Annotated in this window: 83 protein-coding genes (1 of these 83 running past the window's edge); 38 read left to right on the top strand and 45 right to left on the bottom strand. The window is 36.2% G+C overall.

The features are described from left to right. Positions 1-30: 30 nt before the first annotated feature. The 4 genes from AVL50_RS16050 to AVL50_RS16065 form a co-directional block, all read right to left on the bottom strand. Positions 31-6,966: a beta-ketoacyl synthase N-terminal-like domain-containing protein gene (locus tag AVL50_RS16050; RefSeq protein WP_062617522.1), complete on the bottom strand. Its 6,936-nt coding sequence runs from the start codon at positions 6,964-6,966 to the stop codon at positions 31-33. Positions 6,967-7,238: 272 nt separating this feature from the next. Then, entirely contained in the window at positions 7,239-14,294 is a 7,056-nt protein-coding gene (locus AVL50_RS32600) for a type I polyketide synthase (protein ID WP_063850746.1), read from the bottom strand. Positions 14,295-15,036: 742 nt separating this feature from the next. Then, complete coding sequence (locus AVL50_RS16060; RefSeq protein ID WP_062617523.1) at positions 15,037-15,600, bottom strand: TerD family protein; 564 nt, start codon at positions 15,598-15,600, stop codon at positions 15,037-15,039. Positions 15,601-15,612: 12 nt separating this feature from the next. Next, positions 15,613-16,236, bottom strand: a complete 624-nt coding sequence (locus AVL50_RS16065; protein ID WP_062617524.1) for a TerD family protein — start codon at positions 16,234-16,236, stop codon at positions 15,613-15,615. Between the two features lie 239 nt (positions 16,237-16,475). Here AVL50_RS16065 and AVL50_RS16070 point away from each other — a divergent pair, with 239 nt between their 5' ends. The 4 genes from AVL50_RS16070 (at position 16,476) to AVL50_RS16080 (ending at position 18,817) form a co-directional block, all read left to right on the top strand. Then, positions 16,476-17,591 carry an FAD-binding domain-containing protein gene (locus tag AVL50_RS16070; RefSeq protein ID WP_062617525.1) on the top strand — a complete coding sequence of 372 codons (1,116 nt, stop codon included), beginning with the start codon at positions 16,476-16,478 and terminating at the stop codon, positions 17,589-17,591. Beyond that, on the top strand, positions 17,581-18,219 hold the full coding sequence (locus AVL50_RS16075) for a flavin reductase family protein (RefSeq protein ID WP_062617526.1): 639 nt from the start codon (positions 17,581-17,583) through the stop codon (positions 18,217-18,219). Before AVL50_RS16070 ends, AVL50_RS16075 begins: the two co-directional genes overlap by 11 nt. Beyond that, complete coding sequence (locus AVL50_RS32750; RefSeq protein ID WP_082795860.1) at positions 18,219-18,362, top strand: DUF2256 domain-containing protein; 144 nt, start codon at positions 18,219-18,221, stop codon at positions 18,360-18,362. The genes AVL50_RS16075 and AVL50_RS32750 overlap by 1 nt, the downstream gene beginning before the upstream one ends. Positions 18,363-18,499: 137 nt before the next feature. Continuing rightward, positions 18,500-18,817 (top strand): hypothetical protein, encoded by a 318-nt coding sequence (locus AVL50_RS16080; RefSeq protein ID WP_062617527.1) that lies wholly within the window; start codon positions 18,500-18,502, stop codon positions 18,815-18,817. A gap of 297 nt (positions 18,818-19,114) precedes the next feature. Here the strand turns inward: AVL50_RS16080 and AVL50_RS33655 are convergent, their stop codons facing one another. Continuing rightward, the gene (locus AVL50_RS33655) at positions 19,115-19,231 is read right to left on the bottom strand and encodes an Lrp/AsnC ligand binding domain-containing protein (RefSeq protein WP_253764294.1); all 117 of its coding nucleotides are present in this window, start codon (positions 19,229-19,231) and stop codon (positions 19,115-19,117) included. A 30-nt stretch (positions 19,232-19,261) separates the two neighbouring features. On the opposite strand from AVL50_RS33655, the gene AVL50_RS16085 reads away from it, so the two are divergent. The 4 genes from AVL50_RS16085 to eno all read left to right on the top strand — a co-directional run bounded on the left by AVL50_RS16085 (position 19,262) and on the right by eno (position 23,589). Continuing rightward, a complete protein-coding gene (locus AVL50_RS16085; RefSeq protein WP_062617528.1) occupies positions 19,262-19,573 on the top strand; it encodes a hypothetical protein in 312 nt (103 codons plus the stop codon). 253 nt (positions 19,574-19,826) lie between these two features. Next, entirely contained in the window at positions 19,827-21,299 is a 1,473-nt protein-coding gene (locus AVL50_RS16090; RefSeq protein ID WP_062617529.1) for an aldehyde dehydrogenase, read from the top strand. Between the two features lie 3 nt (positions 21,300-21,302). Beyond that, positions 21,303-22,304, top strand: a complete 1,002-nt coding sequence (locus AVL50_RS16095; RefSeq protein ID WP_062617530.1) for an aminoglycoside phosphotransferase family protein — start codon at positions 21,303-21,305, stop codon at positions 22,302-22,304. Continuing rightward, positions 22,294-23,589, top strand: a complete 1,296-nt coding sequence (gene eno / locus AVL50_RS16100) for a phosphopyruvate hydratase (protein ID WP_062617531.1) — start codon at positions 22,294-22,296, stop codon at positions 23,587-23,589. The genes AVL50_RS16095 and eno overlap by 11 nt, the downstream gene beginning before the upstream one ends. Positions 23,590-23,724: 135 nt before the next feature. Here eno and AVL50_RS16105 read toward each other — a convergent pair whose 3' ends face one another. From AVL50_RS16105 to AVL50_RS16120, 4 genes are all read right to left on the bottom strand, one after another. After that, the gene (locus tag AVL50_RS16105; protein ID WP_062617532.1) at positions 23,725-24,300 is read right to left on the bottom strand and encodes a hypothetical protein; all 576 of its coding nucleotides are present in this window, start codon (positions 24,298-24,300) and stop codon (positions 23,725-23,727) included. 100 nt (positions 24,301-24,400) lie between these two features. Then, positions 24,401-25,012, bottom strand: a complete 612-nt coding sequence (locus AVL50_RS16110) for a GDSL-type esterase/lipase family protein (RefSeq protein ID WP_063850753.1) — start codon at positions 25,010-25,012, stop codon at positions 24,401-24,403. A gap of 7 nt (positions 25,013-25,019) precedes the next feature. Beyond that, complete coding sequence (locus AVL50_RS16115; protein ID WP_062617534.1) at positions 25,020-26,987, bottom strand: 1-acyl-sn-glycerol-3-phosphate acyltransferase; 1,968 nt, start codon at positions 26,985-26,987, stop codon at positions 25,020-25,022. Positions 26,988-27,084: 97 nt separating this feature from the next. After that, positions 27,085-30,639, bottom strand: coding sequence for a caspase family protein (locus AVL50_RS16120; protein ID WP_062617535.1), 3,555 nt, complete (start codon positions 30,637-30,639; stop codon positions 27,085-27,087). Between the two features lie 170 nt (positions 30,640-30,809). Here AVL50_RS16120 and AVL50_RS16125 point away from each other — a divergent pair, with 170 nt between their 5' ends. The 9 genes from AVL50_RS16125 (at position 30,810) to AVL50_RS16165 (ending at position 38,348) form a co-directional block, all read left to right on the top strand. Continuing rightward, positions 30,810-31,283 carry a hypothetical protein gene (locus tag AVL50_RS16125; protein ID WP_062617536.1) on the top strand — a complete coding sequence of 158 codons (474 nt, stop codon included), beginning with the start codon at positions 30,810-30,812 and terminating at the stop codon, positions 31,281-31,283. Positions 31,284-31,385: 102 nt separating this feature from the next. Next, positions 31,386-31,796 carry a phage holin family protein gene (locus tag AVL50_RS16130; protein WP_062617537.1) on the top strand — a complete coding sequence of 137 codons (411 nt, stop codon included), beginning with the start codon at positions 31,386-31,388 and terminating at the stop codon, positions 31,794-31,796. An 11-nt stretch (positions 31,797-31,807) separates the two neighbouring features. Further along, on the top strand, positions 31,808-32,233 hold the full coding sequence (locus tag AVL50_RS16135; protein ID WP_062617538.1) for a hypothetical protein: 426 nt from the start codon (positions 31,808-31,810) through the stop codon (positions 32,231-32,233). Positions 32,234-32,372: 139 nt separating this feature from the next. Beyond that, positions 32,373-32,609: an acyl carrier protein gene (locus AVL50_RS16140; RefSeq protein ID WP_044209543.1), complete on the top strand. Its 237-nt coding sequence runs from the start codon at positions 32,373-32,375 to the stop codon at positions 32,607-32,609. Positions 32,610-32,734: 125 nt separating this feature from the next. Continuing rightward, a complete protein-coding gene (fabF, locus tag AVL50_RS16145; RefSeq protein WP_062617539.1) occupies positions 32,735-33,988 on the top strand; it encodes a beta-ketoacyl-ACP synthase II in 1,254 nt (417 codons plus the stop codon). 200 nt (positions 33,989-34,188) lie between these two features. Beyond that, positions 34,189-34,932, top strand: coding sequence for a ribonuclease III (gene rnc / locus AVL50_RS16150; protein WP_062617540.1), 744 nt, complete (start codon positions 34,189-34,191; stop codon positions 34,930-34,932). 171 nt (positions 34,933-35,103) lie between these two features. Next, positions 35,104-35,724 (top strand): C40 family peptidase, encoded by a 621-nt coding sequence (locus tag AVL50_RS16155; RefSeq protein ID WP_082795873.1) that lies wholly within the window; start codon positions 35,104-35,106, stop codon positions 35,722-35,724. A 90-nt stretch (positions 35,725-35,814) separates the two neighbouring features. Then, the gene (locus tag AVL50_RS16160) at positions 35,815-36,321 is read left to right on the top strand and encodes a C40 family peptidase (RefSeq protein WP_062617541.1); all 507 of its coding nucleotides are present in this window, start codon (positions 35,815-35,817) and stop codon (positions 36,319-36,321) included. Between the two features lie 161 nt (positions 36,322-36,482). Further along, complete coding sequence (locus AVL50_RS16165) at positions 36,483-38,348, top strand: DNA topoisomerase IV subunit B (RefSeq protein WP_062617542.1); 1,866 nt, start codon at positions 36,483-36,485, stop codon at positions 38,346-38,348. 355 nt (positions 38,349-38,703) lie between these two features. Here the strand turns inward: AVL50_RS16165 and AVL50_RS16170 are convergent, their stop codons facing one another. After that, positions 38,704-39,456, bottom strand: a complete 753-nt coding sequence (locus tag AVL50_RS16170; RefSeq protein WP_062617543.1) for a CPBP family intramembrane glutamic endopeptidase — start codon at positions 39,454-39,456, stop codon at positions 38,704-38,706. A gap of 209 nt (positions 39,457-39,665) precedes the next feature. Here AVL50_RS16170 and AVL50_RS16175 point away from each other — a divergent pair, with 209 nt between their 5' ends. Continuing rightward, positions 39,666-41,327: a hypothetical protein gene (locus AVL50_RS16175; RefSeq protein ID WP_062617544.1), complete on the top strand. Its 1,662-nt coding sequence runs from the start codon at positions 39,666-39,668 to the stop codon at positions 41,325-41,327. 50 nt (positions 41,328-41,377) lie between these two features. On the opposite strand, the gene AVL50_RS16180 is transcribed toward AVL50_RS16175, so the two are convergent. The 7 genes from AVL50_RS16180 to AVL50_RS16210 all read right to left on the bottom strand — a co-directional run bounded on the left by AVL50_RS16180 (position 41,378) and on the right by AVL50_RS16210 (position 47,052). Continuing rightward, entirely contained in the window at positions 41,378-42,022 is a 645-nt protein-coding gene (locus AVL50_RS16180; protein ID WP_216639054.1) for a hypothetical protein, read from the bottom strand. Positions 42,023-42,318: 296 nt separating this feature from the next. Next, a complete protein-coding gene (locus AVL50_RS16185) occupies positions 42,319-42,792 on the bottom strand; it encodes a hypothetical protein (RefSeq protein ID WP_062617545.1) in 474 nt (157 codons plus the stop codon). After that, positions 42,776-43,726, bottom strand: a complete 951-nt coding sequence (locus AVL50_RS16190) for a hypothetical protein (RefSeq protein ID WP_062617546.1) — start codon at positions 43,724-43,726, stop codon at positions 42,776-42,778. Before AVL50_RS16190 ends, AVL50_RS16185 begins: the two co-directional genes overlap by 17 nt. Positions 43,727-44,142: 416 nt before the next feature. Continuing rightward, a complete protein-coding gene (locus AVL50_RS16195; RefSeq protein ID WP_062617547.1) occupies positions 44,143-44,607 on the bottom strand; it encodes an RDD family protein in 465 nt (154 codons plus the stop codon). Positions 44,608-44,701: 94 nt separating this feature from the next. After that, the gene (locus tag AVL50_RS16200; protein ID WP_062617548.1) at positions 44,702-45,100 is read right to left on the bottom strand and encodes a hypothetical protein; all 399 of its coding nucleotides are present in this window, start codon (positions 45,098-45,100) and stop codon (positions 44,702-44,704) included. Positions 45,101-45,336: 236 nt separating this feature from the next. Beyond that, positions 45,337-46,254 (bottom strand): AraC family transcriptional regulator, encoded by a 918-nt coding sequence (locus AVL50_RS16205; RefSeq protein WP_062617549.1) that lies wholly within the window; start codon positions 46,252-46,254, stop codon positions 45,337-45,339. Between the two features lie 318 nt (positions 46,255-46,572). After that, the gene (locus AVL50_RS16210) at positions 46,573-47,052 is read right to left on the bottom strand and encodes an SDR family NAD(P)-dependent oxidoreductase (RefSeq protein WP_062617550.1); all 480 of its coding nucleotides are present in this window, start codon (positions 47,050-47,052) and stop codon (positions 46,573-46,575) included. Positions 47,053-47,368: 316 nt separating this feature from the next. On the opposite strand from AVL50_RS16210, the gene AVL50_RS16215 reads away from it, so the two are divergent. The 4 genes from AVL50_RS16215 to AVL50_RS16230 are packed head-to-tail and all read left to right on the top strand — an operon-like array spanning position 47,369 to position 50,422. After that, the gene (locus AVL50_RS16215) at positions 47,369-48,205 is read left to right on the top strand and encodes a S9 family peptidase (protein ID WP_062617551.1); all 837 of its coding nucleotides are present in this window, start codon (positions 47,369-47,371) and stop codon (positions 48,203-48,205) included. Further along, entirely contained in the window at positions 48,206-48,805 is a 600-nt protein-coding gene (locus tag AVL50_RS16220) for a YigZ family protein (RefSeq protein WP_062617552.1), read from the top strand. It begins immediately after the preceding gene. Between the two features lie 2 nt (positions 48,806-48,807). Continuing rightward, positions 48,808-49,608 carry an EI24 domain-containing protein gene (locus AVL50_RS16225; protein WP_062617553.1) on the top strand — a complete coding sequence of 267 codons (801 nt, stop codon included), beginning with the start codon at positions 48,808-48,810 and terminating at the stop codon, positions 49,606-49,608. Further along, positions 49,586-50,422, top strand: coding sequence for a hypothetical protein (locus AVL50_RS16230; RefSeq protein ID WP_062617554.1), 837 nt, complete (start codon positions 49,586-49,588; stop codon positions 50,420-50,422). Before AVL50_RS16225 ends, AVL50_RS16230 begins: the two co-directional genes overlap by 23 nt. 345 nt (positions 50,423-50,767) lie before the next feature. Here AVL50_RS16230 and AVL50_RS16235 read toward each other — a convergent pair whose 3' ends face one another. Together AVL50_RS16235 and AVL50_RS16240 are read right to left on the bottom strand one after the other, a co-directional pair. Continuing rightward, entirely contained in the window at positions 50,768-51,364 is a 597-nt protein-coding gene (locus tag AVL50_RS16235) for a phosphatase PAP2 family protein (protein ID WP_062617555.1), read from the bottom strand. A 1-nt stretch (position 51,365) separates the two neighbouring features. Beyond that, a complete protein-coding gene (locus AVL50_RS16240; protein WP_172826854.1) occupies positions 51,366-52,979 on the bottom strand; it encodes a glycosyltransferase family 39 protein in 1,614 nt (537 codons plus the stop codon). A 236-nt stretch (positions 52,980-53,215) separates the two neighbouring features. Here AVL50_RS16240 and AVL50_RS16245 point away from each other — a divergent pair, with 236 nt between their 5' ends. Both AVL50_RS16245 and AVL50_RS16250 read left to right on the top strand, forming a co-directional pair. Next, the gene (locus AVL50_RS16245) at positions 53,216-53,575 is read left to right on the top strand and encodes a hypothetical protein (RefSeq protein ID WP_157491365.1); all 360 of its coding nucleotides are present in this window, start codon (positions 53,216-53,218) and stop codon (positions 53,573-53,575) included. A 166-nt stretch (positions 53,576-53,741) separates the two neighbouring features. Then, positions 53,742-54,047, top strand: a complete 306-nt coding sequence (locus tag AVL50_RS16250) for a hypothetical protein (protein ID WP_062617558.1) — start codon at positions 53,742-53,744, stop codon at positions 54,045-54,047. Positions 54,048-54,189: 142 nt separating this feature from the next. On the opposite strand, the gene lepA is transcribed toward AVL50_RS16250, so the two are convergent. Both lepA and AVL50_RS16260 read right to left on the bottom strand, forming a co-directional pair. After that, the gene (lepA, locus tag AVL50_RS16255) at positions 54,190-55,983 is read right to left on the bottom strand and encodes a translation elongation factor 4 (protein ID WP_062617662.1); all 1,794 of its coding nucleotides are present in this window, start codon (positions 55,981-55,983) and stop codon (positions 54,190-54,192) included. A 1,498-nt stretch (positions 55,984-57,481) separates the two neighbouring features. After that, complete coding sequence (locus AVL50_RS16260; protein WP_062617559.1) at positions 57,482-58,525, bottom strand: dimethylarginine dimethylaminohydrolase family protein; 1,044 nt, start codon at positions 58,523-58,525, stop codon at positions 57,482-57,484. Between the two features lie 259 nt (positions 58,526-58,784). On the opposite strand from AVL50_RS16260, the gene AVL50_RS16265 reads away from it, so the two are divergent. Then, positions 58,785-59,426 carry a peroxiredoxin gene (locus tag AVL50_RS16265; RefSeq protein WP_062617560.1) on the top strand — a complete coding sequence of 214 codons (642 nt, stop codon included), beginning with the start codon at positions 58,785-58,787 and terminating at the stop codon, positions 59,424-59,426. 263 nt (positions 59,427-59,689) lie between these two features. Here AVL50_RS16265 and AVL50_RS16270 read toward each other — a convergent pair whose 3' ends face one another. The 3 genes from AVL50_RS16270 to AVL50_RS16280 form a co-directional block, all read right to left on the bottom strand. Further along, entirely contained in the window at positions 59,690-60,604 is a 915-nt protein-coding gene (locus AVL50_RS16270; RefSeq protein ID WP_062617561.1) for an oxidoreductase, read from the bottom strand. Positions 60,605-60,724: 120 nt separating this feature from the next. Beyond that, positions 60,725-62,893 carry a 7TM diverse intracellular signaling domain-containing protein gene (locus AVL50_RS16275; protein ID WP_082795861.1) on the bottom strand — a complete coding sequence of 723 codons (2,169 nt, stop codon included), beginning with the start codon at positions 62,891-62,893 and terminating at the stop codon, positions 60,725-60,727. Between the two features lie 242 nt (positions 62,894-63,135). Beyond that, on the bottom strand, positions 63,136-63,489 hold the full coding sequence (locus AVL50_RS16280) for a hypothetical protein (protein ID WP_157491366.1): 354 nt from the start codon (positions 63,487-63,489) through the stop codon (positions 63,136-63,138). Between the two features lie 159 nt (positions 63,490-63,648). Between AVL50_RS16280 and AVL50_RS16285 the strand changes: the two genes are divergently transcribed. Continuing rightward, the gene (locus AVL50_RS16285; protein ID WP_157491367.1) at positions 63,649-64,437 is read left to right on the top strand and encodes a hypothetical protein; all 789 of its coding nucleotides are present in this window, start codon (positions 63,649-63,651) and stop codon (positions 64,435-64,437) included. Here the strand turns inward: AVL50_RS16285 and AVL50_RS16290 are convergent. Beyond that, positions 64,434-64,892: a MarR family winged helix-turn-helix transcriptional regulator gene (locus AVL50_RS16290; RefSeq protein ID WP_062617565.1), complete on the bottom strand. Its 459-nt coding sequence runs from the start codon at positions 64,890-64,892 to the stop codon at positions 64,434-64,436. The two genes, AVL50_RS16285 and AVL50_RS16290, sit on opposite strands and share 4 nt — an antisense overlap. 148 nt (positions 64,893-65,040) lie before the next feature. Here AVL50_RS16290 and AVL50_RS16295 point away from each other — a divergent pair, with 148 nt between their 5' ends. Next, positions 65,041-65,433: a DoxX family protein gene (locus tag AVL50_RS16295; RefSeq protein ID WP_062617566.1), complete on the top strand. Its 393-nt coding sequence runs from the start codon at positions 65,041-65,043 to the stop codon at positions 65,431-65,433. Between the two features lie 256 nt (positions 65,434-65,689). Here the strand turns inward: AVL50_RS16295 and AVL50_RS16300 are convergent, their stop codons facing one another. Together AVL50_RS16300 and AVL50_RS16305 are read right to left on the bottom strand one after the other, a co-directional pair. Then, positions 65,690-69,877: a tail fiber domain-containing protein gene (locus AVL50_RS16300; protein WP_082795862.1), complete on the bottom strand. Its 4,188-nt coding sequence runs from the start codon at positions 69,875-69,877 to the stop codon at positions 65,690-65,692. 45 nt (positions 69,878-69,922) lie between these two features. Further along, on the bottom strand, positions 69,923-70,408 hold the full coding sequence (locus tag AVL50_RS16305; RefSeq protein WP_062617568.1) for a T9SS type A sorting domain-containing protein: 486 nt from the start codon (positions 70,406-70,408) through the stop codon (positions 69,923-69,925). Positions 70,409-70,772: 364 nt separating this feature from the next. Here AVL50_RS16305 and AVL50_RS16310 point away from each other — a divergent pair, with 364 nt between their 5' ends. Beyond that, positions 70,773-72,293, top strand: coding sequence for a hypothetical protein (locus AVL50_RS16310; protein WP_062617569.1), 1,521 nt, complete (start codon positions 70,773-70,775; stop codon positions 72,291-72,293). A 31-nt stretch (positions 72,294-72,324) separates the two neighbouring features. Here the strand turns inward: AVL50_RS16310 and AVL50_RS16315 are convergent, their stop codons facing one another. Then, entirely contained in the window at positions 72,325-73,836 is a 1,512-nt protein-coding gene (locus tag AVL50_RS16315; protein ID WP_062617570.1) for an MFS transporter, read from the bottom strand. 205 nt (positions 73,837-74,041) lie between these two features. Here AVL50_RS16315 and AVL50_RS16320 point away from each other — a divergent pair, with 205 nt between their 5' ends. The 4 genes from AVL50_RS16320 to AVL50_RS16335 are packed head-to-tail and all read left to right on the top strand — an operon-like array spanning position 74,042 to position 78,218. Then, positions 74,042-75,046 carry an XdhC family protein gene (locus AVL50_RS16320; RefSeq protein WP_062617571.1) on the top strand — a complete coding sequence of 335 codons (1,005 nt, stop codon included), beginning with the start codon at positions 74,042-74,044 and terminating at the stop codon, positions 75,044-75,046. Continuing rightward, the gene (locus tag AVL50_RS16325) at positions 75,039-75,617 is read left to right on the top strand and encodes an NTP transferase domain-containing protein (RefSeq protein ID WP_062617572.1); all 579 of its coding nucleotides are present in this window, start codon (positions 75,039-75,041) and stop codon (positions 75,615-75,617) included. Before AVL50_RS16320 ends, AVL50_RS16325 begins: the two co-directional genes overlap by 8 nt. A 49-nt stretch (positions 75,618-75,666) precedes the next feature. Continuing rightward, positions 75,667-76,125 (top strand): (2Fe-2S)-binding protein, encoded by a 459-nt coding sequence (locus tag AVL50_RS16330; RefSeq protein WP_062617573.1) that lies wholly within the window; start codon positions 75,667-75,669, stop codon positions 76,123-76,125. Between the two features lie 2 nt (positions 76,126-76,127). After that, positions 76,128-78,218 carry a molybdopterin cofactor-binding domain-containing protein gene (locus tag AVL50_RS16335; RefSeq protein WP_172826855.1) on the top strand — a complete coding sequence of 697 codons (2,091 nt, stop codon included), beginning with the start codon at positions 76,128-76,130 and terminating at the stop codon, positions 78,216-78,218. A gap of 70 nt (positions 78,219-78,288) precedes the next feature. Here the strand turns inward: AVL50_RS16335 and pepT are convergent, their stop codons facing one another. Next, positions 78,289-79,515, bottom strand: a complete 1,227-nt coding sequence (pepT, locus tag AVL50_RS16340; protein ID WP_062617575.1) for a peptidase T — start codon at positions 79,513-79,515, stop codon at positions 78,289-78,291. A gap of 205 nt (positions 79,516-79,720) precedes the next feature. Between pepT and fabG the strand changes: the two genes are divergently transcribed. Next, a complete protein-coding gene (gene fabG, locus AVL50_RS16345) occupies positions 79,721-80,467 on the top strand; it encodes a 3-oxoacyl-[acyl-carrier-protein] reductase (protein ID WP_062617576.1) in 747 nt (248 codons plus the stop codon). Between the two features lie 44 nt (positions 80,468-80,511). Here fabG and AVL50_RS16350 read toward each other — a convergent pair whose 3' ends face one another. The 3 genes from AVL50_RS16350 to AVL50_RS16360 all read right to left on the bottom strand — a co-directional run bounded on the left by AVL50_RS16350 (position 80,512) and on the right by AVL50_RS16360 (position 85,359). Then, positions 80,512-81,108 carry a hypothetical protein gene (locus AVL50_RS16350; protein WP_062617577.1) on the bottom strand — a complete coding sequence of 199 codons (597 nt, stop codon included), beginning with the start codon at positions 81,106-81,108 and terminating at the stop codon, positions 80,512-80,514. A gap of 220 nt (positions 81,109-81,328) precedes the next feature. Further along, positions 81,329-82,501, bottom strand: coding sequence for a hypothetical protein (locus AVL50_RS16355; RefSeq protein ID WP_062617578.1), 1,173 nt, complete (start codon positions 82,499-82,501; stop codon positions 81,329-81,331). A gap of 86 nt (positions 82,502-82,587) precedes the next feature. Further along, a complete protein-coding gene (locus tag AVL50_RS16360; RefSeq protein WP_062617579.1) occupies positions 82,588-85,359 on the bottom strand; it encodes a TonB-dependent receptor in 2,772 nt (923 codons plus the stop codon). A 241-nt stretch (positions 85,360-85,600) separates the two neighbouring features. On the opposite strand from AVL50_RS16360, the gene AVL50_RS16365 reads away from it, so the two are divergent. The 5 genes from AVL50_RS16365 (at position 85,601) to priA (ending at position 90,621) form a co-directional block, all read left to right on the top strand. Further along, positions 85,601-86,371: a peptidylprolyl isomerase gene (locus AVL50_RS16365; RefSeq protein WP_062617580.1), complete on the top strand. Its 771-nt coding sequence runs from the start codon at positions 85,601-85,603 to the stop codon at positions 86,369-86,371. A gap of 153 nt (positions 86,372-86,524) precedes the next feature. Then, the gene (locus AVL50_RS16370) at positions 86,525-86,776 is read left to right on the top strand and encodes a hypothetical protein (protein ID WP_062617581.1); all 252 of its coding nucleotides are present in this window, start codon (positions 86,525-86,527) and stop codon (positions 86,774-86,776) included. Continuing rightward, positions 86,769-87,059: a transposase gene (locus AVL50_RS16375; RefSeq protein ID WP_062617582.1), complete on the top strand. Its 291-nt coding sequence runs from the start codon at positions 86,769-86,771 to the stop codon at positions 87,057-87,059. Before AVL50_RS16370 ends, AVL50_RS16375 begins: the two co-directional genes overlap by 8 nt. Positions 87,060-87,414: 355 nt before the next feature. Beyond that, positions 87,415-88,089, top strand: coding sequence for a tRNA (adenosine(37)-N6)-threonylcarbamoyltransferase complex dimerization subunit type 1 TsaB (gene tsaB / locus AVL50_RS16380; RefSeq protein ID WP_371259041.1), 675 nt, complete (start codon positions 87,415-87,417; stop codon positions 88,087-88,089). A gap of 27 nt (positions 88,090-88,116) precedes the next feature. Next, a complete protein-coding gene (gene priA / locus AVL50_RS16385; protein ID WP_062617584.1) occupies positions 88,117-90,621 on the top strand; it encodes a primosomal protein N' in 2,505 nt (834 codons plus the stop codon). Here the strand turns inward: priA and AVL50_RS16390 are convergent. From AVL50_RS16390 to AVL50_RS16450, 13 genes are all read right to left on the bottom strand, one after another. Then, positions 90,618-93,293: a hypothetical protein gene (locus AVL50_RS16390; RefSeq protein WP_062617585.1), complete on the bottom strand. Its 2,676-nt coding sequence runs from the start codon at positions 93,291-93,293 to the stop codon at positions 90,618-90,620. The genes priA and AVL50_RS16390 overlap by 4 nt on opposite strands. A gap of 238 nt (positions 93,294-93,531) precedes the next feature. Then, positions 93,532-95,895 carry a glycoside hydrolase family 3 N-terminal domain-containing protein gene (locus tag AVL50_RS16395; RefSeq protein ID WP_253764295.1) on the bottom strand — a complete coding sequence of 788 codons (2,364 nt, stop codon included), beginning with the start codon at positions 95,893-95,895 and terminating at the stop codon, positions 93,532-93,534. A gap of 81 nt (positions 95,896-95,976) precedes the next feature. Next, positions 95,977-97,623 carry a RagB/SusD family nutrient uptake outer membrane protein gene (locus AVL50_RS16400; RefSeq protein ID WP_062617586.1) on the bottom strand — a complete coding sequence of 549 codons (1,647 nt, stop codon included), beginning with the start codon at positions 97,621-97,623 and terminating at the stop codon, positions 95,977-95,979. A gap of 11 nt (positions 97,624-97,634) precedes the next feature. Then, positions 97,635-100,736 carry a TonB-dependent receptor gene (locus AVL50_RS16405; RefSeq protein ID WP_063850754.1) on the bottom strand — a complete coding sequence of 1,034 codons (3,102 nt, stop codon included), beginning with the start codon at positions 100,734-100,736 and terminating at the stop codon, positions 97,635-97,637. Between the two features lie 103 nt (positions 100,737-100,839). Further along, positions 100,840-102,063, bottom strand: coding sequence for a hypothetical protein (locus tag AVL50_RS16410; protein ID WP_157491368.1), 1,224 nt, complete (start codon positions 102,061-102,063; stop codon positions 100,840-100,842). Positions 102,064-102,239: 176 nt separating this feature from the next. Further along, a complete protein-coding gene (locus tag AVL50_RS16415) occupies positions 102,240-106,475 on the bottom strand; it encodes a discoidin domain-containing protein (protein ID WP_082795864.1) in 4,236 nt (1,411 codons plus the stop codon). Positions 106,476-106,759: 284 nt separating this feature from the next. Further along, positions 106,760-108,055, bottom strand: a complete 1,296-nt coding sequence (locus AVL50_RS16420; protein WP_172826856.1) for a glycosyl hydrolase — start codon at positions 108,053-108,055, stop codon at positions 106,760-106,762. A gap of 1 nt (position 108,056) precedes the next feature. Then, positions 108,057-109,118, bottom strand: coding sequence for a family 16 glycosylhydrolase (locus tag AVL50_RS16425; RefSeq protein WP_062617591.1), 1,062 nt, complete (start codon positions 109,116-109,118; stop codon positions 108,057-108,059). 109 nt (positions 109,119-109,227) lie between these two features. Beyond that, positions 109,228-110,211 (bottom strand): Ig-like domain-containing protein, encoded by a 984-nt coding sequence (locus tag AVL50_RS16430; protein WP_062617592.1) that lies wholly within the window; start codon positions 110,209-110,211, stop codon positions 109,228-109,230. Between the two features lie 569 nt (positions 110,212-110,780). After that, positions 110,781-113,927 carry a M4 family metallopeptidase gene (locus AVL50_RS16435; RefSeq protein WP_062617593.1) on the bottom strand — a complete coding sequence of 1,049 codons (3,147 nt, stop codon included), beginning with the start codon at positions 113,925-113,927 and terminating at the stop codon, positions 110,781-110,783. A 474-nt stretch (positions 113,928-114,401) separates the two neighbouring features. After that, positions 114,402-114,635: a cysteine-rich CWC family protein gene (locus AVL50_RS16440; protein WP_253764296.1), complete on the bottom strand. Its 234-nt coding sequence runs from the start codon at positions 114,633-114,635 to the stop codon at positions 114,402-114,404. After that, positions 114,626-115,336, bottom strand: coding sequence for a sulfite exporter TauE/SafE family protein (locus AVL50_RS16445; RefSeq protein WP_062617594.1), 711 nt, complete (start codon positions 115,334-115,336; stop codon positions 114,626-114,628). Before AVL50_RS16445 ends, AVL50_RS16440 begins: the two co-directional genes overlap by 10 nt. A gap of 2 nt (positions 115,337-115,338) precedes the next feature. Further along, positions 115,339-115,343 carry the end of a FixH family protein gene (locus tag AVL50_RS16450; RefSeq protein ID WP_082795865.1) on the bottom strand. The gene runs 436 nt beyond the window's last position, so only the last 5 of its 441 coding nucleotides appear in the window; its start codon lies off the right edge, out of view; it ends in the stop codon at positions 115,339-115,341.

Raw genomic sequence — 115,343 nt, forward strand, 5'->3', positions numbered from 1 at the left:
ATGATTTAAAGGTTGATGATGTGGATTGAATTAACCAATTACTAAAGAAAGGTCCGTTAATTCATAGATTCTCAAATCGCCTTTCCAAAGGTTCGCATCTACAAGGATTACGACTTTACCGTTTTCCTTCGTTACTTCTTTGATATGGCAATCCAAGTTCATTGTTGGGTCACCTTGAAGGATTTGACCTCTGTATTTCCAAACGGTTTTGTTTGGAGCGTGGTGGTTGAAACCAACGTTCGCTAAACCGTCACCTAAACCTTGTTGTAAAGCCCAAACTTGTACTGCTTGGTGGATCGCTTCTACACCTAATGAACCTGGCATTACAGGATCTTGGTAGAAGTGGCAAGTGAAGAACCAATCATAGTTATGGATGGCACGAGTGGCGTGGATATAACCTTTACCATACTTACCACCTTCTTTGATGATTGTTGCGCTGTCTAACAAGTTCAGTTGGTCTTCTGCCAAGTGTAATCTTGGTGAAGCTGGGTTGGTAGACTTGTACAACTTCATTTTACCGAATAATGAATCCAAGTTGAAAGTGATTGCTTTCGACTTGTCGTAGTCTGTTACGTCTTTCCATGCTGGTACTTTCTCACCTGAGTCTAAACCTGCTTGGCTAGAAAGATCGGCTACTGTAAAGAATCCGAATGAAGATGAACCTACATAGAATACTGTACCGTCTACTGAAAGTTCGAATGTATAACGTTGTAATACTGTACCTGCAAGGTTGGTATGCGACGTCATCACTACTTTGTTCGTGATTGTCTTTCCTTGAAGGTCAACGTCTACTAACATCTCACCGTCACCGTCAAGGTTACGGAAGAATAAGTCTTTGTCTGGCACTGATAAAGTAGATCCCAAGTAAGCACCTAAGAAACCACATGGCTGTAAGGCTACTTCCATCAATACTGAGTAAGGCATTACTGGAGAAGCATTTTGCTTGAAGTACCATGCATCTACAGGAACATCGTATTCAGAGATGATTGTAGGGTTGTTGCTGAAGTCGTGTCTTTCATTGCTGATTGACAATACTCTTGAGATCACTTGAAGATCCGTGTTTGGCTGACGTGATAACGAACGTCCTTCGAATACTTTGTACTCATCACCGAAACACTTGTATACTGGACCTAATGCGAATTGAGTGATGTCACCTTCGTCTAATAACACTGGCTTGTTCACTGGCTTCACATATACACCGTAGTTAGTGTTGGCCAAGTCCTTTTTATATTGAGGGTTGTCTTTTTCTTGTAAACGAAGACCTAAGTTTTCGAAGTACACTGATGACAATCCATCATAAACAATTTCTAAGTCGGCTACTACGTATGGCTCAGGAACTAAACCTACCTCTTTCACGTCCATACGGTAGATCAATTTACCGTCTTTTGCATTTACCTCTTTACGGCATCTTACCTTCTGAGGAATATCTAATACCGGTTGGAAACGAGCGTCTTTTGTCAAACGTTGCATACCCATGTACAACATTAAGAAACGCAATAACTGTCCACCACCTTCTGCTTGTAATGAACCGGCTAATACTTCGTCATCTCTAAAGTGACAAGGGAAGTACCAATCGTCCGCTTTCAAGTCTTTCTCAGCTTCAATCCATCCTAGACCAGCGTGACCACCTTTGATGTCCAACTTCGTGATACGGTCTAACATTAAAATGTCTTTTGGAGGAAGACGTAATGATTTGTTTCTACCTAAAGTATTGTAATCAGAACCAAATACACCTGCCAAATCACCTTGAGTCAATGCTAAAAGCTCCTCTTGGTTGAATGTAGTTTTCTCACAGTGTAAAAGTGGCTCGAAGAATTGCTTCTTACGGTTGTTTCTTTCCTCTAATTCCTCTGGCTTGTATACTACACCTTGACCTTCAGCCAAGTCTGCTTCGTTGAAGAAACCAGCACAACCGCCACGCATCTTCAATACCATTCTGTCCTCTACGTAGCAATCGTAACGGAAGAAGAATAAAAGGTTGTTACCATTACGTACATAGCTATCGATGCTGATATCATAACGTAACGTTTGTCCTTCGAAAGGAAGATCATCCAAGAAAGTCAACGTACAGTCTAATAGACGGTATTTGTACTCTCCTTTGTTTTGGAAGTCAATCCCCAAATATGAAATCAATAATAAGTCACACTGACCTGATTCTACGGCTACAGCCCAAGGAATTTGTCCGTCAGTAGCGAACCATGAGTTGTAAGGAATGTCGTACTCAGTCGTCAAGCTCGATGGCTTGTACTCATTCGTTTTCGCATTCAATTTTGTTACACGGCTCACCAATAAGTAGGGAGGCATTGGCAACATTACACGACAAGGGTAAGTGTCGATAATTGAGTACTCAGGTCCGAATACGTCAGCAATTTTACCTGTAGCGAAAGTCAATAGATCTTGTTCATTCCAGATCGCATCTTTCTTGCTCGCTTTGTAATCAGGTGCGTCGAAATCATAAAGCGCCAAGCCATTCTCAGCAATCTTTTGTTTCACCTTATTTTCAATCACATCTAAGGTTGAATTCTTATCCATATCTTTGGTGGTTGTTTGTTCTTCTTTTTCTTCTGATAAAGCAAACATGTCAAATTCCTCTCCTGCTAGCACAGGCTCCGCTGTATTGACTCTGTTTGTTGAATTGATGAAGGCTGCTTTGTTTTCCGCAGTTAATGCGAACTCTTCAAAACGGTTGCCTCCTGTATGTAAAGTCTTATAGATTTTCTTTCTTTGAATGCCCTTCGCTGAAGTCTTCGCAATGATGGCTTGAAGATCAAGTTCTACGCCCTGACCTAGCAATTGTGCTACCATTCCCATAAAGCTCTTCAATGAATCCGAACCCTTACGGTCCGTTGCAATCGTAGCATGTTCTTTGTCTTTCAAGATCTCACCGATCCATCTCGAAAGTGTAGCATTTGCTCCCACTTCAATAAACAATTCATGTCCATCTGCATGCATGCTTCTGATCAACTTCGGAAGGTTCACTTCTTGACAGCAAACTTCTTTGGCATTGTTCGCAATCACCTCTTCACTGATTGCTAATGGCTGATGTGTGACACCCGAATACACTGTTTGCGTTACTTCCTTCTGTAATGGAAGATTGTGCATTGCAATGAATTCTTCCGTTACTCTACGGATAAATGGATGATGTACACAGTTGTTGATGGTCAATGTCACCGATGAAAGAGCATGCTTCTTCATGATCTCCTCTAAGATTTCATTGTCACCCGAAAGGATGATTTCAGAGTCAGTATTGATGAAGGTCAAGTACACTCTTTCGTACTTTCCTTCCACTTCACCTCTGAACCAATCTTCCAAAGTAGTATACCCTAACGTTTTTGCATTTAAGGTGATCAAACGGCTTCTCCATTTTTCTTTCGCTGTTGCTGCATCCATGCCCCATTCTTCACCAAGAATAGTCATTGCACCGCCAACAATTTCAGAGAATACGTTTGTTTCCAAGAATTTCTCATCCACTTGATGACCATCCCAAAGCCCTTGACCGTACCATAAGCTTGAAGTTTCCCCCATGCTGTAGCCTGCCAACGAATCCGATTTTACTTTTAAAATATCTTGTAAGAGCACTGTATACGCTGTCGCAAAGGCAACACCAATCGCCATTACAGGAAGAGCATTTGTACCCAAACTTTCCTCTTGCAATTTGATTTCCTCTGCTGTTGGCTTTTTCAGTGTTCTAGGATATAAATATTCTGTAAAGAACGCTCTGTTCGGGTAGTTCACAGAATCTTTAATATGATCATACAAGCTTGGGAACATCTGTAATAATGAAGCTCCAAAACCTTGGTAAGCCGCACCAGAACCAGGGTAAACCATTGCTACTTTTGCATCCTTACTGATAGGGTTAGGATTGTAGTAGCTACCCGTTGGCATTTGCAATGCTTTCTTTCCTTTGTAAGCATCCTTCATGTGGGCTTGGAAAAACGCCACATCACGCATTAATTCTTTCTCGCTTTTTGCAACGAAAATAGGCTTAATAGGTGCATTAGGATTAAATGCTTCGCAAAGTTTGTCTGATGTTTCATTGAAACCTAACGTTTCTACATCTGTTAGAATACCCAACAATTGCTCGTTAATTCCCGCCGGTCTTTCAATGGATAGAGGGAATAGACGTTCTCCTCCTTTGGCTAAATAAGGACTGCGTTCGTCTAACTGCGGATGCGTACCTTCAGACATTAAAACATGTGCTGAAGAACCATCAGTGGCTAAACCTGAAATCGCCGCTCTTAATGTATCTTTTCCTTCTTCCACAACCCAAGGTGATGAAACCTGAGGAACGTAGAAAGGTGTGTTTTTAAATTTCTCTTCGAATTTAGGACCTGACCACTGAGGGGATGCAGGAATAAATCGATGGTATAAAGCTAATGCTGAACGGATGATAGAAGCGATACCCGAAGCTGAGAACGTATGACCTACGGTTGCTTTTGCCGAACCTAAGGCACATGTAAGTTTCTCCTCTTTTGATTGGTAAACTGAAGTCAAACCTTCAATTTCCGCTTTATCTTCTGAAGCAATACCTGATGCTGAAACTTCTAATAATCCGATATCAGAAGCATCCAAACCATTACTTTGTAATAATTCTTCCGCACCTTTAGCTACGGCTTGAGCGTTGATTTCTCCATTCAATGAAGACAGATCTGACTGCACAATTGCCACATCATCAATCTGAGCATACACACGATCATTTTTCGCATCTTCCGCTCTCTTGATTACAATAGCACCTGCACCTTCACCGATATTCCATCCGTTCGTTTCTGTATTCCAACCAAATGAAATATCACCTGTATTGACTGGGTTCAAGACATGACGGCTTAATACCCCTTCCATACTTCCAGATAAATCAATCGCACCAACTACAACTGCATCCACTTCACCTAAAGCCAACATATTTCTCGCTACGTCCAATGCTTTATATACTGCATTTTCGTTCGATGAAATCGTGAATGAAGGTCCCGTGAAATCCCAAAGAGCTGAAACTCTACTGGAGATGATGTTACCGATAAAACCAGTGTGTTCTGATGGAGAGTGGTCTTCAAACGCTTGGAATACTGAGTTTTTCAAGACATCAGAAAGAGAATCCTTTTTCTTCACGTCCATATCCAAACCAGCCATTTCCAAGGCTTTTTCTACCTGCCAAATCAGATCCCAACGTCCCATACGATGATGGATCTCCAATTCAGATTCCATTGCTGTCAATACCGCAATGTTCGCTCCTTTGCCTTCCAGTTCTTTTAAACCTGCATCATGCAATGCACGGTCTGCCACTGTCAGCATTAAAGTCTGCTGTAACGTTAAACGTTCCGCTTCTTTCGGTTGGATTTTGAAACGAAGAATATCCAAATCAAATTCTTCCAACCACGCTCCTTTCAAGCGTTTAATATCTTCAAGCCCAAGACCTTTTTTCAATGTCTCCAACTCTTCCATTCCTTTCCAACGGTTAGCAGGAAGGTCTTTGAAGAATTGCTGTCCTTGATAAAGGGATAAGTAAAAGTCTTCCAAGCTGGCACATCCACCGAAGTGAAGATCCATACCCACAATTGAAAGCGGTTGCTTAGGCGATGTAATTTGTTCTTTTTCTACCTCCACTTTCTCATCGTAAGCCGATAAGATCATGTGGGCGTTGGTACCACCAAAACCGAAAGCGTTGATACCTGCATGAGGTTGCTCTCCTTTTAATGGCCACTCTTTATTTTCCAACATCATTTGGTCTCTGCCGACTTTCTGATCGTTGGAATGTACAGCACCGTCAATTTTGATCGTTGCTGGGATAAATTTCTTTTGCATCGCAAGGATCACTTTCAGCATACCCGTCATACCGGCCGCTGTAAGCAAGTGTCCCATATTCGATTTTACAGACCCCAAGAATGGAGGTCTTACTTCTCCTTGTGCAAAGAAATCGCTGATTGAATTAATCTCAGTGGTATCACCTAGAGGCGTACCCGTAGCGTGACATTCCAAGTAATCAATTTCAGCAGGTGTCAAGTTTGTTCCTTTATAGGCTCTCTCGAAAGAAAGCTTTTGTCCTTTAGGGTTTGGACTTAAAAGGAATTTACCTTTTCCATCATTCGATAAACCAACACCATCAATAACGGCTAAGATCTTGTCACCATCTTTCTGCGCATCGCTTAATCGTTTTAAAACGACCATACCGGCACCTTCTGATGAAGTCAATCCACCTGAAGTATTATCCAAAGGTGCTGACTTTTCATTCATACGTGCATACGCATGGAAGTAAGAGAAGCCCATGTGAATAAACAATGGATCGGCACCGCTTACGGCACCTGCCAACATCATGTCAGCTTTACCCAATTGTAATTCATCAATGGCTAATTTGATGGCATATAAACTAGAGGCACAAGCAGCGTCTAATGAATAGTTGGTCGAAGTCAAACCTACGGCTTGAGCGATCAAGGCAGAAGGTGAATTCGTCAATAATGTTTCGTGAATGTTTGCGTCGTAGTTTGTATTCGCGAAAGGAACTTTTACTTCCTCTCCTGTTAACTCAGTGAATACTTTCCCTGCCATATCTGCATAGATAGGTGAGAATATTTGACGTGATCGACGGGTTGGGAAAGACAAGTTACCCACAATAACACCGCAGTTTTTGTCCTGCGTGTTTTGCCAGTAACCACTATCTTTTAAGGCTTGTTGAGCTACATATAACGACCACTTGAACTGATCGTCTTGTTTTGCTAGTAAGTTTTTCTGGATTTTATAGTCCGATGGATCAAAGTCGAAGTCACGAACATAACCACCACGAATCGCATAACATTTATCCAGTTTTCCTTTTTCTGTATGATAAAGTCGTAAGGGATCTTGTCCAAACGTCTTTTCATCAGATAAAGTCACGAGGTCTTTGTTTTCTAGAAGGTTGTTCCAGAATGTATCGAGAGTGGCTGACCCTGGAAAGAGTCCTCCCATACCAATGACCGCAATTTTGTCTTTTTTACTCATTCTATATCTTATTTTATCTCCTTTTTATCAGAGATGTAAAATTGAAATGTCTACTTCTTTTCGGGCAAACACCTAGGTCTGCTTTATATCGGGTAGACACGTAGGTCTACCCCTACATTCAATTTTGGCGTCTAAGATTTTCACCTAGACAAATGATTCAGCTTTTCAACTTTATCACTTAGATGACTCAGGTCTAACGAAAGACCTGAATCATTATAATTACTGGCCCAAGCGTCGAAACTTGAACCAGATTTTGATTGTGTGTGTGGGCCTTACGACCAAGTTAATTCACGGCTGATAGTCATTGCCGCTCCGTAACTTTTCATATAAACTTTTCCAGTTTCAGCATCGTATGCTGTAATGTCTGAAACCATTGAGAAGTCATCTGCTTTTTTCACCTCGATCTTCACATAGAATGGCTTACCGAATGGCAAGGCATCGAAGATCTCAACGTAATCAGTACTTAATGGTAAACTTGCTGCTCCGTGGAAGCGACGTACCCAAACGACTGCTCCTTGGTACATGATATCCATTAGGTAAGGATTCACTTTTTTCACTGGCACTTGACCTTGACGTTCTTCGGTCACACCTTCGTGCTCACATAAGAAAATCATGTTTTTCTCGTCCATTTCAAGGATCGTTTTGATTCCGTTGAAATCAGCACCATGAAAAAGCGTTCCGTCTGTATATACTGAAGAAGCATCGGCAACCGCTGGTGTATTTGCACTGTTTGGCAATGCTAATACGGGTGCTTCAACTGGTTCAGAAGTTAAAGTGATTTGCGTTTGGTAATGGTTCAGCGGAAGTTTACCTCCATTATCGCTAGAAACGTTTACTGTCAACGTTACAGTCTTTTCTGATTTTGACGTTTCTGTAACCTTAATTGTGTAGTCTTCCGCCTGAGTACCATCAAATACGATTCCTTTGAAAAGCTTTGCGTTGTCTACTCTTTGGATGTTGAAGCCAGGATATAAATCCGTCGCTGTTTGAACCATCCAAGTAGAAGCGTTTACGATTGGCAATACTGCATTACCTTGGATCATATGATGTTGAAGGAAAGGATTTTTCTCTTCCGTCATATTTCTCTTGATCGTATAGCTTTTCAAATCACCTGTAATATCTGCTTTCGCAAGTGGTAAAGTACCACCTAAAATCACTTGAGGTTGTGCTTTAAAAGCGTCACTTAATTGATCCACCATTGCTACAGGACCTTCATCAGAAGGTACTAGAGAAACACCGTGCGCTTCGAATAATTTCTTTAATTCTCCGCTTACCATACCTGCATCCCATGCACCCCAGTTGATGGAAGCAACATGTACGTCTGGATGGTTTTTCTTGAATAAGTGTGCTACTCTGTTCAATACCTCGTTAGCAATTGCATAGTCTGTTTGACCAACGTTACCGTAGAATCCGGCTACAGAAGAGAACAATACAACGTGTTGGATATCGTGGATACTACCAGCGGCTACGGCTGCTAATAAACCAGAGATCTTCACATCATAAACGTTATCGAAGTCTGTTGCTGTTTTGTTTTCTATCAGTTTGTCTGCTAAACGACCTGCACCGTGGATGATTCCTGTAATTGCTCCTGTTTTCGCAACGATTGGCGCTACAGCTGCTTTTAATTTTTCAGCATCTGTAACATCTGCCGCAGTGTAATGTGCTTCTGCTCCAACACTTTGAATGTACGCTAAGTTCTCTTGGATTTCTCTTTGAGAAAGTACCGCACCTACCATTCTATTCACTGTCTTAGGAAGTGGTTTCTCACCGCTTTCCTTCAAGAACATCATGGCATTTCTTTTCAAGATTGGCTCTTCTGCTACACCTTGTGCCCATGTTGGCTCTTCTGTTGTCAATGCCGAACGACCTACTAAGATAAACTTAGACTTGTACGTTTTCGCCATTGCTCTAACACAATCTGCCGTTACACCTTTGGCACCACCTGTTACTAAGAATACGTTTTGAGAAGTGATACCTGAAGTACGCATTGTACCTGCTGTATGTGCTTGCTCAACTGCTGCTAGAGTGAAACGTTTTCCTTCATCGTTGTAAGAAGTTTCAGTTGTAGAAACGTCAGCGTCATTTAATTCCGCTACGATTTTCTTCGCTGCTACTTCCGCCTTCAATTGAGAAGAAAGGTCTACACCTCTACAGAATACGTTTGTCCATTCTAAGTTTAATGATTTCGTTAATCCGAAGTATCCACCTCCGATTACTGAAACATTACCAGGGTTCTTCGTTCCGAAAGCACCTTCTAAACGTGTTACCGTCATGAATGAAGCTCTAGTTGACTTAGAAGCATATTCATTTAAAGTAGGTTTTAAGTGCTTCGCCAATAAGTAAGCTGCTTTCAACAATTCTTTTTCTTTGTCGAAGTGCATACCCCATTGACCTAACGGGAATCTAAAGTGAGGATGTACATTAATAAATTGATCAACTCCACCGATTTGCGCTAATGCTGCTTTGATCGCATCATCAGAAATTTCAGCTAGAGCAATCTCCTTTACCTCGTTTGGTAAAGTCACTGCCGATTGACGAACCAATGAAGCTGGCATTGTCAATACAGCTACTTTTCTTCCCTCAGCCAATAATTCTTGTGCTAAAGAAACTGTTAATCCCGAGCCATCATTTGTAATGACTGTCCATGCGTCTGCATTTTTCTCGATCACCAATTGATCTGGCTCGGGAATATATTTCAACTGTACATCGTAGCGTGCTACGCGATCATAGTTTCCTGAAAGGAATGAAGTATGATCTTCTGCAACTGTTGTTTCTTCTACTTCGTTAGTAGACTTTTTTTTTTCCGCGATTGACGAATTAGTATTCGCCTCTACACTGGGGGTGGACGCTCCTGCCTTTGATGAGATGTACTCAGCAATCTGAGCTAACGTTCTCAATTCGGCTAATTCTTGTGGATCTACTCCTTGAACTGATGGATTCGCTTCTGTCATCGCACCGAAGATCTCTACACGTTTGATAGAGTCGATACCTAAGTCAGCTTCCATGTCCATTCCCATTTCTAACATCTCTGCTGGGTAACCTGTTTTCTCAGCGATTACTTCTAAAAGTGATGTTTCGATTTCTGCGTTGGTTACGCCACCTTGTGCTGGTGCTGCTGCAACTGGGGCCGCTGCTGGTGCAGGAGCTGTCGCTGGAGCTGAAGTTGCACCTGCTTTTCCTGAAATGTATTCAGCGATTTGAGCTAATGTTCTTAACTCCGCTAATTCTTGTGGATCTACTCCTTGAACTGATGGATTCGCTTCTGTCATCGCACCGAAGATTTCAACACGCTTGATAGAGTCAATTCCTAAATCAGCTTCCATGTCCATACCCATTTCTAACATCTCTGCTGGGTAACCTGTCTTCTCAGCGATTACTTCTAAAAGTGATGCTTCGATTTCTGCATTAGTTACGCCACCTTGTGCTGCTGGAACTGGTGTTTCTACTACTGGCGCTGCTGCTACTGGAGCCGCCGCTGGTGCAGGAGCTGCTGCCGGTGCTGATGTTGCACCTGCTTTTCCTGAAATGTATTCAGCGATTTGAGCTAATGTTCTTAACTCTGCTAATTCTTGTGGATCTACTCCTTGAACTGATGGATTAGCCTCTGTCATCGCACCGAAGATCTCAACACGCTTGATAGAGTCAATTCCTAAGTCAGCTTCCATATCCATACCCATTTCTAACATCTCTGCTGGGTAACCTGTTTTCTCTGCAATTACTTCTAAAAGTGATGCCTCGATTTCTGCGTTGGTTACGCCACCTTGTGCTGCTGGAGCTGCTGCTACTGGAGCTGCCGCTGGTGCAGGAGCTGCTGCCGGTGCTGAAGTGGCACCTGCTTTTCCTGAAATGTATTCAGCAATTTGAGCTAATGTTCTTAACTCTGCTAATTCTTGTGGATCTACTCCTTGAACTGATGGATTAGCCTCTGTCATCGCACCGAAGATCTCAACACGCTTGATAGAGTCAATTCCTAAATCAGCTTCCATATCCATACCCATTTCTAACATCTCAGAAGGGTAACCAGTTTTCTCAGCGATTACTGCTAATAAAGATGCTTCGATTTCTGCATTTGATACACCTCCTTGAGCAGACGTTGCAGGCAACGTATCTACTGCAGGTGCAGGAGTTTCAGCAACTGGGGCTGGAGTTGGCACTTCAGCTGGAGCTTGTAACTGCTGAGGAGCAGGAGCTGCATTTGAAGCTAATTGGTTATTTGTTTGCATATTGAACAACGACGACAACATTTGTTCGATGCGTGTTTGTTGCTCAGTTAGACGCTGGATATCTGCTTGGATTTGATCCAATACTGCCTTCTCTGCCATGGAAGCTGAATTTTGTTTCTGACGAATTTTTTCTTCAATAATTTGAGACATGTCTGTTGTCTCAGCAATCACCGTTTCGATTTCTTCTACTAACGGTGCTTTTTGCGAAAGCACTTTTCCTCCCTTCGCTAATGTGTCTTGGTATCTCTTCTTGAAACCGTCTGTCAAATAGTTTGTACCAGAAATCTGTACATTCATTTTCGACTTCGCACCACCTGCTTGAACTGGTCTTGCGTACGGATCAAAGTTTTGGATTTGGATACCCATTACAGCTAATTGGATAGCTGCTTCTCTCAACTGAACGTCTGAGTTTTTCTTAGGATTAGGGTTCAATGCAATCACTTGGTGATCTTGACCTGCTAAGATTTCAGAAGTTAAGTTGGATAGAATATTTTTCGGTCCAAATTCAACGAACACTCTTGCACCTTCTTGGTACATTTTCTCGATTTGCTCTTTGAATTTAACTGGACTTAAAATGTGTCTCTTTAAAGTTTCTTTGATGAACTGAGGTTGTGCCGGGTAAGCAGTACCTAATGTGTTCGAATACAATTTACCTTGAGGGGCAGCAATGTTTGTATTGTCTAATACTGCTGCGAAAGGTTTAGAAGCATGACCAACATAAGGTGTATGGAATGCGGCAGAAACTGGTAGGATAGTCGCTAATAAGCCTCCTGCTTTTAATTCCGTTTTAAGCGCCTCCAATTCATTCTTCGCACCACCTAAGATCGTTTGCGTACCTGAGTTGATGTTGGCTACCTGTACATTTTGGTATTTACCGATGTAAGGTTGAACCGCTACAACATCTGCCTTAACAGCCATCATAGTACCTGCATCTACACCTGCTTGTGCTGACATTGCTTGTCCTCTTTCTTTCGAAAGTTTGATGAACGTTGCTAAGTCAATTGCACCTGAAGCATATAAAGCTGAAAGCTCACCATAAGAGTGACCTGCAAAGTAACTTGCTTTGAAGCCTGCGTTTTGTAAAATGTGATACATACTTACCGATAATGCACCAATTGCTGGCTGAGCATTTTCAGTTTGCGTAAGTACCGCTTGTTGTTGTTTACGCTCCTCATCACTGAATACAGGAATCGGATATACAGTCTCAGTTAAAGGTTTTTTGTTGCTTGCTTCAAATTCACCGTTCACTTTCGCGAATACTTCACGAACTTGAGGGAATGACCAAGCGATTTCGTTACCCATGTTTGTGTATTGAGAACCTTGTCCTGCGAATAAAGCAGCAACATTGTCCTTACCGTTATAAGCGGCACTTCTATACCAAACATTTAAGATTGGGTTTTTCCACTCTGTTGCGTTTGCATCTTTCGATAATGCGGCAACAAAAGCTTGAAGTTTTTTCGTAGCCTCCTCGATTGATGAAGCAACGAAACCAACTCTTGGTTGATTTACAGGAACGTTTTCTGCGAATGCTGTAGCGGATACTTCTTTGTAGTATGCTTTTGCATCTGCACCTGATAAACCGTCAATATGTTTTTGAGCCAACGCCACTAGCGCAGATGATGATACTTCAGAAAGCAACCATTGTCTGTGGATATTGTGAACTCTATTTTTCTCGATTGATTGTCCTTTGTACTCCTCCATAGAGAAGTGAAGGTTGACACCACCAAAACCGAAAGCTGATACACCTGCTCTCAATGGAGTTTGAGCATCCTTTTGGAACCAAGGTCTAGTCTCAGAGTTGATATAGAATGCCTTCTTCTCAATCTCTAATTTCGGGTTCGGCTTTGTGATATTGATTGTACCTGGAAGGATTTTGTGATGCAAGGCTAAAGCTGCTTTAATCATACCCGCCGCACCTGCTGCTGCTTTTGTATGACCAATTTGAGACTTTACAGAACCTAATGCAATGTGATTTGTTTTCACACCATCGTCACCGAATACCATACCCATTGATACACCTTCTGATGCATCACCTGCGTTAGTACCTGTACCGTGTGCTTCAATCAAACCAACTGTTGATGGATCATAACCTGCTTCCTCGTATGCTCTTCTCATCGCTAAAGCTTGACCTGAAGGACGAGGTGCATAAACTGATTTATAACGACCATCTGAAGAACCACCAATACCGTTTACTACAGCATAGATTTTATCTCCATCACGCTCAGCATCTTCTAAACGCTTCATGACCATCATACCAACACCTTCACCGATCAACATACCGTCACCATCTTGGTCAAATGGACGGATGCTACCGTTACGAGAGAATGCAGGAGTTTTTGAGAATGACATGTACATGAATGGTGAGTTGTCTGTATCTACACCACCTGTAATCATCATATCTGCTCTTTTTTCTACCAATTCAGCAACAGCCATTTTGATAGCTGACAATGAAGCCGCACAAGCTGCATCCACTACTGAGTTGATACCACCAAAGTCAAAACGGTTAGCGATACGACCAGAAATTACGTTACCCAATAAACCTGGGAATGAGTTTTCTGTCCAAGGCACAAACGCTGCTTTCATCTTCTCGATTGCCACTGCGATTTGCTCTTCCGGCATTCCCATTGACTCTAATGCTCTTCTCCAAACTGGATACTGTAAACGAGCTGTCAAAGGAATGATTAGCTTTTGACCGCCGCCAACGCCAAGAATAACACCTGTTCTTTCTCTTAATTCTGCTTTTAACGCATCTGAACCTGGAGCATATCCTGAATCGATCAATGCATCTTTTGCTACTGCAAGACCCAATAGCTGTGAAGCATCAGTTACTTCTAAGATATTTGGTGGTAAACCAAACTCCATTGGGTTGAAATCGATTTTTGGAACGAAGCCACCTACTTTACAGTAAGTCTTGTCTTCTGCTAATGGATTAGGGTCATAGTAATCATCAATTTTCCAGCGGTCGTCAGGAACTTCCTTGATACAATCCACACCTTGGATGATATTTTCCCAGTACTTCTCTAGGTTCTCAGAGTCTGCGAATACAGAGGCCATACCAACAATGGCAATCGGCGTCTCTTTAAGCAGTTGGTTTGTGTCTGTCATATCTTTTATTCTTGAAATAGTACAATTACCACACAGTACTATCTTAGTTTAATTCTTTGTTCACCTAAAAAATGAATCTGTTACTTGAATGATGAAAGTTTGTCCAAGCTCGCTTTTGCTCATTTTTCAGCCCGTATAACAATTCAGATCCCGAAATTGTGACAACTTTTCTAAAAAAAATAAACATTTGATTTTATTAAATAATGACTACCTATTCATTCATCTATCAAAAAAGTACAAAACAACAAACTCAAACACAGCATTACAGAAGTGACTATTCATTCATAGCAAAAATTTAGTTTATTTATATAAGTCTAAAAAAATGTTATTTTTTATTACACCTTTATTTTTGAGTGTTTTTAGAGGGATAAACAGATAATTATACAAGGGTATAAAGTCATTTCCAATACCAATTTTATCAAAAATGCCACACACATAATCTGCTTTAAAATAATTCTTATAACATTACTCAAACTTCATTTCTTTATTTATTTCTATCTCAAAAAGAAGCAAAAAAAAGAGGCTTATTTTAAACAGCCTCTATTCAATTAATTTCTTACAAAAAAATAATTCACTAATCATCATTATAGCTGAATTAGCACTCTAAATTTGACAAATCAGCATATTATTTCTCCCTTTTTACACTCCTTTATAAGATCTTTTGGAGAGATTTCTATTCCATTTTAAACAAAAAAAAGAGACCCACATCTGTAAGTCTCTTCCTAAAAAATGATATTATTTTTTATACATATTGATCTACATAACCTTGTAAACCAATTCTAGTTCCGTCGCCAGTTGCTTTAAAAGTCCAGTCTCTACCTGACTTAATCAACCTTCCAAACTCCATATCTGTAGAGTTACCAAACGTTGATCTATTAAGGTTAAACCTTAGGATCTCTTTTTTCTTGTCGACATCCACAATCCTAATATAAGCATTGTCCAACATTCCAAAATGATGATTCAACACTTCTGCATTGTGAATAGATGCAATAAAAATTAGTTCCTTAATTGAGGGATTGATTTGTGATAAATAAGCTAAGATCATTTCGTCGTCACCATCTCCTTCTCCATCTCTATTATCACCAGTATGCTCAACACTGTTGTCAGGTGACCTTAAGTTATTGTAAAAAATGAAGTATTCATCTGCAGGTAATTTTCCATTTTCACCAACCATGAAAACAGAAATATCAAGATCAAGTGAGTTTCCAGGAATGATGTCCCATCCAATTCCCAACATTACTTTGTCCAACCTAACGTTGTCCTTCATCAGGTTGACTTTGCTTCCTTTTTTTAAGTCTATACCCATAACATTTCTACTCTAGTAATTTTCTTTTATATATGAAATTGTTTCCGAAATATCCTTTGCAGCAATCGGCGTTCCAATTACTTCAAACTCCCAACAGCCATTTTTCAGTACCAGACGCCCCATAAGCATAGATACATAATCAGCGTATTCTTCAGAAGCGGATAAATTAAAATTGGCAAGGCATTCATTCTGAGAATAAATATTGACCTCTGAAAAAGGAATTTGTGAGAAATTCTGTTGAGAATAGGAATTGAGATACAAGTAAATTTGTTTTACTTTTTTGTCGATATTTTTGAGATCAACCCAAATAATTTCATTGTCCAGACCGTCATTTCCATTAAGGTCTCCCTCCAGATCATCACCATAATGTTTGATGGCACTATCAGGAGAAGTTAGCTTATTGTAAAAAACAGTGTATACATGTTCCATATTATTATCAAAGGCAGAAAGACTTGCATCTAAATCAACATTTGATGTTACAGGAATCATATTAAAAAAAACTTTCTTTTGGATGGCGCCCCAATTGACACCTACACGTACAAAATCCAGGGAATTACCATTATCCTTGGTTAAAGAGATAGTACTGCCTTTTGTAAGAGTGATTTTTGATTTTTTTTGGAGTTCGATATTACTCATATTTATTAATAGTCGTTGTAAAGTATACTATGATGTTGTCGTTTATTTAAAAAGTAGTTATAAATATTGTTTAACGAATATACTTATCATAGGTTGTCTAAATCGCCTCGCTAATTATCTTTTTTCAAACAATTTCGATGCTCATCTATTTACTATAAACATTAGAATTAGATCAAAAATGTCACAATTTATCTTCTCTTCTGATGTTTGAAGTCACCTTAACCGATTTTAAATAGAATATGTTAACCACTTTTGAATTCCCAACCACTTACCAAGAAATCAAAGAAATTGTAAGGCAGTACTCACCGGAAAACTATGCTCGATCGAGAAATTACATTGATGGTGAAGTTTCTTACTTGTCTCCTTATATTTCTAGAGGCGTCATTTCTACAAAATATGTTGTTTCACAACTTGTCAAAAATGGTCATAGTTTAAGGAAAAATGAGAAGTTCATTCAAGAGTTAGCTTGGAGGGATTATTGGCAGCAAATATGGATTGAAAAAGATATTGATCAAGATTTAAAGCATGAACAGCCAAAAGTTGAACATCGTGGTATCCCTTCCTCAATTTATAATGAAAACACTGGAATTAACATTCTCAATGATCATCTTATTGAACTAAGAAAGCAAGGTTACCTCCATAATCATATGAGAATGTACATTGCCATGCTAACTTGTAATGTCGGTAAATCACATTGGAAACTCCCTGCCCAATGGATGTATTACCACTTACTTGACCATGACTGGGCTAGTAACGCATTAAGCTGGCAGTGGGTGGCAGGTGCAAACAGTAATAAAAAGTATTTTGCGAATCAAACCAATATCAATAAATACACCCACACTTTTCAGAAAGGTACTTATTTAGATAAGTCGTATGAAGAATTGGAACAAATGGAAAGACCCACAGTTCTGCAAGATGTCATTGAACCAGACTTCAAAACGAATCTTCCTGAAAGTTCAACAGTTGCTATTGATCCAAGCCTTCCGACATTCATTTATAATTCTTATAACCTTGACCCTCTTTGGAACAAGGAAATAGAAGGCAATAGAATACTACTACTAGAACCTTCACATTTTGATCAATACCCCATCAGTGACCCCGTTCTTGAATTTATCATAGAGTTATCAAAAAATATAGATGGAATTCAGATTTTTTCAGGCGAGTTTCATGAATTAAAAAAACAATTAAACGGTTCAAGTACTTATTATAAGGAACACCCCACAGTTAGACATTATAAGGGAATTGAAGAGGAAAGGGATTGGATCTCTAATGTGAAAGGGTATTACCCTTCTTTCTTTAAATTCTGGAAATATGTGAAAAAGGAAATTTTTAATAACCCTAACGATGAAGCTTAATAAAAAAGAAATTGACACACTCGAATTTAAATTCAAGATCAATCTTATCAACTCCATTACCGGCATCAAACCTGCCAACTTAATTGGTTCTGTTGATACAAATGGTCATGAAAACTTAGCTATTTTCAGTTCTGTATTCCACCTTGGCAGCAATCCTCCATTGGTTGCATTTGTGACAAGGCCATCGCAAGATGTGCCCCGACATACGTTGCAGAATATTCTGGAAACAGGTTCCTACACCATCAATCATGTGGTTAGTGATAAAATAGTAAATGCTCATCTCACCTCTGCAAAATTCGATAAAGAAGTTTCTGAATTTGAAACCTGCAACCTTACACCAGAATATCATACTGACATAATAGTTCCTTTTGTAAAAGAAAGTAAGATTCAGTTTGGAATGACTTTAGAAGATATTATGGATGTGAAGGCGAATAAAACTAAGATTGTCATAGGAAGGGTAAATTTCATTAATATTAAAGATGACAGTATTTTTGATGAGCAAGGAAATATTAACCTCGCACAAGCACAAAGTGCAGGTATTTCGGGGCTTCACTCTTACTATGCTTTCCAGAATCTGGCCACTCTGCCTATTGCACAAGCGGATAACATTGTAATACATCAAAAATAATGAGAAAGAAAAGCGATTTGCCCACTAAAGTTTGTGTGGTATGTGAAAGGCCTTTTACTTGGAGAAAGAAATGGGAAAAAGTTTGGGAGGAAGTAAAATACTGCAGTGAGAAATGTAGGAAAAATAAACAATCTAAAAAATAAGATATTGATAATAAAAGATTCATTTGCGTAATAATTATCAATTTCTTGAATGTTTCTAAAAACTCAATTTTCAACGAACCAATTCGAATATTTTTACATTATATTTGCAGACACTCATTTAATCATAATTATTATATATGGCCTCAACAAGAACTTGTCCAAGATGTAAAGCTAGAATTCCTGATGCAGAATTTGCTAGTCACTTAGTTAGATGTAAAGGTAGAACTGTTAGTGGTAGTGGATCTGTTGTTACGAACGAAGTGGTAGAGTCAGTAGCTAGGGAGAAGAAAAATAAAGAGATCAAGAAGAAAGCGACAGCAGCTAGAAAAAAAGCGGCTCCTAAGAAGGTAATTGGACCAGAATTACAGATGCTAATGAATAAGTTCAAGATGACTGCTGAAGATGCAGAGCTTTTCTTACAACAAAACCCGAATTACTTTAATAAGGGAGAATAAGTAACCAAACATAAATAATTTGAGTAGTATTATTACAGTCTGATTACTAAGAGAAGATCTTAACAACATCTTTTGAAAAGAAATTCAAAAAAGAGGTTTCAAACAACCGCTACGAAGTTGACCCGATAGATTTTATATTTGTCGGGTTATTTTTTTCCCAGACCTTTCAAAGGAACATTCATAGACTCTTTGATTTTTCCCATTACAAATGTGCTGTGTGCACTGCCTATGTTGGCTATTTCACCTAGTTTATTCAAAAAAAATCCTGATACGCTTTCATGTCCTTGACCATTACTTTTAAAAAAGAAAGTCATAATCACCTGAAATATTGTAACACTCCGTGATCTCATCTAATGCCAAGATATCATGCACAAACTGATGACCAATTACTTTAGAATGTTCTTTTAATGTCACATTAATGACATCATCAAAAACATTGCAGCTATGGATGCAGATGTCATCACTATTGAATGTTCAAGTTCTCAGATGAAACTGCTTGATGCCTTTTCTACTTTCAAATATCCCAATGAGATTGGGCCAAGCGTTTATGATATCCATTCACCCAATGTCCCTACAAAATACGAAATCATTGATTTCATCAATAAAGCAAAATTGCAAATTCCTGTTGAACAACTCTGGATCAATCCGGATTGTGGCCTAAAAACCAGAAACGGAAAAGAAGTTAAACCTTCACTTTCAAACATGGTCTTAGCCACTAAAAAAGCAAGAGAATTGTTTGGAGAAGCAGTCGTATAACTTTACAATAGCACAAGTCTTTTTTGAGAGGTTTGTGCTTTTTTATTTCCTCCTTTCTACAATTATTCCTGCTCAAAACTGACCTTTATGTATCAAATGTCTTATTAATTCAAAAAATAGCTCCCAAAAGGAAATATAGTACACAAATCTGATAATAAAGCATTTATTCTTCCCTACCCGCTCTCCCTAAATTTGTAAAAAGATCGATATGCAATCTTTTAGTAAATGAATTATTACATTAACCACATAACCTATGAACCAATTAACAGATAAAGTAAAAGCTTTCTTAGCTCAAGATCCAATACCTGCTTTTGTTAACGGGACTTGGAAAAAAGGAGAATTTGAAGATTGTTCTGAAATAGAAAACCCTGCCAACAAAGAAGTATTGACCAAAGTGAGTCAATCTTCAAAAAATGATGTGGAAGATGCCATTGAAGCGGCAGATAAAGCATTTCCTCAATGGAAATCAATCTCACCACAACAAAGAGCAGAGGTATTGAAACGCTTTGCTGATCTATGTGAGAGAGACAGTGAAGAATTAGCTCAACTTGAAGCACTAGACGTAGGGAAAGCCATCAACAACGCAAGAGGTTTTGATGTTCCTTTTGGCATTGAATGTATACGCTATTTCAGTGATCTTATTCTTGAAAAAGATTTTGAGCAGAAACTTGAACTAGAGGGCATCAACGGAAAACAAGTTAGAATACCTTTTGGTGTAGTCGGATTTATTTTCCCTTGGAATTTCCCTCTAACACTTTGTATGTGGGGAATTGGCCCTGCACTTGCCGCCGGAAATACAGTTGTGATCAAACCGGCTGAAATTACACCTTTAAGTACACTTTACTTAGGAAAACTCGCACAAGAAGCAGGCATTCCTGAGGGAGTTATCAATATAGTTCCAGGAAAAGGGTCGGTGGCTGGAGAAGTCATTACCACCCATCCTAAAGTTAAATGTGTTTCCTTCACAGGATCTTCTGCTGTAGGGAAACTTATTGGTCAAAACTGCGGCATACACCTTAAACCTGCTAAACTCGAACTTGGCGGGAAAGGTGGAGCTGTAGTTTTTGAAGATGCAGACATTGATCATGCGGCGGAAGGTCTTGCGGGTGCTATTACACTCAACACCGGACAAGTTTGCTGTACTGCCACACGATGGATCATTCAAGAGGATGTAGTAGATGAATTTGTAGAAAAAGTAAAAGCCAACCTTCAAAAAACAGTCATTCAGCCTGGTATGATGGAAGAATGTGAAATGGGACCTGTGGTAAGTAAAAAGCAACAGGATAGTATTATTGACTATATCCAGAAAGGAATTAAAGAAGGTGCTCAACTTATTTTAGGAGCTGATGTCGCACCTGAAAAAGAAGGGTATTACATTCCTCCTACGTTATTGATGGGCGATCAGAATAACATCTGTTTTAAAGAAGAAATCTTTGGACCAGTAGCCTACATTACCACATTTAAAACAGAAGAAGAAGCCATCCAACAGGTCAACTGTCTAGACTATGGTTTAGCCAATAGTGTGTGGACTACTTCTGCAGAAAAAGCACAGAGAGTAGCACTCGAAATGGTATCGGGCAACAGCTGGGTCAACGCACACAATGTCTTCGCTTATGGACTGCCATATGGAGGTGTAAATGGAAGTGGAAACGGCGGTGGTGTCAATAGTATTGAAACACTATTTGACTATACAAGAGGATTGACAATTGCAGAACCAATTGCATAGATTATGAATCAAAAAGAATTAATTGAGTACCTGCAGACTCAAGGAATTATCAGTAGTAAAAACATTGAGATTACCCCGCTGAATGGTGGGGTATCTTGTGAAATTCTTCTTTTGGATAATGGAGAGAAAAGGATTGTAGTAAAACGAGCCTTGAAAAAACTGAAAGTAAAAGAAGATTGGTTTGCTGATATTGGTAGAAACCACACGGAACAGAAGTACTTAAAATATGTAGGCAACTTATTGCCTGAGGCTGTTCCAAAAATTCTTTACCAAGACGAAGAACATCATTTTTTCTGTATGGAAATGATTGAAGGTGATTTTTCGAATTGGAAAAAAGAATTAATGGAAGGGAAGATCAACGCGGAATATGCTCGTGAGGCAGGGCGTATTCTTGGTCTTATACACAACACTTCTTTTGATAAAGTTGAGGTAGCTTCTCAATTTGATACCCTTCAGAATTTTCATGAGCTGAGAATTGATCCCTACTTGCTAAGTACAGCCAAAAAACATCCACAGCTTTTATCTTATTTCAGTGAGGAGGCGTTACGGTTGAGTAATACCAAAAAGTGCTTGGTACACGGCGACTTCAGTCCCAAAAATATCATGGTATCACCTCACCGTATTGTTGTACTTGACTGTGAGGTAGCTTGGTATGGAGATCCCGTTTTTGATCTTGCTTTCTTGATCAACCACTTTATATTGAAAGCACTATTAATGCCTGAGCAATCACAACAGCTGATACACCTTGCAGAGGAATTCTTCCAAACTTATCAGTCAAATATCTCTTTTTCATCAAAAGAAACGCTAGAGGAACAGACAATCCACCTGCTTTTATTATTAATGCTGGCAAGGGTAGATGGAAAATCTCCTGTGGAGTATCTACAAGAAGAACAACAGGATGTAGTACGAAATTTTGTTTACAAAACATTACCCAAAAAGGTCAAAACACTAGATGCATTTTCAGATCTCTGGGTAAATTCAATACAATTAGAAAATGAATATTAAAAATATAGATGCCTATCAAATCTATGATTCGAGAGGGTATCCTACTTTGGAAGTAGAAGTAGAATTAGAAGATGGTACAACGGGACGTGGTCTTGTTCCTTCAGGTGCTTCTACGGGACAGTTTGAGGCGTGGGAACTAAGAGATGGTGATAAAACAAAGTTTAGAGGAAAATCTGTTTTCAACGCCATTGCTAATGTGAAAGGAGAAATTGCAGAGGCTTTAAAAGGTGATAGTGTTTTTGATCAGAAAAGCATTGATCAAAAAATGATTGCTCTAGATGGTACACCTAATAAATCCAGATTAGGTGCAAATGCTATTTTGGGCACTTCAATGGCTGTAGCCTATGCAGCGGCCAATGCTAAAAACCAAAAGTTATATGAATACCTCGGCAACGGCAATGGACACCTTATTCCACTGAATGAAATCCAGATTCTAGGCGGTGGAGCACATGCTGACTGGGCTACGGATATTCAAGATTTCCTAGTGATAGCTATTGGTGCTAAAACGTATGAAGAGACGTTGGAAATGACCCACAATATCTACCATGAAGCGGGGAAAGTCATGAAGGAAAAAGGAAAGTGTGTGGGAATTGCCGACGAAGGTGGCTGGTGGCCTGATTATGTCAATAATGAAGAGCCGTTTGAAGTGTTTATGGAAGCTATCCAAAGGGCAGGTTATGAAGCAGGGAAAGATGTGGCAATATCTCTAGACATTGCAGCAAGTGACTTGTTTGATGGTGAAAACTATCACTTGAGACTGGAAAATAAAAAACTCACCCCAGATGAATTCTATGCTATGATGAAAGACTGGTGTGAGAAGTATCCTATTGTTTCTATTGAAGATCCTTTTGCGGACACTGAATTTGACTATTGGAAAAAATTCACTCAAGAATTTGGTCATTGTGTACAAATCATTGGAGATGATTTATTCACCACAAATATTAAAAGAATTGAGGAGGGAATTGCACAGCAGTTGGCTAATTCTGTTTTGATAAAATTGAATCAGATTGGTTCTGTTTCGGAAACTTTAGAGGCGATTGCCCTGACTCAAAAAGCAGGATGGCTTCCGGTTGTTTCGGCTAGATCTGGAGAGACAGAGGATGCCTTTATTTCCCACTTGGCAATTGCCACTAACGCTGGTCAATTGAAAGTAGGTTCATTTGCGAGAAGTGAACGTATGGTAAAATGGAATGAAAACCTTAGAATACAGCGTCACCTTGGGGATAAGGCAACATTTATAGGAGGAAAAATTTATGATCAAATATTCTCAACAACTTCAGTATAAATTCCAAATTAAGCTACTTTTTGTGACGGTTCAAAGGTTATAACAATGGTTCGAGTGCTATTTTTACCACTCGAACCTCTATATTTTATTGAAAATTTGATACCTTTTTTAAATCACAGTGCTTTTATAAAAATATTATTTCTGTGATCCACTCGGCTTTATGCCTTTAACTCTTTTAGTATTTGCAACGGACTTCGTGATTTCTTTGTACTTCCAAAGCACATTTGCTCCTTTGCCCCAGTTCAAATACCATTCATAAGGGCCGTACTCTACTTCCCTGTCATTCGAAACTTTCAGATAATAAGCGGCTGTATTATCAGTTCCTCTTTTATCTTTTATGAAGGTGAATTCATACCCTTCTTTATTCTCGAATTTCACTTTTAGAGAATCAGAAGAAGATTGAGTAATTATTCCTGTAGCTCCTTTTACTATTTTAATTTTCTCAATTTTCTTTCCATTATCATAGACAATGTTTCCTTCAGTACTGCTGATCACTTCTGCATCTTTAGGAATATTCCTTTGAATATGAATTTCTTCAGAGATATATACCACTAATTGTGATAAATCAACCTTATTCTCCTCTAAGTTTGCTAGACCTTCAGCTGTTACAGGTGTTTTAGAAATAAAAGCTCCTTTGACTTTATCCACTACCTGAGCATTTGAAAAGTGAGTAATACATAAAAGTACTACAATCAATGGCCAATTTTTCATGTTGAATTAAGTTGTTTTTTAGTTGTAATTCATCCGATTGAACTGATACTAAGGTACGAAACAACCTGCAAAAAAGTTTACAGGTTATTTTTTATTTCGTTTATATTAAGACTTTTTTCAAAACCTCTGTCCAGATAGCATATCCCTCCGGCAACATGTGAAGCATATCATCTTCAAATAAATCCGGCCTGCTTTTCCCGTTTTCATCCAACATTGGAGTGAAGATATCTACATAAGTAATGTTAGTCAGTACATGCATTGCTTCTTTGACCAGGAAATTAGATTTTTCAATCTCATGCATGATATTATCCTTGCTTGGACTTGGCTTGATAGACATATAAAAGATTGGAAGATCCTCTCCATATTTAAAACGAAGCTGTCTGTAAATACTTTCAAAAGAGAAAAGAATATCCTCTGCTTTCTGTCCTCCTCCAAGATCATTGTCGCCCGCATAAATAAACACACTTTGTGGCGATTCGACATCTTTAAAAAGCTGATCAAAATACAAAGCACAAGCCTCTAGAGTAGAACCTCCAAAACCCATGTTTAAAATAGCAGCATTGCCTAAATCTTCTCTTACTGTTTTCCATAATCTGAAAGAAGAACTTCCATAAAAGACGATAGGTTGATTAATTGAAGGTTGTGCTTTTAAATTTTCGGCTAACTGTGGCAGCCCTTCATGTTTATAAAACTGAATCTCTTCTGTTGTCATTGTTAATTTAATTTTCAACCAACTGAATGGCCTCCTCTACATAGGAACGATATTTTTTAGAATAACTCTTTAAAAACCCTCTTAGTTCCTCTTTAAAGGGTTTTGTTGTATCTATAACTTCTGATAGTCTGAAAGCAGGTTTGATTACTACGCCTAACTTTGCTTTACTCATTCGTTTGTCAAAGAACGACAAAGCAATTGGAACAATCAAAGGATCAATGCCTGAATGATTGGCAATCATAAAAGCGCCCGGCTTGAAATCGACTGGAGATTGATGTGTTTCTCTACTTGTTCCTTCAGGGCTCAAAATCAAATTGATACCTTCTTTTAACTTTGAGCTGGCTTCATCGAAAAACAGGTTTCTATTTTTCCTTTTTTCTTCATCCGATAACTTCGAAGGATCCGAGTCTGCAGTTCTCACTCCAATATGCCCCAATTTATTGTAATAATCTTGATGTCCATATTCTGGCCCTTTTCCAATTCTTACCACTCTCAATCCTGAATCTTTGTAAAACTTAAACAGCAACATTGATATAAAATGAGAGTCTAAAGTGATCTGAAAATTATTGGGCAAGGTATAATAAGGGTGATTGAGCAGATGATTGTAAATAAAAATATTCCCTGACTCTTTCGGTATATTTTCTAATCCTTCTATTCTGATATCCAAATAAGCAATGGCCTTCTCAAAGAGTTCCGAACACTCGTTTCGTAGTCGACTTGCTGGAATGGTTTTCGGAGCTTTGATAACATGATTTGTCATTTTTTTCAAGCCTTCCAAAAACAAATATTCTTTACGAAGTGGTCCCGTCACTTTCACAAAAAGGTTTGCCAAACTTTTTTCTTGCCCCACACCCGATTTGCTTAATCCATCTAACAAATCAAAAGCAATTCCCTGCGTCAACTTCTCTGCTAAAAGTGAAGGAATTTTATGAATATCAGAAGTGACACTCAACTGTGCCCCAGCCTGATCAATCATGGTCTGAATGGTCAATAACTCACGGTCATAAGTTTGAGTAATCACCTGAGCTCGAACGGCCTTCAATGCACTCCCCAACAACCATAATAATCTATACATAAAGACCATTCCAAGATTTGGAAATTCGCCATACAATACCAAAAGGTCTATTCTTTGAATCTCTAAAACTTCAATAGGCTCCAATACCACCAATTCCATAAAATTGGGAATTGCATCAAAACTTGCCGCACTCCAGAGAATAACTTGTCCCCTTTCTTGCAAAATATCAGAAGTATAGATTTCACCACCTTCTTTCACATAATTCAAAGCGACTTTACCGCTCTTCAGCACCATAAATTTATTAGAGGCTTCTCCTTTAGAAAGCAGTTTTTCGCCTTGCTTATAATATTTTGTATCACTGATATTGGCCAATTTCATCAAATGCCAGTCAGAGAATGGATTAAAAAAATTGCTTTGCCTGAAAAATTCCAAATTGGATTCTACAGGACCTTTGTCTTGAAAAGAAGTATAAGTAGTATTGCCCTCAAAAGTTTCCACCGTCATTGGGATAGACCCTTGAATCCAGACGTTTCGCGCATCCCTCAGCAAGTGGGTGCTGTATAATAACGTAGAGGAAAGAAAATGCATCCCTATCTGCGGATTGCTATCAAAAAGAGCTCTCAATAGTTTATTATCCCATGCAATTACCTGCGTTTTTCCTTGAGCAATCGCCGTTGTTGCAAAGCGGTAAGGTTCTCTAAAACCGGACCACCCAATAGGCGTTCCTTTTTCGTTGTTTTCCCCAACTGTCAAGCCACCACGCTGATCACCCACGTTCAAATGATATTCCACTTTTCCTGAATAAAGGACATAGAACTGCTCAGCAGAAGCAAATTGTAATGTGATAATTTCTTCGTCTTCAAAAGTAACTAACTCTGCATTCTCAGAAAGAATCTCTAGCTCAGATTCATTAAGCCTGTCTGCAAATGGTAGTTCAAGTAGTGTTGTAGTTAGTGGCATAGATAGTACTAGTTTGGACAGTTTTTATAAAAATTTCACGTAAAATAATCCATTCTTAACAACTAAACAAAAGGATAAAATACACTTAAACTATGTATTATTCCTCTAATGAATTAAAGTAACCTTCAATTTCCCCAAATAGCTGTTCCTGACAATCCTTAATGTCTTTGGCTTTGATGTTCCATTTATCCACGACCTTATTTTCTGAAATGAGATGTAATTTTAAAAGAATATTGTTTTTATGAACCTCATATTTACCTCTTATAATATAGGTATTGGGGCCTTTTGCATTTTTCTGATAGCGAACTGTCAACTCTTCTTCTTCTGCTTTTAATATAAAATAAGTCTTCACCTGTTCACTCAACCGAAGATGATCTGCCCATGTATCTGCATCTTCTAAGTAAATTGCCGAAATCAAGTTTTTCTGAACAGAGAGGGTAATGCTGTCTCTTACAGATTGGGGTAATTCAGCAATATAAAAACTGCCTGCTCCAACAGGAACCCTATACTCCGGTTGTTGTTCTCCACTCATTGAAGAGGCCAACTGAGGCACAGACTCTACTGCATGAGCAAATAAGTCTTGCACATCTACAAACCTCCCCTCGTCCAGTTCCCCTCTTTTTAAATAGTCTAATAAGGAATACGTCAATAAACCATGTTCCAAATAAGAGGATTCATAACTGACTTTATCAGATGACGCCCCAGAAAGCATAAACATACCCGTCTTGGCCCTCATTCTCTCCAGAGCTCTCTTCTTCATCCCTTCCTCATTATAATCTCTAGAGGTGATCAACTCAGTAGAAAAAGATCCCGCATGACAAGCATCGACAACAAAAACCTGTTTTGAAATTGGAATTTCCTTGATCCAATCTAGAAGTTCAGTACCATTGATGGTATAATTATTTTTGATATCAGGGTCTGACAAATCACTGTTGCTCATATCTTTGGTTAAAAAATGAAAATCATTGTCACCCTCGCTGTTTTCTGCAACAGCTCCATGACCGGCAAGAAACACAAATAGTATATCCGAGGCACTTGCACGCTGGCTTATACTTTCAAAAGCTCTTTTTATATTTTCTTTATTGGGTTGAAGGTGCTCTTCTTCTGCATCAGTAGTCAGCAATTGGACCACAGAGTTTTTCACGCCAAATAATTTTTCACTGCCCAATTCAATTGTGGAGTACATGGCTTGAGCATCTTCTGCGGCGTATTTCAAATCCAATAACCTCCCTCTGTAATCCGAAACCCCCACAATAACCCCATACAATATTGGAGGAGCCTGCAGTTCTATTTCCTTTCCCTTATACTTTAGTTTAATTCCTCTTCCATTCAATGTGCCTGCTTTATTGGAAGTCAGCACAGCAATGTCGTTTTCCTGATCGGGAATAAGGTGGATTTTTACTTTTTCAAGATGGATTGTATAGTACTCTTTACCTTCGTAATTTTCTTTCTGTCCTTCTGTAAGTACATCAGAAATCACTTCTTTATTATTGATGTAAAGACTCACTCCACCAATTCCTCCCCCTCTGTCTATCACTTCTATATAAAGCTTCCCATCCTTTTCAAAGGTATTGGTTTTAGGAAATAATGAGAGTTCACTTAATGGAGGCACTTTACGGAGAGGATTGCCTTGCAATATTTCGTAAGAAAGTCCCGGTTCCCAATATTTATCTTTTAACTGATCAAAATCGATAGTCTCTGTACCATACACATAATAAAGCTCACTCATGTTAAGGTTTCCTGCATCAAACAAACCTGAATAATGTTCAATCACCCAATGCCCCTCATTGGAGGAAACAATTTTCCCTAACCGCTTTTCTTTTTTAATACTCCAAATTTCAAACGTTGTATTGATTCTCACCGCAAAGAAAATACCCTTGTCGATATAAGGAATCACATCTACCACAGGAATGCTTGATTCATCAAAAGATGCTACTTTTTGAGACAGTGACTTATCCCATACTTCCACTCTCCCAGATCGCATTCCAAGTATCCATTCTCCTCTCTTTGCTACAAAATCCAACTTCACAATATCGTTTTTGGGAACATCATGATCTACTGTCTCCCAATCATTCGTATTCCATGCAAAAATTCCATTATTGCCACTCACCACAATTTTGTCTCCTTCTTCAGAAAAAGCCAAATCATTCAATCGTAAAGCAGGTACTACAGTATCTAATTCAATTTGATTTTTCTTTAGATGATACACAATTAATCTTCTGTCTCTCCCTATTGAAGCTATTCGGTCACCGTCATCATCACTTACCAAACGAACCACTTCACCATTATGCTGATAAATATTTCTTCTGGTTTTCTCTTCTCTATTCCACAGAATAACATCTCCACCGTTTGTCCCAATCCCTAGCTCATCCATAACAGGAATATTTACAATGGTCTTTCCCTTGTGCAATAATTGCAACGTATCTATTAATTCTCCATGATCAGACCATACTTTCACTAAGCTATCTTCACCAGTAGTTGCCCAACGATTACCTTTTAGTAAATACTCCAAAGCGGTGGCTTTACCTGTATGAGCGTTCCAGTTTTTGGTGATAACATGTCGGTTGGGCTCCCAGGAGTGAAACTTCCCTGTGGTGGTTACAAAAGCAATTGCACCGGTAGACAAATTAATTTCTCCTTCTACCAGATTTCCATTGATTGGCTTCCATTCCACACTCGCTTTTGATCTCCCCACTTCCAAATACCAGACACTAATAGAACCATCACTTTTAGAAAAAGCCACATGACGAGTATCTTCTGTGAAAATCATTTTGTCAAAATCATCTCTTATCAACCTTGGCTCATCGGCTATTTTGCCGTCTTTGACATCATAGAAATAGATTTTCTGATCTTGTGTGGCAAATACCAAAACCTCAAAAAAGGAAGAGTATTTCAAGTCAATAATAGGCGTATGATCAGGCGAGGCCATTTGATCTACCAAAGTATCTGCATTAATATCCCATATCTTAATGGTCTTATCCCAAGACCCTGTCACTATTAAAGAATCAGAAGGCACATAATCCACTGCCGAGATCCAATCCGCATGCAGTCCCTTTTTGGTCACAGTGGGTCTATTGTAACCTCTCCAAACCACAATATCACCTTCCATTTTCCCCACAGTCAACCATTTCATTTTAAAAGAATAGTTTAGAGAAGAGAAGTTGCCCAAATCAGACTTTGTTTCCAACCCATCAGGAGCAAGCCGTTTATTTTCCCAATCGAGCCTGTAAATCATTCCTCCTTTGGTAATAAAAAGTAGAAAGCCTCCCACAAACTTTATCTTGAAAACCTCTCCTTCTACATCTTCAAACTCATACACCACTTCTTGAGATTTAAGATGAAGCACTTTCACTTTACCATCCATTCCAGCTGTGGCCAGGTATTGATTGTCTTGAGAAAAGCATAAAGCTGTAATTCCTACTTCATGAGGATACACAGAGTAAAGCAGACGCTTATCATCAATATTCCACACTTTTACAGCGGCATCTTCTCCAGCAGTAGCCAACAGTTTTGCATCATTTGTAATAGCCAAACCTTTTACTTTTCCAAGATGACCAGTGGATAATGTAAGCTGAAGCTCTTGTGCATTAGAATAAAAGCTTTTAAAAAATAGAAGAGAAAGAAACAGGAATACTTTAAGGGATGGTTTCAAGAGAAGATATATTATAAAGTAAGATTGAATGAATACTTATTAAAGATCTAAAAAAGAAAGCATTTTTCTATGGATATAAATTGAATTAATAGTCCTCTTCTTAGATTGCCAACCTTTTTGTAAAACTTAAATGTTAATATTGTGGATGCTAATACTATTCTCAATTTAAAATGAAGTTTATATTCTATATATCGATTCTACAGTTACTACTTTCTGCCTCTTCCTGTCAAATCATAGACAAACCCTATGCACCTCATCATGATTTCAACATTCTGTTAGAATACCAAACAACTGAGGGTACAAATGTAATAGACCATTTAAACGAACAAGAAAAAGGTACAATTGAAGTCTATACCTTAATAGGAAATCAAAAAACGCACTTACACCACAAAGTCAAAATTGGACATCAGTTTGATGACGGGCAAATTTTCTCAGGTATTTACACCAATCAGCTGAATGCTGAAAATATCGATTATTTTGTTTCAATCAATGGACAAACCGACACACTTTCCATTATTGTACATCAAAATGAAGATCAATTGAGGTGGATTGAAGCTATTTACTTTAATCACAAAAAATTACACCGGTCTAAAAAGCATAAGGACAGATCACTATTTATACTTGTAAGGGATGAAATAAACTAACCGCACTTATCATGAAATTTGCCGTATTCTTCTATATTTGTCTATCATTAAATTTTTAAGATTACTTTTTATCCTATTATCAATTAGGATTAATCTTTTTATATGTCTAGAAGGAATTCATTACGCAATAAAATATTTACCGAAGAAGAGCAGGCTCGTCAGAAAGAGCGGTTTGATCAGATTCTCAGCGCCATTGTAAAACTGATAGAAACCTATGCTAAACTATTCAGCATTCAAATCAAGACTGGATTAGCAGGTGCACTATCCGTTATTGCAATATTTGTGATAATGCTGACATTTTTAACGCTTGCTTTCTCATTTTTTGCACTTGGGTTTGCTTTATTTGTCAACTATATTTTCTCGTGGCCCTCATTTGCTGGTTTTTCAATAGTAGGTATTTTTTGTGTTGGACTCTTCGGGCTGGCACTTTATTATACTACCCACTTAAGAAATCAGTTTTTAATCTGGATTGATGAAGCCATTGACAGATTACAGGAAGAAAATGATGATTAAACCTATTTCTTATGAGTGAACAAAGAACAAACGCAGTTAGAGAAAAATTAAAAGCAGAAAAAGCCCAACTCAAAGAGCAAACACAATCGGCTAAGAAAGAATTAGTGGACTTAGCTCAGGGAACTGTTTCTGAAACACAACAAGATATAAAGAAGATTTTTACGTATGGAGCCGCTCTTGTAGTCACTTACAGTCTGTCGCAGTGGGCATTAAGAATCCATAAGAGTAGAAGTCAGAAGAAATACCTAAAAAAACTTTCGAAACTCGAAGGTCCTGCCAAAAAAGGTAAGAAAATTGTAAGTACAGATTCGCACGAAAGCAGGGTTCCATCTTTTGGAAAAATGCTCCGTGATGAGGCCACTGTCTTCCTCATGGGAGTGGCCAAAGAAGAAATTTTGAATTATTTAGAAAGTCGCAAAGAAAAAAAGAAGAAATAAAGTAACTCACTTTCAAACACTTAACGATGTATACGTATGCTTGCATAACTTATACGATCTGTTAATGATGAAGATACTTGCAGTTATAAATTCTAATTCATTTCTTTGCAGTTAAATTGGTCAACTAAAAGTTATTAAGATGTCCGAAATTGCAGAAAAAGTAAAACAAATTATCGTTGATAAGCTTGGTGTAGAAGAATCAGATGTAACACCAGAGGCTTCATTCACAAACGATTTAGGTGCAGACTCACTTGACACTGTTGAGTTAATCATGGAATTTGAAAAAGAATTCAACACTTCTATTCCTGATGATCAAGCAGAAAGCATCACAACTGTAGGTAACGCAATCGAATACCTTGAAGAGAACGTAAAGTAATTTACACTCCCTTTAAAATAAGCGAATCAGACGCTAGCGAACCTGATAGTGCAAGTACCTCAGTTTTTTCTAGGTGCTAAATCTGTCAGGTTTGTTTTTTTGGGATCTTCCAAAATCAAAATCTTATGAACGCTAGAAGAGTTGTAATAACTGGAATTGGTGCATTAACACCACTAGGCAACACTGTCGAAGAGTATTGGTCAAATTTAGAAAAAGGTGTTAGCGGTGCTGCCCCTATCACTAAGTTTGATGCCTCTAAATTTAAAACTCAATTTGCTTGCGAAGTAAAAGACTTCGTAGCAACTGATTATATTGACCGCAAAAAGGTTCGTACAATGGACCTCGTAAGCCAATACGGTGTTGCGGTAGCTAAACAAGCCATTGAAGATTCTGAAATGGACTTAGACGCTGTTAACAAAGAGCGTTTTGGTGTCATTTGGGGTTCAGGAATCGGTGGTCTAAAATCCTTCCAAGACGAGGTTTCTGGCTTCGCTTTGGGTGACGGTACACCACGTTTTAATCCATTCTTCATCCCGAAGATGATTCCTGACTTAATACCTGGTCATATTTCTATGACTTGGGGACTAAAAGGACCTAACTTCACGACTGTATCAGCATGTGCTTCTGCAACAAACGCAATGGTAGATGCTTTCAATTATATTCGTTTTGGAATGGCTGACCTTTTCGTAACTGGTGGCTCTGAAGCTGCAGTTTGCGAAGCGGGTATCGGTGGTTTCAATGCTTTGCGTGCATTGTCAACACGTAATGATGATGCAGCAACTGCCTCAAGACCTTTTGATGCTAACAGAGATGGTTTTGTACTTGGTGAAGGTGCCGGTGCATTTATCTTTGAAGAATTAGAGCATGCAAAAGCGAGAGGTGCTAAAATCTATGGTGAAGTAATTGGTGGTGGTATGACTGCTGATGCTTATCATATGACTGCTCCTCACCCAGAGGGAGAAGGTTCAAGCAGAGTAATGGCGGAAGCGATGAAAGATGCTGGAATCGAGCCGAAAGATGTTGATTATATCAACGTTCACGGTACTTCTACTCCACTTGGTGATATCGGAGAAGTAAACGCGATCAAAAAAGTATTTGGAGAAGATGCTTATGACTTAAACATCTCTTCTACTAAATCTATGACAGGTCACCTTCTTGGTGCTGCAGGTGCAGTAGAAGCTTTAGCATGTTTATTGGCATTGAACAAAGGTGTTATTCCTCCAACAATCAATAATACTACACCGGACGAGAAATTAGATCCGAAATTAAACTGTACTTTCAATGAAGCACAAACACGTGACGTGAACATTGCTTTATCGAATACATTTGGATTTGGTGGTCACAACTTCTCAATGGTATTCAAAAAGTACGCTGAGTAATTTGTACTTTTCTTAGCAGAAACCCGTTAGCAAGCTCAATTTCTAACGGGTTTTTTGTTTTCCTTAAAAAAAACTCTGTTATCTTTAGTATTCCCTACAAAAAAAAGAATTGAAATAAAACACCTTTGTTTTAGATATTTTTTACATTTTTGGGGAATGTTTTTTACTCCTCGAATTTATCGAGACTATAATACTGATCAATGATTTTAGGAAAGTTCTTAAAACGATGGGTCACGCCTTATAATGAGCAGGAGAAAAAATTAGCCAAGGTTGTAACAAGAATTATCGGAAGAAGACCTTTTAATATTAAACTTTATCACCTCGCAATGCAGCATACTTCTGTTGCTTTTGAAAGTGGTGCTATGAAAGGTTTTAAAGAATCAAACGAACGTCTTGAATACTTGGGAGATGCCGTTTTAGGTTCTGTGGTAGCTGAATATCTTTTCAAACGCTATCCTTACAAAGACGAGGGTTTCCTAACCGAGATCCGTTCTAGAATTGTAAACCGTGAATCTCTTAACCGTTTGGCTGTAAAGATTGGTTTGAGTCAAATGGTCGCCTTTGAAGGTCGAAAAAACTCTGCACTGAGCCATAAATCTATTTATGGTGATGCTATGGAAGCTTTCATTGGAGCCGTTTATTTAGACAGAGGATTTCACTTTACACGCAGATTCATCATTCATAAGCTATTAATGATGCATTATGACATAGAGGAAATCATCACGACGACAACCAATTTTAAAAGTCTCATTATTGAGTGGGCTCAAAAAAATAGTAAAACAGTTGACTTTACTATTTCAAAACAAGGAGGAAAAGACGGAAAACAATTCAAAGTCAATTTAATCATTGATGGAGAAGTGCAAGCAGTAGGTTCTGGTTACAGTAAGAAAAAAGCCGAACAAGACGCTGCCCGTAAAACTTGTGAAGCGCTGACACTCGCTTAAAAGTTGTCAACCACATTAAAAAAGGCCCTTTTAGAACTAAAATTCTAAGAGGGCTTTTATCTTTTTCGTATCTTTAATTAAATTTCTAATCCTTTACGGACGAATTACTGTTTGATCTCATGGTTTATGGAGATCAAAACGCCTAATTTTAAAAAGATTACTCTTGAAGAAATGAAACATACTCAATATACATTACTGACCTTGTTACTTTTTTCTTTCGCCTTTCAATCCTGCGAATTTGGAAAGCAATATACTTACGCCACTAGGCAAGACCGCTTGGACACAGTAAAACAAAAGCAGTTGAGTGAGTTGGGGGTTTCTCAAAGTAATAATAATACAGCTCAAAGTACTTCAGCGGCAACGGCTACTGCTGTGGCGACCGAAATAGCCACTAAAACTGTGAAAGCCGAAGGCAAAGCAAAAGTTGCCATCAAAACAGCATGGTCTTTTGAAGGTGTAAAATACGCTGCTGGCGGTACGACAAAAAAAGGAATGGACTGTTCTGGATTAATGCTCGTTTCATGGCAAGCAGCGAATGTGCAACTGCCTAGAGTTTCGTCTGAGCAAGCGAAAAGAGGAAAGGCTGTTTCCTTTAACAACTTACAGCCGGGTGATTTAGTTTTCTTCCATCCGCATGGCGGAACAAGAATCAATCACGTAGGGATGGTGACTGAAGTGGAAGATGGCAAAATGTATTTTATACATGCATCAACTTCCCGTGGAGTAATGGAAAGTGAACTGACTAGTGCCTATTGGAAAGGCATTTTCAGTAAGGCTAGAAGATTACATTAAATCAATCTCCTTTCCATAAAAAAGTGTGTTTTCTAAGACGCATTACAGTTTTTAAAGCAAATATTTTTTTAATATAACAACAATCGAAAAATGAATCAACGCATTAAAATTATCATTTCCATCTGCTTATCCTTATTTATTATTTCTTGTGGTACTTCATCACAGCAGAATGAAGAAGGTAGTGTTTCTACAGAGAGCGGTAAATCGCAAACTGAAAAAGCTGAACTTGCCGTTGTCACTGCTAGAGATTTTATTGGAACACCTTACAAATCTGGTGGTAACTCTAAAGAAGGAATTGATGCAAGTGGTTTAACAATGGTATCATGGAAAGCTTCTGGGGTAAAACTAGCAAGAATCAGTACTGAACAAGCAAGACAAGGAGCTAAAGTGACGGCTGATAAAACACAAGCAGGTGATCTTGTATTCTTTAGCCAACGTAAAGGAAGCCATCAGGTTTCTAATTGTGGTATTATCTCTAAAGTCACAAAACAAGGATTCAATTTCATCTACACTTCATCAAAAGATGGTGTAAAAGAAGTTGCCTATTCTCCGTACTGGAAAGACAGATTGGTTGATATCAGACGTTTGGGAGAGTAAAAGCTTTTTTTTAAATTCAGCTTAAATTTTTAGTTTTAATACTTTTTGATCAAATTTTGATGATTCTTTATCATAAATGATTAAAAATAAGACAAATTAACCATCTACTGTTCATTTTGTTTAATTTTAGAACTATAATTGTGGAGAAAGCATAACGAGATATGGCAGATACTACACATAATTATGACGAGAGCAGTATTAAATCACTGGATCCTCGTGATCATATACGCTTAAGACCGGGTATGTATATCGGTAAATTGGGTGACGGTTCGGCACCTGATGATGGTATATACGTCCTTGTTAAAGAAGTGGTGGACAACAGTATTGACGAACACATGATGGGATTCGGTAAGCAAATTGATGTTACCGTTGACGAAGGTGCCGTTTTGGTAAAAGATTACGGTAGAGGTATTCCATTGGGTAAAGTGATCGACTGTGTGTCCAAAATCAATACAGGTGCGAAATACGATTCCAATGCCTTCCAGAAATCTGTAGGTTTGAATGGTGTGGGTACAAAAGCGGTGAACGCTCTTTCTAATTTCTTCAGAGTACAATCGGTAAGAAATGGAGAGAAAAAAGTCGCTGAATTTGAAGCAGGTAAATTAACAACTGACTTTCCAATTGAGAAATCAAAAGAGAAAAACGGTACTACGGTTTATTTTAAGCCAGACCCTACCATCTTCAAAAACTACCGTTTCCTACCGGATTATTTGGATGATTTGTTCTGGAATTACGCTTACCTCAATTCAGGGTTGTCGTTAAAACTGAACGATAAAACATATCTTTCCAAAAATGGTCTTCGTGATCTTTTAGAAAGAAAAACAAATGCGGACCAAATTCGCTATCCAATTATTCATTTCAAAGGAGAGGACATAGAGTTTGCTTTCACCCACTCTAACCAATATGGTGAAAACTACCACTCTTTTGTCAACGGTCAGAATACAACACAGGGCGGTACGCACTTATCAGCATTCCGTGAGGCGATTGTAAAGACTGTCCGTGATTTCTTCGGAAAGAATTTTGATGCGGCGGACATCAGAGCATCCATTGTAGGAGCTGTTTCTGTAAGAGTGCAAGAGCCTGTTTTCGAATCTCAGACGAAAACAAAATTAGGTTCTACACACATTGCTCCTGACGGCCCTACGCTGAGAACATTTGTCAATGAATACGTGCATAAAGTATTGGACAACTTCTTACATAAAAATGCTGAAGTTGCACAAGCTTTATTAAAGCGTATCCAACAATCGGAACGTGAGCGTAAGGAAATTGCAGGTGTTAAGAAAATTGCCAACGAAAGAGCGAAAAAGGCCAATCTTCACAATAAAAAATTAAGAGATTGCCGTAAGCACTTCAACGATAAAAAAGGAGAGGAAGAAGATAAAAGAAATACAACACTGTTTATCACCGAAGGTGACTCAGCAAGTGGTAGTATTACAAAGTCTCGTGACGTACAATCTCAAGCGGTATTCAGTTTGAGAGGTAAGCCATTGAACTCTTTTGGTTTGACCAAAAAAGTGGTATACGAAAACGAAGAATTCAACCTCCTGCAACACGCCTTGAATATTGAGGACGGAATTGATGGATTAAGATACAACAGAGTAGTAATTGCTACCGATGCCGATGTGGATGGTATGCACATCCGTTTATTGATCTTGACTTTCTTCTTACAGTTCTTTCCTGATTTGGTAGAAAAAGGACACGTTTATATCCTTGAGACACCACTTTTCAGAGTTAGAAACAAGAAGAAAACCATTTACTGTTATTCTGATGAAGAACGTGTCAATGCCATCAAAGAACTTGGAAACAAGCCTGAGATTACTCGTTTTAAGGGTCTGGGTGAGATTTCTCCTGATGAGTTCAGTGGTTTTATTGGTGAAGACATCCGTTTGGAGCCTGTAATTATGAGTGAGGACAGCAATACAAAACAATTGCTTCAATACTATATGGGTAAAAATACAATGGACCGTCAACGTTTTATTATTGATAACTTGCGTGTGGAAAGAGACGAAGTAGAGGAAGCAAGCTAATTGCCCTTCTGCTCAAAATGAAAAAGAGGTAGGTATCTTTAAAGATATCTACCTCTTTTTTTAGGACTAATAGGAAAGTCTGGTGATGCACTCATTCCTTCTCTAATAACGTGTAACTATTTAAACTTTAATTTTACATTAAAAACGTAATGTTCTTTAATGCTAAACTACTAATACTATATTATTTGACACTATGCCATTAATTATTCAAAAACAGACCTAAAATACATAAATAACTCACTAATAGACATTTACAAATTTAAATGATTTTAAAAGTCATTTTATTCTGTATCAATTTCAATCACTTTGTTCGATTATGGACGTTTTCTTTACTCATAACATTGTAAGTCTATTATTACAACAAATAGAAAATACAGTATATCATCCCTAGGTTAAATCCAGAATGACAAAGCACTGCTCCCCATATCGATTGGGTTTTCTTTTTCATTTGAAAAAATAAGAGGCTCACCAAAAACATGCTGATCACCCACAAAAGAGTAGGAAACGGTAAGAATATCCATTCTGAATTATAATAGATGTATCCAAAGTGTGAAATATGGGTCAAAGCAAACGCTGAACTATCAATATATGAGGCTCTTTTATCATCTAATGATTGAGCAAAGGCATAATGTACTATTCCTCTAAAGAAAAACTCTTCTCCAATCGGGCTAAAAATCATTCCTGTTATCGCCATTATAGTAAACAAAATCAGCTTATCGTCACCCGAAATTCCCACTGGAATATTGTAAGACTTTCCTATGTACACATACCAATTTTCGATACTTTCTCCATACAACATTACCCCTAAACCATACAGTATTAAACTTGCTCCTATTCCTAAAATCAAAGCCAGAAACAGCACCCCAAACTTATTGGTCTTTACGATACCTATCGCTTTTAAGCCTTGCTTGGTTAGGATCATAAAAGGAAGAATGGCGGAGAAAAACATAATTCCTCCAATGGCACTGTAGTTGGCAGTTTCATTGGCATTGAGCACCAAAATAAAGCGAGGGATACAGATAAATACCACTAAAGTCAATCCCGTTGCCCAGTTTAATTTGACATTGGGGTTTCTTGTTAGTTTAAGTGTTGAGTTTATAGTTGTCATTTATTGTTGCATATGAAGTTGTAAGAACAATTTAGGTATTTTCTATCAAAAGTATAATGATGAAATAGAAGAACTAATGTAATCATTGTTTTATGTGAATAAATATCAAATCCACTTTCAACTCTGATAAACTACGCTGAATGAACTGCTTTTTCTATAATTTTATATTCTAAATTAAAACCTATTTTTTTAACTGAAAAACTAAAACCATGAAACTCAATTATAGAACTTCCTCTATTTTTTTGTTGCCATTAATTTGCCTTTTTTTTAGCTGTGATAATACTCCTCCTGAGAATAAAACTCAGGCTGAAATGATTGAAGAAGTCATCGAGGAAGATGTTGTTACAGAAGAAGAAATTAAAGAAGAAGTAACACCTCGAGCACCAAAAATTGAACCTATCAAAGAGAAGAAAAGAGAAACCATTTATCTTAATGTATACGATGATGACACTAAGCTTTACGACTCTTTAATCTACCGCAATGAAGGTTTTGAGTTAGAACAATATCCTATTGACACGGTACTATTAACGTCAAATACTTCTAAGATCACCTATCTGATGGATAGTGCTATTTTCGAGGACTCAGAGCAAAGTATTGTATTAAAACTTAAAGACGGTTCTTCTCATACTATTCGAAAGGAGTACAAAGAAGAAAAAATATACTTGGGAATACATCCAAATTTAAATTGTCATGTTGTAAAAGATGCGGATGATTGGTATTTCCTTATCAACAGAGAAACTGCATCTGAGCTGATTATCGAAGATATAAATGACAACCTATTTTTAAATCCTGATAGTTCTACAGCCCTAACAATCCTTCATAACAACGGCCTCACCGAAAATGGAGATTATTACCGTATTTATGATGTAGATTCCTCTTTTAATTTTGAGCCTCTATTACAGGTGAACTTTGATACGTTCAAAGGACCTTCCAACGCTGTTTGGACCAACGATTCAACTTTTCAAATTGTATATAATAAAGATTCAAAAACTGGCTTTGCACTAACTCGATATGAATATGATAACGATTTTGATGAAGTTGTTCTGAAAGGTTTATCAGATTTAAAAAAAGGACTTGATCCTAAAAAAGAATCTATTTATTGCTCTCCAAAGCCAACTTACGGGGAAGATCATGAGCCAAAAATCCATGATGACCTTCTTTCCGGTTTTACCCAAGAATTTGATAAATGGGAAAGATGGAATTTGACTGAAAAAGGAAATATTCTCAGTTTTCGATCTAATGAAAATGGATTGATCATGGCTGTTCAAAGAAAAGTGGAAGAGGAGAATTCTTATATGCTTGATTTTATAAATTATGAGGGTGAAGTGTTATTTCAATACCCTAATGAATTTAGCTGGACTGAGGTTTTTCATGACGCCGACAACTTTTATATCAAAGAGGCAAAAGATCAGTTTGTAAAGATTGATCAAAACTTTGAGAAAGAAATCATACAAGGACTCCCTTATGATTCTCAAAAAACAATCATCTCCATTGAAGTTGTTTATGATCAAATACATCTTTATTCACCTGATGGTGCTTTAAAGGTTGAATATCCATCTCTAAACGGTCAAGAATTAATTGTTGAAGACATTCATAATGAATCCACTTACAAAATCTTGAGCAATGAGAAGGCACGTATCTGGAATTTAGGTTACTTATGTTGGGATGATAAAGGTGAAAAACTATATGTAGATAACACTGGAGAAAGTGCTATGGCGTGTATTTGGGAAATTGATTTGAAGGCGAAAACTATCGCTAAAATAATCCCAGAACATGAAGCTGAACATCCGACCTTTTTCAGGTACAAAGGTGTTCCCCACTTAATCTATTTTGAGGAAGATAATATCAAATTAGCTACTCCGAAATTGTAATAGCATTTTACATTGAGCTTTAGAGGTCTTATACTTCTAAAGCTCTTTTGCTATAATTGTATATGAATATGATCATCATGCCTTACTGCTTTACAACCTTGAAAGCGTACTTTGGGATGATTCAACTTTAAACGCTGTTTCAAATGAGGCTCTGTAAACAGTTTACCTAAATTAGGCTGAGCTAGTAGAATATTGATTAGCTTTTTATTCCCACTATTCGAAAATTCTAGCTCTTTATTGATTCTTCCAAAGGTGAGGTATTTTGGAAAGTCATATTGAAAATTGCCTGCTTCTAAACATTTTTTTGGCTGGTCCCACTCCCCTTTTTTAACCTCTTCATACACACCATAACCACTGATTGATTTTTGTAAGTCAGTAATCTCTTTTTCTTGGTTTTCATAAACTAAAGAAAGATCAATCTTCTTCCCATCATTATGACTTAAATGGGGGAATAATGGAAACCCCTTGACAAAAGGAAAACAAGCATCCAGGTACTTTATTTTGATGTTTGTTCCTTTTAATTGTTTACCCGCCTTTAGTAAAAGGTTATTCATTTCGGGCACTACATAATTTCTATTCAAGAGCACCGTCATATAGTTTGTCGGAGAAATATTTTCAGTAGTAACCACCGGTTCTCTGCCCTGCCATCTTGCTATTGGCGGTATGATCACATAAATAAAAAATAAATATATCATACTGAATACAACTACCTTCAAAAGTATATTTTTCGTTTTCAAAAAATAGAGCACTACTAAAAAGAGCAGATAAACGATTCCTCCTATTTGTGTAATAGCTGTAAGAAAAATAATGAGGAAAAGATGAAGGAATATTTTAAGAGTTTGTTTCATTGTTTGTTGTCTTGTAGAAGCGTAGTCTACTACGCTAAAATGTATTACATTAAATATATAAATCATCTCATTTTCATACAAAGCGTAGCAGGCTACGCTACTACATGAAGTTTCAAAGCTATTGACTTACTGGAAGGGATACATCATATTTTGTTATTAATAAATAGTTGAAATGCTTGTTCTACTTCTCTCTGTTTTTGTATTAAATACTTTCTATCAGTCTTGTTTAAAAAAAGACGTAACGAACTCCAAGATTTATCATATATGAAAAGTATTTGATTTTGACTTAAAAATAGATACGATAAATCATCTAATTCATCAGATTGCTTTTTGTATATTTCAATAGAATGCTTTGATGAAATAGTATCTATGAAAGAATACATTTCTATGAGATGTTCCTTTTCATCAACTGATAAAGCCCAATGTATCTCTAAAAAATTTCTTCCTCTCTTAATATGGTATTTTTCTGCACTCTCATGATGGGGTTTAGAAAACTTTGCTGTTCTGAAATATGAATAATGAATTACTTTACTTTGAATAAAATCTTGACTACTACAAAAAAACATAAACACTAAAATGATAAAAAAGTAACGTGTGTTCTTATTTAGCCAATACATATTCCTCAATAGTTTTATATAAATAAGAAGAAATCAGATCTTTCTTACAAATTTTCAATACTTCGTTTAACTCTTTGATTGATTTCACTTTATCAGTCTCATCTGAATAATAAATATGCAAATTATCCCAAAGGTCCTGTTTTTCACCTAAAAGAGAGAAATCCTCTTTTACATCACTTATTTTCTGAATCGGGTCAATAAAATGCTTTTTCAAGTATGCTTTAGAATACACTTCTTTTAGTGTTTCACCAGCTATAATATTAGTAGTATCGGCTTCCTCAAACATTAGTTCAAAATATTTGTATTGTAATAATTCATCTACTTTTTCATAGTCTTTCAAACCATAATAAATTTCAATTTTATCCTCTCTAAAAGAAACTTCATCACCGAGACAATCTAGAGTTAAAGATGGATATAAATCAGCTGAATCTAACCAGTTTAAAGCTTCTTCAAACTGCATATTTTCAATACATATCCTACTCAAAGTATAATAGGATTGATGTTTGACTTTCGGTAAATTATACTCAAGAGAATAACGAAGTGAGCTATTCTGCCAATACACTAGAGTAGGATAAGTGTCAATTACTTTATAGGTAAAATCTGTAGTTCTAGTGATTGCCTTATTTAGGTATTTTACTGCTTTTTCAGGTTCTTGATTCCATTTGTAATAGACACCTAATTCATGTAATACATAAGGTGTATAACATGAACCTTTATTGTTTTCTAAAAATGCTTGATAGGCCTTAATTTTTCTATTGATGAAAACTTTATTCTGCTGATCTAAAATGGGTATGCTATAGTAATCATAAAACAATTCATCAATCAACCTTATTTTTTTAAGGTCCAATGAGTCTGATTTTATAATTTGAGAATACACCGAATTACTTATCAGTAAGAAGATTATGATTGAAGTCTGAAAGAATAGTTTTCTCATTGTTTGCTACATAAAAATTAGGTCATGCCATGAAATGCATGTAGTATTACCTTCTTACTAAAGAACTCGATAAGTACCCCCTTACAAGTATAGTATAGAAAACCATGGTAAAATTAATTGCGAAAAAAACACTTTCTTCCTGAAACAGACTTAAACATCCATAGTTCAGGTAGGCGTTGAGATACAATTGAATACTGACAATAGTAATTGATAAAAAAGTACTCCACAGAAAAATTGTTCTTCGTTTATGGTGTTTGTCTTTTACAAATAAAATGAGATTATAAAAAATAGGGACAAACCATAATAACTCAAGTGCTACTTGACTTAAGCATAAACTTATCACAAAAAATAATACACCTAAATATTAATTGGCTGACTACACTCTTAATTATCATGTTATGGTTCAGCATCACTTTTTATCTCAATGTTACTACAGTACCTGCTAGCAAATCATGTAATGCTTGTTTTTTCTTTGTCAGATCAATGATTATAACTCCAACTAAAGAAATGATGGAAAATGGCTTAATACTGTTTCTTAATAATGCTCTCCATAAAGAGATTTTACCGTCATGAGTACCATTTACACTCAACTTAAAAAATCTTTTCCCCAAGGTTCCTCTTAAATTTGATGCTTCAAAAATACTACAATATAAAATATAAAAAACGTACTCCATTAATGTGATTTTGGATGAAGCTATTACCAAATCTTCAGCTGAAAATGTTTCTACGAATACATATTCTTCAAAGACTAAATAAAAGATTAAGCCAAGGATAAATTTGAATACATAGAAGTCTAATAAAAAGGCAGATGTTCTGAAAAAAAGTTGAGATCTCAGGTCTTTCTTCTTCTGTATATACTTAAAATTGATGCTTTGGTTCATATCTTTTCTATTGTTTACTTTATTCTATTAAGGTAAAGAAATCAGAGCTTTATTACAAAAATTAGATTGAAGAATAGTTTTGCAAAACAGGTTATTACCCTAACTTTATTTTAATTGGCAAAACCATCTTCACATACACTTTTTTACCTTTCATAACTCCCGGTTTCCATTTCTCTAAATATTCTAAAGGGAGCGTTGTTCCATCAATAGAGCATTGATAAACTATTTCACCATTTGGATCAATGATAAATAGGATATAATCTTTTAGGTAGCCCATTTTTTTATTTTTATCACTAATTTTTATGTGCTTACCTATTATCTTATAAAAGGCTCCCGTCCCTCCTGGGTATTCTGGTGGCTCATCTACTATTTCATATACTTCTTCTCCATTGATGGAATCAATCGAACAAGAATCAAAAAATGATGTATGTGATTGAGCATAATTGCTGTAAGAAGTGAATAGGAAGATCGATACAAAAATAAATCTTATCATAATTTTAGTTTGCTATTAAGTTTGAATTTAGAGCATAAAATAAATTTATCAAAAAAAACCTAGCACACTTTCACATGTACTAGGCCGAATGTATAATCACACACTCATATCCATCTAAATTTAATCGTTGTGTTAATTGTTCTTTCTTATTACAAAATAGTTTGTATTAAAAGGCCACTATGGCTATTGATTGATTAAAGGGTACACCTTATTTAATTTAATCAGGTGTCAATATTTTAATTTTTTGCTCGATATTCGTTGGGACTGTATCCGGTCTTCTTTTTAAACATACGGGTGAAACTTTGAGGATACTCAAACCCTAAACTAAAGGCTATTTCACCAACAGATTGATTAGAGCTTAAAAGAATATTTTTTGCTTTACTTACCACATAGGCATCAATATGTTCTTTGATTCCTTTTCCTGTTTCTTTCTTCAACAAGTCACTTAAATAATTGGGTGACATATTCAGTTCTTTCCCGAAATAATTAGACGTAGGCAACCCACTTTTCACAATCTGTTCAGACTTGAAGTAAGACTTTAATTTAGATTCAAAATCAGTTATTAAATCACTATTCAAATTCGTTCTGGTATAAAATTGTCGGTCATAAAACCGCATACAATAATTGAGGAACAGTTCTAAATTAGAGAGAATCAAATTTTGACTGTGCTTGTCAATATTCTGAGAATATTCAGTTTTGATTTGATCAGCGATATGTTGTATAAACTCTTCTTCTTTTTTTGATAAATGCAAAGCTTCAGTTACTTCATAATCAAAAAAAGTATAGGAGTCCATTTGATTGAATAAATTAGATTTAATGATAAGATCAGGGTGAAATAGTAAAGTCCACCCATCTTTTTTTCTTAACTCTTCTTTTGTGGGAACCGTGAAAACCTGGTGGGGATGTGCAAAAATCATTGTCCCTTCTTCATAATCATATGAATTTCTTCCGTACCCCAATGACCCGCTAATCTTATCTTTGTACATAATGGTGTACATTGAAGATGAAAATCGTATACCATACATACTTTCATCCAGCCAGTCTTTGACCAGATCTTCATCATATATAAATGTGATTAGCGGATGATCAGGAGCTGGTAATTTTAATAATTTGTGAAACTGAGAAATACTATCAACTTTTAGAATATCAGACATAAGTATTGGGTATTATTTAATTTAGACCTACTAATTTTCAAGTGATGTCCATAATTGTTTTTCACTTTTCAGATCATGAACATTGGGTTTGGTGATGACATTGACCATCCTCCTTTTCTATACTCACCACTATCCATAGTACACTATGTTATGAAAAGTATTCACTTGAGTATTTAGATGCATATTCAGATAATAAACAATGTAAGGAGGTTTGAGCTGATTACCAACTGCTACCACTCATGTTCATCATTGTAATAAATGGTTTTGTCAATACCATCTATTCCAAATCCTCAAAATGAATTTGATGCCTTTTCTCTTTTAATTCCTGTATGCACTACGGAAAACAGCATCAAGATTCTTGAGTTGAGGGTATTTTTCTAATAAAAGTTCGGTTAACAGGAAATGTCCATAAAAACTTGCCTCTACCGTGATTTCAAAACCGTCTTTATTATATTCTGGTGTATTTTCCATATTCATCATTCCAGCGTGGCAAGCTAGTCCGTCTAATTTTTGATATTTTGAAAGAAAAGCATCCACAAAATCTCGTACGGATTGAAGATCTGCTAAATCACATTTCATCACATCATAACTTCCCTTTAATGTTGAAAAGCTTTGTGCTACTTTATTACCATCTTCCACCCTTCTGCATGCCATTACTACATGTGCTCCTTGTTTTACTAATTGCTGTGTTGTCTCAAACCCTACACCCGAATGAGCTCCGGTTACTATATATGTTGTTCCATTTAAATCCTCTTCTAAATGTTTTGGGTCACAAAATGTAACTTCCTTATTCGCCATGTCTATTTCTAATTAGGTTTGTAACAAATTTCCTATTTTATAAAGTTTTTTATTTAACACAATTACAGATTCTTGTAACAATTTCACAGAACAACAAAACCAAAACAACTAACTACCAAACAATTACAATCATATTCTGACTTTTAACCCATAAAAGATTGTAATTCATTTATAGTGTTATAGGAATACGTTTATTATTTAATCATAAAAACCGACCTGTTATTATATATTTTTGTATGTCGAAATATTTTTCAATACACACCAATAGAAAAGATCTCATTCTTTTATCCCCATTAAGATTTTCCTATTTTTGAATATGAAAAAGATAGAATTTGTACTCACCTCTAAGCATAACAACAAACGTTTTGTGGCGGACGCAAGATGGATTGCTAATCATACGAAAAAGCCAACTGTAATTTTGGTTCATGGTTTCAAAGGATTTAAAGATTGGGGCGCTTTTAATGTTATCGCTGATCAATTTGCGAATAAAGGCTATTGCTGTGTCAAATTGAACTTCAGTTCTGATGGCACTACAGTTGATTATCCTTTTGAAGTAACGGATCATGAAGCTTTTGGTAATAATAACTTTAGCAAAGAGTTGGATGATTTAGGAGTGTTGATTGATTGGTTGCATAGTGATGAATGCCCTATTGGAACTATTGATTTATCAAAACTTTATCTTTTGGGACATAGTCGTGGCGGTGGTGTGGTACTGCTAAAAACTGCTGAAGATGAGCGTATCAAAAAAGTGGCGACTCTAGCTTCTATTCCTCAGGTCAATACTTTCTCTGAAGAGACAGTAGAGCACTGGAAAAAGGAAGGAGTGATTCATGTAGTCAATGGTAGAACAAATGAAGAACTGCCATTATACTTCCAAGCCGTGGAGGATTATTATGCTCATGAAGACCGCTTGTCGATGATGAAAGTGTTACCGACAGTCACACAACCTATTCTTCATATTCATGGTGATGCGGATGAAACGGTACCTATCAAAGCTATGGACTTTTTACATCAATTAAACCCTGCATCTACTTGTAAAACAATTGAAGGGGCATCGCATACTTTTAATACAAAACATCCTTGGACAGAGGAGACTTTATCAGAAAATATGCAAACCGCAATTGATTACGTGTTAGATCATTTTTCAGAATAAATGGAAGACGCCTATTTAACCCTAAAAGGTACCAGCGAAGGTATCTACAAAGAGAAAGGAAGTAAGTTTATTGCCTTGGCCCATCATGTTACTACAGAAGAAGAAGCGAAGGCAATTGTGAAAGGATACAGAAAGGAATATTATGATGCTAGACACTGGTGCTATGCTTATATTATTGGTGCGGATAAAAGTAAAACGAGAGCCAATGATGATGGTGAGCCAAGTGGATCAGCAGGTCTTCCTATTTTAGGACAACTAAGATCTTTCAACGTTACGGACACACTAATTGTAGTGATTCGTTATTTTGGAGGCACAAAACTTGGAGTTCCGGGCCTTATTCATGCCTACAAAACTTCAGCGGCAGACGCTCTTGAAAATGGTGAGATTGAAGAGCTGTTTGTACAAAGACAGATTAAAATCACATTTGCTTACCCTCAAATGAATGATGTGATGAAGGTGGCAAAGAATTATGAATTGGACTTTGGTAATCAAAGTTTCGATGAATTATGCCATATTGAATTTTTAGTAAGAGACAGTCTTTTTGAGCAAGTAAAAGAAAAGCTTGAAGACGTAGACGAACTTATTTTTAAAGAGCTATAAAAATGAAAAAATACTCCTCCTTCCGAATTTATAAAACGGGTTTTCAACAGTACTTGAAGGCTTTCAACTTTATCAGAAAGAACAATTTGATGCAATATTTCTGGTTTATTAGCCTTTTTGGATTTATTCTCTCCGTAGTTTTATTGGGAGGAGGATTATATACAAGTCATCATATTATGGAATGGGTGCAGACCACCGACAACTTTCATTCGATGGTAGAAGCTATTCCTTTTATTGATACTAAAAGCTCTGAAACTTCTTTGTATTGGGTACTTTTTATTTTTATTGAAATACCGGTACTCATCACCAGTTTATTGCTTTTTGGACCATTGGTCAACCTGCTTAGCTTCCCTATACTGGACCGTTATACAGAGAAAATCAACATAATTTTATTTGACCGCAACGCTGAAAGTAATTTTGATTTAGGTCGATTATTTCAAATGGCTTGGTCAATTATTCTGCCCAATGCACTGAAAAGTATTTTCTTTACACTACTCCTGTTGCCTTTCACATTTATTCCATTTGTGGGGCCAGTTTTTCTATTTATAAGTTTAGTAATCAATAGTTATTATACTGGTTTTGACATTGTGGACAACTATTTTGAAAACTGGAATGTAAAGGTAAAAGACAGTAAACACTTTATCACACAAAATAAATCCATTCCAATTAGTATTGGTTTTGGCGGAAGTCTGCTGTCACTTGTCCCCATAATAGGCGGAATTTTTTCACCCATCATCAGTTTGACTGCTGGTGGACTAATACTCAAAGAACTCGATATCTATGAAGACATGCACACTGTATAAATATTTCATCTTTGCCTTCTTTACATTATTGACCTTTTCATGTACACTTATTGATGAGGAGAATACTCCAGAAATGGACATTCAAGAAACGCTTATTCCTTCTGAAGTAAGCTTTTTGTACAATCTCATTGAACCTGAGCCTGAAGACCCTCAAACACTGACATTTCTTTATGAAGATGATCAACTTTCTTCTATCTACAATTTATTGACCAATGAAGAAATTTATGTTCTCGAATTCAGTTATGGAAACGACAGCAGTCTTAATGAAATTGAAGTCAAAAAGAATGATATCGTTCAAAAAGTCTATACATTCTCTAGTGATGCTTCTAAAATTACAGTCCTCAAAGACAATGTACCTTATGCTGAAGCAATACTACACAGTAATCAATTAGTATATAGTGTTGAAAATTTTGAGAAAAAACAGATCAGTTACTTCACTTATGAATCCGGTGAACTCTCTGTAAAAAGAACTTTCGACAACAGTCAGGATATCTCCAACGGCACACCAAAGTTTATCACTAACTTTTCTTACAGTCCATTTGGAAACGCTTTATTTTCGTCCGTTTTACCTGTCAATACTTTATTCCTTTTAGATGAAATTGATGAATTTTTATTGACTAAATTTTTGACTACTTCTAATACAAAAGTCAACTTAGGACTGAAGGAAGGAAGTAATAATGCCACGATTGACTATAGAACAGTTTTTAATGAAGAAAGCTACCCTAGTTCAATTTCCATGATTTACAGGGAAGATGAACAAGCAGTAAGACAGATTATTCATAATGTTTCTTATGATATATTCACTCCATTTTAAGCATTAAAAAAGGCCAGAGAACTACTCTGACCTATTTTTATGTAACAAAGAAATTTGTTGTTGTTAGTGAATCACTTGTCTGTTCATCTATTCACCTTTTTGAAAAAGGTTCGCCTTTGGCTATTTCATTTATTAGTTCAGTAACACACTGCTTTTTAATTCTATCGTCAATTCAAAGATGACATTCTCAACTGATTTTATCACACGAAAGCCAGTCACATTAATTCAAAATTATTACTACATTTTCACTACAAAATGCTATTTCAAGCCTAAAAAGGGCCATAAAACGAAAAAAACCGATACGTCTTTGCGCATCGGTTTAGCATAGGAAGTAAAATTTTATTTTTATTCTTTTAGATCATTTGTCTTTTGCTCTAAAGGAAATTGATACTTCTTTTGTATCCTGTAAATGATTTCTCTGGCAAGATAGACCGCTAAAATACCTACTAACCATCCACCTAAAATATCTCCAACAAAATGTACTCCTACCGCAATTCTACTGTAGGAATATAAAGCTGTCCATATAAATAAAAGCCAAGACCACTTCAATTGTTTATGCCACTCCAAGAAAAAGAATAATGCAATGGCCATTGAAGTAGAAGCATGTGAAGACACAAACCCTAAAGGACCACCTCTATAGCCATGTAATGTATGAACCATGTCTTTGATGACAGGATCATGTGATGGTCTTGGCCTGTTTACTAAAGGCTTGAATATTTGCGAGGCAATAACATCTGCCAACCCTATGGCTATTCCTAAACCCACTAGCCAAAATAGAGTCTGCCTCCACCCAAATTTCCAAACTGAAAATGAGACAAGAAATAAATACAAAGGCCATGAATTGACAGCAGTGGTCAACCACCAGAAAAATGTATCTGAAAGCTCATTATGATGACTATTCAAATAGAGAAATAACTCTCTTTCCCAACCAAATGGTTCCATATTAATTCAGTTTATGCGTTTTTTCAAAAGGATCAGGAAAAGGATAATTGTCTTTATACCCTTTCAAACGGTACAAGTAAGCATACCTCATCAACTTTCCTGCTCTTGTTACTTCAACCCTATCCACTTCTTCAATTGACTCGAAGTAATTTGAGAACTGACGATTCACATCTCTGCCCCAATTGGTCACATTAACGAAGTAAACATCCTCTCCTTTTTCCAAACCACCTCTATCTTGGTTGATCCAAGCATATTTATGAATCTGATCCCAATTTCCCATCATAATTAATTTATGATTGTTAGGGTACGCAATATAAAAATCAACGTGAGTGCCCGGGAACCATTCATATGCTACAAACTTGGCATTGGGCTTCATATTACCTTCTTGTACATCTTTTTCAATAATGGGTTTCAACTTTTTGTTGATCTGTCTCCAACCATACATGTCCTGCGTAAAATCCCACTCTCCAAAATTTTGAGGATCACCTAAATTGGTTTTTCCTAAATTGATGGGACTGAAATTAATCAACCAATAAGCAAGTGCTAGTACCACTGTCAGAAAAGTAGTAGAGCCAACAATTCTTTTGGGCTTCCAAAGTCTCCAAGCGTTTCTAGCTTTAGAATCAATCAATACCACTCTCCAATATACTGCAGCAATAATGATCAAAGGGAAATATCCTGGACCAGACCAGTGTGGCAACGTTTCTCTGAAAATGGCAAAAGAAGTAAAAACAATAATTAAAGGTAAACCATTGAACAAAAGAACTTGTAATGACTTTTTGTCCATCACTTTTTTACCTTTGGCAATGCCCACAATTGCTGCTACAATCAAATACCAGTTCCATGGATTATTATAAGCGATTTGACCACCAAACTCTCTTAGAAAATAATCTAACCGTATTTCCAATGTAGGAGTTACACGATCTGAATGGAAGGTAAAACTGATAAAATCATTGGCATAATTCCAATAGAGTACAGGGAATAAACACAAAACCGCAATTGCTCCTGCTCCCCACAAACTCCAATCTGCAAACCACCTTCTGTCACAGACCAATACATACAAGGCTACTCCTAAACCAATAAAAGCTCCATGATATTTTGACAAGCCTGCCATACCAATCATCAAGCCAGCAAGTAAAAGGTTTCTCCTTGCCTTTCCATCAATTTTCTCTACCGGAAGTGATTCCAATAGGAAATAAATACTCAGCATCCAGAAAAGAGTCTGAGGTGTATCAGGAATAATAAAAATACCTGATAAAATGGAAGCGTAAATAGAAGATGTATATAAAAATGCCGCATAAATACCGGCTATGCTGTCTTTTAGTTTTGATGCAATCCTATAAGCAAGGAATGTGTTTATTCCAGCAAAAACAACTCCTCCCAAACGCATAAATAGCTCGTAAGGCAGTTTTAGGTTTAACGTGAATAGCTGAATTACCCACCCCACCATTGGAGGATGGTCGAAGTGACTTAGTTCAGGATATAAAGCATATGTCCAATAATAAACCTCATCATTACTGAACTCCATTGTGCCACCAATAAACGCACGCACAATGGAACTGATAACGATTATTCGTACAACAATCTTGGTTGCTCTACTTTCTGTAATACTCATTTGTTCCATCCTGCAAATGTAATTTATTTCATTCACAAAGTCTTAAATAATGTTGATTTGTAAACTTCTTATAACTTTTTATCGTTTCCCTCTAAAGATAAATTGTCTTAATGTTAGGTCATTTTATCAGAAAGCAAAAATAAGTGAACAACAGCTTTTACCTCTAAACCTTTTGAAGGTCATAAGCTTACTAGAAACAGTTGGTCACAGAAATAAACTAAATGAACAAAATGGATATGAATTCTAAATTAAATTTCCTATTCGTTATACTTACTGGACTTATTCTATCATCATGTGTAGATGATGTAGATAAATTTCCACCAAGAGAAGTAACATTGATTTATAATTGGGAAGAAGCTAATATAGCTGGGCTAGACTCTGGCACGATGCAAGTATCTCATCAATCGGGACTAGCATTATTATATTTAAGCAATACTGATGAGTCAACGGTGATTCCAGGCATAATTGGCAATTTAGTCGTTCAGGAAAACCCTAAATCAAAAGATCCTAAATATGCGGTTCCTAATACTATATCTGTCATACCAATTGGGCAGGATAGTGCAGAAGTTATTTTCACCGCACCAAAAGATTTTTAATAAAAAAATACTCCTAAAGAGAATGATACAAGGATAGTAACTTCTAAAGTTCCTATCCTTTCTTTTTGAGGTTCAATTCTAAAATTTCATTTCAAAATTTCTATGGGTATCCGCAAATATTTCAGTAAATTAAGTAAGGACCTAGTGAAACCCATACAACCTAATTATGAAAGTAGTTGACTTTATTTCTAAAGAAGATAGCGGAAATAGAGAAGTGAAAATTGATAAGATAGAATTCAGCTTGATTCATGATGGCATTGATGAAGTGAAAGGAGTATTGTACATGTCAGTACATTACCACATCAATAATTATGAAACCAAACTGATGTGCAGAACGTACCGCTTCTGTCATTTGCAAACCGAAGATTGGCTTTACTTTTTGCTGATTGGAGGAAATGAAGATGTAAATGCAAGAAAGTGGTTGCTTGAAAGAGTGAAAGTTCAGTACGGCATCTCATTTCCCAAAGCATAGAAATTTAGAGTTAAGAATGAAGAATGAAGAGGCTCAAAACCATCCTACGAACCACCTCTTCATTCTACATTCTTAATTCTTCATTCAAAAAAAAGGTTGCCCTCATTACAAGGACAACCTTTTTTATATCTCTAAAGTAAGACTAGTCAACTTTCAATACTGACATGAATGCTTCTTGAGTCACTTCTACGTTACCCAATTGACGCATACGTTTCTTACCTTTCTTCTGCTTTTCTAATAGTTTACGCTTACGCGAAATATCACCACCATAACACTTCGCGATTACGTTTTTACGAAGGGCTTTGATCGTTTCTCTAGCAATAATCTTAGTACCAATTGCTGCTTGAATTGGAATTTCGAACTGCTGACGATTAATTACTTCACGAAGCTTTTCACAAATCTTCTTACCTCTATCATAGGCACCATCTCTGTGTACAATTGCAGAGAAGGCATCCACAGGATCATTGTTCAATAGAATATCTAGTTTTACTAACTTTGAAGCTCTAAATCCAATCAATTCATAATCCAATGAAGCGTAACCTCTAGAGATAGTTTTCAACTTATCGAAGAAGTCAAATACGATCTCTGATAAAGGAATTTCAAAAATCAACTCTACTCTATCTGTCGTTAAGTAAACCTGATTTTTCAACTCACCTCTTTTCTCCATACATAATGACATGATTGGTCCTACGTATTCAGCTTTAGAGATGATATTAGCTTTAATATATGGTTCTTCAATATGATCTAACTTACTAGGGTCAGGCATATCTGAAGGAGCATTGATAATTACTTGTTCCTTTTCTGCATTATTCATAAATGCATGGTATTGTACGGAAGGAGCAGTAGTAATTACTGTCATGTTGAATTCTCTTTCCAAACGTTCCTGTACAATTTCCAAGTGAAGCATCCCTAAGAAACCACATCTAAAACCGAAACCTAAGGCTACAGATGTTTCAGGTTCCCATACTAAAGAGGCATCGTTCAATTGTAATTTCTCCAAAGAAGCACGAAGATCTTCATACTCTGTTGTATCAACAGGATAAATACCCGCGAATACCATTGGCTTCACATCTTCGAAACCTTGGATCGCTTCTTCACAAGGACGTTCCGTTAAAGTAATCGTATCACCTACTTTTACTTCCTTCGCTTCCTTGATACCTGAGATAATATAACCTACGTTACCAGCAGAAATTGACTTTCTAGACTCTTGGTCTAACTTTAAAACACCAATTTCATCTGCTTTATATTCTTTTCCAGTGTTGACGAATTTTACGAGGTCACCTTTATTAAGCGTACCATTCAAAATTCTGTAGTATACTTCTACTCCACGGAATGAATTATATACAGAGTCAAAGATCAACGCTTGTAGTGGCTCCTTTGGATCTCCTTCTGGAGCAGGAATTCTGTCTACAATCGCTTCAAGAATCTTATCTACACCTAAACCTGTTTTACCAGAGGCTTCAACGATGTCTTCTCTTTCACAACCTAAAAGGTCCATGATCTGATCCGCTACTACTTCTGGATTTGCGTGTGGAAGGTCGATTTTGTTCATTACAGGAATGATTTCCAAATCGTGCTCCATTGCCAAATATAAATTGGAGATGGTTTGTGCCTCAATACCTTGTGATGCATCTACAATCAATAATGCCCCTTCACAAGCGGCAATTGATCTTGATACCTCATAAGAGAAATCCACGTGACCCGGAGTATCAATCAAGTTCAATACATACTCCTCTCCATCTTGGAGGTAGTTCATCTGAATAGCGTGCGACTTGATCGTAATACCACGTTCACGCTCTAAATCCATATTGTCTAGCAACTGACTTTGCATGTCACGCTGAGCTACAGTCTGAGTAGATTCTAACAGACGGTCTGCTAGCGTACTCTTTCCGTGGTCAATGTGAGCAATAATCGAAAAGTTGCGAATATTTTCCATCTTGTCCATATGACAAAGTTACTTCTAATTCTTATAACTCTTAAATCCTTAGTAAATATCTAACAATGTTTTTATTAAAAATTGACTAGGACCGCAAAAATAATCACAAAAGTAGAGTAAAAAGATGTATTACTCATTATTTCTTCAAACGTATTATATCTTTTTAATTCAAATTATTAAGATGGCTATCTACTTTTTCTGCTTTTGGCAATTCTTAGATTAAAACTTCACTCCTTTTTTGAATCACTACTATTTATTTTAACTTTAGACAGAAGAATTTATTGAGAATATATATATACCGACTAACTTTTTATTCTTTACACCTGTGATGTTAAGAATGAAATGAAAAAGTATGTCTACCGTAAATAAAGACTTTTTCACAGCTGGAACGTTCTGACATTACAATTAAATTATTGCAAAAAGTAAAAGGCACACTCCGATCATTAGAGTGTGCCTTCGTAATTACAATTATAAAAGCAAATAAGCACGAAGTCTTATAATATTACCATAGAATAAGTTTTCATCAATGGGATTGAACTTAATCTTTTGAATCCGGCAGGAATCCAATTTTCATCAAAACTATTCGTTGGTATTTCAATAACATTATAAAATCGTTCTACTTCTTAAAATAACACAAACTTAACCTACAAGGTATCGGATGTGTAAAACATTTACTTTTTGAGAAATAGTAGCTTATTTTGGGTTTTCGCCTAGTAATGTTTGAAGCGATTATAGAGTATATAATTAATTTTTGTAATTCATATTTTTTAGTCTGCTTTAAAAAGGTGATAGAAGGGGGATATAAATATCATTGCCCCTTCTTCATTTCACCTAATTTAGGTAATAGCATAGCCAAGGCAACAGCAACAGTTTAATATTTCATCTGAATTATTTAATTATCATTTTAGATTTAATTTATTTAAAATCAAGTAATTATCAAATGATAAACTACTCAATTACAACAATTTACGCTTTAAGTTTAATTACTTAACCATCAATCATGAATGGTTGTACATGATTAATAATTATATCTATTTATTTTAAAAGTACATGTAATTCCTTCCTTCTAAAAAGATAGAGATCTGGAATAATAATTTTGTAAAAATGTGAATTTTAAATCACAATAGTTCGCTCAGAATATGTTTCTAGTAAGTTAAATCATTTTAAAAGAATAGAGTTTTACGTTTTTCTCTTCTTTGCAATTCTTTATTGCACTACAAAGGTTCGTGAAAGATATTTCTACTGCAAATCATAAGGATAATTTTATCTAATTTCATTAATTTTATTATATAAAATATTCTATAAGTCACATTTTATTTTTCAATATTTTCGTCATTCACATTTATTTTCAATTGTTTACATACAAGATTCATCAATGAATAATACTATTTTAATACTCCATAAACTCTAGTTTTATTAAAAAAAAGTTCTTTAATACAAAAACGAGATGCGAAAATCACACCTCGTTGATACATCATTAATAATAAACTCAGAATAATTATTGGCGGTAAATGGGCTGATAACTGCATCTAATACCTCCACCAAAGTAATTTGCCTTTCTAAATGGAATTTCAACAACATCAATTCCTAACGCTTTGATCTTAGCATTTACTTCAGGAAAAGCATTCGATACAATAACAGTATGATCATTGATCACCATGCCGTTTGTTGCCATGCGTTGGGCTTCTTCAGGTTTTACTTCCACCCACTCATAGTTTTTCAATGCTGCCGGCAAAGCATCAAAATCTACAAAGTCTTCTTTACAAATCACTCCCTGATGATCATTCAACAACATCATAGCACAATCTAAATGCAATACATGATGCTGTAACTCGATTCCATACACTTTATAGTCGTCACCCAGCTCTTGTTGCAACCACTGTATTCCTGCTTCATTAGAAGCATTGCCAGAGAGGCCTACATAAATTTCTTTGCCATTAACGAATACATCACCTCCTTCTAAATAAACATTGTCTTTATGCAAACCGGGTTTATTGGCTGGCATATTTACTACCTCACCGTTGTAGTTTTTGGCCAAATCCAATGCAATTCTTCTATAATTTGCTGTTTCCAATCTACGAGCCTCCAAATTCATATTTGAGATAATGATTTTGTTCCCAATTGTAATGATTGGGTCTCTTGAGTAAGGTTGAGAAGTAGCTATTGAATGCACCTCCAACTCATCAGGTCTTCTTACTTTTACGCCCAATGATTCTACTACTTTCACCAAATTTTCTTGTTCCATATGATACTCCTGATCATCTTGTGGATATACTTCTGACAACATATGCCCTTGTGCCTTGTCCATATACTTCCAGGAACTATCTGATATATAAGGATACAAACTCTTCACATCGTCGCTTATTGCCGGTACTTCAAAAGCACTTGTAACCCAACGCCCTATGACAATTTCTTCAACTTGATCCCACTCATGGTTATTTTGAATATTTTTTGCCACATTAGGTTTTTCAATAAGAGTGAATGCTGTAAAAACAAAAAGTGAAAAACAAATTAAAGCGATTAAATTTCTTGTAGGTTTCATAACAGTATCTTTTTTATATTTCCTAATTCACTCTTAGAAGGGAAAAAGAAAATGAAAACCCCTATCCGTTTTTTATTTTTATTTAAAATTTTAAATTGTGAGGGTCAAATACACTGTAACGCAGATTATCGTTAATTACGATGAATTCATTTATGAAAAAATTTACAGTGTATTCAACAAAGCGTCTTAACTATTTCAAACTTGCATTTAAGTACGCGTCCGTGCGTACACTTTATACACCATAAACTATTTAATAATCATGGCAACTATTCGATTGGGTGATGTTGCACCTGACTTTACGGCTCAAACAACAGAAGGAGAAATCAATTTTCATGAATGGCTTGGCGAAGGATGGGGAATCCTTTTTTCTCACCCTGCCGACTACACTCCGGTATGTACTACAGAACTTGGAACAGTAGCAAAGTACAAAGACGAATTTGACAAAAGGAATGTAAAAGTGGCGGCACTTAGTGTAGATGGACTTGAATCTCATAAAGGTTGGATCAATGACATCAATGAAACACAAAACACTACGGTAAACTTCCCGATCATTGCAGATGAGGATAAAAAAGTATCTGAACTGTATGATATGATTCACCCTAATGCAGACAGCAATCTGACTGTTCGTTCTGTATTTGTGATTGGAAATGACAAGAAAGTAAAATTGATCATCACTTATCCTGCATCTACAGGCAGAAACTTTGATGAGCTACTTAGAGTGATTGATTCGCTTCAACTGACAGCTTATCATAAAGTGGCTACACCTGCCAATTGGGAGAATGGTGATGATTGTGTAGTTGTGCCAGCTGTAAAAACAGAGGACATTCCTGCAATTTTCCCTAAAGGATATACTGAGGTCAAACCTTATTTAAGATTAACTCCTCAGCCTAACTTGAACTAAAAATAAATACTTATCCACAAAATCAATAAGTATTTATAAAAAAGGAGGTTTTCACTCATTACTTATTCACAAACAATGTTGATGGTGAATAAAATGTTGAAAACCTCTTATGTTTTTTAACGACTTCGACCTTAAAAAACTATTTTTAATCTCACACGTTGATAACTTTTTGAAAACAAGGACTGTGAAATCTTCAAACACAAAAAGTTATCAACAATTTCCCTTCAATTCTGATAAAAGGACTGCAAAAGTATAAAATTTTATTAGAACGAATAGTTAAAGAGTGTCAATCTTTCTGAAGCATCCCATAATAACTTGCTCAAATCTTCCCGGTGTGAATAATCTGTGGAAGGTACTTTAATAGCATTTTTGCCTTTTATCTCCTTAAAACCATCCGGTCCAGTATAATCTCCACCTTCAATATCTTCTCCTAAAGCAGCATAAACCGTTGGCAACGCTCCCATCTGAGCCGTATTGAACATACCAGAAAATAAATTCTCCATCAAAAAGACCATAAAACCTGGAATGTGTTGCATCAAATTAGTCATAGATCCTCCAGGGTGTGCCACAACAGATTTCACTTGATAATTATGTGCTGTCAAACGTCTTTGAAGTTCATAAGCAAACATAATACAAGACAACTTGCTCATGCTATATGCTCCCATTTTCGAATACCCTTTTTCAGCATTTAAGTTATCAAAATCCATTTTACCATTTTTGTGCGCCATACTTCCGAGTGCCACAACTCTTGAACCTTGCGTTTTTTCTAATAAAGGCAACAACAACCCTGTCAATAAAAAGTGAGCAAAATAATTTACGCCCATTTGGCTTTCAAAACCGTCTTTTGTTTTTGTAAATGGAGGTACCATAATACCTGCATTATTGATCAAAAGGTCTAACCTGTCAAACTGTTCAGTATAGGCTTGTGCAAAACTCCTCACCGATTGAAGATCACTTAAGTCCAACGACATGGCCAATAAATCTGCATCAGGTGCAGTCTTTTTAATTTCCTGTATAGCACTTTCTGCTTTTTGCATATTTCTACAAGCCAAAATGACTTTTATATCTTTCAATGCAAAAAGGCGAGAGGTCTCCAATCCTAAACCAATATTGGCTCCTGTGACAATGGCAATACGGCCTTTTTGAGATGGTAAGTTTTTGATGTCTTGGATGTTCATTTTTAGTGTGTTTTTGTTTTCATTAATATACTGATTTTCTTGAGAGTTCTACCAAATAAAAAGACCGAAACACAGCAATAATGTTTCGGCCTTCGATTTTTTTCTATAAAAAAAACAGCATTAAATCTCAAATCCCATAACTACAATATCGTCAATCTGACCATAGCGGAATGTTGAAGTCCACTCTTTTAATGTTTCATCCAAAATTTTTGATTGTTTCTGCATTGACAAATGACTAATATCTTTGAGAAGTGCTCTAAACCTTTTGTTCATAAATTTTCTCTTATCTGGGCCTCCAATCTGATCAGGATATCCATCTGAGAAAATATAAAACTTGTCTCCAAATTCTGCTTCAACAACAGAAGTGACATATTCATCCGAGCCTTTTCTTGTCATACCTCCAATAGAAAGTTTTGCTCCTCTTATCACCTCTACTTCACCATTTTTTCTAACAATCACCAATGGCCTTTTGGCTCCTGCATAATGAATTTTTCGCTCTTTAAGATTAATCCTCAACAATGACATATCCATACCATCTTTATTCTGAGAATCCGACTGCTTCAGAGATTGTTCTATTCCCTCATTCATATGTTGGAGCACTTCACCCGGATCGGTTATTTTTCTATGCTCAATGACATCTCTTAATAATTCACTCCCCAGCATTGACATAAAACCACCTGGCACACCATGTCCTGTACAATCTACTACAGCCAGAAAAAATTCAGCTTTATTTCCAAGGTGTGTGGCCCAGTAAAAATCACCACTAACAATATCTTTAGGTCTGAAAAAGACAAAATGTTCTCTTAGGTACTTGCTTAAATAATCTTCAGAAGGCATAATTGCCGATTGGATTCTTTTGGCGTAATTAATACTCTGTGTTATATTTTCATTCTTCTTTTCAATCACCTGATTCTGCTCATAAACAGTTTCCATTGTACAGTGCAGCTCTTCATTTGTAGTGGCCAATTCACTGTTCATTTCTTCTAATCTGAATGTTCTGTCACGTACTTTTTGCTCCAGCTCCCTGTTTTGAGCTTCTATCAATTCCTTCTTCTCTTCCTCTTTTCTCAACACTGCTTTTCTTGCTTCATTAATTCTTTCTCCAAGCCCTAATGAGAATAAAGCTAACTCCCAAATCACGCCCATTTCTGTGATATTTGCAGAGCTAAACAACCACAAATAAGGAGGTAAGATTTCCAGCATTTGAAGAATTGAAATTCCAATAGCTACTATATAAAATAAACCTGCGATAAAGAAATAACGTCCTGAAACTGAAATTTTTGAAATTCTGTAGGCAGTAATGATCACTAAAGCATACCCTAAGCCAGCTCCAAGGAAATTGTAAGCAATAGAAATATTTCTAAACCCTAAAACAAAAAGCAACAGTGAAATGGCAATTCCAATCTGGGCATACTTCAACGCTTTACTCATCTTAGGGTAATGGGTTTTGAATTTCAAGAAAGATTCAGAGAAAAAGACATAAAAGATAAAGGCAAGTGCTCCTGGAATATTGATCAGATCTTCTTGTAATGCAGCAGATGAGAGCCCCTTTTCAACTATAAAACCTGATAATCCTAAGCAATATACCGTAATGGTGATGTTATAGCCTACGTAGAATAAGTAAGTTTTGTCTTTTACAATCATAAATAAAAATAGATTGTAAAAAGTCATGATCAGCATAGCTCCAATAAATAGATAATGGAACATGTCTTGTGGATCTTGCAACTCATGAAAACTTTCTGAAGCATAAATAGTAAATGGCAAAGCAGAAAATTGGAAATACTTTCCATCTACATAAGTTCCTTTCATGAATATCCTCTTTTGAGAAGAGGCCGGCAGGTCAATCTTTCCAAATGAAAAACATCCCTTTTTATATTCTTTATTGGTGTTGAGTTCTAATATTCCTCCCTTAAAAATATCTAATGCTTTTTCAGTAGGGACATAAATCTCTAAATAATCAAAAAGACTTGTTCCTAAAAACAATTCCATCGATTGATTACTTGTATTTTCTAATACCACTGAAAACCATATTGTTGATTCTCCTTCAGGAAATTCAAGCTGGGAATAATCAATAAAATCGTCATTATGGTACTGACTCAGAATATCATCCATTTTGTATTTTCCATCTAAGGGAAGAAAGGAAATTTGGTCTTCTATGTTTTTGATATTCAGGTGCTGATCTATTGGTACTGTTTTGATCTGTTTACCATAAGATGTAGAAAGTGAAATCAAATTGAGGAGCAAAAACATTACCATTAATTGCTTCAATTTCAGTGAATTAAAATTCATAGTGTTATGATAGTCGTTATGATTCTATATTTCAGTAAGCGGTACAAAAAATCTCTCATAAAAAAATAAAAAGTGATGAGAGTACGCAAATTCACATCAAAAATCACTCCTTTTTCTATTCTTTCCAATTAAGAGATAACGAAATTTACACCCCGACTATTCATATCACTTATTTTCAGATCATTACTTTATAAAAAAACCGAAATACAAAAAAAGTATTTCGGTTGATCTATTTCTTATCGCTATTGCCTTTCCCACTCTACAGTCTTACTTAAAAAACCTACGGAGACCTTTACCTCCATTATTTCTTCTTTAGGATAAAATTCTGCATCCAACCATTTATCTTGTTTGATGCTGTAAATTTCTCCTTCAAAACCATTTTTTGTTGGTTGAATATTTCGGATCATCTGCTTACCTTCTACGGCTTTTTTACTGCCTGTAGATTTGATGAACCCCTCATAGATTTCTTTATTTTTTGAAATGGAAAGTATGGTTCCATGATTCTTAGTGTCCCATTTTCCTTCAATTGGGTATTGGGCATAAACGGTCATCGAGATAAAGAATAATAGGATGAAAGTTGAGATTTGTTTTACCATAGTTTATAGGTCATTGGTTATTATTATCATTGAGATTGTTTATTAGCTTAACGTTAAAAAAGAAACAATGTTTCATTTAAACTAAATAATAGTTCAATTTTAAAGATTAAAGTTGGATTACTTAACTTGAAGCAACACCAAAAACAAACCTTATTTCACATGATACAAAAATACAATGAAGTGGACCAAAAACTCCATCAACTTTCTCAAATCATAGCCAAGTTCAACCGTTCATTTGTTTCCCAAAAAGCAGATGACAGCCACACCAACCTTCAATATGACGTTATAGGAGAAAGAATTGTAGGACGCTGGATTACAACTAGAGAAGATGCTGTAATTATTGGTTTAGACCTCCATTCACTTTCTTTCAAAGTATACACTAAAAAGTGGAAAGTTATTTTTGAAGTTCCTGTTCTAGGTAAGAAACAAAATGAAATAGAAAATTCATTTTTACCTTTCTGCGAAGAGCACAATTTCGATTTTGATGCTTTTAAAGCTCCATTACACTTTGATATTACCCCTTATTCTTTTTTGAACCAGAAATATGATTCACTTTCTACTGAAGGAATTTCTTTATGGAAAAAATGGAGAACAACAGCTTTTGAGATGAGTGCTCAATTCTTAGAACATCTTCAACTCAACAGTGAAATCAGAGTTTGGCCACATCACTTTGATACTGGAATTTATATTGAAATCAGTGATCAATTAGGAGTAGGTTTTGGATTAGCTATGAAAGATGACGTATGCGAAGCACCTTATTTTTATTGTTCTGCTTATGGACTGAAAGGCCTGAATATTGATTATGATACATTACCTCCTCTCCAAAAAGGTCGCTGGAAAAACCTGTCTAAATGGAAAGGAGCTGTATTAGAAATTGATGTTATTTCAAAAGAAGAAATCTCTTTATTTATCAAAAATGTAAATCAAATCTATCTTAAGTACCATTAATAAGAGTTTCTAAGCTTGTCAATAATATCACTACAGAACTGAGCATCTTCTTCAGTTATGTTTTTGAACCGGTCCATACTGAACTCTTCTTGGTGATCATCAATTTCAGCTAAGAGTGTTAACCCTTTTTTAGTGATAGATAAATACACAATTCTTCTATCCTCTTCACTTCTTTTACGCTTTACATACTCTTTCTCTAAAAGCTTGTCAGAAAGCCTTGTAGCATTGGGAGCTTTGTCAATCATCAATGATTTAATATCATTCATGGTTACCCATTCCTCTTTAGCCCCTCTCAGTATTCTCAGTACATTAAACTGCTGTGGAGAAATTCCAAAGGGTTTCAAAAAATCTACAAACTGATTTTGGATCCAATTAGCTGTATATATCATGTTAGTGATAAAACGGTGTTTATCACTTGTAAATTTGGTCTTAACGATTTCGTCTATCTTTGCCATATCACACTTTGTTATAAAAAACCAGGGCACCTGTTAGCTATAGTTTTGCCCTAGTATTTACAAATATACAAAAAATAAACTAGGAAATATTTTCCATGTAAAATATTTCCATTACATTTGTATCATCACTAAAGAGATATTATTCATCATGAATCAGAAAACAACAAAACTATTATATCGTATTTCTACTGGTCTTCTTACAGCTTTAATGCTTATGAGTGCCACAATGTACTTTGCTCAATATGAAATGGTAAGCGAAGTATTCACTAAACTGGGTTACCCAACTTATATCATATATCCTTTGGCAATAGCCAAATATTTAGGTCTAATCGCCATTTGGACTAATTTCAGTCCCAAACTAAAAGAGTGGGCTTACGCTGGTTTCTTCTTTGATATTCTACTGGCAATGTCAGCTCATGTTAATATTAATGACGGCGAGTTTATTCCTTCATCCATTGGTCTTTTATTAGTTCTTACTTCATATTACTTTAATAGAAAACTAGAAAAAGAAAATAATCAAGCAGAAGTTCCTGTAGCTTAATTGAGATCCACCTTATTGGTCAAAGTAAATACTAAAATTAGAAGTATTGTAAATTCAAATAGCCTGAATAGAAAATTGTCTCTATGCAGGCTATTCTTGTTCTAGAGCTTGTTTTAAACATCTCTTTTAGTAAAAATTATCCCTTTCAAAACGTGAGTTTATTAATTTCCTCACAACCTAAAATAGAAAACTTTTACTCCTAAAATATTTATTCCAAACACGCTCTTATAATGCAAATGCTTTCTTGAAATTGAAATTATTTCTGTTCTAATCTAGCATTCGCATTTTCAAGCTCTTGAATTCTTGCTTCTAGTTTTTGAAAGAGATCATTTACCTTTTCATTTTGAAGTGCATTTGCTTCGGATTTCGCCTCTAGATCTTTCATTTTTTGTTCCAGATCATTATTCTTTTTCTCAAGATCTTCAATCATCTCTTGCTGTTCTTGCACCGCTTTTGTCAATACTGGAACCATGTGTCTGTAATTTAAAGCATAGTGGCCTTCATCATCTGCTACCCATACATTTTCAGGGAAATACTGCATTACTTCTTGTGCCATAAAACCGTAATGTCTTACACTGTCAGCATCTTTGATATAATTATAAGTATATATACCCAGTTTCATAATATCATCGATTGAGGTCTTCAGAGTATCAATATTTTCCTTAAGTCGTCTATCAGAAAAAGAAGCATTATCTGCTATTGTACCATCTACTCTCATACCTCCATCAGCTTTCATTTCAAGCCTTTTAACGTCACTACCTGAGCCTCCAGGATCTGTGTTATTCCATAAGGTTAAATCCCCTGCACCATTAATATAGTATGTCCAACGAGAACCATTATCACGTTGCATTAAAAATCCATCACCATCTTCTATACCACCTGAACCATGTTTTACTCTAACTGCTCCTGAGTTAGAGTTGGATGTAATTTTTAATCTTTCAATATTATTGGTTTTAAAGGTGATAGGTGCATCATTAATATTACGTATTTCGGCACCACCGCCCGAATTCATTCCTACTTGGAAATTAGAAGCGTCTTTGCTGTCAAAAGTTAACCATCCATCACCTTCTCCACTATAAATTTCGACGTTTCTAGTACCTGCAGAACCTGGGTTATTAGTCCCTATACCGATATCTCCTTTTTCAGTAACGATAAATTGTGTGCTTGGTATAGTACTATTAGTCACCTTAAAATCACCTCCTGAAGAACTATTTAAATCAACAGTGTAATCATAGGCTCCTGCAGTAATAGTTGTTGCTTCAGTTAAAGCTCCTGCAAAAGGAACAGGGTCTGCCCAAGTAGCTACACCGTTTGCATCAGATGTAAGAAGTTTTCCGACTCCCGGACTACCTCCTCTTATTCTCACTTGTCCGTTCACATCTAAAGCTTGAGTGGGGTTAGTATGTTTGATGGCTACATTTCCATCATTTCTTACTAGGAGACGAGTAGTAGCTCCATCCAAAATATTAAAGTTTCCTGTATTATTCAGGTTTAAATTAAAGTTATTTGCTCCTGCTGTAATCGTTGTATTTGCAGTTAAAGCTCCTCCCAATTGTACTCTATTCGCTGATGTAGTCAAGCCATTATCTGCAACTACATTTAATGTTCCGACACCTCCAGTAATACTACCTGTCATACCATTACCTCCTTGAACACCAGTGATAAGAACAGGCAGATCATTTAAATCATTATAACTGATGGCACCAATTTCAGTATCCACATAACTTTTATTGGCGGCATCTAAATTAGTAAGAGGTGTAGCTACATTTGTAATAACTTTATTATCTGCATCAAGTGTAAAATCTGATAATGCTGGAGTAGCCCATGAAAAATTACTACTTCCATCAGTACTTAATACTTTTCCTGCACTTTCACTACCCGGATTAATGATATAGCCATTGTTAGCTACATAAGTATCAACTTCACTTTCTGAAAGATTAGTATCTGTAGCTTCAAGGCTTTGTAAAAAATCCGCTTCCGTTCCAGAATTCTCATTGTTTAGCCAGATTTGATAAGCAGAAAGTCCATCACTTCCATCTGAACCATTGAGACCTGGAGAACCAGTTAAACCTGTATCACCTTTATCTCCTTTGTCACCTTTTGAACCTTTCAATGACAATAACCAATCTGACTCACTTCCTACAAAACCACTTTCTAAGGCTAATGTATAAGCAGATTTACCATCTATTCCATCACTACCGTCTGAACCATTGAGACCTGGAGAACCAGTTAAACCTGTATCGCCTTTATCACCTTTGTCTCCTTTATTACCTTTATCACCCTTATCTCCTTTTGTACCTTTTAATGACAATAACCAGTCTGACTCTCTACCTACAAAACCATTTTCTAAAGCTAATGTATAAGCAGACTTACCATCTATTCCATCACTGCCGTCTGAACCGTTGAGACCTGGAGAACCAGTTAAACCTGTAACACCTTTATCTCCTTTGTCACCTTTTGAACCTTTCAATGACAATAACCAATCTGACTCACTTCCTACGAAACCACTTTCTAAGGCTAATGTATAAGCAGATTTACCATCTATTCCATCACTACCGTCTGAACCATTAAGGCCAGGAGAACCAGTTAAACCTGTATCGCCTTTATCACCTTTGCCTCCTTTATTACCATTATCACCCTTATCTCCTTTTGTGCCTTTTAATGACAACAGCCAGTCTGACTCACTTCCTACAAAACCACTTTCTAAGGCTAATGTAAAAGCAGATTTGCCATCTATTCCATCACTGCCGTCTGAACCATTGAGACCTGGAGAACCAGTTAAACCTGTATCGCCTTTATCACCCTTGTCTCCTTTGTCACCTTTTGTGCCTTTTAATGATAACAGCCAGTCTGACTCACTTCCTACAAAACCATTTTCTAAAGCTAATGTATAAGCAGACTTGCCATCTATTCCGTCACTGCCGTCTGAACCATTGAGACCTGGAGAACCAGTTAAACCTGTATCGCCTTTATCACCCTTATCTCCTTTTGTACCTTTTAATGACAATAACCAGTCTGACTCACTACCTACAAAACCATTTTCTAAAGCTAATGTATAAGCAGACTTGCCATCTATTCCGTCACTACCGTCTGAACCATTAAGGCCAGGAGAACCAGTTAAACCTGTATCACCTTTATCACCCTTATCTCCTTTTGTGCCTTTTAATGACAACAACCAGTCTGACTCACTTCCTACAAAACCACTTTCTAAAGCTAATGTATAAGCAGACTTGCCATCTATTCCATCACTACCGTCTGAACCATTGAGGCCAGGAGAACCAGTTAAACCTGTATCGCCTTTATCTCCCTTATCCCCTTTTGTGCCTTTTAATGACAATAACCAAGCAGATTCACTACCTACAAAACCACTTTCTAAGGCTAATGTATAAGCAGACTTACCATCTATTCCATCACTGCCGTCTGAACCATTAAGACCTTGAGAACCAGTTAAACCTGTATCGCCTTTATCACCCTTATCTCCTTTTGTGCCTTTTAATGACAATAACCAGTCTGACTCACTTCCTACAAAACCACTTTCTAAGGCTAATGTATAAGCAGATTTACCATCTTCACCATCTTCTCCTTCCAATGATTCTAACCATTCTTCTTCACTTCCTTCAAAACCATTTTCTACAGCAATAGCATAAGCGGATGAGCCATTTTCTCCATCACTTCCATCTAAACCATTAAGGCCTGCATCACCTTTCTCTCCTTGATCCCCTTTCAAAGACAATAACCATTCTGACTCATTTCCTTCAAAGCCATTTTCTACTGCCAATGCATATGCTGATTGACCATTTTCTCCATCTTTGGCTTCTTTCAGCGAAGTAATCCACTCTTCCTCATTCCCTTGAAAACCGTTTATTACTGCAATTTCATAGGCTGAAAGACCTCTATCTCCTTGTAAGCTTGGAGTTGTGTACCATGTTCCATCAGTAAAGTTGAAAGTGAACTTTCCACCTCCTTCGTAAATTGTAGAAGCGATACCAACACCATCCTCCCCATCTTCACCGTCTTCTCCATCAATTCCTACTACTGTATTGCCTGCTCTCTCGGCATATAAAGCATAAGGAACACTCATCATCTGAGAAATGGTTGTGATCGCATAGTTTTCTTCTCCAGTGGGATCAATTTCCGATTTAATGTAGTAGATATCTTTTCCCCAATCAATTTCAGAAAAAGTACCCAATACTGAATTTCCATTACCTACAGCAAGTGTAAGTAAACCAGCATTGTTGGTTGATGGAAAATGGATTTCACTGTAAACAGTTGTGCCCGAAATATCGCTTTGGATAATACTGATTCGCACACCTACATTTTGGTTTGTGATTAAATCGCCCTCAGTGCTTCTGACAACAGCCTGATAGCTCATATAATGAGGTACTTGTGCATAAACACTGCAGCTCATTATGAATAAGATAAGTAGAAAGTAGATTGTTTTCATAGTGATGTTCTTGAGATGAATGTTAGAATCTTCTTACAAAGTGAATTAGTTTTTAATCACTTTAAATGTTTTTACCACTGCATTATCTTGGTAAACCTGAACGAGATAAACCCCTGAAGGATAAATCTCTAAAGGCAATTTTGATTCATACCTGAACTGATCAATTTTGAGCAATTCTTTTCCTTGTGCAGTATGTAAAGACGCTGTCAAAAGATTTGGTGAAGACGTCTTTAAAGTTAAGAAATGAGTAACGGGATTTGGAAATGCGCTCATTTCTAAATCGCTTGCTAAATCCGGACTGGATGTTGGTGTCTCTAATTCAAATACCTCATATGGCTGAAGAACGCCTTCAGATACTAAGGTGTTACCGTTTTCCCCCGTTTGGAAAAAAACCTGACCAACTGAAACTGTAATGCTATTCGAATTATTTGATACTGTAGCACCTGATACATTAAGAGTAGTTTGAGCTTTAAGAACCAATGAAATAAGACAAAATAAACCAGTCAGAATGATACGAATATATTTATTCATAATGTTATAGATAATCGTAACATAAATTTTGTAGAAAGTTCAATTCGGGTTTTCAAATATCTTCTTTTAATTATGAAAAAGCAAAACGGATTCTGTGTATTTTGATATTTTGCACCCAACAAGCAAATATTTTAATAACATACTTATTAACTGTGATTTACATTTACTAAATTGCCTGCCAACTAAGAGCGTGATTGAAAGCTTTCTATTATTGAAAACACCCCTTTAAGAAAGATGAGATGGTTAATTTTATAGGCTTCAGCGATGCTATTCTCTCAAGAATTCTATTCCATATTTTCTAAAATGGTGGATTTCAGTTCTAAAAATTCTTTTCTATACTCCAACTAACATATTATATTTTCTTATGAAACTTCTCACTAGAATTTGTCTTTTCATTGTTACTTCATCAGCCGTTTTTTCTTGTATTGCTTTAGAGGATGAATTCTTTCCTACAGCAACCAACAATATTACCTCTGATAAAGTATTTTATTATTTTGACTCTCTTCATGTTAATGTAGACTTCAGAGACAATGCCTTGATTACTGAATCGAATGTAAGACTGGCACTGATAGAACCTAGTGTGGCTGAAAGTGATACCGTACTCTTTTCTTTTGACACCACCTATACTACTGTTGAAGCAAGGTTATTGAGGTTTGATTCTACCTTTATCATTCCTCTTTATGCCCAAACTGGAAAATACTTGCTAGCAACAAATAATAAAGATGCTAGTGACAATACAATATGGGACAGCACCTATTTTTATATTGATACAGACACTACTGCACCTTTTGTAGAACAATTTTCTGTTGTTTCAAAAAACGAAAAAAATATAGAAAATAATCAGTTCTGTAGAGGGGATATTGTATCCATCAACGCTTTGGTAACAGACAATGCAGCTTTAGATAGAGTGGGAATTTCAATTGATGAAGAAGAGACCGTTTACTTCAATCTTGCGGGTAGATCAGCGGGTATTGCTAATTTAATTCAAAATGATATTTCAATACCTAATAGCATAAACGATGGCTCACACCAACTTCAATTAGTCATTGAGGATAAGTTTGGCAATGCCATTACAGTAAGCAAAACAATTACAGTAATGTGTGACAACGACCCTGCTGAACTTGTTTTATTTGAAGAAGAATCTGGTATTGAATTGCCGTCCAATAATGTTGTACAATTGTTTCCTGGAGAAGAGTTTAATTTGAGCAGTTTGATTTTTGAAGATACTGGAGGATTAGATTCCGCACAGCTGGAAATTACTCGACAAGCAAATGGAAATCCAACCGTTGAAACGCCTGTCACTTTTGGTTTAGACGGTGTTACTTCTGCTGATTTATCTGATATTTTTGAAGATTATTTTTCTTTCAGCTTCGATAAAGTCAATGCTAATGAAGGAGATGAAATTATGGTCAATGTAAAAGTAAAAGACATCAATCAAATCTGGGAAAAGGCTTCTTCTTTTCATTTCACTTTAATATCAAAAAAAGACGAAAAACCTGAATTACTTATTCCCAACCTTATCATTAATGGCAATGCTGTAAGCGTAAATCCTGATGAAGAATATGATCTGACTGATTTGTTGATCGAGAATGGGAACTTGACCATTGAGTTAGATGGAGAGATTCGTGAAGAAGTTGGTCTCACTTCCGTAAAGTATACTTTCAATAGTGACCATAGAAGTATTCAATCTTTTGGAAGAAGGATTGATATCTCTGAAGAGGAACTCGATTATCCTCTTCCAATTGAAACAGTGATTCAAACTCCATTTCCTATAGACTATAACGAAAACCTGGAAGGCAAAATTACTTATTCTCTTCAAGTGATCGCTACCGATTTTAAAGAGCAGTCCGATACTGTCAATTTTGTATTAAGTGCAGTTTACTAAACTTCATTCTCTTCATTCATTAAATTATTGTCTAATCTCTAATCATAAAAAAGCTAATCAGTCCAGAAAGCAAAGCAAGTGACATGGCAATCAACACTACTCCGTTAAAAGCAGTAATAAAAGCTTCTTTATAGATCAAATTTGTCTGTATTATTATAGTCTGATCAAGGGAATCAGGTGGTGTTGCAGCTGTAAAATTCTCAGCTTCTTCTATTAATAGGTACTGAGAAGACTGTTCGATCTGTAGTGCTGTCACTTTCTCGGTGACATGATTTTTAAAAGAAAATAAAGCAAAAGCACCTAAGAGTGCTATGGCTAAAACACTAGCCGCTCTTGCTACAGTATTATTGATTCCGGAAGCAATACCAATATTCAATGTGTTCACTGATCCCATCACGGCCGTTGTCAAAGGAGCCACAGTGATGCCCATTCCTATTCCGATAAATATAAATGGAATGAAAAAGGTGCTCCAATAGGAAGAAGGGCCAGCTGAAATTCCAATCAAAGTGAACATAAAATACCCCATAGACACAATCAAAGGTCCTACAATTAGAGGTAAACGATAACCTTTTTTATCTACATATTTTCCCATTAATGGAGAAATAGAAGCAATACAAATAATAATGGGCAACATGGATAATCCTGTATTGATTTCGGAGTAGCCCTGTATTTGTATAAGATTTAAAGGAACAAAAAATAAAGCCCCACTCATTGCAGTATACAAAAAAAGAGTCATCAGGTTTGTTCCTGCAAAAGTCTGGGATTGAAATAACGACAAGGGCATCATTGGGTATTTTATTTTTTTTTGACTCCATGAAAATGCTATTAATGTGATAAAACCAATACCTGTGCTTCCAAAAATCAAAGAGTGCTGAAATCCTAAATCCGATGATTCTGTAAAACCAAACGTAATCCCTGCCAAACCAAATGTCACTAATAATGCACCCACCCAATCGAGCTTCTTCGCTTCCTCATTTCTTGATTCGGGCACTTTGGCCCATATTCCAAAAAAGACAAAGATAGACAACGGAATATTGAGAAAGAAAATCACTCTCCAATATCCCATGCCTGCCAGCCAGCCTCCTAAAATTGGTCCTATGATCCCCATCAATGCACTGAAAGTTGACCATAGTCCTATTGCTTTTCCTCTATTTTCATTATCAAAGTGAGCAGATAAAATAGATAAACTACCTGGCGTTAACAATGCACCGCCGACACCCTGAAATGCCCTTGCTACTAATAATTGATGAGCATTTTGTGCCATTCCACAGACCAATGAAGAAATCGAAAATAAAACAAGACCCATCAGAAAAATTCTATTTCGTCCGTAAAGATCGCCTAGTGCCCCTCCTACCATTAATAATGCTGAAAGAAAAAGTGCATAACCATTAATGACCCACAATAATTGAGTTCCTGTGAGGTCCATATCTTTTTGCAGTGCAGGCAATGCAACATTAAGAGCTGAACCATCAATAAAAACCAGACTTGAAGCCATAATCGTGGTGAGCAATGTCCACTTTTGGGTGGTTGAGTAAGTACTCATAATGTTAATTCAGGGTGAAAGGAGATGAAAAACAGTTTTTGGAATAGATTGATTATCTATTGGTTAAAAATAACAAATTCTATTAAACATAAAGCTTCTAAATTATATTAATAAAACTGAAATCGTTCAATCTCTTTCAGTTTATAAGTATATTCGTCGCTATACAAATTGATACGTACAACATCATCCAACTTAACTTTTATCAATGATTCACGAACTTCGAGAAATAGTCTATTCTTCCTTTTATGCACAAAAACAGCAGATCAAAACTGTATTAGTTTCAGTGATTGGTTTGAATGGTTCCTCCTACCGTAAACCCGGTGTAAGAATGCTGCTATGGGAAAATCAAAAAATGATTGGGGCTATAAGCGGTGGATGTGTTGAAAAAGAAATCATACGACAAGCGGATAGTGTTTTCAAGAATGGCAAATCAAAAGTAATTGAATATGATGGAAGATTCCGTTTGGGTTGTGAAGGAGTACTAAAAATTTTGATTGAACCTTTTATAATTGAAGAAGAGGAACTGCAACAATTTCAAGAAGCTTTGGATCAAAGAAAAACAGTGAAAGTGGAAAGCTATTTTTCAGAAAATCCTGCTTTAATGGGAGAAAGCTACACTCAGATTTTCAATCAAGAAAGCTCTATTCTTTCCCATCAAAACATACTTTCTGATCAATATTTAAAATATCAACAAATGCTGTCTCCTGAATTTCAACTCTACGTTTTTGGAGTTGAACACGATGCAAAAGCACTCTGTCAGTTTGCATCTTTAACAGGTTGGAATGTACAGATGATTGATACGTTAAAAGGGACCTCTGATGTCACTGATTTTCCAGGTGCAAAAAACCTGATCCGATTGAATGAAGACGATATTCATCAATTGCCAATGGATCAACAAACTGCAGTAGTTGTCATGACGCATAGTTTTGTCAAAGACTTAACGTACCTACTACAGTTACATCAAAAGAATTTTGCCTACTTAGGAGTATTGGGAGCAAAAAAAAGAATTGAAAAGCTGATTGATCAACTAATAGAATTCCATCCTCATATTGACACTGAATTTATTGATGCTATTCATAGCCCATGCGGTTTAAACATAGGAAGTATTACGCCTCAGGAAATCAGTGTTTCTATTATTGCGGAGATTTTATCGGTTTGCAGAGGGAAAACGCCTCATTCTCTTTCACATAAAACGTTGAGTAATGCATAAAGCTATACTATTACTTTGTGCCGGAAACTCTTCTCGGCTAGGAAGACCAAAACAGCTTTTAGAATGGAAAGGTAAAAGTATTCTTGAACACATCATTGAGAAACTTAATACCTTGAATATTCCGATTCTAGCCATCACAGGCGGGTATCATGATCAAATGGTTTCAGTATTGAAAAAAAATAATATTGAAACTGTATATTGTTCAGGATGGGCATCAGGAATGAGCGAAAGTATAAAGTTTGGAGTTCAATCACTTTTAAAACAAACCCCTGATCTTCAAAAAATTATGATAGTACTCAGTGATATACCACTGATTGAACGATCCCATTATGAAGCAATTTTGCATCAATCAGAAACTTCAAAAATTGTTATCAGTCAATTTCAAAAAGTAAAAGGAGTTCCTGCTGTTTTTGATGCTGCTTTTTTTACTAAATTGATGGAATTAAAAGGAGATCAAGGTGCAAAACCCATTATTCAAGAACACAGTAAAGAAGTCACAATTCTTTCCTCTAAGCAACCTTTCTTTGACGTTGACACAGAGGAAGATTATCAGAAGTTATTAGATTACTGATCTTCTAAGTATTAAATAAAACACGGAACAAACACAAATAATATAAACTATGAAATTCGATTTAATTATCAACAAAAAAAACTACACTGTTGATGTGGAGGACGGCACTCCATTGCTTTGGGTGTTGAGAGATGAATTGGAATTAGTGGGGACGAAGTTTGGATGCGGTATAGGTGAGTGCGGTGCTTGTACTGTCCATATTGACGGAAAAGCAGAACGAAGCTGTCAGCAGATGGTTGAGCTTGTGGAAGGAAAAGAAATCACAACGATTGAAGGACTTTCAGAAAACGGTGACCACCCAGTACAAAAAGCTTGGGAAACACTTGATGTACCACAATGTGGCTATTGTCAGAGTGGTCAAATGATGACGGCTTCTGCCTTTTTGCGTAAAAACCCAACGCCTTCCCCTGAAGAAATCAGAATGGCAATGCATGGAAACATCTGCCGTTGTGCTTCTTATAATCGAATTGAAAAAGCCGTTGCTTTAGCAGCTGAAAAATTAAAATAACGATGAGCAATACATTCAACCGAAGAAACTTTCTGAAACTCTCTCTTCTTGCAAGCGGAGGTATGTTGATTGGCGTAGGCTGTTCTGAAGAAGCTGACATGCCCACTTCAACTGATGATCTCGACTTTCATAGTTTCAATGCATATATAGAAATGGCCAAAAACGGAATTGTGAAAATCTACTCACCTAATCCCGAAATTGGCCAAGGGGTAAAAACTTCAATGCCAATGATTGTGGCAGAGGAATTAGATGTCTCATGGAAAAAAGTACATGTTGTACAAGCTCCTTTAAGCAATGATTTCAACCGTCAAGTAGCAGGTGGAAGTCAATCTATCCGTCAGAATTTCCCAGCCTTAAGAATGGCTGGTGCTACAGTGAAAATGATGTTTTTGACTGCTGTGGCTAAGAAATGGGATGTAGGTGTTGATACCTTAAAAGTAGCTCAAGGAATAATTTCTTCACAAGATGGAAAAAAAATCAACTATGAAGAAGTCATTGAAGAGGCTATAAAAATACCTGTACCTGAAAATGCTCCTCTCAAAAATGTAGAAGACTTTACTTTGATCGGCAAGGCCATCAATAACGTCGACATAAAACCCATCATTACAGGAAAACCTCTTTTTGGAGTAGATTACAAAGAAAAGGGAATGAAGTATGCAGCTGTTGCCCGTCCTCCTTTTGGTGCTTCATTACAATCCGTGGATGATACAGAAGCAAAAGCAGTAAAAGGAGTGGAACAGGTGATTCAATTCAATAATAAAGTAGCTGTGGTAGCCAACAGTACTTGGGCGGCTTTTAAAGGAAAATCAAAATTGAAGATTGAATGGGGTAATCTTCAAGATGATGAAAATACTACTCTTTTTGATCAAAAAATGGCTCAATTACTTCATAATGGTAAGCTTGAGGAAAAGATAAAAAGTGGAGACATCTCCAAGGCAAAAGCTGAAGCGGATCAGATCATAGAGCAAACATATGAGGCACCTTTCTTACCACACAACACCATGGAGCCTATGAACTTCTTTGCGGATGTGACAGATAAAAAAATCAGATTGGTTGGTCCTACACAAGTCCCTAGAAGTTCAGCGAATGTAGTTGCACAGTTGTTAGAAAGAAATGTGGAGGATGTAACAGTAGAAATGACAAGAATGGGTGGCGGATTTGGTAGAAGATTGAGTACTGATTATGCAGAAGACGCTGCTATGGTTTCTCATCTTGCAAAAGCCCCTATTAAACTAATGTATACAAGAGAGGATGATATGTCAATTGGGCAATATCGACCTAAAGTAAAATATAAAATCACAGCAACTCTAAAAAACGGTCAGCTGACAGGTTATCAACTGAAAGAAGCTATTGTAAACAACAATGGTATGAATAAAGGAATTGCAAAGTTTTTCCCTTTTGGAGCAGTGGATCATTATCTGGCGGAATCTGCTAATGTACCTGCAGATGTTACAACACTGTGGTGGAGAGCGCCAATTACCAACTTCTTAGGTTTTGCTACGGAGAGTTTTATGGATGAATTAGCCCTCAAACTTCAAAAGGACCCAATTGAACTAAGAATGGAATTACTGGAAAATGCCAAAGGTAAAAAGACACCTTACAGTCCAGAACGTATGCAGCAAACCATTCAACTTGTCAAAGAAAAATCCAACTGGGGAAATGCTCCTAAAGGTATTTACCAAGGGTTCGCCTGCTACTATAGTCATAATAGCTACGTTGCTGAAGTTTGTGACCTTGAAATGATAGACGGAAAACCTATTGCTAAGCGTTTTTATGCTAGTGTTGACTGTGGCATTGTCATCAATACTTCAGGTGCAAAAAACCAGATTGAAGGAGCCATTCTCGACGGTATGGGGCATGCAATGTACGGCAACCTAGAGCTGAAAGATGGTATTGCCCAATCCCAAAACTTCGACAAATACAAACTGATCCGTATGATGGATACGCCAGTAATTGAAACATACTTTGTAAACAGTAATCAGGCTCCAACTGGGTTAGGTGAACCAGGCATGCCACCTGCAGGTGCCGCATATGCCAATGCTTATGTAAAAGCAACCGGAAAAAGGATGTTGAAACAGCCATTTTTTAGTTAGAAAACAATAAAAAAGGCTTAACGGTAAATTGATATCGTTAAGCCTTCTTCATTTTATATCAAGACAGTGATTATCCTCTGCCTACAATCTCCGCAATTTTTACAATTACCTTTGTTGCCGCTTCCATTGTTGGTACTGGCACGTACTCATAGCGGGCATGCATGTTGTGGCCACCTGCAAAAATATTTGGACAAGGTAAGCCCATAAATGATAATCTTGCACCGTCTGTACCACCACGGATGGCTTTTACATCTGGCTCAATCTCCAAGTCTTTCATAGCTTCCAAAGCAATATCAACAATATGCATATTAGGCTCTACCTTTTCTTTCATATTGTAATATTGATCCACTAAAGAAAGCTGTACTTTATCCTCACCGTACTCTCTTTGGAAATCTTTGACCAATGCTTCCATGTGTGCTTTTCTTGAATTGAAAAGTTCACCGTCATGATCTCTAATAATGTATTGTAATTTTGATTCTTCTACAGAACCGCTCATTGTCAATAAGTGGTAGAAACCTTCGTATTTTTCTGTCTGTTCAGGAGTTTCGCTGTCTGGGAATTTTGTCGCAAACTTGGCAGCGATATTCATAGAATTCACCATTTTACCCTTTGCAGTACCAGGGTGAACATTCTGTCCTTTGAAAGTCACTTCAGCATAAGCCGCATTGAAGTTTTCATATTCAAACTCACCCATTGGGCCACCGTCCATAGTGTAGGCCCACTCTGCACCGAATTTCTCTACATCAAATAAATCAGCACCTTTACCTACCTCTTCATCTGGCGTAAAACAGATTCTGATTTTACCATGCTTGATTTCAGGATGCTGAATCAAATAGTCCATTGCTGTAACAATCTCCGCAACACCTGCTTTATCATCTGCTCCTAAAAGTGTTGTACCGTCTGTTGTAACGATCTGCTGCCCTTTGTAGGCTTTGATTTCTGGAAACTCTTCAGTAGAAAGTACAATATTCTGCTCTTGGTTTAATACAAGATCATTCCCGTCATAATTCTCCCAGACAATTGGGTTTACGTTGGCACCTGTTAAATCAGGTGTTGTATCTACGTGAGCTACAAAACCAATTGTTGGAACTTCTTTATCAATATTTGAAGGAAGAGTGGCCATTACATAGCAGTTTTCATCAATCGTCACGTCTTCCATTCCGATTTCTTTTAACTCTTCAACTAGTAAATTAGCTAAATTAAATTGTTTTTTTGTGCTAGGAATTTGTTCTACACCAGGAACAGATTCTGTATCAATTTTTACATAACGTAAAAACCTTTCTAATAACTTCTCCATGAATCTTTGATTAATAATTTATGCTTATAATTATACCGTGATAACTTATTGTTTTCATTTATGGAGTTCGAATTTACAATACTTGATAAAACTTTGAAAAAAAACGGGCTTTTCTAAAGGATAAATCAGAATTAAACTTGTTCATAATGACTTTTTTGTAACTTGCGACCTGAATTTATTCTAACAACTTAGAAATACACACACCATGAAACTGCTAGAAGGCAAAAACGTATTGATCACAGGTGCGTCTAAAGGAATTGGACGTTCAATCGCAATTCGTTGCGCGGAGCATGGCGCAAATATAGGTTTCACTTACCTTTCAAGTGTTGAAAAAGGTGAGGCTTTAGTAGCTGAATTAGAAGCATACGGAGTAAAAGCGAAAGGCTACCGTTCTGATGCCTCTGACTTAGAAGCTGCAGAGCAATTAATCAAAGACTTTACAACTGATTTTGATTCTCTTGACGGTTTAATCAACAATGCTGGTATCACAAAAGATACGTTGTTGATGCGTATGTCTGAAGAGCAATTTGATGATGTAATCAGAGTGAATTTGAAATCTGTTTTCAACTTAACGAAGGCAGCTACAAGAACATTCTTAAAACAACGCAGCGGTTCTATTGTAAATATGAGTTCAGTAGTAGGTGTTCACGGTAACGCAGGACAAGCTAATTACGCCGCTTCTAAAGCTGGTATTATTGGATTCACAAAATCTGTTGCAAAAGAATTAGCCGCTAGAGGTGTTCGTTGTAACGCTGTAGCTCCTGGTTTCATTGAAACAGAAATGACAGAAACATTAGATCAGAAGGTAAAAGACGTATGGATTGCTGATATCCCAATGAAGAGAGGTGGTAAGCCTGAGGAAGTTGCAGATTTATGTATCTTCTTAGTTTCAGATATGTCAACTTACATCACTGCTCAAACGCTTGAGATCCACGGTGGTATGAAGAGCTAGTAGCATTTATTACTAATATAAAGAGGTTTGAATGGATAAGACAATTATCTATTCAAACCTTTATTTTTATCCATACTTTTCAGCGTGAAAATAGAACCAATGGTAATAGCATTATAAGAGATTTCAGCTTTCTGAGCTATCGATTCATACTCTAAACGCAGTGCTAACTTTTTTGACAAGGCAATCTCTCCACCAAATCCCCAAAGAACCCCTCTAGATAAATGGTTTCGATAAAATGTATTTTTCTGATTATACGCCAATGTATAATAGTTGCGGTTACTCAAAAAGATTACTCCAGCTTTTCCAAAAAATGACATATTTCCAAAGCTGTACTTTCCACGAATAGAAGCTTCCCAGCCCTTTTTCACAACGTTTAATACATAAATCGAGGTTTGTTCTGAAACATTCCCTAAAGTACGATAACCTAACTCAATGCCGATAAAGCTTTTCTGATAACCAAATGTTACTTTATGGGCGAATGTAGTCCCTTTTACCTTATAACTTTGCTGGAAGAATTCAATGTTCTTATGCTCGATAAAGCCTAGGCCACCGCTTACTCCTAGATAAATTTGACTGTTGGCATATTGTGTTGAAAGCAGGGTAATGATAGTCAAAAAGAAATAGTTTTTTAAAGTTTTCATAAAATAAGTTAATAATTTATTAACTTAGCAGAAATCTTTAACTTACATAAGTAACAGTCAACCTGTTATTATCTAATTTATTGATAGAATATTTCAAAAAATAAAAAACCCTAGGTCGAAGGGTTCAACCTAGGGTACTCACGGATTTGGTTTTTTGCGAGTTTATAGTATTAGCTTATGGTTATAAGCTAATACTATTTATATTTTAAACGAGTTCTAATTATTCAGAATCATCTACATATTCTACTTCAGAATCAACATCTTCGATAGAGTAGTTTGAAACTGTTAATTCATCAGATAAAACATTTCTGATTGTAACATCGTTGTGAACATCAAAACCTTTCTTAGCGTTTTTCACTAAGATGTTTGAGAATGAACCTTTAGCACCTTCTCTTACTCTGAAAGCAGTTGTTTCACCAGCTTGACCCATTACAGTAACGTTTTTAACAGTAGCGTTAGAGTAAGGAGTAGCTGAGTTATCTTTAGAGTTGTTATCAATTTCAAATGCCTTGTCGTGGTCTCTAGCAGCATCGTGCTCTACCCAAAGGTTAGTTAAGTTACCTACGAAACCGTGAGCCCAGTCAAATGAATCATCTTCGTTACCTACTGATACTAAATCAGTACCGTTTACAGTACCACCAAACCACTCAAGTCCATCATCTGAACCTTTGAATGCTTGTAAGTAAGATAATTGTGTTTCTGAACCAACACCTGAGAAAGTGAAACCGTTGTGCTCAGACTCTGAGTCATACTTATAACCAGTGAACTCAACACGTACATATTTTAATACACCTGAGTTGTCATTAGCTACAGAACCACCGTACATAACACCTGAAGCAACTTCGTTGTTTGCTTGACCATTTGCATCTCCGTTGTTGATAGGAGCTTTACCGTTGATTAAGATACCACCCCAATCACCAGGAGCTTGAGTAGCTTGACCTGAAGTAAATACGATCATGTTCTCTGCTGTACCTTCAGCCATGATTTTACCACCTTGTAAGATCATTAAGTATGAATCATTTTCAGTAGCTACAACTTGAGTACCTGCTTTGATAGTAAGTGTTACACCACTAGCAACAGTAACAGGACCTGTTAAAACAACAACACCTTCCAATGTCTTATCTGCATCAATTGATCCACCAGCTAACGTTTCAGTTGGGTTAGAGATGTCAACAACAGTACCTGCATAGCTAGCGTCTTTTGCCCATGTTGGAATTGTTTCACCAAAACCTGTAGCACCTTCTACTGCAGCAATCTTGTTAGCAGTATAAGCTGAGTCTGCTAAGCTTACCTCAATTGGGTTTACAGGAGTATTGTTATCATCATCAGAACAAGAAACTAAAGATACTGCTAAAGATGCAGCAACAATCGCGTAACGGAATTGCTTTTTCATAATAAAAATTGTAATTTTAAGGTCGAATTGAAAAAAATTATTTTTGAGAGGGGTGGAATTTTTCCATCCCTCTTTTATTTTGTTTGTTAGAAACTATAAGTAAATCCTAATTTAGCCTCTACACCTTTCTTGTATGTCTCAACAATTCCTGTTGTTCCATTTGAAAATTCTTGGTATAAAGTGATATCAGGGTTCAATAAGTTTTTCACTGATAAGTCTAAACTCATGTTGCCTTTAATCTTATTTTTCATCACAAAATTTAAAGTACCATATGATTGCTCATAGATATCTCCTGCTCCTTGAGAACCTGCTGCAGCAAGACGATCTCCGAAAGTACTGTATGTGATAGAGAAGACTGAAGTTACGTTTTCAGAGAAGATGTTTGCCTCATGTGAAGCATCTACGTTCAACATATAAGGAGATGCTCCGAACATTGCTCTTTTCTCATTTGTGAATAGTCCGTTAGATCCTGACAAGTCTGTTTGTGAAGCTAATAATGTAGCGTTCATACCAATATTACTTCTCTCTAACCAGCTTCCACCGTTTTTGAAGATGTTTGATAATCTTTTAGTTGCTTCAATTTCAATACCTGCTACAAAAGACTCACCTGCATTCACATAAGAGAATTCTGTAATTGATGAAGCTACTGTGATTAACTCGATTGAGTTGTTGATCTGCTTTCCGAAAACACCTACTGAGAATAATTCACCAGAGTTAGGGAAGATTTCATATTTAAGATCTATGTTGTATACCTCTGAGTTTTCCAAGTCTGGGTTACCTGAGATTTTTTGTCCGTTTGCAAAAGTGAATCTAAAAGGAATCAACTCTGACATCATTGGTCTAATAAGTGTCTTTGATGCTGCAAATCTTAAATTTGATTTCTCATTCACTGTGTATTTGAAACTCAATGAAGGAAGTACATCACTTGTTTCTTTGATACTGAATTGATCAGGAGCGTTTGGATCTACTGTACCTTGCTCTTTGTAAACTACTTCTTGGTAACCTTTTTCAAAACGTGCACCCACGTTTACTTTTAATTTACCTGGTAAGATTTCGTATCCATAATCAGCATAGAATGCATTCACATTTAACTTTGCTGTAAATCTTGTATCGTATCTTGCAATTGCGTCATATTCGATTACTCCGTCAGCAACATTTTCATCAATACCTGGCTGAGGATCGTTTACGTCAATTCTTGGAGAAGCTTTAGCATTGTCCAATGAAACCATCCACCACTCGAAAGTTCTATCTTTGAATACACCATTGTATCCTACTGAAAGATTACTGCGGTAAGTATCTTCATACTCATTGTAAGCTCCTAAACCATATACAACACCGCCTCTAGCAGAAAATGTTGTCTCATCCATGTCACTCCAGAATCTGTGTGAATCATCAGGAGCATTTGTAAACAACTTACCGTTTGCTACTTCACCTGCTTCATCATACTCTAAATCTCTATAAGTCAACTGTCTACGATCTGGCTCTTGAGCATTTGATAATGAGTATCCAACACCCCAAGTCGCTTTTAATCTATCGTTTTCACCGAACTTGTGATCACCAATCAACTGATGAATTCTTACAGTACTTTGCTCGTAAGTATTTCTTTCTTTAAAAACTTTGTTTTCATCTCCATTTCCAAGCTCTTCATGCTTACCGTAAAGATCTAAAGTAGTGTTTGAAGATTCGTTGATGAAAATGTTGTTGAATGAAAGTTGGTTTTTGTTGTTGATCTTGAAGAACATATTCGCCATACCTGTAGTATTAGTACCGTAGATATATTCTTTTGTATCGTATTCTGTAATTGTAGTTCCTTGGGCTCTGTAAGTATTTTGTTGACCTTCTCTGATGTCATACTTGTTTTTGAAAGAAGCAGAAGCCACAAAACCAAAAGCACTTTCTTCACCAAACTCATATAGTTTACCACCTGATGCTTTAAAGTTGAAGTTTGGACCTGCCTTCTTTGTGGTTGGAGAGAATGAGTTATTATAAGACTGAGGAGCTTCACGGTTTTCTAATTCTGAAGGTAATGCTCTACCGTTACCAGAAAAACCTAAAAATTCAGCGTCACCATCTTCGAATGTTTTAAAATCTTTACCTGTTGATTGTGTATTGTAAGCTCCAGATACACCTATTGTAAAAAATCCTTCATCTGGGTAATCCTTTGTTACGATGTCTACTGTTGCACCTGCAAAGTCTCCATATAAACCAGGATTAAATGTTTTGTTGATATCAATATTTCTAACTACTCCTGTTGGGAATAAACCTAGATCGATAACTTTTTTGCTTGGATCAGTAGAAGGAACTACTAAACCATTTACTGTTGCGTTGTTGTATCTATCACCTAAACCTCTTACGAAAAGACCTCTAGATTCTACTTTTGTAATACCTGTAACGTTTGTCACAGCCGATTCCACATCTGAGATACCTTTTACAGACATCTCTTCCGCACCAATTGCTTGAATCATTACATCAGCATTTTGTCTTTCAACCATTAATGCTCCTGCTGATTCTGTGTTTGCTTTCGCAACAATTTCTACTGCTTCCAGCTCTTGTGCATCAGAAGCTAACGTAAAGTTAATTACTGTTTCTTGTCCCGCTGCAACTGTAATTTGTTGCTTTGTTTTCTTATAACCAATGAAAGAAGAAACTAGTGTGTAAGTGCCAGGATCGGCATTGAATTGAAAATTACCAAATACATCTGTTGACGCTCCTGTAGTTGTTCCTTCTAAAGAAACACTTGCACCAATTACGTCCTCGCCAGTGTCAGCGTCTTTCACGTTTCCTTTTACAATACCCTTCTGAGCAAAAGCTGATAGTGAAAGCAAGATAAGTGCGAATGAAATGAAATAATGTTTCATCGTAGAGTTTAAAATTCTTAATACTAAAACTGTGTTAACCAAATCACGTTGCAAAAGTATGCGGGCAATGTGTTGTAGTATTTTAGAAATCTTAAACTTGATGTTAAATAAATCCTATTAAATATGAACTCAATGTTACATATTTTGTCAAGAAAAGTTATAAACAAAATATACGCTTCTTTAAAAAAATTATTTTTCTTTGTTTCAAGGTAGATAAATGAACTTTTAAAGAAATCAACGAATGTTAAGAGATTATAAACTTAATTTAATTCTACTTTTTATAGGTTTTATCCTTTTTTCTTGTAATGAAAAGAAAAGCGATAAATTCCAGAAGCAAGAATTTGAAAAACGAAAGAAAGTAAAACGTAAAATGCCCAAACTGGATGACGATAATGCGATGCAAGAGCTAGCATGGTACGGTCCAGAAAATCCTGAAACCATCGTTCAGGTAGAAACAAAATACGGCAACATTAAACTAAGACTATATAAAGAAACATCAAAACACAGGTCAAGCTTTATTATGCTTGCCAAAAGAGGGTACTTCACAGATGCACAATTTTACCGTGTTGTAAAAAATTTCATAGCACAAGGTGGAGACTCTGACGATCCTGATTTCAGAAAGAAAAAGCGTTCTTTTGGTAAATACCATGTTCCAAATGAAATTGATCCCCGTCGTTTTTATCATAAGAGAGGTGCTCTTTCAGCGGCAAGAGCTTATAAAGACAACCCTACACGACAGTCTACCCCTTTTGACTTCTTTATTGTTCAAGGCCGTCCAGTAACGGAAGGAGATTTAGCTCAGTCTGAACAAGATAATGGTTTGACTTATACTAAAGAACAAAAGGATGAATACCGAAAAAATGGTGGTGACCCTCATTTAGATGGACAACATACCGTTTTTGGTGAAGTCATAGAAGGAATGGATGTAGTGGATAAAATCTGTGATGTGGAAACAGACGAAGGAGAATGGCCTTTAGAAGCCATTTATATGAAAATAAAAGTAATTGAATAAATACCCGTAGGGGGTAGACCTGCGTATCTACCCAATGTATGGTATACTCAATGCCAATCCAATGTATAATAATATCAAAACGTCATTATGTATTGAACATGGTGACGTTTTTTCATTAAATTGAATTATTTAAGAAATCAAAACTAACTAAAAATGCCACGCTTAACGAAGAAAAGACAATCTTACAGGTTGCCAACATGGAACTATGATTGGTCGGCCGATTATTTTATTACGATCTGTGTAAAAAATCATAAATGCCTATTAGGTTCCATAAAAGAATCAAAGTTTCATTATTCATCAATTGGTATCATTGCTGAAATTTTATGGGAAAAGATTCCTATTCATCATCCAGAAGTTTCCTTAGGAGAATATATTATAATGCCCAACCATATAACGTTTGAATAATAAAGAGGATGAAAATAAGATCTTAATTGAAACTGATTATCATAGTTTAAAGCATTCTGAAAACTGGCACTCAAAAATTTCACCACCGAAAAACAGTATCCCATCTATCATTAGATCTTATAAATCTTCTGTCAAAAGATATTGTAACCGTTTCGACCTTCAATTTGAATGGCAAAAAAGGTATTATGATCATATCATCAGAGATGGTAAGGATTATTTAAGAATAGAGAATTACATTCTTAATAATAGGAATAAATGGGATGAAGATCGTTTCCACCCGTAGACGCGTAGCCTGCTACGCTTTACTACAAGTATAAAGCAAAATCGATAATTGAATTCTGGGAGTAGATTTTTAAATAACTATATACACCTACAAACGTAGCAGGCTACGTCGCTACAGGACCTACACAATATAACGTAGATGCGTAGCCTGCTACGCTTTGACTACAAGCATAAAGCAAAATCGATAATTGAATTCTTGAGAGTAGATTTTTAGACAACTACATTCTCTCAAAAACGTAGCAGGCTACGTGGCTACAGATGTTTTTCATTAATTATTTCTAACCACCCTTCTATCTTATTAATAAGTATAGTTACTTTGCATTTGAAATATTTCGAGGATATAAATTCAAATCGGTTTGATTTTAAGCATAGATACTTCCACTACTGTTTGTTCAGTGGCATTACATACATTAGAAGGTGAATTGGTTTCTTATTATGAACAGCATATTGACAAGTCTCATTCAGAGTATTTGGCTGTAATGATACAGAATGTGATAGACAATGCGGGCATTGAAATGTCGGAATTGAAGGCCGTTGCGGTTTCTGAGGGACCGGGTTCTTATACGGGCTTGAGAATTGGGGCTTCTACGGCAAAAGGATTGTGCTATACATTAGATATTCCTTTGATGGGGGTAAGTACATTAGAATCTATGGCATTACAAGTTTCTTATTCTATTGATGAAGGAGATTTGATTTGCCCTATGCTGGATGCTCGAAGAATGGAAGTCTATACCGCTTTATATACTTCTAATATGGAAGAAAAGCTTTCTCCTCAGCCGATGGTGATGGATGAGAATAGCTTGTCGGAATATACTGACCGATTGGTTTACTTTGGGAATGGCGCCGAGAAATGTACGCCATTATTTGAAGGTCGATCAACTAAATTGATCAAGAACATTGTTCCTTCTGCTCAATATATTGGTGAATTAGCCATTGAACTTTATAAGAAAGAGGAATTCAAAGATGTGGCGTATTGGGAACCTGAATACTTGAAAGAGTTCCAAGCTACCACTCCACGTAAACGTTTATAATCCTCCTTTCACACATCATCCGCTTTCATGTCTCTATTTGAAGAAAAACATCAATTTGCAGAAATCATCCTTCCTGTACCTGTACCGAAGACGTTTTGCTACTTTATTTCCCCTGCTTGGGATTTAGAGGTAGTGGTAGGTCAGCGTGTACTGGTGGAATTTGGAAACCGTAAAGTCTATACGGGGATTATTGCAGAAATCCATCAGAAGAGACCTGAAGAATATGATCCGAAACCTATTCTTGAGTTGTTGGAAGATACTCCTTCTGTGACTCCTGATCAGATCAAACTATGGAAATGGGTGGCGGAGTATTATATGTGTACGATTGGTGATGTAATGAATATTGCGTTGCCTTCTGGATTAAAATTGAGCAGTCAGTCTTTTATTCAGTTGCACCCTGATTTTTCTATCGACGATAATTTAGAAATGCTCACTGACCGTGAGTTTACTTTTCTGAAATTACTCGAAAAAGAACAAACCATTCCTTATACCAATGTTGCTTCTATTCTAGAGCTCAAAAATCCTTATAAAGCAGTAAAGGATTTAATTGCCAAGCAGGCGATTCTTTTAATAGAGAAAATCAAAGAGAAATATAAACCGAAGATGGAGAAAAGAATCCGTCTTCATCAAAGTTTAGTAGATAATACAGCCTTGTTGGATGGTGTTTTTGATATCATTGCCAAAAAAGCCAAACAAGAAGATGCGTTACTGAAATACCTATCTATGGTTCCTGTTTATGAGGACCCGATGACGAATTATCATGGTGTGAGTAAAAGTGAGTTTATTAAAGAGAATAAACCGCTTTCCGCTAGTTCGGTGGGTACAATGACCAAGAATGGTATTTTTGAAGAATTTGAAAGACAAGTTCCTCGCTTTGAATTAAGCATTGCCGATAAAATGATGCCTACTCCTGAACTTTCGGAAGCTCAAAATGAATGTCTTCAGAAAGTGGTGACGGGTCTGAATGAAAAAGGTACTTGTTTACTACATGGCGTTACCGGAAGTGGAAAAACAGAAATCTATCTACAGCTCATTCAAAATGTCATTGAAAATGGTTCTCAGGCTTTATTTTTAATACCTGAAATTGCACTGACAAGTCAATTGGTACGCAGACTTAAAGTTTATTTTGGTGATGTTTTAGGTATTTATCATTCCAAATTTTCTGATAATGAAAGAGTAGAAACTTGGAAGGGTGTGCAAGAAGGAGACTATCAAGTGATTGTGGGTACACGTGCTTCTTTATTTCTTCCTTTCTCTGATCTGGAATTAATTGTTGTGGATGAGGAACATGATTCTTCTTATAAAGCACAAGACAAGGCTCCAAGGTATCAAGGTAGAGATGTGGCATTGGTTTTAGCGCACTTGCATCATGCTAAAATAATTTTAGGATCAGCAACTCCATCTTTAGAATCTTTTTACTTGGCGGTGAAAAAGAAATATGCTTATGCACCTTTGACGGAAAGATATGGTGGTGCTCAACTTCCTGAAGTGAAAATTGTCGACATCAAAAAAATGCGTAAACAACGCAAGATGAAAGATGAGTTTTCGGATGATTTACTACAAGCTGTGCATGAAACAACGGAAGAAGGTTATCAGGCTATTTTATTTCAAAATAGAAGAGGATATTCTCCTTATGTGAGTTGTGAAACATGTGGTTGGGTGCCCGAATGCCCAAGTTGTGCTGTGAATTTGACATATCATATTTATAAAAATGAATTGAGATGTCACTACTGCGGTTATAAGGAACACGTACCAAAAACATGTGTCAATTGTGGTAGTACGCACCTTCAAACAGTGGGGGTTGGCACACAAAAAATTGAAGAAAGCTTAAAAACCTACCTGACGGACCTTCGAGTGGGAAGAATGGATTTAGATTCTACCCGAAGAAAGCATAGTTATGAGCAAATTCTTACCGACTTTGAACAAGGTCATCTTGATGTTTTGGTAGGAACACAAATGATTACGAAAGGTTTGGATTTTGGCAATGTAAGAGTTGTGGGAATTTTAGATGCCGACCGTTTATTACATTTCCCTGATTTCAGAGCACACGAACGAGCTTTCCAATTATTAACCCAAGTGAGTGGTAGAGCCGGACGAAGGGGAAAAGAAGGTACTGTAATTCTTCAAACTACAACACCTGATGAAACCCTTTTTGCTAAAGTAGCAAGACACGATTATGCTAATTTCTATAGAAAAGAAATACAAGAACGTCAGCAATATCACTACCCTCCTTTCACTCGATTGATCCGACTTACGGTAAGAAGTGAAAAGCAAGATCTCACACGTGAATCAGCGGAATGGCTCGCACAACGCTTGACACATTGGATTGGGGCTAACAGAATTTTGGGACCTCAAGAGCCTGTAATCAACAAAATCAGAAATTATTTTCTTTCAGAGATTCTCATCAAACTTGAGCGTGAGAATTATGACCTCAAAAAGGCAAAAAGTCTGATTCAACATGCTGTGAATAATCTTCGTGAGGAAAAACCTTTTAAGAGGGTTTGGGTGAGTATTGATGTGGATCCTGCTTAAAACTCTCTAATAAATTTATTCAAGTCTTCACCCTGCTCGAGGTTAATTTTCTTTCTTAATCTGTACCTGCTTGTATCCAAACTTCTAGGAGTGATATTCATCAAATTAGAAATCTCTCTATTGCTTAAATTAATGCGGATAAAAGAAAGAATCCTGATATCATTTGCTGTTAACTTAGGGTAGGCTTCTGTGATGTTTTTAATAAAATCCTGCTGTACCTCTGAGAATAAATTTGAAAATAAGACATCCTTTCTTTCTTGATTGATTTCTTCATCAATCATTGCTGACCATTTATTGGATTCATTATTTCTCATCTTATCCAATGCCGTTTTTACCTTACTAAGGAATGCATCTTTTCTATTAATGATTTCCATATATTGAAGCAATTGTTCCTGTTTTAATTCCAGCAGTTCTTTGGCGTTTTCCTGTTCCAAGTTTTCTTTTTGTACTTGTAGTTTTTTCTCGTTGAAATATTTATTAATTCTGAAAAGAATAAAATTAATTAAGATCAGAATTATTGTAGCTGGCAGAATAATCCAAGCAGTATGGTACCAAACATCTTCAATATCAAAAGTTAGTATTGTTTCATTGATTTTACCCTCATTTATTCTATTTTGAACCTCCAATTTATATTCACCTCCTGATAAATTGGATAAAATCACTCCTTCATTCCATATTCCCCATGAAGACCATTCATCATTACCTGATAACTTATATCTATACTTTACAATATCTGAGGTGTATTTATCTGTAAATAACTTAATTTTTAAATTGTTCTCTTCTGCTGAAAAAGTAAGTTCTTTAGTATTAAAAGGATAAGAACGTTTACTGTTTTCATTCCCTACAACCTCCACACTTGAAATAACAGGTACGTCATTACGTTCAAACTGTACTTGATTTTTCATATTGAAATAAGTAATACCCCTGTCAGTAGTTATTCTTAATGTATTGTTCTGGATATCTAGAAAATTATTTTCACGGTTTAAATCTTTCCCTATTGATTTTAATAAAGTCTGATACGAATGTATATTCCCATCAGACAATTGTTGCATCAGTCTTACTTCACCATCTTGCACGTAGGCAATCACACTACCATTAGCATTTTGTACCAATACTTCAATATGAGATGCATCGATATCTTTCAGAAGATTATTTTTACTGTTTACAAACTGTTTTTCCTTATACTTTTTGATTTTTTCACCGTCAGAAAAAATAATTCCATTATGCGTATCATACGCTTTTTTGATACCATAACACACTTTTTTTTCCATGGAAAAATCAGGGGTCATCTTCAACTGAACAACATCAGAATCTGTTATATTTACCCAAACACAATTATTTATGGTATCATTAATCAACTTAGCGTCACCCCATAAATCTACATTATTGACATAAAAATATTGTTCTTTGATTTTAATAAAGTTCTGTAACCCATTATAAGTAGAAACAAGGTAGCGATCTGTATTACCGTATTGCACAATATCAATAACACCAGTATGATCCAATATCGTTTTATACTTTTGTCCATCAAAAATATAAAGGCCAGAATGATGACAGATAAATAACTCTTCATTTATTTTTTTGAGATTCCAGATCTGACCTAAAAGACTTTCATCCAACTCAAATCCTTTATACGTTTTAGAGATAAACAGACCTTTGTTTGTGGCAAGGTATACTTTGTCTTTATAGTCAACGACTGAAAAAGTAGCTGCACCTGTAAAGGGCTTTGAGATTGCACTTTGCAGTTCCACTTTGGCTATTCCATAATCTAGTCCTAACCAGACATTTCCCATTTTATCTCTTTTCATAGATAAAATGGTATCATCCAATAATCCATCTGAAGTATTTACATCATTGATGATCTGATTCGAATTATCTAACATTACAAATCCTTCAGTTACCGTACCAATACAGTAATAATCATTATTATAAGAAGTCGCAGTAAAGAGTGTTTTTCCCTTAAGGGTTGATGGTAATTTGATTTCTGTCAGTTCGTTTTCATCGTATTTATAGAGCTGTCCATTATAAAGTAAAATATAAAGGTCTGTACCTCTTTGAAATAATTGTCTTACTTCTTTATAATAAAGTTCTGGAAATTCATGCTTCACATTTAATGTATTATTGAAGATATAACCAATTTTACCCGTTTTTAGTATAGTCCAGACTTGCCCTCTCCACTTTGTAATTGTATTGATTCCTTTAAAATATTCAAGCGTATTGGTAGTTTTGTTTTCTAAATTATAAATTACAAATTTGTCTTCCTGCTGAAAAATAATATTCTCCCCATCAGACTCAATATTCCACACATGTCGGTGATCCAAAACTCCCAGGCTATGGAAATTTAAAACTCCTTCTTCTTTAATAAAATATCCGAATTCTTTACCACCTACCCAAAGTGTATCACCTATTGCTTTAAGAGACCTTACTGGACTTTTGGAAGGCAAAGGAAACAAAGACCATTGGCCATGGTTGTAAGATAATAAGCCATCAGTATTTCCAAAATAAACAATATCATTTTGATCAATATCAATTGCCCAATTTTGTCTACCTGCTTGATAATCTGCTTTTTCAAAACTGATAACATTGGGAGTGGAAACCTGTCCCGAAACCCATAAAGTGGAGCACAAGAAAAAGGTGAAAAACAATAATAATTTATTATTCGATACGTGCATTAATTTAGTAAAAAATCTATTTAAAAAGTTGCCGTAATTGGCTTATTTCATCTCAACAAATTAATAGTAAAACGAAAGTTATCATTTTATTATTAAGTAATAAGAAAACACTATGCTGTCTTACTAATTAGGCTATTTTAAGTAACAATTTCAATATTTCCAAATCAACTATCAATAAGAAGATGAATACTCTGATAACACTGAATACTCACCTTCTCTTTGACTTATCTAAACTATTTTATTGATACTTTTTCATCTCACTTACCTTAAACATTTCAAACTGATCAGCAATCATCAATTTAAAATCTCCTTTTTCTACCGTTTTCTTCAAATCTGCCCCAACAAAAGCAAGTTCATCAGCTCTTAGTTTAAAATTAACTACTTTTGATTCTCCAGGCTTTAAGTTGATTTTTTTAAACTTTCTCAAACGTTTATTATCTGGAGTTATAGAAGCATAAAGGTCTTTTACATAAAGCTGAACTACCTCTTTTCCTTCAACATCACCCGTGTTTTTTACTTTCACCTGAACATTAACACTTTCATCTGGATCGATCTCTTTTTTAGAAAGTAATAATTCAGAATACTCGAAAGTAGTATAACTTAAACCAAACCCAAATGGAAATTGGAAAGGTAAAGAAGAATTGTAATCGTACATACCTTGCATTTTTTCTTGTGCTTCAGAAGGCTTATGGTCATAAGTTCCCAATGCATTAGGGTACATAGGATAAGAGTAAGGTAATTTTCCACTCGGGTTGTTTTCTCCTATTAGAATACTTGCTAAAGCATCGCCTCCAAAATTACCAGGTAGATAAGTTTGAACAATAGCATTCATTTTCATATTAAACTGAGAGATCAACCTAGGACGTCCTTCATTTAGTATTAAAATTACAGGTTTTCCTGTTGCAGCCATCGCTTCTGCTAATGCTCTCTGGTTTTGAGAAATATACAGGTCATGCAAATTCCCTACTGATTCTGTATATGAATTTTCACCTAAGCAAAGAAGAATTACATCATTTGACTTTGCTGCATCAACAGCTGCTTCTATATCAATATTCATTTCTTCAAAATATTGACCATAATGATTGTATTCTACACCTGCCACAAAAGTGACTTTATCATGTCCAAATTTGTTTTTTACTGCGTCAAATATGGTATTATAACCCTGAGCAAATTGCTCTACCTTTTCACCCTGCCAAGAGTAAGTCCAACCTCCATTCAATGTACGCATAGAGTTTGCATTGGGACCTGTCACTAAAATTTTCGCTCCTCTTTTCAATGGCAGTAAGTCTTCTTCATTTTTCAATAAAGTGATGGATTCTACAGCCGCATCATACGCTACTTTTTCATGATCTTTACTTCCAAAATCAGGGTACTCTTCCACTTTTGGATATGGTGTCTCAAATAAACCTAGATTGATTTTCAACTTAAGTATACGTTGTACTGCATCATCAATTCTATTAATTGACACTTCCCCTTCATTGACTAGATCAATCAAGTGAGTTGTAAAATTGAAATCATAAGGAATCATAGACATATCAATACCTGCATTAATTGCTTTTTTTACAGCTTCTTTGTGAGTATCAGCAATTTTATCACGGTTATGTAAGTTCTGAATATCAGCCCAGTCCGTTACCACTACCCCTTTGAAACCTAATTCACTACGAAGCAACGTAGTCAATAAATTAAAATCAGCGTGAGCAGGTGTACCATTAATGATTCCTGAATTGATCATTATGGTTTGTGCTCCTGCATCAATTGCAGCTTTGTAAGAAGGTAAATAATGTTCTCTCAATTCTATCTCAGGTAAATAAGAAGGAGTTCTATCTTTTCCTGACTTTTCAGATCCATACCCTACAAAATGCTTAATACATGATGCTACTTTATTAGGGTTACTTAAGTCATTATTTACACCTTCATAGCCATTAATTGCTGCTACTCCCATTTGAGAAGTGAGATAAACATCTTCACCATAGGTTTCCCATAAACGTGGCCAAGTCGAACTTCTGCCCATGTCCAATACTGGAGAAAAATTCCAAGGAATTGAGCTTGCTCTAGTTTCATAGGCAGTGATTTCCGCTCCTCTCTGAACCAGTTCAGGGTTCCAAGTTGCTGCCATTCCTATTTGCTGTGGAAAAAACGTTGCTCCTTCTGTATAAGTAGTTCCATGAATGGCATCTACACCATACAAAACAGGTATTCCTATTTCTTTTAATGAGACCTGCTGAATTTGTTTGATGACCTCATTCCATTTTTCTCTTGATCTTGCTCTATTGTTTGCAGTGTTTAAAACAGAACCAATTTTATACTTTACAATCGCTTCTTCTAATTTCTTTTGGTCCAGCGTTATTGGCTCATCACTGACATATACATTTTCACCTTTTGTAATCACATCTAACGTGATTTGGGCCATCTGCCCAACTTTTTCTTCAAGTGTTAATTTCTGAAGGATTTTTTCTGCCTTTTTATCTACAGATATTCTACTATTAATTATTTCTGAGATAGCTTTTTCCTTCCTTTCTTCTTCTGATTTAAAAGATGTCACACTCCAGAAACAACATATAATTAAGATGCTAATAAAGGGAAGTTTCAGTTTTTTCATCATGATAATTCTATTCTATTAAATTGGAAAAGTAATTCTGAACCAAAAGGACAGAATTACTTTTAAACCAACTATTCCGATGTATTAATTATATCCTTCATTTTGTTTTAGAGCTGAATGCAAGTCCAGTTCATATTGAGGAATTGGTAGGAAGCCTTTTTTAGATAGATCAAATGTCACTTCAAAAATGGATGGATCGCCATTTTGAGAAACATCACCTGTAAAATTATATCCTGCTTTATTGATATACTTTTCATCCGTATCTGTAGGAGGGACCAATTGATAATTTGAAACTGTCAATTCTTTATCTGCTTCCGCTAAACCTCTTCTTAAAACATCAAAGTAACGATGTCCTTCAAAGGCCAATTCCACTCGACGTTCATGCTGAATATCTTCTAGAGTAACACTTGAAAGAGAACCTAAGCCCGCTCTTTCTCTGATGATATTTACATATTCTGTTGCCTTACCATTGTTGGTATCAACATATAATTCTGCTGCTAACAAATAAATGTCTGCAAGACGTAGATAATGATAATTCTGCCCCCAGTTCAAAGGTGTCTCTGCACTTGCTTTATTCCAGAAGTGAGTAGTGTACTTGTTAGAATGCATAGATGTGAACTGGTAATTCATTTCATAAGTTTTACCTGTAAGATCAATTAAATCTTTAGCGTAAACAATGGTAGCAGGCTTTCTTATATCTCCTTCTTCAAACTGTGCTTCTAGTTCTCTTGAGGGAGCAAACAATCCCCACCCAGGAGCCAAGCGGTTACTTGAATGTTCTCTAGGCCCAGACATTTGACAATAAATACTTCCAAATGACCAGTCTCCCCAGTGGCCCGAACCTGTATTTACGAAAGTGATTTCGAAGATGGCCTCTTTTGAAAAATTGCCATTCTCATTAAATAAATCAGCATAATTTTCTTCCAACTTATAGTTACCACTATTGATAATTTGTTCTGCGTAATCAATGATAGCTTCTTTTGTAATAGGATTACTCCCTGCCACAGGTAAACTTTGCTGATTATAATATCCAGTGTAAAACATATATACCTTTACCAATTCGGCCATTGCGGCGTATTTAGTAAGTTGCCCATCAAATTCAGGTTCTACTTTATCAGTCATAAATGCAATGCCTGTCAAAATATCTTTTGAAATTTGAGCATATACCTCTTTAGGGTCTGCTTGTGTAATGGAAGTCCATGAATCACCTTCAAGAGGCTCAAGAATCAATGGAATATTTTCGAAATAACGTACTAATTCAAAATAAAAATGTGCACGTAGAAAAGTTGCTTCCCCTCGGATAGTCTGCTTCAGATTGCCATCTTTAGCAACGAAATTAATCTGATCATAATTGGCAAGCAAAGTATTGGCTCTCTGAATCGCTCCATAACATTTACTCCATGCAGCCAAAGCAGTTGATGAATTTGTAAATGCCTTAAAATTGCTCATTCGTTGTAAAGTAAGCATATCATTACCATCTGGGGACCCTCCAATATGAGCATCATCTCCTAATGCTGCTTCCATAATTGGGTTACTGTTTGGAACAGTATTATTATAATCTGATCTCAATTTTTCATATACTCCAAACAGGGCTTGCTGTGCTTCTTTTGAAGTAGAAAAATAAGTTCCCGCCGTTTGTGATTGCGTTGGATTTACATCCAAGACACTGTGACATGAAGTTACCGACATTACTGTTGCTACACCGGCAATTAATATATTTTTAAGTCTCATGATTCGATTTGTTAGAAAGAAATATTTAATCCTAATAAGTACGATTTAGCCTGTGGATATGAACCATAATCATAACCTGTCCAGATACCGCCATGACCAACTTCTGGGTCCATTCCTGAGTATTCTGTGAAAGTCAATAAATTATTGCCTGACACATAAACTCTAAGCTTGCTCATTCCTAATGCATTACTCAATCGTTGTGGCATAGTATATCCAATCTGTATGTTTCTAAGACGTAAATAAGAAGCATCTTCCACATGTACCATATCATTTAGACGAATGAAGTTTCTATTGTTATCCTCGTAAGAGAAAATAGGGAAATTGTTTGTTGAGCCTTCACCTGTCCATCTATCTAGATAACGTATAGGGTAATTCTGTGCTTTAGTAAGGTCGATTCGCTGATTACCGTTGATCAATTTCCCTCCTGCTTGACCTTGCCAAAACATGGCAAAATCAAAACCTTTATATTCCATTCGTATATTCAAACCATACATCCATGAATGAACGGGTGATCCAATATTTGTTCTGTCATCATTATCAATAACACCATCTCCATTCAAGTCTACAAAACGGATATCACCAGGTACTGCTTTATCATTACCGTCTTTGTTGAACATTTCATTATAAGCATCTGCTTCAGCTTGGTTTTGAAGAATTCCATCTGTTTTCCATCCAAAGTAAAACGGCATAGCATGACCTTCTTGAATCATAAGCTGTCCTTCTCCAAAGTGCATAGATGGACCTGTAAACCTGCCGTCTTCATTCGCCACTTCAACCATTTTATTATCATTGTATGCAAAGTTTCCTGTGATATCATATGTAAATTCGCCCTTACGTTTGGAATATGTCAATGCAACTTCAATACCTTGATTATTTACTGTACCTAAGTTGAAAATAGGTCCTCCCACACCTGTAAAAGCAGGTACAGGCTTAGTACCTAAAAGGTCTTTTCTTTGACGTGAATAAAGGTCTATTGAAGCAGTTAATGCATCGTTGAAGAAACCTGCGTCAATACCCATATTTATCTCTTCGGCAGTCTCCCACTTCAAGTTAGGGTTCGGCATTCTAGTAATACCATAACCTGGGTTCAAGCTTTGATTTTCTCCGTTACCATAAGAATATGGTGGAGTTTGATCAAATAACTCTAGATAACCAAAATCTCCAATTCTCTCATTACCTACTCTACCCCATGATGCTCTTAGTTTTAAAAAGTTCACTGTCTCGTTATACTTTAAGAAATTCTCTTGTGAAAGAATCCAACCTGCCTGTACTGAAGGGAAAAAACCGAATTTATTGGCTGCACCAAACCTTGATGAACCATCATATCGGGCAATTACTGAAAGTAAATACTTTTCTTTATAATCATATGATGCTCTACCAAAGTAAGAGACTAAACCATGCTGTGCCATACCACCACCAGCTCCTTGTGTTCTATCAGCTGTACCATTGTTTACCCATGCATAATCCCAACCATTGATCTGCATATTTGTTCTTGAAGAAGAATTGTCTTCAGACTCCCAAGTTCTTACAGTATTTCCTGCTAAAAAGCTCAATTTATGGTCATTGATTTTTTTACTATATGAAATAATATTCTCCCATTGTAATGTAGTATAAGTACCTTGATATTGGTTTACTCTTGATGCATCTGCATAAGTCACATTATTATAATACGCTTCAGGCGAATAACCTCTGCCATACCAGTTTCCTACATCTACTCCCAAGTCTGTTTTAATAGATAAACCTTCAATACCTGGTGTTAATTCCAAAAACATGTTCCCTATAAACTTGTTATTCTTATTCTCCCCATAGGTATTTTCAATACTTGCTAACGGATTAACTATCTCACGTAATGATCTATCTGATATGCCATAGAAGTCACCATTACTATTTCTCACTGGCAAAACATCCATGTTCTCATATTGCTCAATTTTAGAAGGGTCAGTTTCTAATACAGGAGTAAGAGGATCATGCAATAGAGCATTTTGTAAAACACTACCAAACTGATTGTTTTCATTAATTCCTTGAGATTCTTCCCTTACAAAACTCATATTTGTACCTATTTTGAAATACTCAGAAACTTTATGGGAAGCATTTAGACGGACAGTGAAACGTTCAAATTTAGATTTTTCAGGTGCAACAATTCCTTCTTGACCAAAGTAACCAATACTAGTCATATAGTTTGATTTAGCTGATCCTCCTGAAAACTGTAAGTTATGGCTTTGAATTGGTGCTGGCTCGAATATTTCTCCCTGCCAATCTGTATCAATTGTATTGTTTAGAATTTGATCCTCAGAAAATGGTAATAATGCACCTCCATTCTTTGCTCCCTCGTTATGGAATTCCATATACTGTTGAGCATTCATCACTGGTACTTTTCTCCAAGCCTCCTGAATACCATAATAACCATCATAAGAGACTGTACTTACACCTTCTTTTCCTTTTTTGGTCGTTACTAATACAACACCGTTAGCTCCTCTTGAACCATAAATAGCAGATGAAGCCGCATCTTTTAGTACTTCAATAGATTCAATATCTGCAGGGTTCAAGAAATTGATATTATCAATCTGAATTCCATCTACCACATACAAAGGAGTATTATCTCCATTTGACCCTGTACCTCTCACCCTAATATCAATACCTGCACCAGGCTGGCCTGAAACTGGAGTTACTAATACGCCCGGCGTTTTTCCTTGTAAAGATTGTGCAGCATTTTGTACTGGTACCTGTGTAATATCTTCTGATTTTACTGAAGCAATGGCTCCCGTTACTACACTTTTCTTCTGAACTTGATAACCTACTACAATCACTTCGTCAAGTTGTTCTACATCCTCCTCCAAACTCACATTGATAGTCGATTGGTTATTGATGGCTACTGTCTTTTCTTTATATCCAATAAAAGAGAAAGACAGTTCAGTTTCTGAAGACTCAACAAGTAAACTAAAATTACCACTTAGATCAGTTATTGTTCCTTTTGTAACACCTTTTACTTTTACGCTCACTCCCGGAATCGGGGCGTTTTGATTACTATCTACCACCTTACCCGTTACCATTCTAGATTGGGAAAAGGCTATATTGCTGATCAATAGTAAACTCAGAATTAGGAGTTTTTTCATTGTTTTCATTTGTATTAAATATTCATCTAAAAAATTTAGCTTTTGAAGCCTATTTGTTTTTTGAAGAGGCGTAAGTATATATTCCATCCTATTAGATGAAGGACTAGAATACTAACTTTTCCACCTTTTTATTTTTCTCTGTAATGACATTGCTGTTTTCTATTTTGAATTGATAGCAACCAATCAATATTGTAATGACTAATACTAAAAGGTGATATGAATTCTGGCTAAAGAAGTCTCCTATAGAGGTTACATTTTCTCTCATTATTTCATATATCAATGTGATGAACAATAAGAGACAAGAAACCATATCGGACTTATTTAATATCTTTTGAAAGTAGTTGTAAAATGAGAGTAATAGCACGATGACAACGATGGGCAACACGATAAAATATTGCCTCCATATATTTTCTAGAAAATTGTTCTCAACCCCTTGGTAACCTAAAGCAATAACACACCACAATAGAATAATATGCTGAGTTTTAACTTTCTTATAATTGCATTGATATAAATGAGGTATGATTGTGAGAATTAAGGCAATATGTAAAATCACAAAAAGATTACGAATCAGTAAAATGTATTTGAAGTCAGCATCAAACCAAAACTGAAAAAGATAAATGTTGCTTGATAAAAAAAGAATCAGAATACCCATCAAAAATAGTATAAATGATGTTTTCTTTCTATCAAGAAAAAGTACCCATGCCAATGCTACAAGGAACAGTATTCCCAAAATTCCATATTTTACACCTATCAAAAAATGGTGCTCATTATTTTCTTGAAAAAAGATATTATCACGTTGTAATTCGAAAGAAAGTTCATTGTTATGAGCATTCATAAAATGAAGATATAAATCAACTATAGTATGGTCTTCTACATCATTAAGTTTTTCTAATGAAAAAACTGTTGGCTTTGTAAACGGTGAAGAATAAAAAGCATCTGCCTTGGTAAGGTAGGTTATAAAAAAAGTAGAGTCGCTTTGTGTTTTTCCATAAACTTCTAAATCTGAATGATTGTTCTTCAACTCAAAAAGCCAATGTCGTTTGTTTAAAAATGAAGTTTTCAGTGAGATTTTAGCCCAGTATTCTTCATTGTTTCTTAATGATTTTTCTTTTGAATAGGTCTGAAAGTTCTTTGAATATTCTCCTATCACTTCTTTTAAAGTAGAAGAAGTACTTGATGTAAATAATGCGATTTCCTGATCAGCTACTTTATATTGATCAGCAAAAGAAGAAGGATGAACTACTTCATTTCTTTGCTTTCCAACTGTACAAAGGGGAAATAATAAAACAATAGTATAAAATATATTAAGTTTAAAAATTAGATTCATCCTTCTCTTCATTATCTAAACACACTGATTTTCATTGATCATTTCAACTGTAAGCACTAGGACATTTTATGATCTGTCCTAGCACTTCACTCTCATTACTGAAATTACAGTTGATTGGGTATACACATCTATTCAAATTGTTTTGAAGAATCAAAAACGATTGTTGTCAATACTTTTTACCTCTTCTGGATTTTTGCCGAATAAAATTGACCATTGGCTTTGTATCTGATCAAATAGAACCCTGCCTGCAAATCTGAAAGATTAAATTCCTTTTGCATTACTCTGTATTCTTTCAACAGTTTGCCTTCTATTGTGAAGATCATCAATTGAGAAATTGTACCATCAACTTTCAATGTATTGATCACAGGGTTAGGGAAGAAAGTGATTGAGACTTTTTCATAGATCCCGTTAGATAATACAATCGACCATTTCGCATAAAGGGTAATATCTTCAGAATTAGTGATCGTAATTTCCTCAATTCTATTTTCAAAACCTTCATCCAAGAACCATCCATCAAATATATATCCTTCTCTTACAGCTGACTGTAATGCTACTACATCACCATCAATAACTGTAGCAGGATTACTATGCTCAAAACCTTCTACATAGTTAATTGTATTTATTCTTAACCACTTACCGTAAATTTTCATATCACCTGTTGAAGAGGCTGTAATTGATGTGATTTGATTTGAGAACTCCACATCTGTGAACCACCCACCAAATACATAACCTTCCCTGATTGCATCTGTTAATACAAATTCATCACCACCATCATAACGCAAGGGGTTAGTATGTTCAAATCCATCGACATAATTGATTTCAAAAATTCCAGGAAAATTACCTTCTGCCTTTTTGCCATACACTTCAAACTGATAGAACTTAAAACCCCAATCTTCAATGAACCTCTTTACGCCCTGAACTCTAACAAACCGAGCAGTACCTTGTAACGTTAATTGGTGTTTCAGATCGTTTTCAATTACATGTCCTACTTGAGTATGTATAGTAGACCAAGTTTCTAGATCTGAAGAAACCTGGATTTGGTATTCTTCTGCAAAAGCACCTTCCCACTGAATGATAATTCTTTCAATATCATAGTAACCCAACAGATCTACATACCACCAGTCTGTAGTATTATCTGCTACATTTGACTCAAATAAAGAAGAATAATCTCCGTCATTACCTCTACTAGCTTCACCAGCTCCAGCATATGATGGTTTATCCAGAGATAACAAACCTGGAGCACTTGGATCTTTCTCCCACTTTGCATAAAGTGTTAATTCTCCACTCATTGTAGCTGTAATTTCTGTAATTGGAGAGGTAAATTCACTATCAAGAAACCATCCTTTGAAAAGATAATCCATACGGCTTGGGTCTTTTAATACAAAACCTTTTCCTTCGGTATAACTATTTGGATTCTCATTAGTAAAAGCATCTACATATGACACCGTATACACTTCAGGCCCTTGATCAATAGAGAGTGTACCCATCACCTCTATTTCAAATAAACTATAACCATAGCCTGTGCCTCTCTTAATTCCCTTTACTTTTACAAATCTACCGGCACCCGCAACAGGGTGATTTACCAAACCAACTTTCCCATTCTTCTCACTATGGATTACTGTCCAAGCTTCACCATCTTCTGATACTTCCAAATTGTATTCTTTACCAAAAGCACCTTCCCACATAAGGTTAATCTGTCCAATATCATAGCGTTTTACAAGATCAATTGATATCCACTCTTCATCCGTACCATTACTTTCCCATCTGGTATCCATATCACCATCTACAGCTCCTTCACCATTACCACTGCTTGTCTGTGTTTTTTTCTCTAACGCTACATTTGTTGAAGTTTTTCCGGTGGCAGTCCACTTTGCAAACAATGTTAGCTCTCCTTTTGTGGAAGGTGTTATTTCTGTGATTGCAGTAGTATAAGCATCATCAGTGTACCAACCTTCAAAGATGTAATCCAAACGAAGTGGATCTTCAAAAGTCAGTGTTGATCCTTCTTCGTAAAGACTTGGATTATTATGGAAATAACCATCATTATAAGTGATTGAGTAACTATCTGGAACTTCAGCTGTAGACTCCTCTCCATAAACATTTACTTCATAGAATTTGAATCCATGAGGTGTCGCTCTCTCATTACCTAATATTCTCACATATTTACCAGTGCCATGTACATTGAAGATGTGTTCTAATTTTAGTTGACCGTTATTTTCTACAACAGGTTCAGTTTGATGATGAATAGTAGTCCAAAGCTCCCCGTTATTGGATACTTGTATTTCATAGTTGCTCGCATAAGCTCCTTCCCAATAAATCGCTACTCTTTCAATATCATAATTACCTTGAAGATCTACATACCACCAATCTGTACTTGTATCCTCTAGGTTAGACTCCATAATACTTTCATAATCTCCATCATTTCCAAATGAAGCATCTCCAGCTCCTGATATTGACGGTTTATTTAGTGAAATTAAAACAGGAGCATTGGGATCTATTTCCCATTTTGCATATAATGTCAAATGCTCTGTTGAAGTAGCTGTAATCTCTATGATCTGATTTGTCAATTCAGCATCTAAAAACCAACCTTTAAAAAGATAGTCTAGTCTAACTGCATCTAGTAATGTTACTGTACTACCTTCGACATATGTGGAAGGGTTTGAATGTATGTAAGCATCAGTATAAGTTATAGTATAAACAGCAGGACCTTGATTTTCTGACTCTTCTCCATACACTTCAAACTCCCAAAAACTATAACCAAAACCAGTACCTCTTTCAATACCTTTCATTCTCACAAAACGTCCCGAACCTATCACTTCATGCAAATTAACACCAACTTGACCATCAGTTTCATGATGAATAACTGTCCAGTTTTGAGCATCATTTGAAATCTCTATATCATATATTTTTCCAAAAGCTCCTTCCCAATTAAGCACTACTGATGTGATATCATATGTTTTTTCTAAATCAATATATAACCACTCTGTATCACCTAAAGCACTCTCCCACCTTGTCTCTAAATCTCCATCTACTGCCAAATCTCCCTCACCAGAACTTGAAGCAGTTGATTTACCTAAAGCGACATTTACGGGTACTCCTTCTGATAAAGTCCATTTGCCGTAAAGTGTTAAATCTCCTGTTGTTTCTTCTGTAATTACAGTTACTTGAGTAGTGTATGTATCCTCTAAATACCAACCATTAAAATCATAATTCTGACGAGTTGCATCTGATAAAGTCAATTCTGTCCCTTCAGTATATGAAGAAGGGTTATCATGAGCGAAACCATCAATAAACCTAATATTTGAAACTGTAGGACCTTGTTCATCAGATAAAGTACCATATACCTCAAACTCATACAAACTAAACCCATAACCTGTTGCCCTGGTGAAACCATTCATTCTCACAAATCGCCCTGTTCCTGTAAGTGTTATTTCTTCTATACCTCCTACACCTTCAGTTTGTGAAAAGGTAACAGTCCAATTTTGAGCATCATCAGATACTTCTATATCATAGGTATCACCATAAGCTCCTTCCCAATTCAATACTACTTGTGTGATATCGTATCTTTGTCCCAAATCAACGTATATCCATTGATTATCTTCATGAGAACTCTCCCACCTTGAGCCTAAATCACCATCTACTGCGGCATTACCATCTCCGGAGCTTGCGGTAGCTGGTTGGTTCAATGCTAAATTGATAGGTACTCCTTCTGATAAAGTCCATTTACCGTAAAGTGTTATATCACCTGTTGTTTCTTCTGTAATTACAGTTACTTGAGTGCTATAATTATCTTCCAGGTACCAACCTAAAAAATCATAATTATTACGTGAAGCATCCTGCAATGTTAATCCTTCACCTTCTGTATAATTCAAGGGATTATCATGTGTATATCCATCGATATAATTAATGCTTGAAATAGTTGGCCCCTGTACTTCTGATAGCGTACCATATACTTCTAGTTCCCACAAACTGAACCCATAAGAAGTCGCTCTTGTAAAGCCGTTCATTCTTACAAAACGACCAGAAGCAGTAATTGGAAGATCTTCTATACCACCTGCTCCATCTGTTTGTGAAAAAGCAATAGACCAACTTTGGCCATCATCTGACACCTCAATATCATATGTTTTACCGAAAGCTCCTTCCCAGTTCAATACTACTTGAGTGATATCATACCTCTGCCCCAAATCAACAGAAATCCATTGATTATCCTCATGAGCACTTTCCCACCTTGAACCTGTATTACCATCTACGGCTGCATTAGCGTCACCTGAACTTGAAGAAGCAGATTTGTTGAGAGCAATATTCTCACTTGTCAGCTTGATTGATTTTGTACTGAAATTACTGTTGGCATTTACAGTATTCCAGCCCAAAAAGAGCATAGTGAGCAATACAAAAAATGTATTTTTTCGCATAGTTATTCTTTTTTAGTTACGTTGTTAATGATTTATATACAATAGTTCTTTACCTATATCAGGCTCTTTTTTTAAGCAACATTTTTGTCTCCTTATTGATTGCCTTTATTGTCTTTCATTTCATACCTAACCAATATTAACATACACAGAAAACCTTCTCTTAATTGGTCTAAATTTAACTATCTTGAAAATTTAATAACTCCAATAATGTATTGACAGCACATTAAGAATAATCAAGAAAAAAGTTTACTGCTGATAGAAATATTTTTCAGATAAATAGGTCGTTAATTATTAAAAAGAAGCCAGTTAATAGATATTGTACCTACATTTTGTGTAAGTCGTATTGTATGTTTTCCTGCAGTTAACTGAACAGGAGTTGAATAAGTATTCCAAATAAAATTTTCAGATGTGTTAGTAATATCCATGGTTACTGTTTCTACTCCATCTACTGCCATAATTAATTGTGCATCAATAAATGAAGCATACCTGATATCCAAGTTATATTCTCCTTCTTTGGGCACATATAATTGATATTCTACCCATTGTCCTTTGAAAAAGTTATACAATTCTAATGTCTCATTTGGTGATTCAGTAGTTCTTCTTACACATGGACCATTTGTCCAACCTGCTTCTCCCACTGATTCAGAAATACTCATATCACTGTAATGCTCCGCTTCAATTCTCTGACCTACGCCAAAATAGTTTTCTTTATCAAAAGAAGACATTTGGTTGTAAACCATTCCAAGTTCAGTCAGTTGGACATCTGATGTTTGTTTTAATAAAAACATATATGGAAAAGTATCCTCAGACCCTCCTCCTCTTGGTATAAACCATGCATAACGGTATACATCTGGATCGCTTTCTAAATAATTCAAGGCATCAGACATATATCTTAATTGACTTTCAGGTGTAACATTCCCTTCCCAAGCACAAAACTCTGTCAACCAAATAGGCATATTGTATTTTTTAAACATTTCAACGTACCTTTTTAAAGCTGCTACACTTGTCATATAACAATGAATGGAAATGCCTTCAATACCATGATCTGGTACTAATTCAAAAAATTCATCCAACCATTTAATCGGATCATGATATCCCTCCAATGTGCCATAATTCATGGCCGGTGAAATGATCTTCAAGTTCAATTCCTCTGCAATTGCTTTTACATCTCCCCATCTTTCCGCCGCTTGTTGAGGCGTCATGTTTGCCTGATCAGTTAAATTTGGTTCATTGAACGCTAATAAGTATTTGACATCAGGATTCTTTTGAACGTATGCTCTTATTTGATCTGCATTGACACCATTCCACGCCATAGGGCAAAACTCTATATTCTGTTCTTTGGTCAATGGAATGAATTTATCATATTGTAATGGACTCCAATTGTAGGACCATGAAATACCTTCACCCAACACTGTCACATCATCCTCATATTTAAAAGCAAAAGAAACTCCTCTTTTCTCACTTCTTTTTTGAAAACCTTCTACCACAGGCAAGTCCTCATCCTCTCCAATAATGTTATCATCATTGTTCTGCATACAAGCAGTGAAAATGAACAAAAATAAAATTAAATTGTATTTCATATTACTCAACATCTTTTAATTGGTACACTCTTACATAATCTACTTCATATAAAACAGGAGCTTCAAAGATGGTATCATCTATACCCATAGCTCCTCCCCATGCTCCACCAACAGCTAAATTCAGGATGAAGAAAAACTCCTTATTGAATGGCCAGTCTCCTGCTTCTTGAATTTGTTTTGTCTCTGCAAATGTTTTAGTTAACTTTCCATCAACATATATATGTATACGATCATAACCCATAAACTCATTTTCAACCCACTCCATAGTAAACGTATGAAAATCGTTAGATACTTCTTCGTCAAAAACTTGCTTGCCATGTACATTCTGCCCATTCATACCGTTTTTATTTTTGGTATGTAAAGCACAATGAAAAGTATTGGGCTCAAACCCTACATGTTCCATGATATCAATCTCTCCTGCTTCAGGCCAATGACCATACCCCAACATCCAGAATGCCGGCCATGTACCTCTTCCTCCAGGTACTTTAAGTCGAGCTTCAACTTTCCCATACCTGAAATCTCTTTTATCTTTTGTGATGATTCTAGCGGAAGTATACTCTCTTCCTTCATATTGTTCTTTTCTCGCTTCAATGGTTAGTATACCATCTTTCACTCTAATATTCTCAGGTCTGTCAGTATAGTATTGTAATTCCTGGTTTCCACCTCCCCATCCATTTACTTCGTAGGTCCAGTTATCAAGGTTCAGTTCATCACCATCGAACTCATCTTGCCAAACCAATTCATAAGCTCTTTCCGGTACTGTAATTGTACAAGTGGCTACCTCATCTCCAATAATCACAGAAATAGTAGTTGTTCCACTTTGATGTGCTGTAACCACACCATGAAACACAGTAGCAATAAACTCATCATCTGTTGTCCAAACAACCTCTTCATCGGATTGTGGAGCACTTAATATTGTAATTTTGTCTGATTGCCCTACATTAATTGTCAAGGCAGTATTTGATAGCTGTAATTCTTTTTTTTCTTCCTCTGTTAGGGAAGAAGTTTCCGAGGCACAAGCAAAGAAGGATAATGAAATCAGAAGAAGTAATAATTTTTTCATTGCGATAATTATTGCTTCAATCGTAGGTAATTCGATTGAATATTTAGTTAAAAAAGCCAGATTAACAACAGCCTTTAATTATTTATAAAGGCTGTTGATAGAGTATACCTTATTTTTTCTTATAGAAGAAAATGGCATCCATATCTACTGTATCACCAGAATTACCACCTGCTAAGAAGGCAAGAATGTTTACATCACTAAATGCTTGATTGTAGAATAAACCTTGCTCATGGAAGTAAGTAAGAGGAACATTGATTTCTTGCCACTCTCCGTTACGCTCAAAGTCACCATAAGGTGCTACTCCATCACCATCAGGTCCTGAACCTAATACCACTTTCGCTTCAGAAATACCGTCACCAAAAATCAACGTATAAACTGTTGAAGGGTTAGCACTTTTCATTGCAATGTGGAAGTAGTAATCTTCTGGAGCATTGAATAAAGGAGTCATATCTACTTCACCAAAACCAGGGCCTACATTATAACCAGCACCTGACCATCCAGCACCACCAACGACTAAACTCATCCAACCTTCATCTAAATCAAAATAGTTTTTTCCTACAGATTGTCCAGGTGTCAAAGTACCATCCCAGATATAAAAATTCTTATCTACATCATCGGTACGTAAATCATAAGCTACTTTTGATTCGATTGTTTTAAATGCTGTCTCATCTAAAGAGATTACATAGTAGTCTTCTCCTTGTAATACTTCTGGTACAGGATCTAACCCTCCGCTTCCTTCGTCTTCATATACAGTTACTGCACATGTAGCTGTAAAAGTACCATGAGAAGCTGCTACAGTCGCTGCCCCAACTTTAAGTGGTTGAATATCTCCATCAGCTACTGCTACTACTGATGGATCAGATGAACTCCATGAAATTGCTCCTGATACACCTTCAGGCTGCAAAGTCGCTTTTAAAGAAGCAGATGTACCTAATGCTACACTTAAAGTAGTTTGGTCTAACGTAATTCCTGTCACTTCTGGAGTTACTTCTTCTTCTTGTCCTCCAGTTTCATTGCTAGAACATGATACAAAAAATGATGTCCCTATTAAACCTAATAGAACAAATAATGCTGATCTAAAATTAGTTGACATAAGTAAAAAATTAAATAAATAGTGTATGAATAACTTTTTAGTTCATGAGAAAGGAAATTGATTTTTCATCAGATAAACAGAAGTTGTTTTCATTGTCATTTCATAAAAAATTTCCTTTTGAGAGGTTTTAAAAAAGCCTGCTTTGAACTTTCAATACAATTTTAGGTGTAAAACAAACACCAACAAAAAAGCTCATGTCAACTAAATCTTTACAAGGTAAAAAAACATGTCAACAGACACTCAACAAAAATATAAAAACCTCTAATTAACAACACTTTAAAGACGAAAAGTTAATCAAAAAAAACATTAATTATCACTTAAATAAAACAGAAATAACACTTACATAGCAACTCAACAACCTATTTTTTAAGCTATGTTGTAGTCATGGTTTTAGTTTTTTTTTATAAAATTGAAAAGTTGATTTCGCTTTTATATCAAACACCTATTATAAACCAGCATTTCGATGAAGTAGATACTTTTAAAAAAAAGAAAAGCCACCTCTACGAGAGGTAGCTTTAGCTATTAAATTATCATTTTATTCTAATGTACTAACTATAAATATCGAAGTGTTATTCTATAATAAACTTCTTCGTTTTTGACTCTAATGCATTGCTAACTTTGATCAAGTACATACCTTTTTGAAGGTCTTGTACTGGAATCGTCAATTTCTCAGTATCTATTGATTGAGAAAGTACTTTTAATCCGTTTACATTGTAAATAGACAAGATGCCATTTCCTATAAATGAATTTGCACTTATATTGATGATCGATTTAGCTGGGTTTGGATATACATTGAAAGGCGAATTGATCAACTCATTTCTCAATGATTCTCCTCTAGTGTTTGACAGGTTTTGAGCTACTGTATTAATACTCGCACTGTTTGAAATATTGACAGTATAATCTTCTACTTCACCATAAGTGAACGACTCACAAGGTGTTGAAGCACTTCCGTATTTCATAGCAACTCTCATACGAGTAAGACCAGTTTGTGCTGAAGCTGGAATAGTCTGTGTTGAAGACAATAAGTTAGCACTGCTTGAGGAACCTTGTACAAATAATTCATCTGCATCTTCAAAGTCACCGTCTTGGTTATAATCTATCCAAACTGACCAGTATACTGTGTAGGCCGTTCCACTATATGCTGCACTGAACGAGATTGTCTCATCAGTTCCTTTCACAAGTGTACCCGCACTCAATGAAGTATAATCGGCATACCCACCATCTGCATTACTGCTGTTCGAAAGAGAACCAAATCTTACATCATCAATCCAGAAATAAGCATCATTATTTCCATTTGACGCACAGTAATTGGTTGGGTTTCCACCACCACTTGTTGTTGTAAATGTGGCAGATGAAGAGAATGAAGAGCTTCCAGAAGTACAATTTGAAGCCACTTGTACTTCGTACGTTGTAGAGGCCGATAAACCGCTGAATGAAGCTGTATTTGTAGTAGCTGTGTAAGTACTCCAAGTACCTCCCTGTGTTCTTAATCTAACCGTAAAATCATTGGCAGCACTTACATTATTCCAAGATAATTCTACTGTGCTTGATGTTACTGCTGTAGATGCTAGCCCTGTAGGGACAGTACAAACTGCACCTTGAGAACCTGACGTGATTTCAACTGCATAATCTTCTACTTCACCATAATCAAATGACTCACAAGCTGTTTGAGCTCCATTGTATTTCATTGAAACTCTCATTCTTGTAGTAGTGGCATCTGTACCAGAAGGGATCGTTAATGTTCCTGTTTTTGTTGTATTTGAAAGTGATCCGCCATCAAAAACAAGCTCATTGGCATCATCAAAATCTCCATCTGCATTTAGATCAATCCAGATTTTCCAGTACTCATTATATGCTTGATTTGAGAATCCAGGAGAAAGTGAAACATTGTAAGTATTTCCAGCTTCCAACGTCACTGACTTAGTTGATGAAAAGTCATTGTATCCACCATTTGTTCCTGAAGTGTTCAATAAGTCTCCCACTGTTACATTCGCAATCCACTCATAAGATGCGTCGCCACCTTTTGAAGTACAATACGATGACGCTTCTCCATATTTTGCCCCAACACCTACAGCGTGCCAAGCGTTAGTCGTTTGAATTTCCTCGTTTGAACCTGCTCCATAAAGGTCTACTGCAGATTGAATAGAAAAAGTACGAGCATCTGCAAAAGTAGAGTTGGAAGAAAGATAAACAGCCTCTGTTCTGTAAGCAATTCTTCCTGCTTTATCAATACCAATTCCTGATACAGAGTAAGCAGTTCCTAAATCATTTGTTGCTGTTTTACCAACAGTCAGCAAATAGAACCAGTAGTTTAATACACCACTGTTGATATGTACTCCGCAATAATCATTGTTTCTTGTTGGTGTTCCGCAATTTGGATTATACCAGTTCGTACCACCGTAAGTGTCAGGCTGATTTTCTGAATTAGGATCACTCATCGAACGTAACGCCTGACTTGTAGATCTTCTTTCAATATCTTCTCCAATCAACCAAATATCTTTTTCTGGCGCTGCATAAGCTTCAACGCATGCTGCCCAAATATCAGAAAAACCTTCATTCAGTGCACCTGACTCTCTTTGATAAACAAGGTTTGCTGTTCTTTCACATACAGCATGTCCAATTTCATGTGCCGCTACATCCAAGGAAGTCAAAGCGTCAAAGTACGTATCACTACCATCTCCGTAAGTCATTACTGACCCATTCCAAAATGCATTGTCATAAGCATTATCATAGTGAACGTAACTTTTGATAGCTGCTCCATTGCCATCCCAGCTATCTCTGTTATGTGCTGACATGAAGTAATCATAAGTCATTTGTGCACCCCAGTGTGCATCTAATGCCGCATTATCTTTTTGAGAATTATTCCATTCTGCAGAAGTCCAATTGTTGTCATTATCAACAAAATCAACTGCTTGATTATAGTTCGTTCCCGTATTCATATCGTACGTTTCAATACCCTTTCCTCTTGAATAATCTCTCAATCGATAAGAGCCATTATAAGAGTCCGTATTGCTTGTTTTTGTTCCTGAATAACGTGTAACGAGTGATCCTTCAGCAGTAGCATGTTTGATGATAGGATTCATATGTACCACTTCACCTGTTTTAGCATCCACATACACATATGATCTGCTCAAAGGCTTCTCAGCGTAGATGTCAAATTTGTAGGCCAAGACAGGTTGAAATCGAACTGCTTTATCTGAGGCCTCATAATTTGGTACAATAACCAACTCTCCTTTTGGATAAAAAGAATTGTGCTCTCCCTCAGACATTTTGAATGCAATTTCCTTTTCATCAACTCTTTGCCACATGTATTTTGTAGCACCCACTGACTTTAGGGCCGCACTCAATGCTTCCTCCTCTGACAAAGATGGTTTGACAGATTGCAGTTGAATGGGTTTCACATGATGAACAATTGACAAAGGATTTTCCCCTTTGAAGTTTAGAGTATACCCACCATACTCTACTTTTATGCCGTTAAAAAACTCTTGAAATCTTCGATGACTAATGCCTAGTTCATCAACTTGTGTTTCAATTTGTCTAAAACTACTTGGAGTCCCCAAGTCTAATCTTTCTCTAAGTACACTTTCAGCTTGCTGGAGAGTAATTTTTTGTTTTCGGTCGTTACTGCTTTGATCGAGACGTATTAACTCTTGTGCTTTTAAGTTAGTGATGCTGAAAATTCCTAATAGAATTACAGCGAGTAAAACTTTTCTCATCGTTTTAGTTAAAGTTATTGAATTGGATTTATTAATGCCTGTTAGCAAAGGCAATTATTATATAGTTAGTAAAATAGAATAATGATATTTCTTCAATAGCTGTGCACAAATATATTGAAGTAGTTTTTTAAATCACAAATTACAACTTCAATCAAAAGCATTACAATCAAAGCAAATCTACTTAAAATACAATTCAGATATTTGGTGAAATATCCTTCACTTAAAATTTTATCTGTTTCAACAAAAATGTCGATTAAAGAACAGAATCCGTTATTTACAATCAGTAAAACTCATTTTACATAACAAACTACACTCTTGTTTTTATTCTAGATAAACTATAGAATATACAATCTATTTTTTTTTTAGTTTTTTTTAATGAAATACATATTCTGATCAACTATTGATTTTTTGGCATAAAAAAATGCCATGAAATAGGATCTCATAGCATTTTGATTATACAAATTTTCGATTAATTCATGACTTCTGAATTTGCTCTTTTCTGTATTTTATCTGCAAATCCAACATACATGCCGCACACAAACATTCATCGTATTCCTCCCTCATTTTCTGTGTTTCCTCATAGGTCAATTTTACTTCATAACATTGACATTGAGTAATATTTCCCACCTTACATTCGAATGTTTTTCCACATCTTTGACATGTTTTGATTTCGTGTTCCGGCATTTTCTCCTCTTTTTTTAATGACATTTCATTTCCACTTGATCAGCGGGTTTTTCATCTATCCCCTCTGATGATTGATGTATATTATAAGCTCTCCACAACAATAAAATTCCCATTGCTAAAAACAATACTGGATAAATTTTTCTTACATTGTTTCGAACTTTTGTTTCGATAAACTGACCTGCTACTGCAACAGCAAACATCATTGGGATCGTTCCTAGCCCAAAGGCAAACATATAGCCCATGCCCTCGGTGACACTACCTGTAGACAATGCCGTGAACATTGCCATATACACTAAACCACAAGGTAAAAAGCCATTCAGTACACCTATACTGAAGAAGGTATGCCACTTTGCCTGACGCATAAACTTCCCTAGCTGTTTTCTGACAAACTGAAACCATTCCCCTAAGAATGGAATCAATTTCAATAACTTATCAGGGTTTACAGAAAAAACTCCGAAAGCAATCATCATTGCGGCTAAAAATAGTGTCAAGTATACTTGATAACCAATCAGCCATGATAAACCTTGTCCTAAGAGTCCTGCAAAAGCACCTAATAAGCTATACGTAAATGCCCTACCTAGATTGTACAATAAGCGGTCGATAACCAACCTAGGACCCGTTGCTTTTCCTCCTTGAATTGCTAAAGCAATAGGACCACACATCCCCAAACAATGGAAACTGCCGGCAAATCCCAATCCCAATGCAGTAAGATATAATTCCGTCATCTTTATA

The sequence above is a fragment of the Flammeovirga sp. SJP92 genome, from assembly GCF_001583495.1.
Taxonomy (GTDB): domain Bacteria; phylum Bacteroidota; class Bacteroidia; order Cytophagales; family Flammeovirgaceae; genus Flammeovirga.

Bases quoted from the DNA above. Each gene is read 5' to 3' on its own strand.
- AVL50_RS16240 (WP_172826854.1), bottom strand. From the start codon at position 52,979: ATGAGTATTACAGAAAGTAGAGCAACCAAGATTGTTGTACGAATAATC.
- AVL50_RS16215 (WP_062617551.1), top strand. From the start codon at position 47,369: ATGAAAAAGATAGAATTTGTACTCACCTCTAAGCATAACAACAAACGT.
- AVL50_RS16085 (WP_062617528.1), top strand. From the start codon at position 19,262: ATGGATGCAGATGTCATCACTATTGAATGTTCAAGTTCTCAGATGAAA.
- AVL50_RS16260 (WP_062617559.1), bottom strand. From the start codon at position 58,525: ATGAAACCTACAAGAAATTTAATCGCTTTAATTTGTTTTTCACTTTTT.
- AVL50_RS16425 (WP_062617591.1), bottom strand. From the start codon at position 109,118: ATGAAAAAATTATTACTTCTTCTGATTTCATTATCCTTCTTTGCTTGT.
- AVL50_RS16065 (WP_062617524.1), bottom strand. From the start codon at position 16,236: ATGAGTAATATCGAACTCCAAAAAAAATCAAAAATCACTCTTACAAAA.
- AVL50_RS16330 (WP_062617573.1), top strand. From the start codon at position 75,667: ATGAAATTCGATTTAATTATCAACAAAAAAAACTACACTGTTGATGTG.
- AVL50_RS16395 (WP_253764295.1), bottom strand. From the start codon at position 95,895: ATGATGAAAAAACTGAAACTTCCCTTTATTAGCATCTTAATTATATGT.
- AVL50_RS16220 (WP_062617552.1), top strand. From the start codon at position 48,206: ATGGAAGACGCCTATTTAACCCTAAAAGGTACCAGCGAAGGTATCTAC.
- AVL50_RS16095 (WP_062617530.1), top strand. From the start codon at position 21,303: ATGAATCAAAAAGAATTAATTGAGTACCTGCAGACTCAAGGAATTATC.
- AVL50_RS16180 (WP_216639054.1), bottom strand. From the start codon at position 42,022: ATGATATATTTATTTTTTATTTATGTGATCATACCGCCAATAGCAAGA.
- AVL50_RS16365 (WP_062617580.1), top strand. From the start codon at position 85,601: ATGTTAAGAGATTATAAACTTAATTTAATTCTACTTTTTATAGGTTTT.
- priA (WP_062617584.1), top strand. From the start codon at position 88,117: ATGTCTCTATTTGAAGAAAAACATCAATTTGCAGAAATCATCCTTCCT.
- AVL50_RS16140 (WP_044209543.1), top strand. From the start codon at position 32,373: ATGTCCGAAATTGCAGAAAAAGTAAAACAAATTATCGTTGATAAGCTT.
- AVL50_RS16285 (WP_157491367.1), top strand. From the start codon at position 63,649: ATGATACAAAAATACAATGAAGTGGACCAAAAACTCCATCAACTTTCT.
- AVL50_RS16370 (WP_062617581.1), top strand. From the start codon at position 86,525: ATGCCACGCTTAACGAAGAAAAGACAATCTTACAGGTTGCCAACATGG.
- AVL50_RS16170 (WP_062617543.1), bottom strand. From the start codon at position 39,456: ATGACAACTATAAACTCAACACTTAAACTAACAAGAAACCCCAATGTC.
- eno (WP_062617531.1), top strand. From the start codon at position 22,294: ATGAATATTAAAAATATAGATGCCTATCAAATCTATGATTCGAGAGGG.
- AVL50_RS16230 (WP_062617554.1), top strand. From the start codon at position 49,586: ATGAAGACATGCACACTGTATAAATATTTCATCTTTGCCTTCTTTACA.
- AVL50_RS16320 (WP_062617571.1), top strand. From the start codon at position 74,042: ATGATTCACGAACTTCGAGAAATAGTCTATTCTTCCTTTTATGCACAA.
- AVL50_RS16400 (WP_062617586.1), bottom strand. From the start codon at position 97,623: ATGAGACTTAAAAATATATTAATTGCCGGTGTAGCAACAGTAATGTCG.
- AVL50_RS32750 (WP_082795860.1), top strand. From the start codon at position 18,219: ATGAGAAAGAAAAGCGATTTGCCCACTAAAGTTTGTGTGGTATGTGAA.
- AVL50_RS16200 (WP_062617548.1), bottom strand. From the start codon at position 45,100: ATGATAAGATTTATTTTTGTATCGATCTTCCTATTCACTTCTTACAGC.
- AVL50_RS16070 (WP_062617525.1), top strand. From the start codon at position 16,476: ATGTTAACCACTTTTGAATTCCCAACCACTTACCAAGAAATCAAAGAA.
- AVL50_RS16265 (WP_062617560.1), top strand. From the start codon at position 58,785: ATGGCAACTATTCGATTGGGTGATGTTGCACCTGACTTTACGGCTCAA.
- AVL50_RS16115 (WP_062617534.1), bottom strand. From the start codon at position 26,987: ATGCCACTAACTACAACACTACTTGAACTACCATTTGCAGACAGGCTT.
- AVL50_RS16420 (WP_172826856.1), bottom strand. From the start codon at position 108,055: ATGAAATACAATTTAATTTTATTTTTGTTCATTTTCACTGCTTGTATG.
- AVL50_RS16185 (WP_062617545.1), bottom strand. From the start codon at position 42,792: ATGTATTGGCTAAATAAGAACACACGTTACTTTTTTATCATTTTAGTG.
- AVL50_RS16430 (WP_062617592.1), bottom strand. From the start codon at position 110,211: ATGTCAACTAATTTTAGATCAGCATTATTTGTTCTATTAGGTTTAATA.
- AVL50_RS16445 (WP_062617594.1), bottom strand. From the start codon at position 115,336: ATGACGGAATTATATCTTACTGCATTGGGATTGGGATTTGCCGGCAGT.
- AVL50_RS32600 (WP_063850746.1), bottom strand. From the start codon at position 14,294: ATGACAGACACAAACCAACTGCTTAAAGAGACGCCGATTGCCATTGTT.
- AVL50_RS16130 (WP_062617537.1), top strand. From the start codon at position 31,386: ATGTCTAGAAGGAATTCATTACGCAATAAAATATTTACCGAAGAAGAG.
- AVL50_RS16350 (WP_062617577.1), bottom strand. From the start codon at position 81,108: ATGAAAACTTTAAAAAACTATTTCTTTTTGACTATCATTACCCTGCTT.
- AVL50_RS16105 (WP_062617532.1), bottom strand. From the start codon at position 24,300: ATGAAAAATTGGCCATTGATTGTAGTACTTTTATGTATTACTCACTTT.
- AVL50_RS16205 (WP_062617549.1), bottom strand. From the start codon at position 46,254: ATGTCTGATATTCTAAAAGTTGATAGTATTTCTCAGTTTCACAAATTA.
- AVL50_RS16290 (WP_062617565.1), bottom strand. From the start codon at position 64,892: ATGGCAAAGATAGACGAAATCGTTAAGACCAAATTTACAAGTGATAAA.
- AVL50_RS16080 (WP_062617527.1), top strand. From the start codon at position 18,500: ATGGCCTCAACAAGAACTTGTCCAAGATGTAAAGCTAGAATTCCTGAT.
- AVL50_RS16060 (WP_062617523.1), bottom strand. From the start codon at position 15,600: ATGGGTATAGACTTAAAAAAAGGAAGCAAAGTCAACCTGATGAAGGAC.
- AVL50_RS16235 (WP_062617555.1), bottom strand. From the start codon at position 51,364: ATGGAACCATTTGGTTGGGAAAGAGAGTTATTTCTCTATTTGAATAGT.
- AVL50_RS16410 (WP_157491368.1), bottom strand. From the start codon at position 102,063: ATGAATCTAATTTTTAAACTTAATATATTTTATACTATTGTTTTATTA.
- fabF (WP_062617539.1), top strand. From the start codon at position 32,735: ATGAACGCTAGAAGAGTTGTAATAACTGGAATTGGTGCATTAACACCA.
- AVL50_RS16435 (WP_062617593.1), bottom strand. From the start codon at position 113,927: ATGAGAAAAGTTTTACTCGCTGTAATTCTATTAGGAATTTTCAGCATC.
- AVL50_RS16250 (WP_062617558.1), top strand. From the start codon at position 53,742: ATGAAAGTAGTTGACTTTATTTCTAAAGAAGATAGCGGAAATAGAGAA.
- AVL50_RS16245 (WP_157491365.1), top strand. From the start codon at position 53,216: ATGAATTCTAAATTAAATTTCCTATTCGTTATACTTACTGGACTTATT.
- AVL50_RS16165 (WP_062617542.1), top strand. From the start codon at position 36,483: ATGGCAGATACTACACATAATTATGACGAGAGCAGTATTAAATCACTG.
- AVL50_RS16210 (WP_062617550.1), bottom strand. From the start codon at position 47,052: ATGGCGAATAAGGAAGTTACATTTTGTGACCCAAAACATTTAGAAGAG.
- AVL50_RS16195 (WP_062617547.1), bottom strand. From the start codon at position 44,607: ATGAACCAAAGCATCAATTTTAAGTATATACAGAAGAAGAAAGACCTG.
- AVL50_RS16405 (WP_063850754.1), bottom strand. From the start codon at position 100,736: ATGAAAAAACTCCTAATTCTGAGTTTACTATTGATCAGCAATATAGCC.
- AVL50_RS16125 (WP_062617536.1), top strand. From the start codon at position 30,810: ATGAAGTTTATATTCTATATATCGATTCTACAGTTACTACTTTCTGCC.
- AVL50_RS16325 (WP_062617572.1), top strand. From the start codon at position 75,039: ATGCATAAAGCTATACTATTACTTTGTGCCGGAAACTCTTCTCGGCTA.
- AVL50_RS16360 (WP_062617579.1), bottom strand. From the start codon at position 85,359: ATGAAACATTATTTCATTTCATTCGCACTTATCTTGCTTTCACTATCA.
- AVL50_RS16415 (WP_082795864.1), bottom strand. From the start codon at position 106,475: ATGCGAAAAAATACATTTTTTGTATTGCTCACTATGCTCTTTTTGGGC.
- AVL50_RS16390 (WP_062617585.1), bottom strand. From the start codon at position 93,293: ATGCACGTATCGAATAATAAATTATTATTGTTTTTCACCTTTTTCTTG.
- AVL50_RS16270 (WP_062617561.1), bottom strand. From the start codon at position 60,604: ATGAACATCCAAGACATCAAAAACTTACCATCTCAAAAAGGCCGTATT.
- AVL50_RS16335 (WP_172826855.1), top strand. From the start codon at position 76,128: ATGAGCAATACATTCAACCGAAGAAACTTTCTGAAACTCTCTCTTCTT.
- AVL50_RS16280 (WP_157491366.1), bottom strand. From the start codon at position 63,489: ATGGTAAAACAAATCTCAACTTTCATCCTATTATTCTTTATCTCGATG.
- AVL50_RS16190 (WP_062617546.1), bottom strand. From the start codon at position 43,726: ATGAGAAAACTATTCTTTCAGACTTCAATCATAATCTTCTTACTGATA.
- AVL50_RS16355 (WP_062617578.1), bottom strand. From the start codon at position 82,501: ATGAAAAAGCAATTCCGTTACGCGATTGTTGCTGCATCTTTAGCAGTA.
- AVL50_RS16225 (WP_062617553.1), top strand. From the start codon at position 48,808: ATGAAAAAATACTCCTCCTTCCGAATTTATAAAACGGGTTTTCAACAG.
- fabG (WP_062617576.1), top strand. From the start codon at position 79,721: ATGAAACTGCTAGAAGGCAAAAACGTATTGATCACAGGTGCGTCTAAA.
- AVL50_RS16315 (WP_062617570.1), bottom strand. From the start codon at position 73,836: ATGAGTACTTACTCAACCACCCAAAAGTGGACATTGCTCACCACGATT.
- AVL50_RS16075 (WP_062617526.1), top strand. From the start codon at position 17,581: ATGAAGCTTAATAAAAAAGAAATTGACACACTCGAATTTAAATTCAAG.
- AVL50_RS16305 (WP_062617568.1), bottom strand. From the start codon at position 70,408: ATGAATAAATATATTCGTATCATTCTGACTGGTTTATTTTGTCTTATT.
- AVL50_RS16160 (WP_062617541.1), top strand. From the start codon at position 35,815: ATGAATCAACGCATTAAAATTATCATTTCCATCTGCTTATCCTTATTT.
- rnc (WP_062617540.1), top strand. From the start codon at position 34,189: ATGATTTTAGGAAAGTTCTTAAAACGATGGGTCACGCCTTATAATGAG.
- AVL50_RS16310 (WP_062617569.1), top strand. From the start codon at position 70,773: ATGAAACTTCTCACTAGAATTTGTCTTTTCATTGTTACTTCATCAGCC.
- AVL50_RS16050 (WP_062617522.1), bottom strand. From the start codon at position 6,966: ATGAGTAAAAAAGACAAAATTGCGGTCATTGGTATGGGAGGACTCTTT.
- AVL50_RS16155 (WP_082795873.1), top strand. From the start codon at position 35,104: ATGAAACATACTCAATATACATTACTGACCTTGTTACTTTTTTCTTTC.
- AVL50_RS16300 (WP_082795862.1), bottom strand. From the start codon at position 69,877: ATGAAAACAATCTACTTTCTACTTATCTTATTCATAATGAGCTGCAGT.
- pepT (WP_062617575.1), bottom strand. From the start codon at position 79,515: ATGGAGAAGTTATTAGAAAGGTTTTTACGTTATGTAAAAATTGATACA.
- AVL50_RS16175 (WP_062617544.1), top strand. From the start codon at position 39,666: ATGAAACTCAATTATAGAACTTCCTCTATTTTTTTGTTGCCATTAATT.
- lepA (WP_062617662.1), bottom strand. From the start codon at position 55,983: ATGGAAAATATTCGCAACTTTTCGATTATTGCTCACATTGACCACGGA.
- AVL50_RS16135 (WP_062617538.1), top strand. From the start codon at position 31,808: ATGAGTGAACAAAGAACAAACGCAGTTAGAGAAAAATTAAAAGCAGAA.
- AVL50_RS16295 (WP_062617566.1), top strand. From the start codon at position 65,041: ATGAATCAGAAAACAACAAAACTATTATATCGTATTTCTACTGGTCTT.
- AVL50_RS16440 (WP_253764296.1), bottom strand. From the start codon at position 114,635: ATGTCATTAAAAAAAGAGGAGAAAATGCCGGAACACGAAATCAAAACA.
- AVL50_RS16275 (WP_082795861.1), bottom strand. From the start codon at position 62,893: ATGAATTTTAATTCACTGAAATTGAAGCAATTAATGGTAATGTTTTTG.
- AVL50_RS16090 (WP_062617529.1), top strand. From the start codon at position 19,827: ATGAACCAATTAACAGATAAAGTAAAAGCTTTCTTAGCTCAAGATCCA.
- AVL50_RS16110 (WP_063850753.1), bottom strand. From the start codon at position 25,012: ATGACAACAGAAGAGATTCAGTTTTATAAACATGAAGGGCTGCCACAG.